This is a genomic window from Mycolicibacterium sp. XJ2546 (assembly GCF_053483195.1).
This window is the reverse complement of the sequence record NZ_JBEFRW010000006.1, coordinates 1-112,116: the sequence shown is the minus strand read 5'-3', so window position 1 is coordinate 112,116 and position 112,116 is coordinate 1. Positions and strand designations below refer to the sequence as shown.

The window sequence follows — 112,116 nt, the reverse complement described above, 5'->3', positions numbered from 1 at the left end:
GAAGGCGTAGTGCACACCGCCTGACGACGATGTGAGCACGACTAGCCCGTCGCGCTGCGGCAGCATCAGCGGTGCGGCATACACCGTGGCGACGTAGCTGCTGCGTAACCCGACGTTGAGGGTGTCCATCACGTTGACGGGTTCTTCCCAGAACTTCGTGCGGGCCATCATCTCGTCGCGGATGATCGCGGCGTTGTTGACCAGGATGTCCACCCGGCCCTGTTCGCGTTCAATTTTCTCGAACAGCGCCTTGACCTGTTCGTCATCACCGTGGTCGACGCGCATGGCGATGCCCTGCCCACCGGCGGCGGTCACCCGTTCGGCGGTCTCACAAATGGTGCCGGGAAGCGCTGCCGGGTCGGATGTTTCAGTGCGTCCCGTGACGTAGACCGTGCAACCGTGGCTGCCTAGCGCATGCGCTATCCCCGCCCCGGCACCGCGGCTGGCCCCCGTGACGACAGCTACGGGTGTCTTCATCAGATGACCGCCCCTCCGTTGACCCCAACCACCTGACCCGTGACATAGCCTGCGGCGTCCGAGCAGAGAAACGAACAGACTGCGGCGACGTCTTCGCCCGCTCCCAACCGTCCGGCCGGTATGGCCTGGGTGAGGTACTCGGCGGCAGGAAGTTTGCCTTCGGCCTGCTGGCGTCGCAGCATCGGCGAGTCGATCACGAACGGCGGGATTGTGTTCGCGGTGATGCCCTTGTTCGCATAGTCCAACGCCACCGTCTTGGTCAGCGCGATCACACCGCCCTTGGTCGCCGCATAGTGGCCCTGCCGCCGGGCGCCCTGCTGGCCCGCGGCCGAGGAGATCGTCACGATTCGTCCCCACTTGGCCGGCACCATGTCGGCCAGCGCGGCGCGCAGGCACAGGAACGTTCCGGTCAGGTTGACGGCGAGGTAGCGGTTCCACTCCGCCAAGGTGATCCGGTCGAAGCGGGTGAACCCGGCGATCGCGGCGCTGGTGACGAGGATTTCCACCGCGCCGAGTTGCGTTCTGACCGTGTCGAATGCCGCCTCGACGGCGCCCTCGTCGGAGACGTCCACGCCGACGGCGACCGCCTGTGCCCCGTTTTCCTGCAGCGCTGCGGCGGTCTTCTCCGCGGCTTCGGCGTCGATGTCGAGTACCGCGACCCGGTGGCCGTCGTTGCCCAGCCCCGTGCACATCGCCTGCCCGAGCCCGGAGGCTCCACCTGTCACCACCGCCACACGGCTCACCGCACGTCTCCTCGCACTCGACCCGACATTCGCTGTACGAGCGTACAGCACGCTGCTAGGAGGCGCGGTGGACGACCTGCACTACGACCCGTGGAATGTCGAGATCGACATCGACCCGTATCCGGCATACCGGCGGCTGCGCGGCGGGCAGCCGCTGTACTACAAACGAGCGGCACGATTTCTGCGGGCTGGGCCGATACGCCGACGTCGACGCGGCGCTGCGTGATCCGCCGTCATCGGGTGAGGGAAGCCGGTCCTACTGGTCGCACACGATGAAATCGGCTGCGCGCCAAGCAATTGCCATGATAGGCCCGTTGAGGTTGCCTGCGACCATGGTCGGCATCACCGAGCAGTCGACCACCCGAAGACCGTCGATGCCCCGCACCCGTAGTTGGGGATCCACCACGTCGTCGTCACTGGGTCCCATCGCGCAGCTACCGGCGGCGTGGTAGCCGCAGTAGCCACCGTCAAGCACGGAGTCCACCAACTCATCGTCGCTTCGCAAATCCGGCCCCGGGTAGGTCTCGTGGCTGATGCGTTCGGCGATCGGAGACTGTTCAAAGATGCTGCGCATCCGGCGCAGCAGGTTGGCGGTGGCCTCCCGGTCATGTTCTGTGCCGAGGTAGTTCGGGTTGATCCGCAGCGGCGCGTCAGGATCACCAGAGGTGATCTCGATCGATCCCTGCGCTGTCGGGCGCAGCACCATCCCCAGACAGGAGACGCCGGCCTGGCGCTGGATCGCGACCGGTTCGCCGGTGTTGTACGGCGGGATCGTCCACGGCCCCAACATCACCTGTCCATCCGGACGCTCCGCGCCTGACTGGGCTTTTACGAACCCGACCACATCGAACGAAGGCGCGGCAAGGGGTCCCTTCCGCGTCGCGAGATACTTGGCGCCGGTCAGCGCCTGCCCCAGGTTGGTCGCGAGTTGGCGATTGTAGCCCAGATCTTCCCTGAGCTGGTAACGCAATGTGGCGCAGCGGTGTTCGTGCAGGCGCCGCCCGACGTTGTCACGCTCGAGGTAGACGGCGACGTTCGCCGCGGCCAGCACATCGCGCGGGCCGACGCCCGAAACCTGAAGCAGCTTGGGGCTGTTGAGGCTGCCCAGCGACACGATCACCTCGCGGGTCGCCCGGATCTGCGCGGTAGCGCCCTTGACGTCGACCTCCACGCCGACGGCCCGGCCGCCGTCGAACAACAACCGCCGCACGATGGTGCGGGTTCGCACGGTGAGGTTCGTCCGGTGCAACGCAGGTTTGAGGAAGGCGGTGGCGGCGCTGACCCGGCGGCCGTTCTTGATGGTAGCGGTGGCGTATCCGATGCGCTCGTCGTCGGATTCGTTGATGTCCTGCACCCGCGCCAAACCGGATGCGGCTGCGGCGTCGAGCATCTCGGCGCACAGCGGGTCGGGATCGCGGGGCACCGAGATGTGCAGCGGCCCGCCGACACCCCGCGTCGGTGATGCGCCGAACGCGTTGTCCTCGAACTGCCTGAAAATCGGCAGGATATCGTCCCAGCCCCAACCCTTGTTGCCGAGCCGCTCGAGACCGTCGTAGTCGGCACGGTTGCCGCGGTTGTAGATCATGCCGTTGATCGAACTCGACCCGCCGAGCACCTTGCCGCGTAACCACTGTTCGGTGTGCGGGGTGCGCCCGAACGAGGTGGTCTCGTAGTGCCACATGTGTTTTTCGTTCTCGAACAACATCCCCGACCCCTTGGGAATGCGGTAGAGCGGGTGGCGGTCCACGCCGCCGGCCTCGATCAGCAACACGTTGACCTTCGGGTCGGCCGACAGCCGGTTGGCCAGTACGCATCCGGCGGAGCCGGCCCCCGCGATGATGTAGTCGTATCTCGTCATGCCCCGACCCTTCCCGTGACGCTGTACGAGCGTACAGGACGGGTTCAGCCGGCGAGGCGTCGACGCGCGCGCCGCTGGATCTCGGCGGCCAGGGCGTCGGCGACCAGGATGTCGGGCAACAGTTCGGGTTCGGTCATGATGGCGCGAAACACGTAGCCGACGGTGATGCCGTGCCCTGGACGGTCGGTGACGGTCAACGGATCGCCGGCCCGTACCGGCCCGGGGGTGATCACCCGCAGGTACGCGCCGGGTTTCGCGGCGCGGGTGAACGTGTTCATCCAGCCGCGGAGGCCCAGGAACTGGGTGAACGTGCGGCACGGGGTGCGCGGCCGGGACACCTCCAAGACCAGGCCCCCGGACCCCACCGTCCACCGCTCGCCGATCACCGCGCCGGTGACGTCGATCCCGGCGGTGGTGAAGTTCTCGCCGAACATGCCGGGGCGCAAGGGCCGCTGCAGCTGTCGCTCCCAGTCGTCCAGGTCTTCGCGCGCGTAGGCGTACACGGCCTGGTCGTCACCGCCGTGGTACCTGCGGTTGCCGATCAGATCACCGGTCAGGCCGCTGCCGAGCCCGGCGCGTTTGCTGCCGGGTGCGCGCACCTCGACGGGTTCGGTGGTCGGGCGCTTGTCGAAACCGGTCTGACCCGACGGTCCGTCCGAGTAGCGGTGGGCGATGTTCACCGAGAGCACGCTTGGCACCTTGTAGAGCTTACGGAGTGCCGAGATCAGACCAGGTAGATCACGAACACAGCGGTGAACAACACACCGAGCCAGGCGTCGGTGGACAACCGCAGCCACCGCGGCGCGGTGCGCACCTCCATGAAGTTGCGGATGATCAACCGGGATTTGAGCCAGGCCAGGATCAGGACCAGGGCCGTGATCGGGGTGCTGGCGTGCACCGTGTTGGTGAAGTGCGCGGGCGCCAACCACCACGACGCCAGGGTGATGGCGGTCAACACGATCCAGCACCACGTCATCCGCGCCGAGGTGGTGTGAGGATAGGCTTCGGCAGTGTCGGTCATGGTCACCTCATCACGTAGAGCAGGCCGAAGATGATGACCCACAGCAGATCCACCATGTGCCAGTAGATTGCGCCGGACTCCACCATCGAGACCCTGCGGCGGGCGGGGTTGCGCAGTTCGCGGATCACGACGCCCAAGACGATGAGCCCGATGAGCACGTGCACCAGGTGGACCCCGGTGAGCACGTAGTAGAACGAGTAGAACATCTCCGAGTTCGTGTGGCCGGCGGCGATCTTGCTGCTCCACTCGTACGTCTTGAAGACGATGAACAGGACGCCGCCGAAGCCGCCGGCATAGGTGAGCCGAATGGCGTCGCGGTGGCGGCCGTCGCGCGCCGCGAGCACGCTGCGGGCCACCACCCAGGAACTCGTCAACAGGATCACCGTGTTGATCACGCCGATGTTGATATCCAGATGCTGCTGCGCCGCGAGGAACTCCTCGGGGTTCATGGCCCGGTAGACCATGAAGATGACGAAGTAGCCGGCGAAGATGATCAGGTCGCCCAGCACCATCACCCACATGTGGATATCGCCGGGCAGGTGATCGAGGCGTCTGGCACCCACGGCGGCGGGTAGCGAATCCGATTGCGTCATGAGGTCAGTCCACGGGTGGCGCGTCGATGGGTTCACGCAGCGTCGCCCGCTTCAGCAGCATGATCAGCGCACCAAGCCAGATCGTGAACACCACAACCGACCACCAGAACGCCAGGGATCCGTTCCACGCGAACGGCCCCGAGTAGAAGACGAACATCTGGGTGGCGATGACTTCGGTGATGATCTGCCAGATGCTCACGTAGGAAAACCATTTCGGAAAAATATCGTTTCGGTCGTAGAGGATCGCGATCGCCAGCACCAGGTACGCGACCGAAAAGCACCCCAGCGAACCGTTGTACGACAGCATGCCGACGTCGTAGAGCATGCTGACCAGCCCGGGGTCGCGGTCGGCGCGCAACGCCGCGGTCAGAAAGCACACCGCCACCAGAAGGAAGCCCGGCAGCGCGCCGACGCCCATCCCGCCGATGTAGGCGTAGGCGAAGACGGATCCGACCGACATCCGCTTCATCTGATAGGCCACCAGCCCGTTGGTGATCGCGGCGCCCCCGAGCAGGATCAGCAGCAGGCTGAACCCGATCTGGATGGTCAGGCCGTTGGTGGTGAAGAACGCCACCTTGTCGGCCGCGGTGACGTCGGGTCGCGGCGGTGGCGTCACCCGCGCCAGCACGCAGATGATGACGCCGAAGACCGCGTACCACGTCGGGAAGAACCAGCACACCAGCCGCACATCGCGTTTACCGCCGGGGGCGTGCGCCGTTCCGGCCGATCGGTCAGGTGTCAGGATGCTCACCGCGCAGCGCCCGCCACGACTCCCTCTTCGAGGGCTTGCTGATAGACCGCCCGGCGCAGCACGAAGAACATCACGACGACGAACAACGCGAACGCCCCGTTGCGCACCCAGAACGAGAGGAAGCCGTCCCAGGCCAGCGGTCCGGTCAGAAAGACGGCGGCGCCGGCCGCGGGCATCATCGCCACGGCGGTCGCCGCGGAGTAGTACCCCACCCAACGGGGAAAGACCGGGTCCGGCCCGTCGTCGAAGTAGACCGCTACGGCCAGCAGCACGAACTGCGCCACCACCATGCCGATCGGTGCGATGAACACGATGAACGCCAGATCGTTGAGCAGTTGGACGATCTCGGGGTTGCGGTCCGGCCGGAACGCGGCGACCAGGAAGAAGATGTTGGAAAGCGCGAAGATCGTCGCGCCGCTGACCACCGCGGTCAGATAGCAGTACGCCAACACGTGGCTCTGGGTCTTCATCCGCTTCATCTGGACCATGACCACCATGAAGAACGGCAGCACCATGATTCCGCAGAGGTTGAACGTCACCTGGCTGAACCGGATCCATGCGGTGTTCTCGGCGTAGAACGAGGCGACCTGGCCGGCCGTCATCGCCGGCGACATCGGCGGCCAGAAACCGGGAAACGCCAGCATCGCCACCAGCAGCACGGCGCCCACGGCGGGCCCGGTCCACAGGCTCACCCACTGCGCCTTGATATTTCCGGCCTTCGGCAGGTCCTGCACCTGCGCGAGGATCTGCACCGGCCGCCTCCTGAGTTGACTTCAGTCAGATACCAAGCGGCCGAGCCGGTAACTTGCGCAGGCGCCATATACCGCGCATGCTGGGGTACACCAACCGAATCGCTCTGGCTGAACCGTAACGGCTGCGGCCATCGAAGAAAAGACTCTACCTGACTTAAGTCGGTTTTGTTGCCGTAGACTCTCCTCGGTGCGCAACGACAAGGTTCAGGAGCGCGGGACGAAGGGGCGCCAGACCCGCGAGCGACTGCTCGGTGCGGCGATGGCGGAGTTCAAACGCGACGGGATGGCGGCCGCCGATATCGCCGCCATCGTCTCGGCGGCCGGCGTCGCACACGGCACGTTCTTCTTCCATTTCCCGACCAAGGAGCACGTCCTGGTGGAATTGGAGAGGCGGGAAGAAGAGCGGATGGCCGCGGAGTTGAACCGCTTCTTCGCAAAACCCCACGACGTGCGGGCCACGCTTGCCGAGGCGGTGCGCGTTCTCGAGGCACTGGAGCGTCGTCTGGGCAACCGCTTATTCAAAGACTTTCTGGCACTGCACTTCTCGACCACGCGGCCACCATCTGAAGAGTGGACGAACCACCCCGTCATCGTGGCGGTGGTCGAAGAACTGCAACGCGCGCGCGAACGGGGTGAGATACCCGCCGAGGTCGACGTGATGCTCAACGGCGTGTCGTTTCTGGTGGGGCTCTACGCGCTGCTGATCACGATGCCAAAGTCCAAGGAAATCCGGACCCCGGTCATCGACGAATATCTCACCACCTACATGTACGGCCTACGGGCTAGCTGACGCCGCTGACGGGGTCAACCGGTCGCGTGCGTCGCCGCCTCCGCACGGAAGCCCGAAACGGAGGCGATCGCGGCGATCCTCGGCGCCTACATCACCGAGCGGGCCCGCAAGGCCGGGTGGCAAACACTGGGAGGACCGGATGTTCGCGCTGCTCTGGCCGACCGTCAGACCTTAGCGCCGCGGACCTGGGGATTCGCCCTATAAATATCTATGTGCTATGCATATATTCGTGCCGCACTCCCACTACGACCGACTCGACGACCTGCTGACGCGTATTGCGATCGCGCGCCAGCGGCCGAGCTGGCGTGACCGGGTACTCGACACCAGCGGCCCGGTGGCCAACCCGTCGACGTTGCGCGTGCTGCGGGCGGTCGAACAGTGTCAGCAGCTCGGCGCGGGCGCATCGGTCGGCGACGTCGCCGAATTCATGGCCGTCGAACACTCCACCGCAAGCCGCTCGGTCGCCGCGGTGGTCGCGGCCGGGCTGCTGACCAAGAACTTCGCCGCCGACGATCAGCGGCGCTGCGCGCTCGTGCTGACCGACGAGGGGTGTAAAGCGTTGCAGGCGGTCACCGAGCGGCGAAGGGAGCTGGTCCGCGAGATGGTCGCCGACTGGCCCGACGCCGACGTGGACACGCTGGTGTCACTGTTGAGCCGACTCTCCGAACGCTTCGAAGGCGCGGTGATCGGGTGACGGCACGCACCGAAGCACGCACATCGCTGTCGCAACCGCGCGGTGCGCTCGGGTTGATGTTCGACCGGGTGTTCGGCGCGTTGTTCTGGGGCAAGATGTTCTCGGTCGTCGCCGTGTGGACGCACGGCATCGTCGCGGCGATCGTGATGTTCGACGCCACGCATTCAGCGCTGATGGTCGGGCTGGTCGGCGTCGTGCAGTTCGGCCCGCAGCTCATCTTCAGCCCCACCACCGGCAAATGGGCCGACACCGGCGACCCCGCCCGTCAAATCCTGCTCGGCCGGGTGTTGTGCGTGGCCGGTTCGGGTTTCACCGCCGTGTGGCTGATCGTCGACCCGGCGCAGCAGGGCATGTCGATCGCCGCTCCGGTGTTGCTCGGAACCTTGCTGGTGGGCCTCGGTTTCGTGGTGGGCGGGCCGGCGATGCAGTCGATCGTGCCCAACCTGATCCGCCCCGGTGAGCTGTCGACGGCCATGGCGCTCAACAGCATTCCGATGACGCTCGGCCGCATCCTGGGTCCGGCCACCGGCGCATACGTGGCCGCGCAGTTCGGCTCGGGCGTCGCGTTCGCGGTCAGCGCCGTACTGCACCTGGTGTTCGCGTTCTTCTTGATCGCCGTGCGCTTCCCGGCGCCGCCGGCGCGCCTGGCCGACGCCGACTATCGGGTGCGCGCCGCGCTCATCTACGTCTGGCGGGACCGCCCGCTGCTGTTGGCGTTGCTCGCGGTGACCGCGGTGGGTTTCGCCTCGGACTCGTCGATCACCCTGGCGCCGTCGATGGCCAACGCGCTGGGCGGCGGCGCTGAACTAGTGGGCACATTGTCCGCCGTCTTCGGTATCGGTGCGGCGGTCGGGATGGCGACGCTGGCGATGATGCGCGGGCGGATGGCCTCGGCGAACGTCTCGGCGATCGGTCTGGCGGGGCTGGGCACGGGTTGCGCGATGCTGGTCGTCACGCCGGTGACCGCGGTGGCGTTGGCCGGGTTCGCGTTGGCGGGCCTGGGCTTCGGCTGGGCGATGACCGGGCTGAGCACCGTCGTACAGGAACGCGCGCCCGAGGAGTTGCGCGGCCGGATAATGGCGCTGTGGCTGGTCGGTTTCCTCGGTTCACGCCCGCTGGCCGCGGCGTTGCTCGGCGGAACCGCCGACGCGTTCAACGTGCAGGCCGCCTTCGCGGTCGCCGCGGCGCTGTGCATCGCGATGACGCTGCTTAGCCGGCCGTCGAAGCTGATCGGCGCGCTGCCGACCCGCATCTGACGCCGCTAGCGGCTCTTGTCGGGCTCCGGGTTGATGCTCATCGTGACGTGCTCACCGTCGCGGATCACCTCGATCGGCGCGTCCTGACCAACGGTCAGGGCCCGTACCGCGACGACGAACTCGTCGACGCCGTCGATCTTGCGGTCCCCGATCCTGACGACGACGTCGTTCTCTTCGACCCCGGCGCGGTCGGCCGCACCGCCGGCCACCACCCGCGTCACCCGCGCTCCAACGAGGTCTGGTTCGCTGACCGACTCCGCCGTCAGCCCGAGTGTGGGGTGCCTGATCTCCCCGTCGCGGATCAGCGTCTCGACGACGTGCTTCATCTCGTTGGCCGGAATCGCGAAGCCCAACCCGCTCGCGCTGTCCGAGAGCGACTTGCCCGCGGTGTTGATGCCGATCACCTCGGCGTTCATGTTGATCAGCGGACCACCGGAGTTGCCGTGGTTGATCGGGGCGTCCGTCTGCACGGCGGCGATGACGATCTCGTCGGACCCCTCGCCAGGAATGCGCACCGCACGGTCGAGCGCGCTGATGATGCCCTGGGTGTCGGTGCTGCGCAGACCCAGCGGAGCCCCCGCGGCGATCACCTCGTCGCCGACGCGCAGCTTGTCGGAATCGCCCAGCCGCGCGACGGTCAGGTTGTCGACATCATCGACCTTGAGCACCGCCAGGTCGGTTTTGGGATCGGTGCCGACGACATTGGCCGGCACCTCTTGACCGTCGTTGAAGATCACCGACACCTCGTACCGGTCGGGCGTCGAAGCGGCCTCGGCGATCACATGGTTGTTGGTGACGATGTAACCGCGCCCGTCGACCACCACCCCGGAGCCCTGCGATCCTTCCGAATCGCTGACCGCTTCGACCGTGACCACCGAATCCGCTACGGCAGCAGCCACTTTGGCGAATCGACCGTCAGGCAGATCACCTTCGTTGGTGGTCGACAGCGTGACCTTGGCCGTGGTGAACGCCTCGATGACCTCGGCGGTCTTGCGACCCACCCAACCGCCTAGCAGCCCGAAGACCAACGCCAGGACCGCCAGGGTCACCAACGCCGTCAACTTCAGCCGTTTACCGAACAGCACGTCGCGCACGCCCAGCTTTTCGGCGGGCGCGACCGGAGGCGCCGGGGCGGGGGCCTGCGGTGCGGGCGCCTCATAATCCGCGTCGGCGCCGCCTACGGCGTCGTCGGCGTCGTCGTCGGGGGCGGTCGCCGAACCGAAAGCGGCGGCCAGCACCGGGCCGGGTTCCTGATCGGTCGGGTCGTACGGCCCGCGACCGGCGTCCGCGCCACCGGGTCGGCCGAAGGCACGCTCGGTGGCCGCATCGACCTCCGGACGCCGGATCACACGCGGCGCCGAAGCATCGCCGCTGGGCTGGCGTTCGTCGGTCACGCGGTTCTCACCCTTCCTCGGCGGCCTTCCTGGCGCGCTCCGTCATGGAGGCGACCACTCCGCCATCGTTCAAGATATCCGTGCCGGTGAGGTAGCCGGCTTTGTCGCTGGCACAGAAGGTGAGCAGCTCCGCCATCTCTTCCGGTCGGCCCCATCGGGGCACCGCGGCGTCGGCGACCATCGCCCCGGCGCCAGCCTGCTCTTCCAACCTACCCATCTCGGTGTCGACGGATCCCGGCGAAACCGAGACGATGCGCAGCCCGCGGCCGTTGAACCGTTCGGCCTGCGCGGTGCTGTACCACCGCACGAAGCTCTTGCTCAGGGCATACGAGATCCCCGACCGGCCCTCCTCGGGCACGATCTCGCACGCCGCCAGCATGTCGGACAGAAACGCGTCGGCGTCGGTGAGCGCTAACGGGAACGTCGAGGTGGGGATCAGCGCGTCGGGCAGCAGGTGAGCCGCCATCGAGGCCACGTTGACGATTGCCGCACCGGCACCGGCCGTCTGGTAGAACACCTCGTTGACGTGCAGCGTGCCCAGCGCGTTGGTCCTCATCACATACTCGGCATCGCCCATGCTGGGGCTCACCCCCGCGGTGTGGATCACCGACGCCAGCGTGCCGAGACTCGCCGCGGTCCGGACGAGCCCGGTGACCGCCTGGCGGTCGGTGACGTCGCAGTGCACGGCCGTCGCCTTGATGCCGAGGTCGGCCAGCGCGGCGGCCGCCGCGTCGAGGCGGTCGGCTCGGACATCACCGAGCACCACGGTGTGGTCGCGGCCGACGATCCGCGCCGTCGCCTGACCCATGCCGCCCGCACCACCGGTGATCACCACAACTCGATCCATATCGAAACCGTATACGCCGCATCGCCGCGGCTGGCGTGCGACGGTGCAGGTAGGTTCGATGTGGTGGATCCCGCCGACGCCAGCATGCTGACCGGAGTATCGGAGACCGCGCTGCTCACCCTGAACGGACGTGCGCACCAGGCCCGCCATCCCAACGCCATCATCGACGACCCGATGGCGATAAAACTCGTCGACGCCATCGATTTCGACTTCGACAAGTTCGGCCGCAAAGGCCAGGAGATGGCGCTGCGTTCGCTGGCCTTCGACCGCGCCGCGATCCGATACCTGTCGACGAATCCGTCGGCCACCGTCGTCGCGCTGGCCGAAGGCCTGCAGACCAGTTTCTGGCGACTGAGCGAGGTGTTACCCGACAGCGAATTCCGTTGGGTCACCGTCGACTTCGAGCCGATCATCGAGTTGCGTAAGAAGCTGTTGCCATCCTCGCCGCGGATCACCACCATCGCACAGGACGCGCTGCACTACAGCTGGATGGACGCGGTGGACACCAGCAACGGCGTGTTCATCACCGCGGAGGGTCTGCTGATGTATTTGCAACCCGAGCAGGCGATGGGTCTGATCACCCAGTGCGCCAAGCACTTTCCGGGCGGTCAGATGATCTTCGATCTGCCGCCGGTGCTGGTCAAGAAGTTCGCGCCGAAGGGGATGCGGGCCACCCGCCGGTACCGGGTCCCGCCGATGCCGTTCAGTTTGTCGGCGGCGCAACTGGCCGATCTGGCCAACACCGTGCCCGGTATCCGCGCCGTGCACGACCTGCCGATGCCCAAGGGCCGCGGGGTGTTCTTCGAGCGGGTGTTCCCGGCCTTCTGGCAGCTGAAGCTGACCAAGAACTACCGCGGCGCCTACACCCTGGTGGAATTCGGCGAGTCCTAGCAGACTGCGCGTTCCAGATCTTTCAGCGACGTCTCGAGGTGGCCGAGCAGCCGTTGCAGACTCGGGACTTCACGCCGGCCTCCGACCAACCCAAAGTCGAGGTTGTCGGCGTTGGTGGCCAGCGTGATATTGAGGGCAAGCCCGTCCAGCGGAATCGACAGCGGATAGTTGCCGTCGAGGCGGGCGCCGTTCCACCACAACGGTTCCCGCGCCCCGGGCACGTTGGAGATCACGATGTTGAATGGCGGGGGCGCGGTCCGCACGAAGCCCGGCACCAACGCCAGCGCAACGCCGCCGATCAGAAACGCCGACAACGCGAGCTGCTGCACCCGCGGCAGCTCCGAATACACCTTCTTGTTGTCGCGCATCGACGCGGCGATGGTTTCGACGCGGCGCGCCGGGTCCTCGACATCGGTGGCGAGGTTGCACAGGATCGCGCCGACCAAATTGCCGCCGCCGTCGGCGTCGTTCTCGGTGCGCAGGTTGACCGGCACCATGGCCACCAGCGGGGTGGGCGGAAGCGCGTCCTCCTCGGCCAGGTACGTCCGCAGCGCACCCGCGCACATCGCCAGCACGACGTCGTTGACCGTCACCCCCGCCGCGGCCTTGACGTTCCTGATCCGCTCCAACGCCCAGGACTGCGCCGCGACGCGGCGGGCCCCTCCGATGGGGACGTTCAGCATGGTCTTGGGCGCCTGAAACGGCAGCGTCAGCTCCTGCTCGAGCAGCGCGGCCCGGGCCAGCGACAGGGTGTTGGGCGCGATACCCGCGACCGAACTCGCCAATTGGCCCGCCGTCCGCACCAGCGACCGCCCGCTGCCGGCGACAGACCTGCGCCTGGGCGGCAGGCTCCACGGGGCGCGCACCTCGCTGTCGGCGGGATCGGTCGACAACACCCGCTGCATCAGCTTCATCGCCGAGACGCCGTCGATCAGCGAGTGGTGGAACTTGGTGTAGACCGCGAACCGGCCGTCGTCGAGACCCTCGATGAGATGCGCCTCCCACAGCGGGCGGTGCCGGTCGAGCAGCGTGCCGTGCAGCCGCGAGGTCAGCTCCAGCAGCTCGCGCACCCGGCCCGGCGCGGGCAGCGCGGACCGGCGCAGGTGATAGTCGAGTTCGAGGTCTTTGTCCGATGACCACGCCACGTTCGTGATGCCGCCGAAAAACGCCGGGTGTTTCCGGAATGTCGGCTGCACATCCGTCTGCGACACCAGGGCTTCGTACGTCTCCTGCAGGAACTCCGGCCCGCTGCCGTTCGGCGGTTCGAACAGCTGCAGACCGCCGACATGCATTGGGTGCTCTCGGGATTCACCGAGCAGAAACAGGGCGTCGGTCGGGAGAATCGGCTGCATGGGGGCCTCCAACGTCGATGCTTGTCAGCTTGCCCCTTATCCCCCGCAACGCAAAGGGGAAAACCTGAGCGGCCTTGATAGGGTCGCAACCACGGATTTCGCGGCGCTCTGCCGAATGTGGAAAGGACGTCGATGCTCGCCCTGACAACCTGGACTGGCGCCCTGCTCGTCGCGACCGGGGTGATCGCCTATGTCGTCACCGCTTTTGTCAGCGTCACGGCGCTGATCCCCGCGTTCGTCGGGGTGCTGCTGCTTCTCGCCGCGCTGGTCGCCCATCGTGCGGAGAAGTTCCGCAAGCCCGCCATGCATGTGGCGCTGGTGATCGCGCTGCTCGCGGCGCTGGGTGCATTGCGCAACGTCGCCAAGGTCGGCGACCTGTTCGCAGGTACCGCCGAACGCCCGGCCGCGATCATCACGAGCATCATCATGCTGGTGCTGCTCGTCATCTACCTCGTCGCCGGGGTGCGGTCGTTCATCAAGGCGCGCGCGGCACGGTAACGGGGCTCACCGGCTCGAAAGGCGCTGCCGCAGGGTGGCCGCGCGCAGCGTGAGGTGGTTACGCTCGGCGAGAGTTTGTGCCTGCGAAGCGGCTTCGTGGTAGAGGTGCGCGGCGGCGGCCAGGTCCCCGGCCCGCTCCCGGAGATAGGCGACGGCCGCGGTGTAGCGCGGCAGCGTCGCGTCGAGTTCGGCCAGCGCGGCCAGGCCGGCCTGCGGTCCGTCGGCCTCGCCGACGGCCACAGCGCGGTTGAGCCGCACCACCGGGCTGTCGGTCAGTGCGACGAGCTCGTCGTACCACTCGACGATCTGCACCCAGTCGGTCTCGTCGGCGCTCTGCGCGTCGGCGTGCAGCGCGGCGATCGCGGCCTGCACCTGATATTCGCCGGGCCGGTCGCGGGCCAGCGCGGCCTGAAGCACGGCCACGCCCTCGGCGATCAACTCGCGCCGCCACCGGCTGCGGTCCTGTTCGGCCAGCGGCACCAAGCTGCCGTCGGCACGGGTGCGGGCCGGCCGTCTGGCGTGGTGCAGCAGAAACAGGGCGAGCAGGCCCGCAACCTCCGGGTCGTCGGTGGTCGCGGCGAGCTGCCGGGTCAGCCGGATCGCCTCGGCAGCCAGGTCGACGTCGCCGGTGTATCCCTCGTTGAACACCAGGTACAGCACCCGCAGCACGGTGCCCAGATCGCCGAGCCGATCCATCCGAACCTGGCTCACCGTGCGCTTGGCCCGGCTGATCCGTTGGGCCATCGTCGATTCGGGCATCAGATACGCCTGCGCGATCTGGCGGGTGGTGAGCCCGGCGACGGCCCGCAGCGTCAGCGCGACGGCCGACGCCGGCGTCAGGCTGGGGTGCGCGCACAGGAAGTACAGCTGCAGGGTGTCATCGGTGGATGTGGCCGGGCCGGGCGGCGGCTGCGCGGCCACCCGGACCTCACGGCGACGGCGGGCGTCGTCGGATCGGCTGAGGTCGACGAAGCGGTGCCACGCCGTGGTGATCAGCCAGCCCCTGGGGTCGCGGGGCGGCCGGTCGGGCCAGCTCTCGATGGCCCGGACCAGCGCCTCCTGCACGGCGTCCTCTGCGGTCGCGAAGTCCGCCCCGCGGCGGACGAGGGCCGCGAGCACGCCGGGGATCAGCTCCCGCAGCTGCGCCTCGTCCGCAGGCACCGACGACCTACTCGGTGATGGTCGGCGCAGCGGTCAAAAACGGCCGCAGCTCGAGCCACTCGTGGATCGGCTTACCGCCCGCGCCGGGCGCCGCCGACAGCTCACCGGCGAGTTCGACCGCGCGGTCATAGGAGTCGACGTCGATGATCATCCAGCCCGCGATCAGATCCTTGGTCTCGGGGAACGGGCCGTCGGTGACGGCGGGTTTACCGTCGCCGTCGAAGCGGACCCAGGCGCCGTCCGGGGCCAGGGCCTGGCTGTCGACGAACTCGCCGCTGGCCTGCAGCCGGGCGGCGAAGTCGTTCATGTACTTGATGTGCGCCTCGACCTCGGCCGGTGTCCACTGATCCATCGGCACGTCGTTGACGGCCGCGGGCGCACCCCGGTAATGCTTGAGCATCAGGTACTTGGCCATGAGTTCTCCCTTCGCAAGTGGCGACCCTAGTGGTCGCTCACCTATGAGACGGAGCCGTCGCATCGTTCTCGACAGCCCGACCCGGCCGGTGACGGATACTCGACGGTGATGGAAGCCCGCGGTTTCTTCATCATCCCTGCGGGCGCCCGAGGTGACCACGGAAGGAGCCATGGTGAAGGCGACGGTGCGGCTGGGACGGATCGCTGGTGTATCGGTCGGGGTGCACTGGAGCGTTTTGGGCATTGTGCTGTTGCTCGTCGTCGGCCTGTCAGTGCAGTTCCGGGTGCTCGCCGAGGGGTACGCGACCTGGGAGTACATCATCGCCGCGGTGGTGACCGCGGTCCTGTTCGTGTTGTCGCTGCTGGCCCACGAGATCGCGCATGCGATATGGGCGCGACGCAACGGTGTCGGGGTCGAGGGCATCACGTTGTGGCTGCTCGGCGGTGTCGCCCGGCTGACCGGTGACGCCTTGACCCCGGGGGCGGCGTTCCGCATCGCGGTGGTCGGGCCGCTGACCAGTTTCCTCGCCGCGGCGGTGTTCGGCGTGGCGGCACTGCTCGCCGACGACGCCGGGTTCAGCTCGCTGACCGTGACCGTGCTGTCCTACCTGGCCCTGATCAACGTGGTGCTGGCCGTTTTCAACCTCATTCCGGCCGCGCCGCTGGACGGGGGCCGGATTCTGCGTTCGGCGATCTGGGCGTGGCGCGGTGACCAGTTCGTGGCGACGGTCTGGGCCGCCCGCGCCGGACGGCTGTTTGGCTTCCTGCTGATCGGCCTCGGCCTGATGCGGATTCTCTCCGGCATGGGCGGGCTGTGGTGGATTTTGTTGGGTCTGTTCATCGTCACGATGGCCAGCGCGGAAGAACACCAGGCCCGCACCACCACGATGCTCGCCGGCGTGCGCGTGGTGGACGTGATGACCGCGGATCCCGAGACGGTTGACGGTGAGCGCACCGTCGGCGACTTTCTGCGCGACGTGATGTTGCTGCGCCGGCATTCCGCCTTCCCGCTGGTCGACGGGTTCGGCCGGGTCGAGGGGCTGATCACGTTCAACCGGTTGCGCTCGGTTCCGATTCGCGACCGCGAAACGGTTCGGCTGCGCGACGTGGCGTGCCCGCCGCAGGACATCCCGTCGGCCACACCCGAGGAACCGCTCACGGACCTGCTGCCCCGGCTCAGCGGCTGCGCGGACGGCCGCGCCCTGGTGTACGACCAGGGGCGGCTGGTCGGCATCGTCTCGCCGTCCGACATCAGCCGCGCGGTGGCCCTGCACGGTATGGGGCTGTGGGCAGGCAGCGGCGGTGCGGACATCACCACCGACCTGCGCCCGCGTCGGTGATTTCGGTGCGTAAACCTGCGCTCAGCGATGGTTTGCGCACCGAAATCGCTCAACCGACGGCGGATCGAGACGGTTGCGCCGAGCCGCGGCGGGGTTCGGCGTGCGTCATGATCCAGGCGATTTCCTCGCGGTCGGTCGCCGACGGCAGTCCCATCCCCGGGGTGTATCCGTAGACCTCGTGCAATGGTGTGGAGTGGGTGCGCCCATCGAGGATGTCGACGGCCTCGGTGCTGATCAGCCCGGGATGCTCCACCCCGCAGGCTTCGGCGATCTTGACCAGGTCGCGCCGCAGCGTCTTGACGTAGTTGGCGGCGCGCACCGCCTTTTCGTCGGGCACCAGGCCACGGGTCAGCCAGGCGTTCTGGGTGGCGACGCCGGTGGGGCAGGTGTCGGTGTGGCACTTCTGGGTCTGGATGCAACCGACCGCGAGCATCGCTTCGCGTGCGACGTTGACCATATCGCAGCCGAGCGCGAAACCGACCACGGCATTGCCGGGCAGGCCGAGCTTGCCGCCGCCGATGAACGTGACCTTTTCGTGCAGGCCGCGTTCGGCGAAGATCCGGTACACCTGCGAGAACCCCAGTTGGAACGGCAGCGACACGGCGTCGGTGAAGATCAGCGGCGCGGCGCCGGTGCCGCCCTCGCCGCCGTCGATGGTCACGAAGTCGACCCCGCGTTCGCTTTCGCACATGAGGTCGGTGAGGTCATGCCAGAAGTCGAGATCGCCGACCGCCGATTTGATGCCGACGGGTAAGCCGGTCTCGGCGGCGAGCAACTCCACCCAGTCCAGCAGGCTGTCGGCATCGGAGAACTCCGCGTGCCGCGACGGGCTGACGCAGTCCTGTCCTTCCGGAATGCCTCGGGCAGCGGCGATTTCGGCGGACACCTTGGGCGCAGGCAACAGCCCGCCGAGGCTCGGCTTGGCGCCTTGGCTCAGCTTGACCTCCAGCGCCCGCACCGGCGCGCTCGCCACAAGCGCCTTGAGCCTCTCCAGGTCGAAGCGGCCGTCGGCGTCGCGGCAACCGAAGTAGGCGGTGCCGATCTGGAAGATGAGCTCACCGCCGTTCCGGTGATACTTGGCGATGCCGCCCTCGCCGGTGTTGTGCAGACAGTCGGCCAGTGCAGCGCCCTTGTTGAGGGCCTCCACGGCGTTACCCGACAACGACCCGAAGCTCATCGCGGAGATGTTCACCACGGAATTGGGCCGAAATGCCCCTGGCCGGTTGCGGGCGGCACCGATCACCTTGGCGCTGGGCAACCAAACCTCGCGGGGGGCGGCCGGCGCCGACACCGGTATGGCGCGGCCGAAGGTGTGGTGCTTGATGATCGGATAGCCAGGTGTGTGCTCGACGTTGTTGTCGGTGCCGAACCCGAAGTAGTTGTTCTCTTGTTTCGCCGAGGCATACACCCACCGCCGTTGGTCGCGGGTGAACGGCCGTTCTTCGTCGTTGGACGCCACGATGTACTGGCGCAGTTCGGGGCCGACGGATTCGAGAAGGTATCGCGCGTGTCCGATCAGCGGGAAGTTGCGCAGCAGCGCATGCTTGTGCTGAAAGATGTCCCGCGCGGCGACGGCGGTCACCGCCGTGGCGGTCGCAGCGGCGAGCGCGCGTAGCGGTCTTCTCATGACCCTCAGGGTTTCCAGGCCGCGGGGAGGCGAAACCCCAGGTCGTTTCCGCCTTATGATCTAAGGGATTTCGACTAGGAGGCAGCGTGAGTGACCATGACGTTCGGATGATCATCCTGTCGACCGATGATCTCGACGAGTCGATTCGGTTCTACACCGAGACGCTGGGGATGTCGTTGAAGTTCCGCGACGGTGCGCATTTCGCCGCGCTGGACGGCGGGTCCGTCACGCTGGCGCTGGCCACCGCCGTCGACCATCCCATCCCCGGCAAGGTGGTCGTCGGGATCAAGACCGACGACGTCGACGGTGCCGCGAAGGCCGTCGAGGACAGCGGCGGCGGCGTCGTCAACCACCCCTACGACGACGCACACGAACGGCGTGCGGTGGTCTACGACAACAAAGGCAACGGGCTGGTGTTCTACAAACCGCTGGCGCGCTGAGCTACGCCGGTCGCAGCAGCGCGACCAGGAAGTCGGAGTCGTCGGTGAACGGCCGCAGATCCCAGGTGGACAACCGCAGATCGGGCGTCAGCCCCGCCTCCGCCACGTCTTCGAAGAACCGGTCGAACGGGTAGTCGCGGCCTGCGCCGAACCCGACCACCACGCGGCCGTCGGCCGCCAGGTGCGCGCGCAGCCGACTCAGCACCACTCCACGAGTGCTCGGCGCGAGGAACGTCACGACGTTGCCCGCCGAGACGATGACGTCGAACGGGTCGGCGATGCCGCGCGCGGGCAGGTCGAGTTCGGCGAGGTCGCCGACGAGGTAACGCGGCCCGGGGTAGTCCTGCTCGGCGGCTTCGATGAGCGCCGGGTCGACGTCGACGCCGACCACCTGGTGCCCGGCCGCCGACAGGTATCCGCACAACCGGCCGGGTCCGCAGCCGGCGTCGAGGATGCGCGCGCCGCGGGGCACCATCGCGTCGACCAAGCGTGCCTCGCCGACCAGGTCCTCGCCGGCGCGCGCCATGGACCGGAACCGTTCGATGTACCACTGCGAATGCCCGGGATCGGCCGTGACTTTCTGCATCCAGATGCTCTGTTCGACCATGACCGCATTGTCTCAGGACAGAACTGCGCGCGGAATCACCGTCGGGGCCGAAGCGTTGCGGGGGACATGGCCCTAGACGATCTGTTCACACCGCTGCGCGTCCGCTCTTTGACCGTGCCCAATCGATTCGCGATGGCGCCGATGACCCGGCAGGCGTCACCCGGCGGGGTTCCCGGCGCCGATGTGGCCGAGTACTACCGCCGCCGCGCCGCCGGCGGCGTCGGGCTGATCATCACCGAAGGGATCCGGCTGCCCGACCCGGCCGCCGGATATCCGCTGCGCATTCCCGCCCTGGCCGGCGACGAAGTGCTCGACGGCTGGCGGCGCGTCGTCGCCGGGGTGCACGCCGAGGGCGCCACGATCGCCGCGCAGCTGTGGCACCAGGGCGCCGAACGCGACGACGCCGACGGCGTGACGCCGGTCAGCCCGTCGGGCGTGGACGGGCACGGGCAACCGAAAGGGCGTGCGCTGCGCACCGATGAACTGACCCAGCTCACGCAGCTGTACGCGCGAAGCGCGGTCACCGCGCGTGAGGTCGGCTTCGACGCCGTCGAACTGCACGGCGCGCACGGCTACCTGTTGGACGAATTCTTCTGGGAACGAACGAATCTGCGCACCGACGACTACGGCGGGCCGCTGGCCGCGCGGACCCGGTTTCCCGCCGAGGTTGTGGCCGCGGTGCGCGCCGCGGTCGGTCCCGACTATCCGATCATCTTCCGGTTCTCACAGTGGAAGGGCACCGACTACACGGCGACCATCGCCGAGGACCCGACCCAGTTGCAGGAACTGCTGACGCCGTTGGTCGACGCCGGGGTCGATGTCCTGCATCCCTCGACGCGCAGACACTATGCGCCGGCGTTCCCCGACCACGACAGCGACCTCAGCCTCGCCGGCTGGACGAAGAAGGTCGCCGGCGTACCCGTCATCGCGGTCGGCTCGGTCGGGTTGGAGACGCAGTTTCGCAGTGAACGACGCGGCCAGGTCATCGCGCCGGCCCCGGTCGACCGCCTGGTCGAGCAGTTCGACGCCGGCGAGTTCGACGTCGTCGCCATCGGGCGTGCGTTGCTGGCCGATCCGGGGTGGGTGAATCGGTTGCGTGCCAACGAACTCGACACGTTCGCAGGATACGACCCGCAGACCGCGCTGGCGTCACTGGCCTGAGTGCCTCGACGGCGGCACGGTGCCCACTAGCTGGCTGCGGTATGAAAGAAGCATGCCGAGCGCCTTCCGATATCCGGACGGAAACGGTCGGCGTGTCGCGCTGCGCAACTCGGTGATGCGGTGCACCGGCGTCGATCTCTTTCCCACCGACGCCGTCGCACGGGCGTTCATCTCCGGCCTCAACGAGGGCGACCCCGTCGCGGAGCGGTTCGTCGCCGAGACCTACCACGGTGAGCTCGGCGCCAGGAAGGCCCGCGACCTCGTCGAGCGGGCGCAGCGCGACGGCATCGACAACGTCCCGGAGGCGCCCGACTCCATGCGCGCGCTGTTCGAGGAGTTCGAGCAGTTGCCCGAGTGGGTGGATCTAGTCCTGGTCGAAGAGGGCGCCGCGGTGTGGCGCCGCTGGGCCTACGCGCTCGGGGCGTTGGGCAACGCAGGCACCAACGACACCTACACGGAGGGCTGGCTGGCCGTGCCGCTGTCGCTCTCCGGCGGCTATGCCGGTCAGCGGGCGCTGCACCGTTACCTGGAGACCTCGCGGTGGTGGATCGAGGTCTGCCGACCAGGCGCTATCCTCACGCCGGGCTCAGCGGGTCGCAACATCTCGTTGCACGTGCGCGTCATGCACGTCAGCATCCGCGAGCGGGTCAGAGCGCATCCGGAGTGGGACGCCGAGCGGTGGGGGCTGCCGATCAGCCAGTCCGCCATGCTGCTGACCCTGCTTGGCGGAAGTGTTGCCCCCGCGTTCGGCCTGTACCTGCTGGGTCACCTCACCTCACCGCGGGAGATGCGGGCGGTGCTGCACTTCAACCGCTACTGCGGCCACCTGGTCGGGGTGCGCTGCGACGGCTACTTTCCCGAGACCGTCGCCGACGCCTGGCGGATCCTGTTTCTGGCCGACGCCGCGCGCAGCTACGACAGCGCCGACACCGGGAGGGAACTCGTCGAATCGTTCGTGCCCGCCTTCGCGCCCGCCCCGGCGCACCGCGGCCTGGCACGGCTGCGCGCCCAATACCACTACCGGGTGCAAGCCGGGTACCTCGGGCTGTACATGCTGCCGTGGAACCGCCGCCGCTACCGCTTACCGTCGGCGTTGCCGGGAATTCTGTTGCTGCTGTTACGGTCTCCGGCCATTTTCACCCTCGAGCTGGCGCGGCGTGCGTCCGGCCGAGTGGACGGTTGGTGGCAGCGGGTCAACCTGAGACGGTGGGAGAAGTGGCTGCAGTGGCAGTCCGGCGGCAAGGCGGCGGCGTTCGAGGCGGCCGCACCGCTGCGTCGCTGAATCCTTGCGACACGGTAAGGGCACACGTTCGTCGCTGTCGGACCTGCCATGTAGAGTCGCCGCGTGCCACAGAGCTCAACCGTGAAGTCTGTAAACACCCGTCTTGCTGAGGAATTGGCGGTCGAAGAGGCGCGGGTCGCCGCGGCCGTACGGCTGCTCGACGGCGGCGCCAGCGTCCCGTTCATCGCCCGCTACCGCAAGGAGGCGACCGGAAGCCTCGACGACGCGGCGCTGCGCACACTCGAGGAGCGCCTGCAGTATCTGCGCGAGCTCGACGACCGGCGCGCCGCCGTGCTGGCCTCCATCGACGACCAGGGCAAGCTCACCGACGAGGTGAAAGCCGCGCTGATGGCGGCCGACACCAAATCGCGTGTCGAGGACATCTACCTGCCCTACAAGCCGAAGCGGCGCACCAAGGCGCAGATCGCCCGCGAGGCCGGGTTGGAGCCGCTGGCCGATCGGTTACTGGCCGATCCGACGCTGGTCCCCGAGGAAGCTGCCGCACCGTTCGTCGGCAATGACGTCGCCGACGCCGCCGCGGCACTCGACGGCGCACGCCACATCCTCACCGAGCGAGCCGGCGAAGACGCCGCGCTGGTCGGTGCCGTCCGCGAAAAGTTCTGGAACAGCGGCTCGCTTCGCACCGCGCCATACTCCGATGCGGTGTCCAAGAGCGCTGCGGCGCAGAAGTTTCGGGACTACTTCGAGTACGGCGAATCGCTCGAGACCATGCCGTCACACCGGGTGCTCGCCGTGATGCGCGGTGAGAAGGAAGAGGTGCTGGCGCTGAACTTCGACGGCGGTGACGACGCGGGATACCACGCCATGATCGCGAAGGCGCTCGGCGTCGACATGGCCTTGCAGGCCGCCGCGACGCCGTGGCTGGTGGGCACCGTCGAGTGGGCGTGGCGCACCAAGCTGATGATCTCGGCCAAGGTCGACGCCCGCATCCGGCTGCGTAACCGCGCCGAGGAACAAGCCGTCGCGGTGTTCGCGACCAACCTCAAGGATCTTCTGCTGGCCGCCCCCGCAGGCAACCGCACGACGCTCGGCCTGGACCCTGGCTTTCGCACCGGGGTGAAGGTCGCCGTCGTGGACGGCACCGGCAAGGTGCTCGACACCGCCACGATCTTCCCGCATCAGCCTCAGCGCCAATGGGATACGGCCAAGGCCACGCTGGCGGCGCTGGTCGCCCGGCACCGCGTCGAGCTGATCGCCGTCGGCAACGGTACCGCGTCACGCGAAACCGACGCGCTGGCAGCCGAACTCATCAACGACATCCGCGCCGCGGGCGCCGACGCACCGACGAAGGCGTTGGTGAGCGAGGCAGGCGCGTCGGTGTATTCGGCCTCGGTGTATGCCACGCGTGAGCTGCCGGCGCTCGACGTGACGTTGCGTGGCGCCGTGTCGATCGCGCGGCGCCTGCAGGATCCGCTGGCCGAGCTGGTCAAGATCGACCCCAAGTCGATCGGCGTCGGGCAGTACCAGCACGACGTCACGCCCGGCACACTCGTCCGCAGCCTCAACGCCGTCGTGGAGGACGCGGTCAACGCGGTCGGCGTCGACCTCAACACCGCATCGGTTCCCCTGCTCGCGCGGGTGTCGGGCGTATCGGAGTCCCTGGCCGAGGCCATCGTCGCACACCGCGACACCACCGGCCCGTTCCGCAACCGCAAGGCGCTGCTCGACGTCCCGCGGTTGGGGCCCAAGGCATTCGAGCAGTGCGCCGGGTTTCTGCGGATCCGCGGCGGCGACGATCCCATCGACGCCTCCGGTGTGCACCCCGAGGCGTACCCGGTGGTCCGCCGCATCCTCGACCGCGCGGGCATCACGCTGACCGAGCTCATCGGTAACGAGCGGGTGCTGAAGTCGCTGAAACCCGCAGACTTCGCCGACGACCGGTTCGGCACTCCCACGGTCACCGATATCCTCGCCGAACTCGAGAAGCCCGGGCGTGACCCGCGGCCGGCGTTTTCCACTGCGACGTTCGCCGCGGGCATCGAGAAGGTGGCCGACCTGAAACCCGGCATGGTGCTCGAGGGCGTCGTCACCAACGTGGCCGCGTTCGGTGCGTTCGTCGACGTCGGCGTGCACCAGGACGGCCTGGTGCACGTCTCTGCGATGGCCGACCGGTTCGTGTCCGACCCCCATGAGGTCGTGCGATCCGGTCAGGTGGTGCGGGTGAAGGTGATCGAGGTCGACGTCGAGCGGCAACGGATCGGGTTGAGCCTGCGGCTCAAGGACGCGCCGGGCGACAAGGGCAAACGCTCCGAGCGCGCCGGGCCCAGCCGCCGCGACACCGGTGCGCGTCGTGACAAAGGGACACGGCGGCCCGAGGCACCGACGGGATCGATGGCCGACGCCTTGCGTAAGGCCGGCTTCGGGCGCTGACGCGCCCCGATGGTTCGAACTCCCTGCAAACGGGCATGTACGGCGTACCCGTTTGGAGCAGAGGAGCACCCCATGGCCGACAGAGCCGTAGAGCGCCGGTCGAGTTCGACGTTGCTGTTACCACTCATCGTCACGCTGGCGACGGTGGCCACGCTCGTCGTGAATTACCTGGCCAACAGCCTGCCGATCAACGGCCAGACCACCGGTGACATCACCCGTCGCATCGAGGTGTACTTCGTGCCCGCGGGCTATGTGTTCTCCATTTGGAGCCTGATCTACTTCGGGGTGATCGCCTACAGCGTGTACCTGAGCCTGACCATGGCGCAGGGCCGATCCGACAGTGGCGCCGCGCGGGCCATCGCGCCCTGGTACGTGCTGACCGCGGTGGCCAACTGTTGTTGGCTGTTCGCCTGGCACCACAACCAGTTCGCGCTGAGCATGCTGCTGATGGTCGTGTTGCTGGGCGCGCTGATCGTCATCTACCGCCTGCAGGTCGACCGGCCGCCGGCCTCGACGCTGGAACTGTGGGTGGTGCACATCCCGTTTCGCGTCTATCTGGGCTGGGTCTCGGTGGCCACGATCGCCAACGCGACGATCACCCTCGACGACGCCGGCTGGACGGGCTTCGGCCTGTCCGAGCCGACCTGGGGTGTGATCATGGTCGTGGTGGCGGCGGCGCTGGGGCTGGTGATGAACCTGCGCCACAACGACATCGCCTACCCGCTGGTGATCATCTGGGCGCTGATCGGCATCGCGGTGCGCCTGAACGAGACCACGCCGATCCTGATCGCCTCGCTCGCCGGCGCGGCCGTGCTGGCGCTGGCAGTGGTGCGCGCGTGGGTGGCCGTGTCCCGCAACCGCGACCGCAGCGGCGGCGCCGCCTAACGTCCGACCACGGCCTGGATGCGTCCGCGCGGGTACGGCATGTCGATGCCGTGCTCGTCGAACGCACGCAGGATCTCCGCCCGAAGTTGGCGTTGCACGCTCCACTGCTCGTTCGGGCGCGTCTTGAGCAGGATCCGCAAGGTGTACAGGTCCGGCGCGACCTCCTGAACCCCGTACATCTCGGGTTCGCCGAGCACCTTGGCGGCCATCGGCGGCTTGGCCACCGCCGCCACCGCGGCCTCGAGGGCGACCTCCTTGGCCTTCTCCACATCGGCGGACAAGGAGACCGGCAGTTCGAGCCGCGCGTAGGCCCACTCCTGGCTCATGTTGCCCACGCGCACGATCTCGCCGTTGCGCACGTACCAGAGGGTGCCGTCGATGTCTCGGAGCCTGGTGATCCGCAGTCCGACGCTCTCGACCTCACCGATCACCTCGCCGAGGTCGACGATGTCACCCACCCCGTACTGGTCCTCCAACAGCATGAACATGCCGCTGACGAAATCGCGCACCAGGTTTTGGGCGCCGAAGCCGATGGCCAGACCCACCACACCGGCAGAGGCGATGAACGGGGCGATGTTCACCCCGACCACGCTGAGGATCGCCAGGATCACCCAGGTGAGCAGGACGATCGACACGATCGACTTGAGCACCGACCCGATGGTCTTCGCCCGCTGCTGTCGCCGCTCGGCGATCTGCGCACTGGTGGCGACTTTCGGCACCTTGTCGCGCAGGTGGCGCAGCAGTGGCGGCTTCGTCTGTTCTTGCGGCTGTTCCTCGCTGCGCGTCTTGCGGCGCCTACCGGTGGTGGCCCGGTCGATCATCCGGTGCAGGATGTACCGCACGATCAGGGCAACCACCAGGTACACGGCGATCCGCACCGGCACCTCGATCAGCCAGTGCCGGTTCGTCTCCGTCCATTCGAAAGCTAGGCCGTAAACGTCCATGACCCCGACCGTACGGACGTTTCCCGACTTGTCATAGTCGGGTCCGACCTCAGGAGTCGTACTGCGCGACAGGTTCGGCGTGCACCGGCGGTTCTTTCAGGGCGAGCTGCTGTGCAATCGCCGGGATGTCCGGATCGGCGAGGAACCGCTGATAATCCTCGGCCGCCCAGTCGAAGTACACCCACACCTTGCCGGAGTCGTCGGGATCACAGAACACCCGCGAACCCTTGCAGCCGTGTTCCCTGCGCTTCTCGGCACCCACCGTCGAGAACGCCTCGAGGAACTGATCGAGGTCGTGCACTTTGGCGACGGTGACGATCATCGCGCCGTCCTCGTCAGACGGGCAGGCCGTCGGCGACGCGCGGCACCCGGTTGGCCTCGGTGTCGTCCAGCACCATCGCCGCGATCCGGTCCCGGTGCTGCTCGGCGCTGCCCAGCAGCACGGCGTCGGTGGTGGCCCGCTTGTAATAGAGGTGCGCCTGGTGCTCCCAGGTGAACCCGATGCCGCCGTGCACCTGGATGGTGTCGGTGGCGACATGAGTCAGCGCGGACGAACACACGGCCTGGGCGATACTGGTCGCCAACGCCGGATCGTCCGATCCGTCGGTCAGCGCCCAAACCGCATGGTAAGCAGTGGATCTGGCGTGTTCGACGTCGACGAGCAGGTTCGCAAGCCGGTGCTTGACCGCCTGGAACGATCCGATCGGCCGGCCGAACTGCAGTCGCGACTTCGCGTACTCGACGGACAGGTCGAGCAGATGCTGTGCGGCGCCGACCTGTTCGACGGCCAGCAGCGCCGCCCCGACCTGTAACGCATGGTCGAGCACCCGCGCGGTCTCGTCCGCTCCGGCGACCAGGCGAGCGGGCGCCTCGGTGAGCGTGACGTTGGCCGCGGACCGGGTGAGGTCGAGGGTGTCCAACGGGGTGCGCTGCACGCCGTTCGCGGTGGTGTCGACGGCGTACAGCGCGACCCCGTCGGATCCGCGGGCAGCGACCAGCAGAACGTCGGCAATTGCCGCGTCGACCACTTGAGTAACCGTGCCCGACAAGGTATTTCCGTCGGCGGTCACTGTCACCGCACCCGCGTCGAATACGCCAGCCCGGTCGGTGACCGCGACCGCCGCGGTGCGGTTGCCCTCCATCAGGTCGCCGAGCAGCCCGTCGCGCACGTCGCCGGACCCGGCCGCCACCAGCACCGGGATCGCCAGGTAGACCGTGCCGAACAGCGGCCCGCACGCCAACCGGGCGCCGAGTTCCTCGATCGCGACGGCCTGGTCCACCAGGGTGCCGCCGACGCCGCCGTCGGCCTCGGGCACCGAAAGGGCCAGCACGCCCAGCTCACCGCCCAGCCGTGCCCACACCTTGGGGTCGAACGGCGGGTCGGCTTCCATCAGTTCGCGAACCTTCTCCTCGGAGAAGTGCTCGGCGCTGAACTTCCTTACGGCGTCGCGTAATTGGTTCTGTTCGTCGGTGAACTTGTACTCAGCCCGATATTCGGGCTGGTTCGCAAGCTTCTCAGCCACGGGGGATCTCCTTCCAGGGCATCCCCGCGTCGGCCCGCAGATCGCCGGGCAGCCCGAGGATGCGTTCGCCGAGGATGTTGCGCATCACTTCGGATGTACCGCCTTCGATGGTGTTGGCGCGGCTGCGTAAGAACCGCTGCTGGATGGGTCCCTGCCAGTCGGTGTCTTCTCTGGCGGCACCGCCGCCGCGGCCTTGTTGATAGCCGTGGTACAGAAGCCCTTCGGGGCCAAGGAAATCCATGCACCACTGGTAGATGTCCTGGTTGAGTTCGGCGCCCACCAGCTTGCCGATCGATCCTTCCGGGCCCGGGCCGCCGACCGTGGCGGTGGCCCGCGAGCGCTCCGAGGTGAGGCGCTGGGCCTCCGAGCGCAACCACAGCTGCGTCAGCCGGTCACGCAGCACCGGGGTGTGCCGTTCGGGGCGTGACGCCCACAGCCCGGTGGCGTCGGAGATGGTGCCCGCACCGCGCCTACTGCCGCTGCCGCCCAAGGCGGTGCGCTCGTTCATCAGGGTGGTCATCGCGACGTTCCAGCCGTTGCCGACGTCGCCGAGCCGGTGCTTGTCGGGGATCCGCGCGTCGGAGAAGTAGACCTCGTTGAACTCGGCCTGACCGGTCATCTGGCGTAGCGGACGGGTCTCCACCCCTTCGCCGTGCATGTCGATGACGAAGTAGGTCAGGCCCTTGTGCTTGGGCACGTCCGGGTTGGTGCGGGCCAGCAGCAGTCCCCAGCGGGCGCGGTGGGCGAGGCTGGTCCAGACCTTCTGGCCGTTGATCACCCAGTCGGTGCCGTCGAGCACCGCGGAGGTGGCCAGCCCGGCCAGGTCGGATCCGGCGCCCGGTTCGGAGAACAACTGGCACCACAGGTCCTCGGTGGTGGCCAAAGGCCGCAGCCATTGCTGCTTCACCTCGTCGGTCTGCGCGTGCTCGCGGATCGTCGGCGCCGCCATGCCGTACCCCATTGGGTTGAGCCCCAGCGGCACCGGCCCTCCCGCGCCCTGGAGAATCCGGTCGGCTACCGCCTGCAGTCCGCGGGACACCCCGAGTCCGCCGAGGCCGTCGGGGAAGTGCACCCACGACAAACCGGCGTCGTAGCAGGCACCGAGGAACTGCTGGACGGGCACCGTTTTCGGGTCGTGTTCGGCGACGACTCCACGCGCCAGTTCGGCGACCCGCTCGGCATCAGCGTCATTGCTCATGCAGCCACAATAGAAACTCGACACCTGTCGAGGGCAAGTGGGATGGGAACAGCCGCGATTGTGTGGCCCTAGCGAGCCCAGGCCCCGCGCAGACCACCCCAACAGTCAGCCGCGGTACTTGGCGACCGCCTCGGCGTACTCGTCGAGCAGTCGAAGCGAGGCGTCGAGCGGCTTGGTCGGCAGCAGCAGGTTCACCTGCCGGTAGCCCAGCTTCTCCATCGCCTCCCAGTACTGCGGATCGATCGGGGTGCCGAACGTGGTGAGCGGTACGTCGTGGCCGGCCGCCGCACGCAGCTGCTCGACGCGTTTGGTCAGCCGCTCGACCGGCAGCGGGTTGGAGATCCAGCCGCCCTGATGGCGAACGATGCGTTTGACGGTGGCGTCGGAGTCGCCGCCGACCACGATCGGCGGGTGCGGTTTCTGCACGGGTTTGGGCCGCAGGTACGACGCGTCGAAGTCGACGTAGCGACCGTGGTATTCGGCGGGTTCGCTGGTCCACAGCGCCTTGATGGCCTCGATGCGTTCGTCGAGCAGCGCGCCGCGCGTCTTCGGATCGGTGCCGTGATGGCGCATCTCCTCGAGGTTCCATCCCGCGCCGACACCGAACACGAACCGTCCGCCCGAGATGAGGTCGATGCTGGCGGCCTCCTTGGCGGTGACGATCGGATCGCGCTGGATCAGCAGGGCGATCCCGGTGATCAACTCGATCTGCGACGTCACCGCCGCCGCGGCGGCCAGCGTGACGAACGGATCCAGCGTGCGGTAGTACACGCCGGGCAGCTCCCCGCCGCCCGGATAAGCCGATTCACGGCTCGCCGGGATGTGGGTGTGCTCAGCGACCGCCAACGACTTGAAGCCGCGCTCTTCCAGCGCCCGCGCCAACGCGACCGGGTCGATGGTGTCGTCGTTGACGAACGTCGAAATTCCGAACTCCATGCGCGCCACAACGCTCCTTCCGAACGCGGCTATTCCTCAGGCCAGGGGTTGGCCGTCTTTGGCCAGCACGTGCCATTCGCCGCCGAACATGTCCAGGCCCTGTCCGTTGGCGACCCGATCACCGGTATCGCCTGCGTACCGGTACAGCGGCATCCGGTTGTAAGTCACCTGATCACCGCCGTCGCGGCGCGCGACGATGTGCACCGACGCCACGTCGATCCCGATCGTGCCCGCCGGATCGCCGCGTGCCAGCAGCGGCACCCAGGTGTCGGCGCAGGCGCCGTAACAGGTCGGCTCGTTCGGGCCGTCCGCCGTAAAGGCGTACAGGGCGCGGCCCGTGCTGTCGACGACGATCTCGCCCAGGTCGCCTCGGTCCTCGATCGCCAGCGACACCTCTCGGGTGGGCACGACCTTGGTGTTCGACGGGGGCGGGACGGGCTCCGGTGTCACCGCCTCGGTCCTCGGCGTCGCCACCGGACTCTGAGTGGTCGTCGTCGCTGAACTGGTCGCAGCCTTGTTCGTGAACGCCGAGCATCCGGTCAGCACCAGCGCACTCAGCGCGAGCATCGAGACAGCAGTTCGTGGCATGGGCATGATCAATTCTTTTCCAGCCACGACCCCGCTCAAACCCGGCCTGCGGGGTGCACGGCATGCTCGGTGGTGCAGGCAACGAGCCAGGAGAGGCGGTTTGGTAAGGCATGACCGACACCGCTGCGCTGCTCGACGATCCGGGCGATCTGTCCGCGCTGCGCGCCAAGGGCGCCGACCCCGACGAGCTGTTCGCGTCCTTTGCCGTCTGGGCCGAGGCCAACGGCACCGTGCTGTACCCGGCGCAGGAGGAGGCGCTGATCGAGTTGGTCAGCGGCGCCAACGTGATCCTGGCGACCCCGACCGGTTCGGGCAAGTCGCTGGTGGCCACCGGCGCGCTGTACGCGGCGCTGGCTCGATCATCGGCAGGACACGGCCGCAGCTTTTACACCGCGCCGATCAAGGCGCTGGTCAGCGAGAAGTTCTTCGCGCTCTGCGAGGTGTTCGGCGCCGCCAACGTCGGCATGCTGACCGGCGACGCCGCGGTCAACGCCGACGCCCCGATCATCACCTGCACCGCCGAGGTGCTGGCCAATATCGCGCTGCGGGAGGGCGGCCAGACGGACCCAGCCGCCGACATCGGGCTGGTGGTGGCCGACGAGTTCCACTTCTACGGCGACCCCGACCGCGGGTGGGCATGGCAGGTGCCGCTGCTGGAGTTGGCCGGGGCGCAGTTCCTGCTGATGTCGGCAACGTTGGGTGACGTCTCGTTCTTGCGCGACGACCTCACCCGGCGCACCGGGCGGCCGACGGCGCTGGTCGCCAACGCCGAACGGCCTGTGCCGCTGTACTTTTCGTATGCAACCACCCCGATGCACGAGACGATCGGCGACCTGCTCGACACCAAACAGGCCCCGATCTACGTCGTGCACTTCACCCAGGCCTCGGCGCTGGAGCGCGCGCAGGCGTTGATGAGCGTCAACGTCAGCACCAAACAGGACAAGGCCGAGCTTCGGGAGATGATCGGTGCGTTCCAGTTCTCCACGGCGTTCGGTACGACGCTGTCGCGCCTGGTGCGACACGGGATTGGCGTGCACCACGCCGGGATGCTGCCGAAGTACCGGCGGCTGGTCGAACAGTTGGCGCAGGCCGGGCTGCTCAAGGTGATCTGCGGCACCGACACGCTGGGCGTCGGCATCAACGTGCCGATCCGCACCGTGGTGTTCTCGGCGCTGTCGAAGTACGACGGTGTGCGCACCCGGCTGCTCAACGCCCGCGAGTTCCACCAGATCGCGGGCCGGGCCGGTCGGGCGGGTTACGACACCGCGGGCACCGTCGTCGTGCAGGCACCCGACCATGAGGTGGAGAACCTCAAGCAGTTCGCCAAGGTCGCCGACGATCCCAAGAAGCGCCGAAAGCTGGTGCGCCGCAAGGTGCCCGAGGGCATGGTGCCGTGGAGCGAGTCGACCATGAACCGGTTGATCGAGGCCACGCCCGAACCGCTGACCAGCAACATGCGGGTGTCGACGGCGATGCTCCTCGACGTCGTGGCCCGCCCCGGGGATCCGTTCGAGGCGATGCGGCGGCTGCTGACCGACAACCACGAGCCACGCAAACGGCAACTGCAGCACATCCGCGAAGCCGTGGGCATTGCGCGGTCGCTGCTGCAGGCCGGAGTGGTGGAACGCCTCGACGAACCCGGCCCCGACGGCAGCAGGTACCGACTGACCGTCGATCTACCGCCGAATTTCGCGTTATATCAGCCACTTTCGACCTTCGCGCTCGCGGCCGTCGACGTGCTCGATCCCGCGTCGGAAGGCTTTGCGCTGGATGTGGTTTCGGTGATCGAGGCGACGCTGGAGGATCCCCGTCAGATCCTGGCGGCACAGCTGAACAAGGCCAGGGGTGAAGCGGTCGCGGCGATGAAAGCCGAGGGCATCGAGTACGAGGAGCGCATCGAGTTGCTCGACGACGTCACCTACCCCAAACCGCTCGAGGAGTTGCTCGAGCACACCTTTGAGGTGTACCTGCAGAGCAACCCGTGGGCCGCCGACGCCCGGCTGTCCCCGAAGTCCGTGGTGCGCGAAATATGGGAACGCGCAATGACGTTCCGCGAGTACGTCAGCGAGTACGGTCTGACCCGCGCGGAGGGTGCAGTGCTGCGCTACCTGTCCGACGCATACCAGGCGCTGCGGTCCGGGGTGCCCGCCGCAGCCAGGACCGAGGAGCTCACCGATATCGTCGAGTGGCTCGGTGAGCTTGTCCGCCAGGTGGATTCGAGCTTGCTCGACGAGTGGGAACAGCTGACCAGCCCGGACCAACCGCACGACGCGCCGGTCGCGGTGCCGGCCCCGCCGCGCCCGCTGACCGGCAACGAGCGCGCTTTCACGGCGATGGTGCGCAACGCGTTGTTCCGGCGGGTGCAGTTGTTCGCCCGGGCTCGCTGGGACGAACTCGGCGCGCTGGACAGCGGGTCGGGCTGGACGGCGCAGCGCTGGGCGGACGTCGGAGAGGACTACTTCGACGAGCACGACGACGTCGGCACCGGCGCCGACGCCCGCGGTCCGGCGCTGCTGATCATCGACCGTGCGCCCGAGGTGTGGCGGGTGCGGCAGATCTTCGACGATCCAGGGGGCGACCGCGACTGGGGCTTCACCGCCGAGGTGGATCTGGCCGCCTCCGACGAGGCCGGCGCACCGGTGCTGCGTGTGACCGACGCGGGCCGCCTCGACTAGCTCCGAGTTGTAACGCCACCACAACCGGAGCGGACGGCGTTGTCCGGGTAAGGCAAGCGCTTTGCGGTTTTCCAGGCGACCATGGACGAAACAGCTTTCACTCCAGAGAAGGTCACGGTGCACCGCCATGGTGGCAACGATGCGCGCAGGACCGCCGGCGGGTGGCCTGACGAGGATTCGACCACCTGCACGCTGCCCTGCCCCGCTGGTCGGTCGACGACACCGGCACCCGGTGCCTGCACCGGTGACGACCACCCGCGCGGCGGCCGAAGCGGTGATCGGCGCGCATGTGCCGTTCGGAAACCCGTCGGTGTCCCGATTCGTGATTTACACCCCGCCGCCCGGCACCGAGTATGGACGCAATATGCCAGGAGAGGCGGGGTCGATGACGATCAGCGTGGCCGAACGCGCGGAACTGCGCACGGCAGTCGGCGAGCTGCTGCGCGATAAGTGCACCGAGGACGACGTGCGCCGCGTGATGAGCTCCGAGGAGGGATTCGACCGGGAGCTGTGGCGCCAACTCGGCGACCAGGGCGTGCTCGGCATGCTCGTCGACGCCGACCATGGCGGGCTCGGGTTCGGCGCGCTGGAACTCGAAGCCGTCGCCGAGGAGACCGGGGCGGCGCTGACGCCCGCACCGTTCATCTCCAGCGCGGTGCTGACCGTCGCGCTGATCCAGGCCGCCGGCTCCGACGACGACAAGCAGCGGCTGCTGCCGGGACTGGCCGACGGCACGTCGATCGGCACGGTCGCACTCACCGGTCCGGCCGGCTCCTGGACTGAAGCCGGCGTCGACGTCGTCGCCGCTGCCGACGGCACCCTGACCAGCGCCGCGCACTACGTCACCTGGGGTCAGGTCGCCGACGTCGTGCTCGTCGTGGCGCGCACCGACGACGGCGTCGGTGTGTTCGAGGTCAGCGCCGACGCGCCCGGTTTCGCCCGCACGGCCGAAACGGTTTTCGACCCGACCGTGCGGCTTTCCACGTTCGCCTTCTCGGGTACGCCCGCGCGGCGGCTCGGCGGCGCCGGGTGGGATGCCGTACAGCAGGCACTGGACTACGCCGTCATCGCCTCGGCCGGCGAACAGGTGGGCGGGGCCCGACGCATCTTCGACATGACGGTCGAATACCTCAAGACCCGTGTGCAGTTCGGCCGCCAGATCGGCAGCTTCCAGGCGCTCAAACATCTGGCCGCCGATCTGCTGCTCGAAGTCGAAAACGCCACATCGGCCGCCCAGCACGCCGCCGCCGAGACCGCCTTGCACAGCGACACCGCGGGCGGCGCCGTCGCCTTGGCGGGTTTCACCTGCGCCGATGCCTACGAGACCATCGCGATGAACGCCATCCAGATGCACGGCGGGATCGCCTTCACCTGGGAGCACCCCGCCCACCTGTTCCTGCGCCGGGCGCGCACCGGCACGCAACTCTTCGGTGGCTCACACCTGCACCGCGAGCGCTACCTCGTCTCGAAAGGCGCCTGACATGACCACACTGCCCACCGTCGACGAGTTACGCACCGAAGTCCGGGAATGGCTCAGCGCCAACTGGGTTCCGCTACCCAAGTCCCACGACCCGTGGGTGTCGTCACCGGAGCGCATCGCCTGGTTGGAAAAGGTGCTCGACGCCGGCTACGCGGTGCCGACCTATCCCGCCGAATGGTTCGGACGCGGTTATCCCGGTGAGCTCGCAACCGTCATCGGGCAGGAGTTCTCCGCACTGAAGGCGCCGGGCTCGCGGCAGGACAAGTACAACATCCCGGCCAACACCGCGCTCAAACTCGGCACCGAGACGCTCAAGCGGGATCTGCTGCGCGACTTTCTAATCGAACGCTCCCGCACCTGCCTGCTCTACAGCGAGCCCGGCGCCGGTTCGGACCTGGCGGCCGTGCGCACCACCGCCGTCAAGGACGGCGACCAGTGGGTGGTCAACGGGCAGAAGGTGTGGACGTCGGGCGCGCTGAGCGCCGGCTACGCGCTGCTGCTGGCCCGCACCGACTGGGACGTGCCCAAACACAACGGGCTGAGCCTGTTCGTCATGCCGATGAAGCAGCCCGGCATCGAGGTCCGCCCGCTGGTGCAGATCACCGGCGAGTCGCACTTCAACGAGGTGTTCATCAACGACGCCACCGTCCCCGACGAGTATTTGCTCGGCGGCGAAGGCCACGGCTGGCGCGCGCTGCAGACCGCGCTGGCCTACGAGCGTTCGATCATGGGCGACACCGGCCGCGGATCGCGTAACCGCAAGGCTGACAGCCTGATCGAACTCGCCCGCGAACACGGCGTCCTCGACGACGCTGCCGTGCGCTACCCCCTGGCCACGGTGCTGGCGCTGCGTGAGCTCAACAAGCTCAACAACGCGCGCGCGAAAGCGGCCGCCACGCAGGGCACGTCGAGCTCGATCATGTCGCTGGGCAAGCTCGCGATGTCACGGATTCTGCACACCGAGGCGGCGATGAAGACCCGGATCATCGGTGCCCAGTCGCTGTTGGCAGGCCCCGACAACCCGGTCGCCGACGACGTCAACTTCCTTACGCTCAACGCGTACTTCACCTCGATCGGCGGGGGCACCGACCAGATCCAGCGCAACATCATCGGCGAGCGGGTGCTCGGGCTGCCCAAGGAACCCGAGACCGACCGCGACATTCCGTTCCGCCGGGCCCGCCGGAGTTGACCCGGGGTGTCCCAGACGTCCGTTGCCGTTTACGATCCGCCGCTGCTGGGTTTGCGGATTTTCGATCTGACGTCGGGGCCGATGACGGCCCTCGGACGGCTGTTCGCCGATCTCGGCGCGCACGTCACGGTGCTGCGCGTGGCCGGTGTCAGCGACGACGAGGTGGTCGGCCCGGACATCGGCGGCGTGCCCGTGCAGACCGCGATCAACCGCCACGGCATGGCGATTATCGACGTAGACGGTGGCGAGTTCGAACGACTGCTGCCCGATTGCGATATCCTCATCGAGAACACCGGCCCCGGCTCACCCGCCGAAGCGTCGCTGGCGGTGCACGAAATCCGCCGCAGGCACCCCGCGCTGGTGATCCTGTCGCTCAGCGACTTCGGCCGCGACACCGCCTACCGCACTTGGCAGGGCACGGGCCCGGTGTTCCATGCGCTCTCCAGTGAACTGTCGCGGTCGGGCATACCAGGGCGCGAGCCGCTCATACCGCCGGCCGAGTTGCCCTATCACGTGGCCGCCGCACAGGCCGCGGTGATGACGCTTGCGGTGTATGTGGACCGCCTGCGCACCGGCGAGGGAGACCTGATCGACTTCTCGATCCTCGAAGGGGCGATGCAGACCCTCGACCCGCCGTTCGGGTCGGCGGGAAGTGCGTCGGCGGGCGTCGCGGTCAGTGCGCAGCAACGGGATTGGAACGCCGAACAGCAGCGCTATCCGATCATCGCATGCAAGGACGGTCACGTCCGCATCTGCATTCTGGCCAAACGCCAGTGGCGGGGCATGTTCAGGTGGCTGGGCAGCCCCGAAGAATTCGCCGATCCGTCGTTCGACAAGCTCGGAAAGCGCTTCCATTCCCCGCAGCTGCTCGCGGCCATCGCGCGGTTCTGCGCCGACAAGACCCGGGCCGAACTCGAGGCACAGGGGCAGGCCCACGGTGTGCCCACCGCGGCGGTGCTCACCCTGTCCGAGGCATTGACGGCCGAACACTTCGGCGCGCGCGGGTTTTTCCGCGACGTGGAGTTGGCGCCCGGGGTGGTGGCGCCCGTCCCCGTCGGTGTCAGCGAGGTCGACGGTCACCGCGCCAGCGCGCTCAACGCGCCGTCGTCGCCGGATGTGCGTCTGACCGCCGCACCGGTGTTGGCGGCCCGCGAGCGCCGCGGCGAGGGTCTGCCGCTGGAGGGCGTCCGCGTCCTGGATCTCGGCGTCATCGTGGTCGGGGCCGACACCGGGCGGGTGTTCGGCGATCTCGGTGCCGACGTCGTCAAGATCGAACACTCGGCCCATCCGGACGGGCTGCGGGTCGGCAAGTTGACGACCATGACCCAGCCGTTCGCCGCGGGGCACCGCAACAAACGCTCGATCGGGCTCGATCTGCGCACGGCCGAGGGACGCGTGCTCGCACATCGCCTGGTCGAGACCGCCGACGTGGTGCTGACGAACTTCAAGCCCGGCGTCGCCGAAACGCTGGGAGTGGACTACGCGACGCTGCGGCGAATCAATCCCGGCGTCGTCGTGGTGGACAGTTCGGCGTTCGGGCCGAACGGGCCGTGGGCCAAGCGGCTTGGGTACGGACCGCTGGTGCGAGCCGCGGTCGGGTTCACCAACCTGTGGGTCTACCCCGGCGAATCCGAAACCTTCTGCGACACCGTCACCGTCTACCCCGACCACGTCGCCGCCCGGATTGGCGCGTTGTCCGCGATGGCGCTGCTGCTGCGCCGGGAACGCACCGGCGAAGGCGGTTCGGCGAGCATCGCGCAGGCAGAGGTGATGCTCAGCCACGTCGCCGCCGATATCGCCGCCGAAACGCTGCAGCGCGCCGGGCACCCACGCTCCGACCGGGACCGCGGTACGCCGTGGGGTTTGTTCCCCACCGCAGGCACCGACAAATGGATCGCGATCACCGTGCGCGACGATGCCGACCGTCAGGCGTTGCGCTGGGTGTTGGGCATTCCCGGCGACGGGGAGGTGGGTGCCGACGCGGTGCGCGCCTGGACCGCCCGGCATTCCCCGACCGAGGCGATGGACAAACTGCAGGCCGCAGGCGTGCCCGCGGGTGCCGTTCTGCATGCGGACGAACTGCCGTCGTGGCCGTACTACGAGCAACGCCGTGCGTTCCGCGAGGAGCTTCACCCGCACGGAAACGTGCCGTTCTTGATGGAGAACGTGCAGCTCCACTGCGACCATGTGGCCGATCCGCCGTTGCGCCAGGCGCCGCTGATCGGTGAGCAGACCGCCGAGATCGCCGAAGAACTGCTGGGCCTCACGCCGTCGGAGATCGCCGCGCTGCACGAACGCGGGGTGCTCGAGAGCACGGCCGGGGCTAGGCGGGGTGCGCCGCTCATCTCGTAGCATGCGGGGTACACGGCATCCCGTTCGAGACCGGCAGGAATGGACATCGACTTCACCAGGCTCAGGTACTTCGTCGCCGTCGCCGACGAACTGCATTTCAAGCGGGCCGCCGACAAGTTGCTGATCACCCCGCCGCCGCTGAGCAAGCAGATCAAGATCCTCGAGAAGGAACTCGGCGGAGCGCTGTTCGAACGCGGTTACCACGAGGTGCGCCTGACCCCGCTCGGCGAGAAGCTGATCGGTCCCGCCCGTGAGATCCTGTGCCGGGTCGAGGATTTCAAAGCCACCGCCGAAGAAGGGGCGGGTGGCTCGGCTCCGATTCGGTTGAGCGCCACGGCCTATGCACCGTCGGACCTGCTCGCACAACTGGAGACGGTGCTGGGTGAACTGCGGCGCCCGACCGAGTTCAGCATGCCGGGGTCCGGCACCGAGGTCGCCGCCAAGCTGATCGCCGGGCATGCCGAACTGGGTCTGATCCACCTGCCCGCCAACGACAAACGGCTGCGCCACAAGGTGGTGGCCAGCTACCAGGGCGCGGTCGCGGTTCGGTTCGACGATCCCCTCGCCACCAAGGACCTGGTCGCGATCGAGGAGTTGCGTGAGCGGGAGGTTGTCATCGACTTCGCCCGGCCCAACCCGGTGGTGCTGGCCGGTTTGACCCGCAGGCTCAACAGCCGGGGTGTGCACCGCATCGTGCGCACGACCAACCAGCGCGGCGGTGAACTCGAAATGGCCACCCAGGTTTTCAACCGGCAGCTCATCGCGCTGGTGAGCTATGCCCCCGACTCGTTCATCGGCAAGATGTTCTCCCCGCCGGAGTTCAAGCTCATTCCGATCGACGAAAGCAACTGGGCGCCGGCACGTATCGCGTTGGCGTGGGCGCCCGAGCGGCTGCGCGGCAGGCTCGAGGAGATCGAGTCGGCCGTCGAGCAGATCGCCGACCGGCTTGGACCCGTACACCGCGGCGCCTGAGCGGTCACTTGGCCAACGCGTCGATGACCGCTTTCAGCTTGCTGCCGACTTCCTCCGCAACTGGTTTCATGCCGGGTTCATCGGTGACGTCGACCAGCACCTGTGGATTCATCGCCTCGACGAGGGTGGTGTCCGGGTCGTCGGGATCGCTGCGCACCACGACGTTGCACGGCAGCAGTAAACCGATTTGACGTTGCACGCCAATGGCGCGGTGCGCCAGCGGCGGATTGCACGCGCCGAGGATGAGGTAGTTCTCCATGTCTTCACCGAGCTTGTTCTTCAACGTCGCCGTCACGTCGATTTCGGTCAACACACCGAACCCCTGCTCCGCCAGCGCCTCACGGGTGCGGGCGACGGCGTCGTCGAACGACGTCTTGAGGCTCGTGGCCAACGCCATGGTCATGATGACTCCTTTGTCTTTGTCACTCCGAACGGTCAGGCCAGGGCGAGGAAGAGCTTTTCCAGTTCCGCCTCGGTCATGGGCCTTTCATTCCCCTCATGGTCGCCGGCTATGCATTCGCGTAAACCTGTCGCGACGATCTTGAAACCGGCGCGGTCGAGTGCCCGTGACACCGCCGCGAGTTGGGTCACGACGTCCTTGCACTCGCGGCCCTGCTCGATCATCGAGATCACGCCAGCGAGCTGTCCTTGTGCGCGACGCAGCCGGTTCAGCACCGCATCGATGGATTCCTGGTCACCGACCATCTCTCTGTCCTTCCACTAGAAGTCCTACATTACCCGTGGGGGTATGTTTAGCCCAGTTCAACGTCGACCCCAGTGACCAGAATTCCCCGACGGGCTCCGCACCGCACCGTGCGGCCATGCCTTGGAAATAATCCCTCCGCCACGTAGGGTATATACCCATAGGGGTATATACCCTAAACGGTGTCAACACAGGAAAGGGTTCGGCAATGTGTTACCCAGTTCAATGCCCGACCTGCGGTAAGACGACGTGGGACGGCTGCGGCGAGCATGTCGACGACGTGCTGCGGTCGGTGCCGGCCGTGCAACAGTGCCGGTGTGAGCGGGTCACCAAGCCGCCGCGGCCCGCAGGCGGATTCTGGCGCCGGTAGCGGGTACAGGACCTTATATGGCGTTGGCGGCAGGCGTCGGCCTCGGTGCGCTGATCGGCGTACTGCTAGGACTGCTCGGCGGCGGGGGCTCGATACTCGCCGTTCCAGCACTGGTCTACGGGATGAATCTCGGCATCGAACAGGCCATCCCGATCTCGCTGGTCGTCGTCGCCACCGCATCTGCCGTGGGTGTGCTCCCGAAAATCCGTGCCAGACAGGTTCGGTGGCGGATGGCCGGCATCTTCGCCGCGGCAGGTGTTCCCGCGACCGTTCTCGGCAGCGCAATCAGCAGGCACCTGCCCGAACCGGCACTGCTGATCGGTTTCGCGGCGGTGATGGTGGTTGCCGGCATCCGCATGTTGGCCGACCAGGGCAATACCGGCACCGCATGTGAAGTCCGAGCGGGACAGGTCAACTGGCGCCGTTGTCTACCACGGTCGATCGGGGCGGGCCTTCTGGTCGGCGTGCTGACCGGATTGTTCGGTGTCGGTGGCGGCTTCCTCATCATCCCGGCGCTCGTGGTCGTTCTCGGCGTCGAAATGTCGACGGCGATCGGCACGTCGCTGCTGATCATCGTCGCCAACTCGGTAGCCGGGATCTTCTCCCATCTCGAGGGCCTCAGCGTCGACTGGTCGGTCGCGGGGGTCTTCGTCGCCGCCGCGATGGTTGCCTCGCTGGTCACCGGATACTTCGGCACCAAGGTCGACACCGACCGCCTGCAGCGCTGGTTCGCGTACCTCGTCTTCGTCGTCGCCGCATTCGTGCTCGTCGACACGATCTTCTTACGTTGACCGCAGAAAGGGAAAATTTCATGGACGTCTCGATCATCGAAACCTCCGGCCTCGGAGACCGTAGCTATCTGATCAGCCACGGTGGTGTCGCCGTGGCGATCGATCCGCAGCGCGACATCGACCGGGTGCTCACCCTCGCCGACGAACGCAAGGCCCGTATCACCCATGTCTTGGAAACGCACCTGCACAATGACTATGTGACCGGGGGGCTCGAGTTGTCGCGCACCGTCGGTGCCGAGTACGTGGTGCCGGCGGGCGACGACGTGAACTATCCCCGTCGTCCCGTCACCGACGGCGACATCGTCGACGCGGGCCCCATCCGATTGGAGGCGATGCACACTCCCGGACACACCCATCATCACATCAGTTATGTGCTCCGCGACGACGCCGGCGCTACCCACGGGGTCTTCACCGGGGGGTCAATGTTGTTCGGTACCACCGGACGCACCGACCTGATCGGCGCCGACTCCACCCGCGAGCTCACCCACGCGCAATTTCACTCCGTACGCAGGCTCGCCGAGCGGCTGCCCGCCGAGACGCCGATCTACCCAACCCACGGTTTCGGCAGCTTTTGTTCGGCCACACCGGCTTCCGGTGACGAATCGACCATCGGCGAACAACGGCACACCAACCCGGCACTCACACAGGACGAGCAGAGCTTCGTCGATGAACTGCTGGCCGGGCTCTCCGCCTACCCCGCGTACTACGCGCACATGGGCGTCATCAACAGTGCGGGGCCGGCGCCCGTCGACCTGACGCCGCCCGAACCGATCGACCCCCAGGAACTTCGGCGTCGTCTCGAGGCGGGTGAGTGGGTGGTCGATCTTCGCAACCGAACAGCCTTCGCGGCCGGGCATCTGCAGGGATCGTTGGGTTTTGAACTGTCGGGCTCGTTCGTCAGCTACTTCGGCTGGCTCTACCAATGGGGTGCCCCGGTGACGCTGATCGGCGAATCTCCCGAGCAAATCAGCGACGCCAAGCGCGAGCTGGTACGGATCGGAGTCGACCGGTTGACGGGAGCAGCCACCGGAGACATCGATGCGCTGAGTGACGGCACCCCGGTCGGCTCGTATCCGGTCGCGGACTTCGACGCGCTGGCCGAACTTGGGACGGAGGCGGTGACGGTGCTCGACGTGCGCCAGCGCCACGAGTACGAGGAGGAGCGTGTCTCGGGCGCTATGAACATTCCGCTGCATGAACTTCCGGCACGACTCGATGATGTCCCTGCGTCTAGGGTGTGGGTGCATTGCGCGTCCGGCTACCGGTCCTCAATCGCGGCGTCGTTCCTCGCCCGCGCCGGCCGAGATGTCGTACTCATCGACGACGACTTCGAAAATGCCGGTAACGCAGGCTTGACGGTCAAGTAAGTTCGGACACCCCGGGGCCGCCGACGACGTAACCGGCTGGACCTAACCCAGCGACGCCGCCTTCCGCGCGGCGATCTTGGCGCGGACCTCCGCCATGTCGAGCGTCTTCACCCGGGTGATCAGGTCCTCGAGCGCCGCCGGATGCATCGCTCCCGGCTGGCTGTACACCAGCACACCGTCGCGAAACGCCATGACCGTCGGGATCGATCGGATCTCCAGCGTGGCGGCCAGGTCGAGCTCGGCTTGCGTGTCGACCTTGGCGTGCACGACGTCCGGGTGCGCCGCTGAGGAGCGCTCGAAGACCGGGGCGAAAGCGCGGCACGGGCCGCACCACGACGCCCAGAAGTCCACCAGCACAATCGGATTCTCGACGATGGTGGACTCGAAGTCGTCGTAGGTCAGGTTCTTGGTTGCCATGATCGTTTCCTTTCGTTGTTTCCGGAGGTACCAACTTCTACGCGAGGCCCTTGAGCATCAGATTCCAGTACATGAACGGCAGCCCGTATTTCTTGAGATACCAGTAACTTCGGTGGGGTTTGGTGGGGTCGAGCAGCGGGAACGAGGGGGTGATGTTCAGGTCGTAGTCGAACTCCGCGAGCAGCATCGCGTGCGAGGACGTGACGATCGGACATGACCCGTAACCGTTGTATGAGGCGTTCAGTGGTCGTCCCGCCAGGAACGCCTCGACGTTGTCGACGACGACCGGGGCCTGTTTGCGGATTGCGGCACCGGTTTTTGAGTTCGGTGAGGATCCTGCGTCTCCGAGGCTGAACACGTTGGGGTAACGCACGTGTTGCATGGTGTGCTTGTCGATTTCGACGTAACCGCCTGCGGCACCGGTCGACAGCGGACTGGACTTGATCCAGTCCGGCGCCGACTGACGCGGTACGGCGTGCAACACGTCGTAGGGCAGCATGGTGTCGGCTCCCCCGCCGCCCGTCGCCGTCACGCCTACTTTGTGCGCTGCGGCGTCGACGGAGGTCACTTCTGCGTTGGTGTGCACGGTGATTCCGTAGTCGGCCGCAATCGCATCGAGATTGTCGGCGATCGCCGGAATTCCGAACAGCCGCGGTGTCGGCACCACCAGGTGCACGTCGATGTCGGAGAGCACGCCCTGGGACCGCCAGTAGTCGCTGGCCAGATAGGCGATCTTCTGCGGTGCTCCGGCGCATTTGATCGGTCCCGATGGCATCGTGAATACCGCTGTGCCCGAACGTAGGTTCCTGATGAACTCCCAGGTACGTGGGGCCAGGTCGAAGCGGTAGTTCGACGACACCCCGTTGGAGCCGAGCGCGTCCGCCAACCCCTCGGTGTGGTCCCAGTCCAGCTGGATGCCGGGACTGACCACGAGCACGTCGTACTCATAGATCGCGCCGTCAGCACAGCTGACCGTGTTGTTGTCGGGGTCCACTGCCGCTGCCGTGTTCTTGATCCAGGTCGCTTTCCGGGGCATGACGGAGGCCTCGGGCCGTGCCGTGGCCGACGCCTTTGCCTGCCCGCCGCCGACCAGCGTCCACAGTGGTTGGTAGTAGTGCGTGTCGGACGGTTCGATGACGGCGACGTCGGAGTGGCCGCGCCGAAGCAGGCGCGCGGCCACCGAGATTCCGGCGGTGCCGCCGCCGACGATCACGATCTGGTGCTTCGCGGTAACCATGCGTTCTGTTCCTCTCAGGTTCGTCGGCTCAGGCGTTCTGCCGGGATTCCGCCCAGGCGCCGAACCCGCCCAGGATGTCGCTGACGTCAGGGAACCCGTTGTGCCGCAACAGGCTTGCTGCCACCGATGACCGGTAGCCGCCCGCACAGTAGACGACGGTCGGCTTGGCCGGATCCAGCTCGCCGAGGCGGGCCGGTAGCTGCCCCACCGGGATCTCGACCGCATTCGGGATCGTCCCCGCGGCGGCCTCACCCGGATTGCGAACGTCGACGATCTGCAGGTTGGCCAGCTGGGCCGCGCGCTCGTCGAACGCCCTGGCCGTCAGCCGGGAGGCCATCTGCACGTCGTCCTGGTGGTTGAACATCGCCTCGAACGGGCGGTCCAGGTAGCCGATCACCCGGTCGAAGCCGATCCGCGCCAACCGGGTCTTGGCTTCTAGTTCGTGGCCGGGTTCGGTGAACAACACGATGTCGACGTCGGTGGGCACCACCGATCCCGCGTATTCGGCGTAGCGGCCTTCGAGCCCGACGTTGATCGCGCCGCGCAGGTGCCCCAGCGCGAACTCTTCCGGTCCACGCCCATCCACCAGCAGCGCGCCCGCATTCATCGCCTCGCGCACCTGCTCGTAGCTCATCGCCGACGGCATCTTGGTCTCGTCCAACAGATCCCGGTCCTTGCGGTTGAGGATCGCGTCATAGACGAAGTAGCTCGGTGCCGGCGGCTGCCCTTCGGTGACCAACGCCATGAAGGTTTCCTTGTCGGGAGCCCGCAGCGCGTAGTTCGTCTCCTTCTGCTCGCCGATCGTCGACCACAGATCGGTAGACAGGTTCTTGCCGCAGGCCGAACCCGCGCCGTGGGCGGGATACACCCGGGTGGCGTCGGGCAGGGTCATCAGCTTGTTGTGCAGCGAGTCATAGAGCTTGTCTGCCAACTCCTCTCGGGTGAAACCGATCGAGGCCAACAGGTCCGGGCGGCCCACGTCGCCGATGAACAGCGCGTCCCCGGTCAGCACCCCGTAAGGCACCTCGTCGTCGGGATGTTCGTAGACGACGATGCTCAGCGACTCGGGCGTGTGGCCGGGGGTATGCCGGAACTCCAGCGTCACCTCACCCAGCGAGTAGCGCTCGCCGTCGGCCACGCCCATCGACTCGAACTCGGTCTCGGCGACCGAGGAGTACACGATCTTGGCGCCGGCGGCCTTGGCAAGCTCCAGATGGCCGGACAGGAAGTCGGCGTGGAAGTGCGTTTCGATGACGAGCTCGATGGTGTACCCGCACTTCTTCGCATCGGAGAGGTACTCGGCCACGTCGCGCTGGGGATCGACAACCACCGCGCGGCCGGTGGTTTCGTCGGCGATCAGGTACGACGCGTGCGACAGGCAGTCCAAGTAGTACTGGATGAACTTCATGGCGGCGGTCCTTTCATTTCGGTGCTCCGGGCCGTCTGACCATCAGACTGCCGATACCCCTGTGGGTATGTCAAGTACCCTACGGGGTATATGTATTCCCGCTTGCTGATACCCCGTGGGGTATGTGTACGATGGCGTTCAGGATACCCCCGGTGGTATTTCCGCAACGGGCCCCGCCATCGAAAGGACGCCAAACATGACCGCACCAATGACCATCGACTGCCAGGACCTCAGCCAGCTGCTGGCATCGGACGCCCCTCCGCGGGTGCTCGATGTCCGCACCCCGGGCGAGTTCGAGACCGCCCATATCGCCGGGGCCTACAACGTGCCGCTGGACCTGCTGCGCGAACATCGCGACGAGATCAGCCGGCACCTGGACCAAGACGTCGTCCTGGTCTGCCGCTCGGGTCAGCGCGCCGCCCAGGCGGAGCAGACCCTGCGCGACGCGGGGCTGACCAACGTGCACATCCTCGCCGGCGGCATCACCGCCTGGGAAGCCAAGGGATTCGTGGTCAACCGCGGCGCCGAACGTTGGGATCTTGAACGACAGGTCCGTCTGGTCGCGGGCGGCCTCGTGGTCTCCAGCATCCTGGGCAGCGTCGCCGTGCCGAGGCTCAAGTGGCTGGCCGGCGCCATCGGCGGCGGCCTCACCTTCGCGGCGCTGTCCAACACCTGCGCGATGGGCATGCTGCTTTCGAAGCTGCCCTACAACCGCGGGGCCTCCTGCGACGCTCAAACGATCGTGGCCCAGCTCGTCGACAAGCGCGCTGCGGACGAAAAGCAGGGTGGCCGGTCATGATTGGACTGGCAGTCGGCCTGGCCGTCTTCGTCGGCGTCGCGCTGGGGTTGCTCGGCGGCGGAGGCTCAATCCTGACCGTTCCGCTGCTGGCCTACGTGGCCGGGATGGACGCCAAACAGGCGATCGCCACCTCGCTTCTGGTCGTGGGCGTCACGAGCGTGATCGGTGCGATCTCGCACGCACGGGCCGGGCGGGTGCAATGGCGCACCGGCCTGATCTTCGGCGGGGCGGGCATGGCCGGCGCCTACGCGGGCGGGCTGCTGGCCCGCTACATCTCGGGCACCGTCTTGCTCATCGGGTTCGCGGTGATGATGGTCGCCACGGCGGTCGCCATGCTACGCGGCCGGAAGAACCTCGGGCCCGGCACCGGTGACCGCCGCCTGCCGGTACCCAAGATCTTGGCCGAAGGTCTGGTGGTGGGCCTGGTCACCGGTCTGGTCGGCGCCGGCGGCGGATTCCTCGTGGTGCCCGCCCTGGCCCTGCTCGGTGGTTTGCCGATGCCGGTGGCCGTGGGCACCTCGCTGGTCGTGATCGCGATGAAGTCGTTCGCGGGTCTGGGCGGCTACCTGTCCAGCGTGCAGATCGACTGGAGTGTCGCATTTGCGGTGACTGCGGCGGCCGTGGCGGGTTCGCTCATCGGCGCCCGACTGACCGCAATGGTCAACCCCGACGTGCTCCGAAAAGCCTTCGGCTGGTTCGTGCTCGCGATGTCCTCGGTCATCCTGGGCCAGGAGATCCACCCGAGCGTCGGACTAGCGGCCGCGGCGCTCACCGCGCTCGCCGGGATCGCGACGCTGGCCTGTACCCGCCTGCAGATCTGCCCGCTGCGACGGCTCACCGGTGCGGCCGCACCCGCGCTGAATACGGCCAGCCCGGCACCGTGACGATCAGAACTGGTTGCAGGTGTCCAGCACGGTCCTCATGGTGGCGATCTTCGCCTGGCCCTCCGGGGAGTTCTTCCATTCGTCCCATTTGGCGCGCTTCTCGGGGCTGATCTCCGGCTTGTTCGCCCGCTTCTCTTCCATCTTCGCGTGGCGCTCCTCGACGGACAGGTTGAGGATCCGCTCGAACTTGCCCATCTTTTCCGGGTTGGCGGCGAGGTCGGGGGCGTGCTGCTGGGCGGCCGCCTGGAACTGCGGGAAGCTGCAGGTGGTGTTGAGCAGCTTGTCGTGGGGTTCTGCGACGGCGGTGCCGGCGCCGAACAACAGGCCGGCGGTGGCCAACCCTGCGAACGTCGCGATCAATGGGGTGCGGATGGCAGCCAAGTCGATGTCCCTTCTCGTCGGCGTGATCTTGAACCTCCCACGAGTTAACCAGATGCCGCATAAGACCAGGTCAAAGCCACTCAGGACGCCTCGGCTTCGTCCCGCTCGTCCTGCAGGCGGTCCTTGCTGCGCAACGCGCGCAGCAGCGTGACGAGCAGTAATCCGCCGATGACGTTGCCGATGGCCGTGTAGCCGAACCATTTGAGCCAATCGAGGTGGCCGAACGGCGCATGACCCGTGATCAGCGCTCCGAAGATCAGCAGCGAATCCAGGATCGAATGAAACAGTTGCAGTCCGGCGAGCAGAAACCCTCCCGCGACGGCCGCGGCGATCTTGCCGAACGTCGAATCGGTGCCGTGCTGCATGCGCGTCATCAACGTGATGACCATTCCGCCGAGCAACGACAGCGCCGCCGTCTCGGCTGACAGCGGGGCGGTGGCGAAGTGGGTAGCCGACTCGATCGTCTGCGCATGCAATTTCGGGTACGCGGTCATGATCAGCCACATGATCACCCAGCCCCCGGCGAGGTTGGCGATCAGCGTGCCGCCCCACAGCTTGAGCAGCTGCCGGACGCTGGCGCGCTTGGCGGCGACCGTGGTGACCGGCACCAGAAAGCCCTCGGTGAACAGCTCGCTGCGGCCGAGCAGCAGTGCCAGGAAGCCGATCGAGAAGGCAATTCCGGCGAGCAGGTGGTTGTCCGTTGCGGCCAACACCGACAGATAGGCGAGGATGCCGACGGCCACCTCGGTGCCCCCGAAGAAGCCGGTGACCAGCACTTCGCGCCAGCTGCGATGCAAACGTTGCGTGCCTTCCCCCAGCATCCGCTGGAACGCGCCCTCCAACTCGTCCTCGATGGGACTGTCCGACTCACCTAGCTCACGCTGGCTGGTTTTGCTCACGGGTGATCCTCCCGCTCGGATGACGCGGCAATCGCGAATACCCGTAGTCGGTGACTTCGAAGCGCCCACGGCGCAACCGGGCCACCGCGACACCGGGCGTTAGGGTGCTTTGGTCGGCCACCGCGAACCAGCCGATAGAAGAGTTGAGCAATTTCATGACCACAGCAGCAGAATCGTCGGCGCTCGAAGCCAGGATCGGCCACTACTACCAGATGGACGGCACCTATCTGGTCGGCCGGGAGAAGGTGCGCGAGTACGCCCGCGCGGTGCAGGACTATCACCCCGCGCACTGGGACGTCGCCGCCGCCGCTGAGCTGGGCTATTCGGGGCTGGTGGCACCGCTGACGTTCACCTCGGCGCCCGGGATGTCCTGCAACCGCCACATGTTCGAGCAGGTGGTCGTCGGCTACGACACCTACCTGCAGACCGAGGAGGTCTTCGAGCAGCACCGCCCGATCGTGGCCGGTGACGAATTGAAGGTCGACGTCGAGCTGACCTCGGTGCGCCGGATCGCAGGCCGGGACATGATCACCGTGACCAACACCTTCACCGACACCGCGGGCGAGCGGGTGCACACGCTGCACACCACCGTCGTCGGCGTCACCGCCGAGGATCTCAACCCGGAGGTCAAGACGGCGGTGCAGAAGGCGATGATGCACGACGTGGACTTCTCCGGCGTCAGCACGCTGGATTCGGCGTACCACAAGACGGTGCGCCCCGAGGGCGAGATCCGGATCGCCGAAGCGGGCATGACCCGCACGCCGGGCACACCGTCCTTCGATGAGGTGAACGTCGGGGACGAACTGCCGGTGCGCCACACCCGGCTCTCCCGCGGCGATCTGGTGAACTACGCCGGGGTGGCCGGTGACGCCAACCCGATTCACTGGGACGAGGAGATCGCCAAGCTGGCCGGGCTGCCCGATGTGATCGCCCACGGCATGCTCACGATGGGGTTGGGTGCCGGGTTCGTCTCCGCCTGGTCCGGAGATCCGGGGGCGGTCACGCGTTACGCGGTGCGACTTTCGGCGCCGGCGATCGTATCGGCCAAAGAGGGCGCCGACATCGAGTTCAGCGGACGGATCAAATCGCTGGACCCGCAGACCCGCTCCGGAGTCGTCGTGGTCGCGGCGAAGTCGGCCGGAAAGAAGATCTTCGGCCTGGCGACGATGAACATCCGCTTCCGTTGAGACGAAGCGATCAGCACAGGTTTCGTTGCGCGGCGCTCAGGATGTCCATCGCTACGCCGGTCGCCACACCCAGGTCCTCCCGAATCATGATGACGACGTCGGGTGCCAGCACACCGGAGTTGGTGGCCGCGCACGCCCGGTGGCCCAGCGAGAGCAGCGGATCGGCTTGCAGGTACGTATAGCGTTCCTGCAAGCCTTCCAGGTATTCGTCTTCTGTCGCGCCGGCGGGAGCGGCAAAAAGTACTGCGAGGGCCGCGGTCGCCATCCCAAGATGCATCAACGGAAACATGTGAGCCACCATCGCTAGTGTCAGATTCCAGTCGCCAGACCTCGATGATAGGCGCCGATGCGTTCGCCCGCGGTTACTTCAGCAAACATCCTTGTGCGCGCTGAGCAAGAACCCGGGCATCATCAGCATGCCGTCGGGGCTGCGTTTCACGTTGGACATCTCAACGGTGTCGTCACACATTGGTATGTCGTTGCCGTACAACGTCGCCGGTCGCACCTCGTCGACGATCCAGCGGGTCGCGAGGGTGTCGCGCAGTTCATCGGCAGTAAAACCGTTGGGCCCGGGCCCGTCGTGGCCGAAAGGTCGAACGGCGAAGGCCAGGACGAACAACGCGGCGCCGGGCGCGGCCGCCCGATGAATCGCCTCGACATAACCCTGCCTGCTCTCGACCGGCAACGTATGCAGGCACCCGCTGTCCAGCACGGTGTTGAACCGGCCGTCGTAGCCACCAAAGTCGGTGATGTCGGCTTGGGCGAACGTGGCTGAGGTCAGCCCCCGCTCGGTTGCCGCCGCCGTGGCGGCGGCGACAGCGGTCGGGCTCGCGTCCAGGCCGACGACCCGATAGCCCTGTGCCGCCAACGCCAGTGACAGTTCCGCGTGTCCGCAGCCGGCATCCAGAACCTCGCTGCGCACCTTGCCCTGTTCGATCAGCGCCGCCAGTTCGGGCTGGGGCGCGCCGATACTCCACGGCGGCAAGGTGTTCTGCCGATAGACCTCGTCCCAGTCCAGCTGCGGTTCGGTCATTGTCGTCCTCTCCTCACACCCCGCTACGCGTGCGCATGTCCTCCGCATGCTCCTCGCCCCTGAAGTAGGCCCGGGTCTCGCGGTAGACCAAAGGCGACAGGATGACCAAGCCGATCAGGTTGGGCAGCGCCATCAGACCGTTCATGACGTCGGAGAAGGTCCACACCGTCTGCAGAGCCGTGGTTGCGCCGATGTAGATCACGATGATGAACAGGATCCGGTATGGGACCACCGCCTTGCGTCCGAACAGGTACTCCACGCACCGCTCGCCGTAGTAGGACCAGCCGAGCAGGGTCGAGAACGCGAAGAAGATCACGCTGAGCGTGACGATGATGCTCCCCCAGGTGCCGGGTAGACCTTCGGCGAATGCGCGCGCGGTGAAACTGGCGGCCTCGTCGGCGCCCGCTTCCTTCCACACGCCGGTGACGATGATCGTCAGCGCGGTGAAGCTCACCACCACCAGCGTGTCGATGAAAGTCTGCGTCATTGACACGAGCGCTTGCCGGACCGGATGGGTGGTCCGTGCCGCCGCCGCGGCGATGCCTCCGGTCCCCAGCCCGGACTCGTTGGAGAAGATGCCACGCGCGACGCCATACCGAATCGCCGCTGCGACGGCGGCTCCCGCGAAACCTCCGGTGGCCGAGGTGCCCGTGAACGCGTCGGTGAAGATCAGCCCCAAGGCGCCAGGCACCTCGCCGATGTTGAAGGCGAGCAAGGCTGCCGCCCCGAGGATGTAGATGACGATCATCACCGGGACGAACAGGCTGGTCACTCGGCCGATGCTCTTGATGCCACCGAGGATGACCGCGGCCGCCAGCACCACGATGACCGCGCCGGTGATCGGTGCGGCCACACCCCACTCTTCGTTGACGTTGGCCGCGACGGTGTTGGCCTGGGTCATGTTGCCGATGCCGAACGCGGCCAGCGCCCCTGCGACCGCGAAGAACCCGCCGAGGAAGATGCCCAGCGGCCCCTTGATGCCGCGCCGCAGGTAGTGCATCGGACCGCCGGACTGCTCACCGGCGGCGTCGGTGCGGCGGAACTTCACGCCGAGAAAAGCTTCGCTGTACTTGGTCGCCATACCGACCATGCCGGTGAACCACATCCAGAACACCGCCCCGGGTCCGCCGAGCGCGATCGCGGTTGCGACGCCGGCGATGTTGCCGACGCCGACGGTGGCGGCCAGGGCGGTCGACAGCGCCTGGTAGTGCGAGATGTCGCCTTCGGCGCCTAGGTCCTTACGCTTGACGAACGCCAGCCAGAACGCCAACCGGAACCGGCGCACCTGGATCCCGCGCAACAGCACCGTGAGATACAGGCCGGTCAGCAGCAGGAGCGGGATCAACAGCCACGGACCCCAGATGAAGCTGCTGGCATCGCCGAGAAGGTTGTCGAGAGTCGTCATCACACCGCCGCAATCGCATCAGACATCGGACTGGTGAAACGGTAATGCACCGGCGCGACTCGGGCACGCCGTCCGGCCATGGGGTGCGGGTGATTCGCGGTGACGGATGCGGGTATTCCTGTGCATCGATACCCGATGCTGAAGGGGACCCATGACGTCACCAGACTCGAACGACACCGAAGGGCAGCAGGATTCGTCCGGAACGGACGTTCCGCATGCGAACCCCGCATATTCGACTCCGCCGCCTGAGGGACTGCCCGACGCAGAGGATTAGTTGCAATGCAGCGATTTGTGGTGCCGCACCCGCGCCAGCCGCGGCTAACGCTCCACAAATCGCTGATCTCGGCCGAAATAGAGCTCCTGGGTTGCAATGCACACGAGTTGACCCGCCCGGTTGTACATCGTGGACGTGGTCAGACCACGACCGGCAATACCGCTGGCCGAGAACTGGTCCGAAAGCACCCAATCCGACAAGTCCACCGGCCGGTGAAACCACAGCGCGTGGTCGATCAGCGCGTTGAACGTGCCGATCGGGGTGGCGCGCCGCATCACGAGGGCAGCCTCGAGCATCGTGGTGCCCGACAGATACGTCAGCAGGCAACTGTGCAGAATCTCGTCGACGGGAACAGGTTCGGCGGGGCGCCACCACATGCGCAGCCGCGGAGACGGTTCGGGCAACTCGAGCGCAAGGCGCGGCGGCGCGTCGACGTAGCGCAGCTCGAACGGCTGCGGGCGCACCCAGTGGCCACTGAATTCGTCTGCGTAGCTTGACAACTGCTCCTGCACCGGAGCCAGTCGATCCGGGTCGCTTACCGCCGGCATCGGTACCTGGTAGTCCAGCGAGTTGACCGGTTCGCTCAGCGAGACCAATGCTTCGAGCAGGATGTGGCCGTCCTGCGTGGCGGTCACCTGCCGCGTGGACAGGGTGCCGCCGTCACGCGCGGGATCCACGCGCAGTTCGACGGGGTGGCGGGCATCGCCCGCGCGTACGTAGTAGACGTGCACGCTGTGCGGAACGCGCCCGGGCGCGGTCCGGCTGGCCGCCATCAACGCCTGGCCCGCGATATGGCCGCCGACGATGTGGTGCGCGGGGTTGTCGAGTTGGGTGGCGAGAAACAGGTGGTCCTCGCGGCGCTCCACCTCGAGGGTGGCGATGATCTCGGCCAACGACGGCGAACGGTAGGTCACCGTGGCATCATGCCGCAGCCGAACTGCGCGGGATCTGTCGAGCCGGTCCCGGTCTGCGCCTATACTCACCTATACAGGAACCAATCTATAGGTGAATCTAGGTGATCGTCGCTCATGGAGGGCAGCGTCTACACGCCGGGAGCCGGCCATTCCCCCCGTGTTCTGGCCGGACGCGACGCCTTGCTGCAGGACTTCGAGCTCATGCTCAACGATGTGTCGGTCCAGGGCCGTGTCCGAGCGCAGGACATCATCTTGGCCGGTCCCCGGGGCGTCGGCAAGACCGTCACTGTGACGGCCTATGGCACGCTGGCCTCCAGCACCGGCTACGAAGTCGTGAACCTTCAGGCCGTCGCCGGGCAGGCAGGGCTCGTCGATTCGCTCCTGCATAGGGCAACCGGCAAGCTGCAAGCTGGCGCCGGTCCCTGGCAGCGGGCAAAGAAGGCGTTCGATCGGCTTGCCGGCGTCAACGTTGGCGCGGCAGGTTTCACTGCCGGGTTCACCACCCGTTCGCCAGAAGAAGGCCGATTGCCGCCTACCGATGCCGGCACGCTGGCGGAGGCATTACTGACCGTCGCCGCCGAAGTCCGCAAGGACCGGCCCAATGGCGGGCTGCTCATCACACTGGACGAGCTGCAGGTTGCCTCGCCCGCCGATCTGGCACTGCTCGCAGCCACACTGCACCGGCTCAACGTCGATCACCCCGAAGCCGCTGTCGTCTTCACCGGGACCGGGCTCCCGCACACGCCGGAGGCGCTTCGAAAGGCCGGCGTCACCCACCCGGACCGCCTGTTCATGTTGGAGCCGCTACCGCTCACCCTCAAGGCCGAGGACGCCGCGTACGCCATCGTGGAACCCGCGCGTCGCGTCGGCATCAGCTGGCAACCCGAGGCGGTCGAACGCATCGTGACGGCCAGCAACGGCTATCCGGCGCACCTGCAGCTCTTCGCCCACGCGACGTGGACAGTCGCGCCCGGGCCCAGCATCGTCACACTCGACGACGTCGAAATGGCATTGCCAAGAGCGGCTGCTCACTTGGAGCAACGCAGCCTCGGTCCCCGCTGGGATCGCATGCCGGACCGGCAAATGGAGTTCCTTGCCGCCCTCGCCCTGTGCGGGGGTCGCGCCACCACCGCACAGCTCGCGCGCATCCTCGGCCGGACCAGCCAGGAACTTTCCTGGATACGCCAGGCTCTCATCGAAGAAGGTGACGTATTCGCGCCAAAACGAGGTCAACTATGTCTGACTGTGCCTCTGATGGCCCCGTTTGTGCTGGCCCGCTACGAACAGGCGCGCCGCGACACCGGAGACGACGACGTCATCCTCAGCCTGGAATCCATGCGGGATAACGGCGGCATCGGCACGCCAGTATTGGACTCCGATCGCCGATCGTGACACGAACATGCCCTGAGGTCAGGGCATCAACGGGCTCCTTCGCGCGATCGCCGAGTGCGACCGCCCCGGACGGGGTACCCCGTCACCCGTGACGGACACGGAGTCCCGCGGGGATGAACCCGACGACAACGCCGCCGGAGCGGGCAGCCGGGACGCGGTGGTCATCTTCGCGCCCCTTCCTGTTCTCACCGTGACCATCGAGGACCGCTCCGGGGAAGCCGACATCCACGTCCACGCCGGGGGCCAGGGGGTGTGGCAGTCGCGGATGATGTCCTCGCTGGGCGTTCCGGTGGTGCTGTGTTCGGCCCTCGGCGGGGAGACCGGCGACGTGCTCAGCCACCTGCTGCCCATGCGCGACATCACGGTGCAGACGGTGCCGGTCAGCGCGCGCAACGGAGCGTATGTGCACGACCGGCGTACGGGCAAAAGGGAAGTCATCGCCGAAGCGGCCGGCAGCCCCCTTGACCGACACGAGCTCGACTCGCTCTACGAGCTCACCCTGACCGAGGGCCTGACCCACGGCCGGGTCCTGTTGTCCGGACCACAGGGCGACCGGGTGGTGCCCGCCGACCTCTACCGGCGCCTGTCCACCGATCTGAGCGCCAACGGCTGCAAGGTGGCCGCCGACCTCGCCGGCGAGCGGCTCGAGGCGGTGCTGGCCGGCGAACCGGACCTCGTCAAGGTCAGCCACGAGGAGCTGCTCGAGGACGGCCGGGCCAAGTCCGACAAGCCTGCCGACCTGGTCAATGCCATGCGCGCGATGCGCGACGAAGGCGCGTGCGCCGTCGTCGTGTCGCGATCCGGCGACGCTCCGGCCCTGGCCCTGCTCGATGACGACGACGTCGTCGAGGTCGTGATGCCGACGTTGGAGCCGGCCGATTCCGCGGGCGCGGGGGACTCGATGACCGCGGGCATCGTTGCCGCGCTGGCGAGCGGTCGCCCGCTGCGCCGGGCGTTGCAGATCGGTGCGGCCTGCGGGGCGCTCAACGTCGTGCGCCACGGGCTGGGCACGGGCGGCGGGCAGGCCGTCGAAACGCTTGCCGAACGGGTCGCGCTGCGGCCGTGGAAGTAAAGGAGTACGACACGTGCCACGCGCCCTGGTGACCAACGACGACGGGATCGACTCCCCCGGTCTGCACGCGCTGGTGGGGGCAGCCCAGAAGGCGGGCCTTGAGGTGATCGTGGCCGCGCCGGCCGAGCAGGCCAGCGGTGCGAGCGCGGCGCTGACGGCGGTGCGCCGCGACGACCGCACGGTTGTCGAACCGCGTGAGCTGCCCCGTTTCGACGGCGTCGAGGCATGGGCGGTGCACGCCCAGCCCGGGCATATCGTCGCCGCAGCGCTCAACGGCTGGTTCGACCCGCGCCCGGAGCTGGTGCTGTCCGGAATCAACCACGGCGCCAACGTCGGACGGGCCATCCTGCACTCCGGCACCGTCGGCGCGGCGCTCACCGCGAAGATCAGCGACACCCGCGCGCTGGCGGTGTCGCTGGACGTCGCGCTGCACCCGACCGGTGAGCGGCACTGGGACACCGCCGCCGGCCTGCTGGCACCGGTGCTCGATCTGTTGCTCGACGCGCCCGACGGTACGGTGCTGTCGCTGAACGTCCCCGATCGACCCGCTGACCTGGTGGGCGCGATCCGTTATGCGCGGCTGGCGCGCGGCGGCGCGGTGCAGACCCGGGTCGAGGAGGTCCGTGGCGGGGACGTGCGCCTCGCGGAGGTCGAGGTGTCCGATAAGCCGGAGGAGGACACCGACAGCGCGCTGCTGGACGCCGGGCACCCGACGCTCACCGAGCTGCGCTCCGTCGAGGCCGACGACGGCGATATCGTGCGGCGATGGCTGACGTCGCGACCTCAGGATCCCGGCTTGAGCGCCGCGTCGAAGAACGCCAACTCCAGCCGCATCGCCCGCCGGTAAGCCACGCGCGCGGCATCGACGTCGTTCGCGTGCTGGTCGAGCAGCCGCTCCAGCAGCGCCGCCACCTCCTCGAAGTCGGGATCGGCGTAGGTCTGCACCCACTGCGCGTACGGCCCGGCGGTGCCGGCGTCCAGCGTGGTGCCGATGTGGGCGTAGAGCCGCATGCACGGGGTCATCGCCGCGCACACCACGCCGATATCACTGGTGGCCGCGGTGGCCAGGAGGAACTCGGTGTAGGCCAGCGTCGCCGGGGCAGGCTCGACACCGGCCATCTCGATACCCCAGGACGCCGCATAGGACGCGTGCAACCCGAGTTCCTCACGCACGCCGGCGAGCAGATCGGCGAACGTCAGCAGCGTAGCCGTGTCCGAACTGCGAGCGAGGGCCAAACCGTAAGCGCGGGCGAAGGATTCGAGAAAGAACGCGTCCTGGGCGATGTAGCCGGCGAACAGGTTGCGGTCCAGCGAGCCGTCGCCGATACCGCGCACGAACGGGTTGGCCAGCACCTCGGCCACCACGTCGTCGTTTTCCGTCCACAATTGAGCTGCCAACATGCCCCGGACTCTAGCCCGGTGGCGCCAGCGGTGGGTCTAGGCCGTGATCCGCATTTCGCTACCCGGGTGGTAGCGCTTGACCCGGCGCAGGGTGTTTCGGTCGGTGTGGTGCATCTCCCCGCCGATGGCGGCAAGTCGCAGCACCAGATCCGAGGTGTAGCTGAACGTGTCGTCGTCGTCGAACGTGAAACTGCTGGTGAAGCCGGTGATCTCGGCGCGATCGAGTAGATAGCGGTTCTGCAGGATGCCGTAGCAGGGGTCACCGGGTGTGGCGTTGAAATGCAGCATGCGGTCGCCGACGGCGGCGTCGCCGCCGGCCAGGATTGCGATGCCCCGGCCGAAGACCACATTGCGAATCACCTGACCGTTGGCCTTGTCCCAGAGCAGGAAGCCGATCTCGTCGTGGAAGGGGTCCATGGCCTCTTCCCCGTGGCGCCAGGCCGTCATCGAGTAGTTGAGGCCCCAGAGCACCTGTTGGCCGTTCTCCTGAACCGGGATGGGCTTGAAAACGGCCCGCTCGAAATAGGTTGTCTCGCCGGTTTCGTCGTCGTGGTTGTGGTAGCTCAGATCGACACCGGCGTCGCCCTCCCACTCGCCGACCAGCGGCGTCAGCGGCCCAAGCTTCTGCGGGCCCCGGACAGCGGTGCGTTCGAGTGTTTGCGCGTTCATCTGCAATGCTCCATTCAATTGGCGGTTTCAGTTGAAACAGTTCGGCATTCCGGGCACCGGCCCCAGAAGGTCACCTCGGCCTCGTCGATGCAGAAGCTCTGGTCGTCGCTGGCCTGCAGACACGGCACTTCGCCTGTTGCGCAGGCGATGTCGACGATCGCTGCGCAGCTTCGGCAAACCAGGTGGTGATGGTTGTCGCCGGTCTCGACCTCGAAGAGCGTCCGCGAGCCCGCCGGCTCCACCCGCCGCAATATCCCCACCTTGGTCAGGGCATGTACCACGTCGTAGATCGCCTGGGTCGACACCTTGCCCAGCCGCTGCCGGACGCCGACGGTGATCGTCTCGACGTCGGCGTGCGGGTTGTTCGCCAGTTCGGCGAGCACCGCTAGGCGCGGCCGGGTCACTCGGAGGCCGGCGGCGCGGAGTTTGTCCTCGGCGCTTCGCATCTGATCCTCGATTCTGGAGTTCGTCAAGATTAACCTGAGCTATTGTCTTGCGCAAGACAAGTCTTGCGTGTTGCAAGAACGTGTGATGATGCGGGTATGTGTCAGTACGGGATCCGCGGATCTTCGGGTGCGTCCAGCACGTCATGCAGCCGCTCCAACGCGGCGATGCACTGGGCTCGCTCGTCGGGACTGAGCCGATCCAACGCCTTCTTGAGCTCACGGCGCCGCCGTGTCTCCACCTTCCTCACCAACCGACGGCCCTCATCGGTGAGGGCGAGTACGACGGCGCTGCGGTTGGCGGTGTCGGGACGGCGCACCAGGTGACCCGACGCGTCGAGCCGATCGACCAAACGGGTGATCGATGAACCACCGACGCCGAGCACCTGGGCACATCGGGTGGCTCCCGCCTCACCGAGGGCGTCGAGCACCCGCAGCAGCCGAAATTGTGGCAGTGAGACTTCCAGGTCTTCGACACTGCGCAGGGCCACCCCGACGAGATCGCTGGTGGCAAGCTGAACGGCCGCTAACTCACGCACCGTCGAATCCGTCGGCTTCTTGCTCACCACGTCGCGAGTATCGCACGCACGATGCGGCCGAACTCGGCGTGCTCAACGGGCTCCGGTATCCGCGCCGGCGGCCTCGTCCTCCACCCGCAGGTCGATCTGCTCACTGAGGTAGCGGATGATGACCGCCAGCATCGCGGTCGTCGGAACGGCGAGGAACGCGCCGACGATCCCGAACAACGCACCGCCGGCGGTCACCGCCAGCAGGATCACCGCGGCGTGCAACTTCATGACGCGGCTCTGCAGAAAAGGCTGCAGCACATTGCCTTCGATCTGCTGCACCGCGATGATGACGGCGAGCACCAGCAACGCATTGACAAAACCGTTGGCCACCAACGCAATCAGCACGGCGAGCGCCCCGGCCACGAAAGCGCCGACGAACGGCACGAACGCTCCGATGAAGGTCAGCACCGCCAGCGCCGGAGCCAGGGGCACACCGAGAATCAGCAGCCCCGCGCCGATGAACACCGCGTCGATCAACGCCACCCCGGCCTGTGCGCGGATGAAGCCGCCGAGGTTGTCCCACATCCGGGTGAGCACCGCGTCGAGGTGTCGCCCCGCGCGACGACCGGTGAGCCCGGTCAGCCAGGGCACGAACTTGCGACCGTCTTTGAGGACGAAGAACGACAGCACGACGGTCAGGACCAGGGTCACCAGGACGCTGCCGACCGTGCTCACACCGCTGACGACCCCTGTCGCGATCGCCGAGGAGGATTCCCGCATCGCGTTCACCAGTGATTCGACGAAGCGGTCCAACTGTTGCTGCTGCAAGTTGATCGGCGGGCCTGCGATCCACTCCTGCAGCCTGTCGATGCCCGCGGTCGCCTGGTCGACCAGTGCCGGCATCTGGTCCAGCAGCGGAGGAACGATCAGCGCAATGAGGCCCGACGCGATCGCCAGGAACAGCACGAGCGTGGTCAGCGCCGCGGCCGCCGGCGGCATACCGACACGGTCCATCAGGACCCGCGCCGGCGGCCACAGCACGGTACAGAGCACGACCGCCAGTAGCACCGGCAGGAAGATCACCCACAGCTTCGCTGCCACCCAGCCGAGTACCACCGCACCAGCGGCGATCGCCACGATGACCACCGACCACTTCGCCGCCGACAGCGCGCCGCTTGCGAGCAGCGTTCCGCGATCCGGCCTGGGCCCGGAGTCGTCGGAGCTGGGTTGACCCACGCGCGTCACTTACCCCGACGCCTCGGATCGAAAACGGCAGGAACGTGGCCTGACTAGACCGTGAACCCGCCGTCGACGTTCCAGTTGGCACCGGTCACGTACCCGGATTCCGGACCCGCCAGAAAGCTCACGATGGCGGCGACGTCGCTGACATGCCCGTAGCGGCCGAGCGGCATCAACTTCTTGGCCCCCTCGGAGAAGTCACTGCCGTTGTCGGGATTGGCATCGGTGTCGATGGGGCCCGGCTGCACGTTGTTGACGGTGATGCCGCGTGTGCCGAGATCGCGTGCCAGGCCGCGGGTGAACGAGGCGACGGCGCCTTTGGTCATGCCGTACACCGAAAACCCCGGCAGCGGAATCTGATCGGCGTTGATGCTGCCGATGTTGACCGCCACCAGACGGTCGAACTCCTCGCCCGGAAACTCGTCGATCGGTGCCATATGGGCGACGGCGGCGTTGTTCACCAGCACGTCCAGCCCGCCGAGTTCGGCGACGGTCTGCTCGACGGCGGCGGTGACCTGCGCGGGATCGGCGGCGTCCGCCTGGATCGCGACGGCGCGGCCGCCGTGTTCGGCGACTTCGGCGACGAGTTTCTCGGCTTCGGTCGCTGAGGCCGAGTACGTGAAGGCGACCGCGGCGCCGTCAGCTGTCAGTCGCCGTACTGTCTCCGCGCCTATCCCGCGGGAACCTCCAGTGACCAACGCGCGCCGACCGGTCAGGGGTGCTGTGCTCATTTCGGGGCCTTCCTCAGAGTTACGAACCGATATGTTCCTTAGTACGCTCAGGTCAAGACATTAGGCTGCGGGGATATTCCCGGTTTTCGGGATCGCAGAGAGGAGGCCCGGGCCATGGCGGTGGGACGGCCGCGGGAGTTCGACCCCGATGCGGTGGTGGACGCGGCGATGAAGCTGTTTTGGGCGCGCGGCTTCGACGGCGTCTCGATCTCCGACGTCACCGCCGCAACGGGGGTCAACCGCCGCGGCATCTACGCCGAGTTCGGGTCCAAGAAACAGTTGTACGCGCGGGCCGTCGAGCGTTACCACACCGGACCCGGAGGTTATCTGGTTGAGGCGCTCACCCTGCCGACCGCGCGCGGTGTCGCCGAGGCGGCGCTGCACGGCGCCGCCGACACCGTCAGCACCGGACCGCGCGGATGCCTCACGGTCGACGACGGCCCGGGGCTGGCCGAAATGCGCGAGGACACCGTGCAATTGATCGCCCAACGGTTCGACGAGGCGGTCGCGGACGGCGAACTGTCCGGTGTCGACACCATGGTGTTGGCGCGCTGGCTGGCCGCGGTGTGCCAGGGCATCGCCGTCCAGGCGCGAAGCGGGGCGAGCCGCGCGGATTTGCACGCCCTGGTCGAACGGGCACTGGCGGGCTGGCCCAGCTAGTTTGCGGCGTTGGCCTTGAGCGTCACCAGCGCGTCGGTGCTGAGCCGGGCCAGCTCCTGGGCTTCGGCGACGTCGTAAGCGGCGTCGAACAACTCCGTCATCCGCCGGTTGGTCAGGTTTTCGACCTCGTCGTAGCGGTCCTTCTTATCGGCGCCGTCGGCATACGGTTCGGGCCACCCGAACATCGCGGCGTACTGAGCGCCCTTGTTGAGCATGTGCGCCTCGATCGGGGCGATACCGGAGATGGTGAGCGCGTTGAAGTGCACCCCGGCCCGCAGCTCCCGCAGCACGAACATCACCTGCAACGCGCGTGCCGGGGCGTCGTCGGCCAACGGCATCGCGCGCCATCCGGCATACAGCGGCAGCCCAGCGGCCGGCGTCGAGGCGATCAGCTTCTCCCCCAGTTCGGCGACGCGCTGCAGACCCGTCGCACCGGTGAGGTACTTGCGCGCGAACCCGGCGGCCTGTTCCCAATAGCGTTGCGCCGCACCGGCGGCGCCGTCGACCGCGCGGCCCTCGTCCCACAGCGCCGCCAAACCGGTGGGTTCGAACACGGCGAACACCGCCGCGACCGTGGCGCCGGTGGTCTCACCCAGCACACCACCGCGGCCGGCGACGTATCCGGCGAACGGGTTCGCGTAGCCGGCGGCAGCGCTCTCGCCGAACGTCTCCGGATGCAACATGAAAACCGCGACCGCTTGCTCCATCGCGGTTCCGGTTTCGGCGGCGGCGTCAAACATGTCGGTGGTGCGCATGGCGAATCCTTCCTCTTCCGTCATCGCGGGTGGTCCGATGGACGAGACTAAAGCGTGTCGAACAACTCTGGTGTTCGGCGCCGCCCTTCTCGGGCGTCCGTTGGTTCAGGCCGCGGGTGCGGTGTGAACGTCGGTTCCCGCGTCATTCGGGCTGGTTTCACCAACACGAGGGTGTTGGTCAGCGCCGTCCCGTCGGCGGACATTGGTGGCCCGGCCTCCTGCTTGGGGGTCCGGGGATCGATAAGGGTCGTGAAGGGCCTGGCCCCAACGGGCCAGATTGGTCGCCGCGTTGGTGTCTCTGTCGGCGGTATGCCCGCAACCGCAGGTGAACACCCGATCGGCCAGTGTCATCGCCCTGTCGACTACCCCGCATTGGGGGCACAGGCGCGTCGAGGGGTACCAGCGGTCGGCTTGGACGAGCTGCCCGCCGCGCCAGGCCTGCTTGTAGCGCAGCATCCGGGCGAACTCTGACCAGCCGGCATCGGAAATGGCGCGAGCCAACCGATGATTACGCAGCATTCCCGCCACGTTGAGGTTCTCGATGACGAGCCGGTCGTGGGTCTTGACCAGCTCGCCGGATACCTGATGCAGAAAATGGCGGCGCACATTGGCGACACGATGGTGATGCCGACCCAGCCGGGCCGCGGCATCCTTGCGGTTATGTGATCCTTTCCTCTTACGCGACAACGACCTCGCCAACCGCCGTTGCTGTTGCATGCCGGCGGCTAACGCTTTGGGCGCGTCGCTGATGCGGGCGACCTCGGTGCCCTCGGCGGTGGCGGCGACCAGAAACGCCGACAGGCCGCGGTCCACACCCACCCAGCCGCCACCATCGTCAGGGCGGGTCGGATGTTGGTGGTCGGGGTGCAGGTCAGCGGCCTGCACGTTCAGCGAGATCCACCACCGGCCGCCGTGGTGGCTGATGGTGGCGAACAGGATTTTCGCCCGGCACTTGGCGAGCATGCGGCGCAACCGGCGGGTGTCGTCATGCACCCCGACCAATCCGATGCCAGGCAGCGTGACTGAGCGTGGGCGATTATTGTCGCCGATGCGGATGGCCGGCGGTTTGCCTTGCCGATGTTTATTGCGTAGCCGAAACGATGGGATGCCCCCATTCTTCTTCTTGAAGCGCGGGAACCCGACCCGCTTGCCTTTACGCTTTCCCGATCGCGAATCAGACCACGCTTTCAGGCCTTTACCGAGGTCGACGGCGGCTTCCTCGAACACCTGCTGGCACACCGCACGCCGCCAGGGCAGTCCGGTCACCAGCAGCGCGGCCTCACCGTGGGCATCGACGGTGAAGACCCGCCCGGCGTCCTCGGTTTTCTTCCACGCGTTGAACGCATTGATCAGATCAAACCCCGTCCACGGCACCTCAACACCAGCATCGGTCTTGCGCCCGGTGAGCGCGGATTTCACGATCACAAGGCACTGGTTGAACGCGAACCGCGACGCCCCGGCATGCCGTGCCAGCACCTCGTACTGCTCGACCGTGGGGTCCAGACAGAAGCGGAATGTGGTGTGCCGACTCATCACCCGTCAACGTTCCACAGCCCACCGACAAATCCCTGGCCCGTCGGAACGCACCAGGGACTGGATCAACCACTGCCGCCGAATCGATCGTCAGTATGAAAACCACCCTGCAAGCACACGAACGCTTCGTCCAGCACAGCCAAATTGCTACCGGTCAGCAGGCTCGACCGCAGCCGGTTGTTCGACACGCTCTAGGCGTGTTCCGGACATGAAAAAACCCGCCGCCACAGCGGGCTGCGCGACGGCGGGTCCTCTTACTCTCGACGTGCGGTCGACTAGCCGCCCGACGCTCAGAGGCCGCAGAACGCAAACGCCACCGCCGGGGCGGTGAGGGTGGCGAGGACAAACACCGACATCGCCACCTCCTGCGGTCGGCGCGACCGGTTCGTCGACTGCGTGAGTCGAACCACGCGGTCGATGACGGCGGTGCCTGCTGCGGCCAACGCCCCTTCGGGAACGCGGTGCCGGGTGCTCAACGCGACCAGGCTGGCGACCAGCGGCGCGCGGCCGTGTGTGCGGCTGGCGGCATCGTCGGCGCACATTTCGAGCAGGGGCGGCACCGCCTGGGCTGCGGTGCGCATCAGCGGCAACTTCGGCAGCGCCGCGGCGAGGGCGTTCAAGAGCGCAATGACGTGGTGGTGGTGTCCACGCAGGTGCGCGCGCTCATGGGCGAGCACTGCGGCCAGCCCGGCCGGGTTCAGCAGGTCCAGCGCTGCGGTGCTGACGACGATCGCGCTTCGCCGTCCGCCGGAGACGCAATACGCAACGGGCTGCTCCGCGCTGACGGCGACGACGCCGGCGTGGTCGGTCGGCCGGCCGATGATCCGCACCGCTTCGGCGTGCTCGCGGTTGCGGCGGCGTGTTCTGGCCAGCGCCACGATCACGCGTCGCGCGGTCTCAACGGCCACCCCGGCGGTGAGCGCGAGGAGGCCGGCGACCAACATCGTCGCGAGTGCGGGTGGCAGCAATACAGCCCCGGTGATGCCGAGTGTTTCGACGCAGAAGGTCACCGCGGCGCCGGTGAGCAGGCTCGTCGCGGCGCTGACGATCAGAATGGCCAGGGCCGATACCCACGCGATCGATGCGGTGGCGACCGTCGCCAGCCAGGCGGCGACCGACAGCCGAGGATGCAACCCATTGATGCGGCGGCTGGTGAGCAGCGCAGGCGCCAGCCAACTCAGGACCACTGCATAGGCGATCAGGAACGTGACCGCGTTCATGTGGACTCGCCTTCCGCCGCGCGCTGAAGCACCTGCCGCAGCTTCGCGGATTCGTCGTCGGCCATCTGTTCGAGGAAGAAGTTGAGGATGAGCTCGCTGTCACCGCCGGATTCGAACACGGTCCGCATCAGCTTCGCGGAGTGCTCTTCACGGCTCATGATCGGCACGTACTGGTAGGCCAGGCCGACCTTCTCCCGTGACAGCCAGCCCTTGCGAAACAGGTTGTCCATCGTGGACATCACGGTGGTGTAGGCGATCTGCCGCCTGGCGGCCAGCTCGTCATGCACGCTGCGCACCGTGGACGGCTCCGACCTGGACCACAGCACGTCCATCACGACGGCTTCCAGGTCGCCGAATCCCCTGATTGCCACGTCTAACACCACCCGTACCGTTGTGCCGTCATGCCGTCCCGCCGCGGCTCATGGGCCCGGCCATGCCCAACCTACTTAGCGCGATAGTAGCTCTGTCACCCAACGGATGCGCCTTCCCGCCGCCGCTGACCGGAATCGGATTCCGTCGAGTTCGGATCCGCAGGACCGGTGCGAGCCTGGGTGCGGCGATGCCAAAGCCGGTAGCCGCGCCAGGCGATGAGTGCCAGGACGACGCCGAGAATCACGACCGGATCACCCGCGGTGGCCGACAGGCGACCCAGCCATGCCTGTAGGTCGTAGGTCGCGTCGACGGTCAGCACACCGCCGAGATTGGCTGTGCCGTCGGTGAAGATGAACACCGCGCCGATCGCGACCAGGATGAGCCCGGCGATAAGCGATGTGGTGTGCGTCTGTACCGGACCCACCCGGACCGGGCGGCCCCGCAGCGCGGTGCGGTTGGCCAGCCCGAAGCGGTCCCACAACCAGGCGAGCAGGAACAGCGGTGCGGCCATGCCCATGGCGTAAACCGCCATCAGCACCGAACCGTAGACCGGGTCGGCGCCCATCGCCGACATCGTGAGCACCGCCCCCAGTAGCGGACCAGCGCAGAAACCGGCCAGCGCGTAGACCGCTCCGAGCGCGAGGACCGACAGCGTGCTGGAGATCTTGATCCGGTCCGTCAACCGCTGTATGCCGGGTACTTGGAACCCCTTGCCTAGCAACGTCATCAGGCCGAAGCTGACCAGGACCAGGCCGCCGATCAGCGTGACTTCGCTGCGGTAGCGGGTGACGGCACTGCCCACGAACCCCAGACCGGCGCCCATCGGCATCAACACCAGACACAGCCCGATCCAGAAGACGAAGGTCCGGCGCATCAGCAGGTGCACCCGGTCGAACGCGTAGGCGAAGAACGACGGTAGGAGCAGCGCCGAACACGGGCTCAGCAGCGAAGCCAACCCGCCAAGGAACGCGCCGAGCAAACCGATGCCGCTCATCAGTTGTTCAACGCTTCGGTGATCTCGCGCACGAACTCGTCGGTGGGTTGTGCGCCGAGCAACGGGACGTCGTTGATCAGAAACGCCGGAGTGCTGGGGACGCCGATGCGGTTACCTTGCGCCAAGTCGGCGTTGATGGCGTCGTCGAAGTCGGTTCCGCGCATTCCGGCGACGAACCGGTCGATATCGGCGACGCCGGCCTGCTCGGCGAAGCCGATCAGCGCATCTTCGCTCAGGTCGGCTTTCGCTCGATCCGGTGATGCCGCGTACACCGCCTCGTTGAACTCCCAGAACTTCCCCTGTTCGGCGGCTGCCCGTCCGGCCCGAGCGGCCAGCTTCGACTCTTCGCCGAAGATCGGGAAGTCACGCCACTCAATGCGAAGGGTGCCGTCCTCGACGAAGCGCTCCACGAGTTCGGGTTGGGTGTCGCGGCTGAACTTGGCACAAAACGGGCAGCGGTAGTCGGAGAACATCACCATTGCGACGGGGGCGTCGGGATCTCCGAGCGCGAACGGGTCGCCGTCCTGCCGGCGTTCCACCGGGGCGACGCCGGATTCGGTGGCGGGTTCGTCGGGGCTGGCTGCAATCGAGGTCGGCGCAGCCCCCGCGGCCGGACCAGCGACGTCGGTGTCGGCATCCATCACCAGATAAAGGATCAGCGCCACCGCGACGACGACGAGACCACCGAGAAATATGAGGTCCTTACCGACGTTGTCTCGCCGCGAACCGCTCACTGTCCACCTCCGTGCTAGCGTTCTACGTATCTACTGCGTAGGTACGTAGGAATTTGTAGCACACCTACCGCAGCAATGCGATCGGGAGAGGGAGGCCGCAAGTGGGGATCGGTCCGCACCAGAAGCGGTTGCAGTGGTCAGCGGGTGTGGCGCTCGTCATCACCCTCGTCGTTGCGATCGGTTGGCTGCAGATTCGTTCGGGTTCCGGAGAAGCCAACACCGTTGCCATGTCGACACCGCCGCCGGCGGTGCCCGCGTCCGTCACGATCGCGCCCCCGCCGCAGGCGACCGGGATCAACCCCCTGAGCGGCGTACGGGTCAGCGCCAGCACCGGAACCCTCACCGGCGTCACGCTTGTCGATGACACCGGCGAGGCGGTGCCGGCTTCGGCGGACTCGGATAGCCGCACCTGGACTGCCGGCGCACCGCTCGAGTACGGCCGCACCTACACCGTTACCGTGTCGAGTTCCGGCCCCACCGGAATACCCGCCACCCAAACCTCGACGTTCACGACGCTGACACCGCAGGAGCAGACGCGGGTCACCTTCACCACCACCTCGGGAGCCGCGTTGGCCGACGGCGGCACTTACGGTGTCGGCACCGTCGTCGTGGCGCGCTTCGACGAGTCGGTACCCGATCGCGCCGCCGCCGAGGAGCGCTTGTCGGTCACCACCGTGCCCGCTGTCGAGGGCTCTTGGTACTGGATGGACGACCGCCGTGCGCACTGGCGTCCGAAGGACTACTACCGCCCCGGCACCGAAATCACCGCACGCGCAAACATTTACGGCGCACATCTGGGCGACGGGCGCTACGGCGAGCAGTCCAGCCACGCCTCGTTCCGCATCGGGGATTCGCACGTGTCGATCGCCGACGACGCGACCAAGCAGATCAGCGTGTACGAGAACGGGGAACTGGTGCGCACGATTCCCACATCCATGGGCATGGGCGGCTCGGAGACCATCGGCGGAAAGAAGATCTCCTTCTGGACGCAGCCCGGGGTGTACACAGTGATGGGCAAGGCCGAGTCGGTCGTCATGGACTCTTCGACGTATGGCCTGCCGGTCGACTCGGCCGAGGGCTACCGCACGACGGTCAACTACGCCGTCCGCCTCACCAGCAGCGGGATTTATGTCCATGAGCTGGAAAGCACCGTGTGGGCCCAGGGGAACACCAACGTGTCGCACGGATGCCTGAACGTCAACGCCGATCATGCCCGTTGGTTCTACGAATTCTCCCGTCCCGGCGATGTTTTCGAGGTACGCAACACCAAGGGCGACCCGTTGCCGATTTGGCAGAACGGGGACTGGAGCGTGTCCTGGGACGAATGGTTGGCCGGCAGTGCGCTGCGGAGCTGAACGGGATCGAACGCAGGAAGGCCGCGCGATGCAAGTGACGAAGAGGCACGCCCAAGGGCTGCTGGCTGGGGTGGTCGCCGTCGTGGTGATCGCCGTGCCCACCGACATCATCGACACGCCGTTGTTCAGTCGAGACGTGCCCGTGCGGTGGTGGGAATATCCGGTGCTGATCGCGACCGGTGTGCTGACGGCGGTGTGGTTCGCGATCGGAGGTGCGCGGCGCAACACCGGGTCAATGGCCTCCGGGCTCGCGTTGGTGACGTTCGCCGTGGGATGCCCGGTCTGCAACAAACTCGTCTTGCTCGCAGTCGGGGCGTCCGGCGCGCTCAGCCTCTGGGCGCCCCTGCAACCGATGCTGGCGGGGTTCTCGTTGGCGTTGCTGACGGTCCTGGTCGTACTGCGGTGGCGACGCCGGCCCTGCGTGTCCGGAGTCGAATGCTCCGGAACCCCCACGCCACAAGGGGTTCCGGAGCCGGACGGTATCAGCTCGCGAGCAATTCGTCGATCTGGTTGATCGCCTGCCTCGAGCCTTCTTCGACGCCCATCTCGAGCACCTTCTGCAGCCCTTCGGCCGACGCGTACGTGCTGACGTAGGTGACCCTGGTGGCCCCGTTGTCGATCGGCTCGAACGTGTAGACGCTGTGCGCGACGGGCATATCGCCCGCCGGCTTGAGGTCATCGTCGGCGAAGCCGTCTTCGAAACTGAAGCTGCGTGGCTCGTCGACGGCGGTGACCTTCCAGTAACCACCGAACTTCTCGCCTTCGGGGCCGGTCATGTAGTAGGTGACCGTGCCACCCGGTGTGAGTGCATGCTCTACCACGGTCGCCGGATAGCCCGGCGGACCCCAGATCTTCTCGAGCTGGCGCGGGTCGGCGTAGATCTGCCAAATCCGCTCGACGGGCGCCGCGAACTCCGCGGTGATCGTCAGGGTGAGGTCGTCGATGTTCTTGCTGATGTCGGTGACAGGCATGGTTATTCCTCGTTGAGTAGGTCGTCGATGCGAGCGATGCGGCCACGCCAGACGTCTTCGAGCTCGGTGAGCATCGAGGCGACTGAACGCACCGCCTCCACCTCGCCGCTCGCCAATTGCTCTCGCCCTTGGCGACGCTTGGAGATCAGGCCTGCCTTCTCCAGCACGGCGACGTGCTTTTGCACTGCGGCGAAGCTCATGTCGTACATCTCCGCGAGTGCGGTGACCGAATGTTCCCCGGCCAGTACCCGGCGCAGGATGTCGCGCCGAGTCCGGTCGGCCAGGGCGTGGAAGAACGCGTCCGCCCGTTCCTCGTCCTGATCGGTCACGCCCATAATATACAACCGATCGGTTGTAGATTGTCAATCGGAGGTTCTCGTGACGGTGACCGGCACCGGGCATTCCTGCGCCACGACTCGCCTGGTCCGGTCAGCCCGATGTGATCGATGGCGAGGTACTCGCTGAGCGTGAAGCAGTCGTGGATCTACACGTCCGTCATATGACTATGGTTCAGTTGACAGAGTCACTCTGTCAACTGTAGCTTGCGCGATATGCGGGTACGACTGCTGGATACCTGGACCTCGACGCTGCCGAGCGACGACGACCATCCCTATCGGACCGGTCCGTGGCGGCCCCAGGTGAACGAGTGGAGCGCCGACGACCTCGACGTCGTCGCAGGCGAGGTGCCCGCCGATCTGGACGGGATGTATCTGCGCAACACCGAGAATCCGTTGCACCCAGCCGCCACGGCCTACCACCCGTTCGACGGCGACGGCATGATCCACATCGTCGAGTTCGGCAACGGAAAAGCGCACTACCGCAACAGGTTCGTGCGCACCGACGGCCTGCTCGCCGAGAACGAGGCCGGTGCGGCGCTGTGGGCGGGGTTCATCGAGATGCCCGCGGCCGCCAGACGCGCCGACGGGTGGGGTGCGCGTACCCGCATGAAGGACGCGTCGAGCACCGACGTCGTCGTGCACCGCGGCGTGGCGCTGACCAGTTTCTACATGTGCGGTGACCTCTACCAGATCGATCCTCACACCGCCGACACCGTCGGCAAGGAGACCTGGCACGGCGCCTTTCCGGCGTGGGGCGTCTCGGCGCACCCCAAGGTCGATCCCGTCACCGGCGAACTGCTGTTCTTCAGCTACCGCAAGGAGGCGCCCTACCTGCGCTACGGGGTCGTCGACAAGGACGCCAACCTCGTGCACCACACCGACGTTGAACTGCCGGGCCCGCGGATGCCGCACGACATGGCGTTCACCGAGAACTACGTGATTCTCAACGACTTCCCGCTGTTCTGGGAGCCTTCGCTGCTCAAGCGCGACATTCACGCACCGGTCTTTCACCCCGACCTGCCGTCGCGGTTCGCCGTGCTGCCCCGCCGCGGCGACCAGTCGCAGGTGCGCTGGTTCGAAGCCGCACCCACCTACGCGCTGCACTTCGTAAACGCATTCGAAGACGGCGACGAAATCGTGCTCGACGGGTTCTTCCAAGACAACCCGACACCGTCGACGGAAGGCGCTCGGTCGTTGGAGGAGGCGTCGTTCCGCTACCTCGCGCTCGACGGCTTTCAGTCCCATCTGCACCGCTGGCGCTTCAACCTGACCACCGGCGCCACCTCCGAAGAGCGGATCAGTGACAACTTCACTGAGTTCGGCATGCTCAACGGCGATTTTCAGACCCGGCCGTACCGCTACGTCTATGCCGCGACCGGTAAGCCCGGGTGGTTCCTGTTCGACGGCCTGGTCAAGCACGACCTGCTCACCGGAACCGAGGAGCGGTTCATGTTCGGCGACGGGGTGTTCGGCAGCGAAACCGCGATGGCGCCGCGACCCGGCGGCGGCGCGGAGGATAACGGCTACCTTGTCACGCTCACCACCGACATGAACGACGACGCGTCCTACTGCCTGGTGTTCGATGCCGCCCGCGTCGGCAACGGACCGGTTTGCACCCTGCGGTTGCCTGAACGCATCTGCAGCGGAACGCATTCCACCTGGGTGGCCGGCGAGGAGTTACGCCGCTGGCCACGGCGCCAGTGACAGCGTCCGGCGACCTGAACGCCGTCGCGCGGATGCTCGCCCTGCTGGGCGACGAGTGGACCCTGCTGATCGTGCGCGAATCTCTGCTAGGCGCACGGCGTTTCACCGACTTCGCGGCGCTGCCCATCTCCAACGCCGTGCTCACCAGCCGACTGCGCACGCTGGTCGACGACGGGCTGCTGGAACGTCGTATCTACCAGGCGCAGCCACCACGCGCCGACTACCACCCCACCGAACCCTGCCAGGCGCTGTGGCCGGTGCTGGTGTCGATATGGCATTGGGAACGCACCTGGGTGGACACCCATACCTCGTCGCTGCCTGACATGCGCCACCAAGGATGTGGTCACGACTTCTCACCGGTGCTGCGCTGCGGGAACTGCCGGCGGCCGGCCGGGCCGGACGACATCGATTGCCGGTGGGGGCCCGACGGCGGTTGGCAGCGCTCTGTTCCACAGGCAGCGACGCGCCGCCGCATCCGCGGTGACGCAGCGGCCGAAGCCGGCCTCTTCCCGCACACCATGGCGATCTTCGGGAACCGGTGGGCATCGGCCGTCGTCGGGGCGGCCTTTCTCGGAACGCGCCGGTTCAGCGACTTCCAGAGCCGACTGTCGGCACCAGCGGCAGTGGTGGCCGACCGGTTGCGGGTGTTCTGCGACATCGGCGTCCTGCAGGCGACCGCCCACCCCCAGCGCGCCGACTGGTCCGAATACCACCTCACAGCCAAAGGGTTGGCGTTCTTTCCCGTCGTCGCCACCGCAATCCAGTGGGGTGAGCGCTATCTCGGCTCTCCGGATACCCCGGCGTTGATCCTCGGCCACACCGAGTGCGCGCAGCCGTTCATTCCGGAGTTGGCCTGCGATCAGTGCGGGCAGGCCCTGGCCGGCAGCGCCGTCGAGGTGGTCGCTAGCCGGTGAAGCTCTCGCCCTTTGTCGATTGGTCATGGCTGGTGTAGGTCAGCGGAATCTGCCGATTCTTGGCGATTTTGTTCAGCATCGCGATCCGCTCGCGCGCGGCCGCGCCGGTCCTCTTTCTGTGCTCGCGAATGGGGTTGGACCACGGCAGCTTGTCGGCCACCATCGCGATGCGGACGTTGAGTTTGGCGATCTCCTTGAAGATCCGGATACGGCGCTCGTAGTTGTAGCCCAGCGGCTCGAAGAAGCTGCCGGCCACCATCGCCTCGATCTGCTGACACCCGAACACCGCGCCCGCCGGAACCAGCGCGAGGGTTGCGGTGAGCTGGTTGGCGTGCCGAGCCACCAACTTCTTGACGACGCCGGGAAGGGCGTCGGTCAGGGTCGTCAGGTGCGCGGGACCTGCGATCGCGTCGACGAGTTCGGCGCGCCACGGCGACGGGTTGCCGCCCCTGGCCAGCACGTAGTTCAACGACTTGACCAGCTCCAGACCGGTCGGGGAGTAGAGCCGCTCCGGCGCGCCCCACAACCGTCCCGAGTACGACGAGTACTCGGCAAGGTCCTCGAGTTCCTGGTGGGTCAACTTGCGTCCGAACGCGTGGTCGACGAGCCGTCCGAGCAGCATCCCACTGCCGAAGCCGAGCAGTGACGTCACCGGAATTGGCTCGCCGAACTTGAGATAGACGTCGTCACCCCATTTCCGGCGCAACCCACGGCTGGCCAGCCCGTGCATCAACCGCACCCGAATCACATCCTGGAAGGCGTCCGAGTGCCGGTCGAAGATGTCGGGCAGGGTGAACTCCGCGAACACCCGTGCGGTTTCGATGAAGCGCCGCGGACCGTCGTCGGCGAAGCGACCGGTGGCTCCGGTGGATGCGGAGATGTCTCCGGTCATCGCCGTCTCGTAGAACGCCCACCCCTGGATGATCATGGTGGCCGTCTTGGTGGCCGACATCGCCAGCATGCGGCCGCGTTCGGCGGCCTCGAGGTCGAACTGGCTCGGCAGCTGCTCGAGGTGTTCGAAGAATTCGACGAACTCCCGGGGCGGATCCTCGAGCGAGTCGATGCCCTGAGTCAGCGCCTGTTCGTAGAGTGCGCGGCCCTTCTCGTAGCCGAGGCGCTCGAACGCGTCGACCACCCCGACGATGTACTCGTCGCCCTGCCAAAAGTAGTCGTCGCGCAGCCGCGTGAGTTCGTTGGGTTCGACCTCTTTGTCGATGTCGATCCACTGGCCGAACATGAACTCGCGCATCTGACGCCACTGCGCGGCGAAATGGTCACGGCCCGGCGGGATCGGCCGCAACGGCCGGTCCGGATGATCCCGCCGGTTGAATTCGACGTCGTCCAGCTGGATTTTCGGACGCTCCCCAGTCACCGTCATGCAGCTAAACCCACCCTCCGGAAAACAGGACACTGATCCGGACGCTATCTCACGAGCCAGCTGATGTGAATGGCGGTTCCGCACTCTCCCCGCCCAGGGCGGCGCGGGCAGCGCGGAATTGTCGGTGCCAGCGTCTACGATTCCTGCGGCCCCTGTCCGAAGCAAGATATAAGGACCAGCAGTGAGTTACACCGCCGCCGACATCACCGAGCTCGATGATGTCCAGCACACCCGTCTGCGGCCGGCGGTGAACCTGGGGCTCGACGTGCTCAACACCGCGTTGCGTGAGCTCATCGACAACGCCATCGAAGAGGTCGCCGAGCCCGGCCACGGTGGCTCCACCGTGACGATCACCCTGCACGCCGACGGATCCGTCAGCGTCACCGACGACGGTCGCGGTCTGCCGGTCGACACCGATGCGACGACGAAGAAGAACGGCATCGTAAAGACGCTGGGCACCGCGCGGGCCGGCGGGAAATTCTCCGAGCACACCGACGCGACCAGCACCGGCGCCGGTCTCAACGGCATCGGCGCCGCGGCGACGGTATTCATTTCGGCCCGCACCGACGTCACGGTGCACCGCGCCGGCAAGACCTATCTGCAGAGCTTCGGCCGCGGCTATCCCGGGACGTTCGAGGGCGCCGGGAGCCGCGGGTTCGACCCCGACGCGCCGTTCACCCGCAACGACACCCAGAAGCTGCGCGGCACCGGCAACCGCAAGCCCGATCTGCACGGCACCACGGTGCGGATCCTGTTCGACCCGGCCGTCGTCGCCGATTCCACCATCGACATCGGCGAGGTACTGCTGCGCGCGCACGCCGCGGCCCGGATGTCGCCGGGTGTGCACCTGGTCGTCACCGACGAGGGCTGGCCCGGGGACGAAGTTCCGCCGGCGCTGCTCGAACCGTTCGACGGCCCGTGGGGCACCGACACCCTGCTGGACCTGATGTGCACGGCGGCCGGGGCGCCCGCGCCGGAGGTGCGCGCGGTGGTGGAGGGCCACGGCGAGTACACCACCGGTCGCGGCCCGACGCCGTTTCGTTGGTCGTTGACCGCGGGCCCGGCCGAACCGGCGACGGTGGCCGCCTTCTGCAACACGGTGCGCACCCCCGGCGGCGGATCGCACCTGACGGCTACCGTCAAGGGCCTTTCTGAGGCGCTCGCCGACCGGGCGTCGCGGATGCGAGATCTGGGCCTGGCCAAGGGTGAGGACGGCCCGGAGCCACAGGATTTCGCGGCGGTCACCGCCCTTGCCGTGGACACCCGCGCGCCGGATGTCGGCTGGGACTCGCAGGCCAAGACCGCGGTCTCGTCGCGGTCGCTGAACGTCGCGATGGCCCCGGATGTCGCGCGCAGCGTCACCGTCTGGGCTGCCAACCCCGCCAACAGCGACACCGTGACCTTGTGGACCAAGCTGGCCCTGGAGGCCGCCCGGGCGCGACGCAGCGCAGAAGGGGCCAAAGCGCGGTCCCGCGCCGCCTCGAAGGCCAAGGGGCTGGGCACAAACCTGTCGCTGCCGCCCAAACTGCTCCCCAGCCGCGAGACCGGGCGAGGATCGGGCGCGGAGTTGTTCCTGTGTGAGGGTGATTCGGCGCTGGGCACCATCAAGGCCGCGCGCGACGCCACCTTCCAGGCCGCGTTCCCACTGAAAGGCAAGCCGCCCAACGTCTACGGGTTTGCGCTGTCCAAGGCGCGGGGCAAAGACGAGTTCGACGCGATCGAACGCATTCTGGGCTGCGGCGTACGTGACAGCTGCGACCCCGAATTGTGCCGCTACGACCGGATCCTGTTCGCCTCCGACGCCGACCCCGACGGCGGCAACATCAACTCCAGCCTGATCTCGATGTTCCTCGACTTCTACCGACCGCTGGTCGAGGCCGGCATGGTGTACGTGACGCTGCCGCCGCTGTTCGTCGTCAAGGACGGCCAGCAGCGGATCTACTGCCAGGACGAATCCGAGCGCGACGCCGCGGTGGCCAAGCTCAAGGAGACGTCGAGGCGCAAGGTGGAGGTGCAGCGCAATAAGGGTCTCGGCGAGATGGACGCCGATGACTTCTGGAACACCGTGCTGGATCCTCAGCGGCGCACGGTAATTCGCGTCCACCCCGACGACGGTGAAAACAAGTTGCACCACACGTTGTTCGGCGGGCCGCCCGAGGGTCGGCGCACGTGGATGGCCGAGATCGCCGCCCGCGTCGACACCAATTCCCTCGACCTCGACTAAGACATAGGCAGACACTGTGACCGCCACCCTGGAAATCCCCGAACAGAATCCGGACCTCGTCCGCGACCAGAGCGCCGACGACTACTGGAACCTCTACCAGCTGACCTTCGCGCTCTACAGCGTCAGTGACCGCGCGATCCCGTCGGCCTACGACGGTCTGAAGCCGGGTCAGCGCCGGCTGCTCTACCAGATGCACGAGTCCAAACTGCAGCCCGGCAACAAGCCGCAGAAGTCGTCGAAGATCTGCTCCGCGGTCACCGGCAACCTGCACCCGCACGGCGGCACCTCGATGTACGGCGCGGCGGCGCTGATGGCCGCCGACTTCCAGCGCGTGAAAGTCATTGACGGACAGGGCGCTTTCCCCCGTATCCAGGGCGATATCCCGGCCGCCGACCGCTACACCGAGATGCGGTTATCCGCAGCCGGTGCCGCGTTGACCGCCGAGCTCGACAGCCACGCCGTGCCGATGACGTCGACCTTCGACGGTGAATGGATCGAGCCCACCGTGCTGCCGGCCCAGTGGCCGGTGCTGCTGTGCAATGGCGCTGTCGGCATCGCCGAGGGGTGGGCCACCAAGGTGCCTGCCCACAACCCTCGCGAGATCATGGCTGCCTGCCGCGCGCTGCTGAAGACCCCGAATATGACCGATGACCGTCTGGTGAAGCTGATTCCCGGACCGGACTGGGGTTCCGGCGCCAGCGTGGTCGGCACGGCAGGTCTGCGGGAATACATCACCACCGGCCGGGGCCACTTCACCGTGCGCGGCACGGTGAGCGTCGAGGGCAAGAACTGCATCATCACCGAGCTGCCGCCCGGTATCGCGAGTAACACTGTGCAGGAACGCATCCGGGCCCTGGTGGACTCCGGCGAGCTGTCCGGCGTCGCCGACATGTCGGATTTGACCGACCGCCGCAACGGGCTGCGAATCGTCGTCACCGCCAAACGCGGCCACGACGCCGAGAAGATCCGCGAGCAGCTGCTGGCCCTCACCCCGCTGGAGTCGACGTTCGCCGCCAGCCTCGTCGCGCTCGACGAGAACCGGGTCCCGCGGTGGTGGTCGGTGCGCGAGTTGATCGCCGCGTTCCTGTCGCTGCGCGATTCGGTGGTGCTGCACCGCAGCGAGTACCGGCTGGAAAAGGTGACCGCGCGACGCCATCTGGTGGCCGGCTTGATGACCATCCACCTGGATATTGATGCTGCCGTCGCGGTGATTCGGAGCTCCGAAACCGTCGACGAAGCGCGTCAGGGACTACAGGACCGGTTCACGATCGACGCCGTGCAGGCCGATTACGTGCTGGCGCTGCAGCTGCGCCGGCTGACCAAGCTCGACGTCATCGAACTGCGGGCCGAGGCTGAGCGGCTCGATCAGGAGTTCGTCGATCTCACTGAGCTGGTGTCGAATCCGGATGCCCGGCGGAAGGTCATCGATAAGGAATTGGTCGAGACCGCGAAGCTGTTCAAGGGCCCGGAGTTCGACCGGCGCACCGTGTTGGACTTCGAGGCCGCCCCGGTCACCGCCAACGGCGGCGGCGACGACGGGCCCCGTGAGCGCAAGGTCAACACGGCCTGGCGGCTCGACGAGCGAGGGGTGTTCTCCGACAGCCACGGTGAGTTGCTCACCTCCGGGCTGGGCTGGGCGGTGTGGGCCGACGGCCGGGTGAAGTTCACCACCGGTGCAGGCCTGCCGTACAAGATCCGCGACATCCCGGTGGCGCCGGACATCACGACGCTGCTGCGCTCAGGCGTGCTGCCCGCAGATTGCCATCTGGCGCTGGTGACCCGGCGCGGCAAGATCCTGCGCATCGACCCGGCCGCGGTGAACCCGCAGGGCGTGGCCGGCAACGGCGTGGCGGGCGTGAAGCTGGCCGGTGACGGCGACGAGGTGATTGCCGCGCTGCCCCTGTCGTGCGGCAACGAGGAGGCCATCCTGTCGGTATCCGAAAAAGGCTGGAAGGTAACGGAAGTGCCGGACATTCCGGTCAAGGGCCGCGGCGGCGCCGGGGTCGGATTCCACCCGTTCGTGCGTGGCGAGAACGCGCTGCGTTCGGCGACGGTCTCACCGAACGGTTTTATGCGGGGCAAGCGGCGGGTGCCTGCCGAGAAGCGCGCGAAGGCCTCGATCAAGGGCTCGGGTTCGAACGTGACCCCGGTGGAGTAGCTGGCGGTGCCGAATGTGAGCTTGTGCGCGACGTTTTCGAAGATTTGTGGATATAAGCTCACGTTGGACCGCGGTTGAGCCGCACTCGAGTTCTGCAACAAAACGACTACAAACCGGAATCGCCGACGCTCATCACGCTGTTCACGGCTGCCACTTTGGTAACTTCACGCCGTGCAGGTATCCCGCCGTGACGCGCTGCGCTATGCCGCTGCGGCGTCCGCACTGGTCGGTCTCGGTGCCGCCGCGGGTACGCACGCGCCTGCGGCTAGGGCCGCCGCTCCGACGTTGATCGACTTCGCCATGCGCCAGATTCCGGCGGAAGCCATCAAAGCCGCGGGCCACGCCGGGGTTATCAACTACGTTTCGACGTCACGGCCCGGCTCCAACTTCGGCGCCAAGCCGATCACGCTGCCCTACGCCAAGTCGCTGACCGCGGCCGGTCTGGTGATCGTCAGCAACTACCAATACGGCAAGCCCGGCGGGACGGCGCCGTCGGACTTCACCCGCGGATACGCCGGTGGCGTCGCCGACGCGAAAACCGCTTGGCACCTGCACACCGCCGCCGGTGGCGGCCGCACCGCACCGATCTTTTTCAGCGTCGACGACGACATCGACCGCCAGGCTTGGAACGACCTGGCACTGCCCTGGTTTCGCGGCATCAACTCGGTCATCGGTGTGCTGCGCACCGGCATCTACGCCGGCATCCGGCCGTGTCAGTGGGCCGCCGCCGACGGCGTCATCGGCAAGTCAAAAACGCCGGGGCGCGTCTGGGCGTGGCAGACCCGGTCATGGTCGAACGGACAGATCTTCCCCGGTGCGGTGCTCTACCAGCGCATCATCGACACCGCCTCGAACCCGGGACCGGTGGTCGGCGGCAGCCGCGTCGACGTCAACGATGTGCTGGCCCAGGACTGCGGCCAGTGGAACTTCCATCCCTGACCGGACAGTCAGCGCGGCAACGTCGTGATGTGCACGTGGTCGAAGTGGCCGTAACCCGACCCTCGCGGACCCGCCGGCGTGTAATAAGTGCCTCGCCAGATCACATCCTGTAGGCCGAACCGGCCCGCATTGGCCATCGCGAACGCAAGGATTTCGTTGCCCAGCGCGATGCCCTCGGGGCTGCTGTGGTTGGGGATCATGATGTCGATCGCCAAGCCCCGCGGATGCCACGGCTTGGAATCCGGCCGGACCCCGTCGATATTCGCGATCTGCGGAAACCGTGCGCTGATGGCCCGGGCCGCCAGAACGGTGTTCCGCTGTAGGCCGGCCTCGTTCGCGACGCCGACGGGCAGCGCCTCGGGGATGTCGATCTGGGCAGCGGCCAGCGACGGCACCGGGTCGGCGGGAGGCTGGCCGGGCATCGCGACGATCGCCGGGTCTGCCGGAGGGGGCGTACTGGGCGGCGGCGGCGGGACCGCGTTGTCGACCGCCGCTTGCTGTTGCGGGGTCAGCGCGGAGTACTGCGCCTCGGCGGCGGCGATCTGGCGCAACAACTCGTTCCATTTGGCCTCCAGGTCCGCGCGCACCGCGGCGGCATGCTCGGCCGCGGCGCGGGCCTCGGCGGCCGATTTCTCCGACGCCTGGGCCGCGGCGGCCGCGCGCTCCTGCGCCGCCCGGAAGTTCTTCATCTGATCGGTCGTCGTGGCGGCAACCACCCGGTGTACCGACAGCCGGTCGATCAGGTGCTGCGGCGAGGCGGCGGTCAACACCGTCGCCATCTCACCGTCGCGGCCACCCATGTAGTTCATCGCCGCGATCCGGTCGACCGCCGCCTGGAAGGGCGCGAGCTGGGAGTTCGCCGCGGCAAGGGCGTCGAGGTCGGCGCGGTGGCGGTCTTCGGCCGCCTGCTGGGCGGCCAGTCGGGCGTCGACGTCGCGTTGCGCGGCGGTGACGGCCTCACGAGTCTGCACCGCCTGGCTGGACAATTCGTTGAGCTCGGCCAGTGCGTCGGCCGCCGGGTCGGCCGCCACATTGACCATCGAGACGCCCATCGAAAGCACGAGCACCATGACGGCGGCCGTCGCACCACACACTGTTCGCCGAAGTGAATGACGCACCCCGGTCATCTGGATAGCCACGATCCTTCGCTGCAAGGACCGGTCTCGGCCCAGCTTCTACTACGTCCCGAGACAGGGTACGAACTGGTCGTGACGGTGTCCACCCGTGCCCTGCGGACCGCGTCGGGCCTAGTCGTAGATGACGTCGAGCCCGCGCCGTTTGAGATCGGCGAGGCCGTCGCGCATCGCCTGGAGCTGTTCGACGGAATGGCCCGTCCAGTCGGTGACCTCGCCGACGATGCGCACGGGTTCGCGGGTGCGGTAGGAGCGGGTCGGATTGCCCGGCAGCTTCTTGTCCGTCACGTTCGGATCGTCTTCGACGGGGCCCAGCGGTTCGACGATGTAGACGCGGCCCCGACCATCGCCGCGGGCCAGCTCGGCTCCCCACACCGCCGCATCCAAAGTCTGGGTCAGATACACGTGGTTCATGACGCGGCCATCCTCATAATTCGAGAGGCGACCGGGCACAAGCAGATCGCCAATGGACAGATCGGCTTTGGTGCCGTGCAGGTAAGCGCCCGACTCGTGCACTTCAAAGGGTTTCGGCGGACTCGGCACTCCGGCCTCCATTCGTCGCGTTCGTTGGCCGCAAGATTGTGCCGCGCATCCGGGGCCTTGCCGCAAGGCCCCCTCTCCGCCATATAGTGAGCATGGGCATGGCCGCCGGGTCCGACGAGTTGCCGCAGGCGATCAGCCCAGGAGTCTTCACCAGGGAACACCCGCCCGATCGAGGTTGTTGCTTTGGGTTACCTGCGGCACGACGAATAGCGTTAACCGTCAACGCCGATGACATATGTGGAGCAGCCGCAGCGCCGGGTTGGTTTCCGAAGCCACCCTTCGAATCAACACCGCAAGATAGCCGGACAGGAGCGGGATGGCTGCGAATGTGTCGTCGGCGAGGCCTTCGAAGTGTGCGATGGTCAAGAACCGCAGGGGTTTTCGAATGTTCATCGGCCTCATGGTCCTCATCTTGACCATCACGACCAGCGCCTGCACGTCAGGCACCCCAGCAGTGCCGTCAACACCTGACCTGAGCCGTTTCTACTCTCAACAGATTGCCTGGGAGGCCTGCGAGAGTTATGCCAACACCTCGATCGAGGGTGCTGTCTTTGCCCAGGCGCCGACCATGGAGTGCGGCCGCTTGGAAGTGCCGCTGGATTACCTGGACCCCGTTGGCAAGACAGTGCGCCTCGCCGTCGCGCGAGTGTCCGCCCGCGGCGAAGCCATCGGCTCGTTGGTGCTCAACCCCGGCGGGCCCGGCGGTTCTGGGTTGTTCGCCACCGCGGCGACGGCGATGTCACTTCCGGATGCTCGGCTGACCGAAAGCTTTGACCTGGTGGGTTTCGACCCCCGTGGCGTGGGCAGCACGGACCCGGCCATCGACTGCTACACCGACGCCGAGGCCGATCGTGGCGAGTTCCTGTTGAGCACTCAGGGCACCGCTGTGCAATGGACACAACAGGACACAAAAGACCTCCTCGATCGATGCGCCGAGCGCTCCGGTGGCATCGACGTACTGACCAGTGTCGGCACCCGCGACGCGGCGCGTGACATCGACGTGCTGCGGGCCGTACTCGGCGATGAACGGCTCACTTTCCTGGGTCAGAGTTACGGCACTCGGCTGGGCACTGTGTATGCCGAACAGTTCCCGCAGAACGTGCGCGCGATGCTGCTCGACGGCGCCATCGATCCGAACCAGGGCACCTTCGAGCGCCGGGTCGCGGCGTACGCCGGGTTCCAACGCTCTTTTGAGCAGATGGCCGGATTCTGTGCCGCGCAGGGCGACTGCCCGCTGGGCGACGACGTGGCCAGGGCTACCGGGCAATTCCAACAGATCGTGCGCCCGCTTTACGGGAACCCGGTACCGGCGCTGAACTCCGACCTCGACTTCGATGAAGCAATCGGCGGGGTTATCGCCGGTCTCTACAGCGAGACGGCGTGGCCTCGAATCATCACCGGGATAACCCAGTTGCAACAGAGACACGGTGACGAACTGCTACAGCTCAACTATGACTTCTTGCTCCGCGACGCCGAAGGCCGCTGGCCCAATTTCGCCGAAGCGCTCTACGCGATCAACTGCGTGGACGAGCAACGGCTCAGCGAGGAGGAGGGCAACACGTTGCGCGCCAGGATATTCGACGTAGCACCGTTCATGGACCCCGGCGTCGTCCTCACCGGCGCGCGGGACGGCTGCGAGCAGTGGCCGAGCGAGCCGACGCTTGGCATTCCCTACGCGTCAGACGTCGCAGGACTGCCGCCAACGCTGGTCGTGTCGATCACCGGCGATCCCACGACACCACATGCCGGCGGCATCAAGCTTGCAGAGGCGCTCGGCAGTGCCTTGCTCACCGTGGAAGGGGAAGGACACACCGTCGTCATGGGCGGAACCAACCAGTGCGTCAACGAAATAGCCGCCGACTACCTGATCGACCTCAAGTTACCGCCAGAAGGTGCGTTCTGCGAGCTGTGACGCCGCGGTGGATCCAGCCCTCATGTTGAATTCTCAAGTGAGCCGCATATTTGAAAGCGCAGCATCAATACTACTGATGCTATGCTGTCAACATGCGCACCACCGTCACGCTTGACGACGACACACTCGCGCTGGTCCGGCGGCGCATGCGCGAACGCGGCGTCTCCTTCAAGACCGCACTCAACGACGCGATCCGCGACGGTGCCCTCGGACAACCGCGGCCAACCCCATTCGTCACCCGGACCGCTGATCTCGGCGTTCCCACGGTGAATCTGGATCGTGCTCTGCAACTTGCCGCTGACCTCGAGGACGAGGAGCTACTGCGCAAGCAACGGCGGGGCGCGTGAAAATCGTTGACGCGAACGTGCTTCTGTACGCGGTGAACTCCGCCAGCACCCACCATGAGGCAAGTAGACGGTGGCTCGACGGCGCCCTTTCCGGATCGGACACCGTCGGGTTGGGCTGGACGCCCCTGCTCGCATTCGTCCGGCTGAGCACGAAGATCGGCCTTTTCCCGTCGCCGCTGTCTCCGGCAGACGCGATGCGCCAGGTCGTTGAATGGACGACCGCGCCGGGTGCGACGACAATCGGGCCGACGGCGCGGCATGGGGACGTCCTGCACGGCCTTCTCGCGCAATTGGGCACTGGCGGCAATCTCGTCAACGATGCCCATCTGGCGGCGCTGGCCATCGAACACCGCGCGTCGATCGTCAGCTACGACAGCGACTTCAGCCGGTTCGACGGCATTCGCTGGACTACCCCGGACGCGTTGCTCGCCTGACTAAACGCTACTGCTCGGGCGTGCTGAGCGCAGAGGCTACCTGGTGGCTTGGCAGATCATTGCCGGGTCGCGCCGGCCGCGGCTCGGGGCCCTGAACGGGGCGCCAATATGCGCTGCAGGAAGGCGATCTGACCCTTTGTGACCCGGCCATGGAACCTGGCGCCGGGATAGACGTCGAAGTGGTCGCACGGATAGTGGTGCACCGTCGCCCGCATCCGCGTCGCCGCCGTCGTCGCCGCTTCCGGCGGGGCGGTGCGGTCCAGATCGCCGATCTGGACCAGGGCCGGGCAGGTGACTCGTTTCGCGTTGACAACTGGCCGGTGTCCACCCATGACCAACACCAGTCGAGCGGCGAACTCGTTGCGCCAGCTGGGCCCGGCGATTCGCAACATCCCCTCGACGGCGCCTTCCGCGCTCAGACCCGCCACTTCACCGGGAGAGCCCACCACCGGGATGAGCACCGGCGGGCGGCGGCGCAACGTCGCCGCCACGTCACGCACCCCTCGGCCCATCACCCGCATGACATACCAGGGCCCGAGCGTCCGAATCATCCGGGCCACCACGGGAAGTCCGTCCGTCGCAGGCGTCAGCGCGATGATCCCGGCCAGGTTTGGGTCCTCCGCCGCAACCCGGATGACATGGCCGCCGGACAGCGACACACCCCACGCGACGATCCGTGCTGGATCGACGTTGTCGAGGCGCCGGGCATAGCCGATCACCGCGTGATAGTCGGCGACCTGCCGGGTAAGCGAAACCAGTTGCCTTGGCTCTCCGGTGGATTCGGCGAAGTGCCGGTAGTCGAACGTCACCACTTCGGCACCTGCGCCGGCCAGCGCCTCGGCGAACTCGAACAGCCCGCTGTCCTGGGTGGCGCCGAGCCCGTGTGCCATGACGACACAGGGGCGCCCGGCCTCACCGGTCAGCGCGTCCGTCGTCGCCGCGAAGCGCCGCGCCACGATCACGTCGCCGCCGATCGGGATCTGAAGTCGGGTGGATGTCATTGCGGCGCCTCTCCGAATAGCGCTGTGTGCCAGACATGTATGACAGCCGCAAGGAGCGGGCCGGCGGCCTTGACATCGTCGTCGGACCGGACGTGTCGGTCGAGGACCCGTTCGTTCATCGAGATCAGCGTGTGGGCCAGCGCGTCGGGGGCCGGTATGTCGATGGTCGGCTGGGTGGTGATGAAGTCGCAGACGAATTCCTCATAGCGCTGCAGCCACTGGTGCCAGATCGCGCGCGCCTCGGGGTCGGTGTCGCGGGCGTCGAGCATCGCCCGGAACAACGTCCGGTGCTTGTGCCACGACTCGAAAGTCCGCGTCATCGCGTCGGCGACGGCGGCGCGCGGGTCACCGCCACCGGCGAGCGATCCCCCGATGGTGAAGACGTCGTCGTGGAAGATCTCCGTCAGCAGTTCGGTGACGACCTCGTGCTTGCCGGCGAAATAGAAGTAAAACGCGGGCCGCTTCAACCCCGCCGCCCGTGCTACCTCAGCGATGCTGATGTCGGCCAACGAGTGGGTCTGCAGCTGTTCCTCGAAGGCTTCGAGAATCCGCAGCCTGCTCTGGTCGCCGCGCGCTTGTGGCCGGCGCGCGTTACGTCGTGAGGTCTGCGTCGACTCAGGCGACACCGGCCGCCTCGCGAGCCCGACCGGCCAGCTGCACCGGTCCGAGCTTCTCGACACGGCGCCGTCCGGCCGGCAGCTCACGCTTGCGCATGTCGCGTTCGTAGTGCCAATAGTCGACCTGTTGGGTGTGCCGCGGCTTGTCGACGAAGTGCCCGACGTACTTGCGTTCGTCGGCGGCGATGACGCGCCACATCTGCGCCTCGGACGGCGGGCGGTAGGTGCCGGCGAGATACGCGGCGGCCAGCCGGGCCTGGCACTCGACGAACGGGAACAAGGTGGGCACCGCCTGCGCGAACCCGATGAACAACAGGTCGTCGATGCCTGGTTTGAGGATCCGCTTGTACAGCGAAAGCCGGTTCTCCGGTGCCTCGAGGAAGCTCCGGTCGAAGAACGGGAACGTGATGTTGTATCCGGTCGCGTAGATGATCACGTCGGCTTCTACGGTCGAGCCGTCCACGAATACCACCGAATTTCCGTCGAGGCGTTCGATATTCGGCTTCGCGATCGCGTCACCGGAGCCTAGCCGCATGAGCAGTTCCGCGGACTGGGTGGGATGCGCCTCGAGGAATCCATGGTTGGGTTTGGGCAGACCGTAACTCTGGGGGTCGCCAAACATCAACCGCGCGAACGGTTGCATGGCGCGACGCTGCCAGGACAGCGGGATCACCGGCAGCGATCGCGCGACCTTGTCGGCGGTCATCCCGAAGATGTACTTCGGGACCACCCACGCTCCGGAGCGGGTGGACAGATAAACCGTGTTGCGCCAAGACTTCTGGGAAAGCTCGGAAACGAGGTCGGCCGCCGAGTTGCCGATCCCTACGACGACGATGCGCTTGCCGCGCAGCTCCAGCGGCTCGGTGGGGTCGATGTAGGCGTGCGCGTGGATGCTCTCGCCGGTGAACTCACCGGGGAAGTCCGGTGTGCGCGGATCCCAGTGATGTCCGTTGGCGACGACCAGGGCGTCATAGCGGCGCGTCTGCCCGTCTTCGGTGTCGAGTTCCCAGCCGCCGTGGGGCAGCCGCCGGGCGTGCTCGACGCCGTTGCGGAACTGGATCCGCTTCAGCAGCCCGAACGCGTCGGCGTACTCGTCGAGGTACTCCTTGACCTGGGTGTGGTGCGGAAAGTCGGGGAGGTCGTCGCGCATCGGGAAGTCGCGGAACGACAGACAGTGCCGCGAGGTGTCGATGTGCAGCGATCGGTAGGCGCTGGAGCGTCCGTTGGGATTTCGGAACGCCCAGTTGCCGCCGATCCGATCGGACGACTCGAAGCAGTCGTAGTCGATCCCGGCGTCCGCGAGGCTTTTGCCGGTGGTCAAGCCGCTGATGCCTGCGCCGATGATTGCCACCGTGGGTGATGTAGCCATGTCGCCTACCGTTCTGTGAACTCCGTCACCGACGACATTACCCATTTTCTGACACTTGTCAAAATATTGATCTGGCGGCTCACCGCGCGATGCTCAGATTCGGTGCCGTGGCGTTGTGCCCTAAGCGAGGATCGCACCGAGTCCGAGTGGGATGACTTGTGGCGCAGCTCGAATAGCTGACAGATCAGTCCTGCTTCGCTTCGTAGCGCAGCAGGACCGTGCCACCCGGAAAGGTGCGATTCTCCAATAGTCGCAGCGAGATCCATGACGGCAAGGTCGGAAAGAACGATGTGCCGCCGCCCACCGCGGTGGGCGCCAGTACGATCCGGAACTCGTCGACCAGTCCGGCCTGCACAATCGGTGCGGCCAGCGTCGCGCCGGCCACCTCGAGCTGACCGTCGGTTTCGGCTTTCAGCTTCCGCAGAACTTCGACCGGGTTGCCGCGCTCCAGGCGGGAGTTCCAGTCGACGGTCCTCAGGGTGCGCGAGAACACGACCTTGGGCATGTCGCGCCAGATGCGGGCGAAGTCGATGATCAGCGGGGTGGCGTCTGGGGCCTTGTCGGCGGTCGGCCAGTACGCGGACATCAACTCGTAGAGTCGCCGCCCGTAGAGCGACAGCGCGGTCTCGCGCTCGAAGTCGTTCCAGTACTGGTGCAGTTCGTCGCTCGGTTCAGACCAGTCGATGCTGCCTTGCGCGTCGGCGATGTAGCCGTCCACCGACACGTTGAAGCCATAGATGAGTTTGCCCATACAGATCAGACTGCACCGGAGGGCAAATCTCATCGCGACGCCACGCGCGACCGACTGCAGTTCGTAGCGGCCCAGCGGCCCGCCTCTCCGCACATCGAGGGTCAACGGTGTTCACCATGGCAGTCGTTGAGACAGATGACAATCCGACGAACCCATCCCTGCCGCAGGCACATTCGTCACGACGTCCTCGCTGCCGCCAAGCAAAGTGTTTCCGTGTCGTGCACATCACAGTAAGGTCAGGGGTGTAGCTGCGCTGAATCGCACTTCATTACATGCCGGGGCGTCTCGCAAAGATGTTGCGCGCCGCCGTCGCTGCGTACGGCAACCGACGCCGTACTTGGAGGCAGGCTGCTCGCCCAACGTCGCCAAGCCGGAGTACCAGTAGTACCCGAAGGAGAAAGGACCCCCGTGGCAGAGCACACGCGCCTCGACAGTTGGCCCCGTCTGCGTGTCGACGACTGGGCACCGACGCGGGAAACCCTGCACATGTGGACGCAGATCGTCGGCAAGATCCGGCTCGCCCACGCCCCGCTGGTGAACGACTGGTGGCAGGTCACCTTGTACGTGACGCCGCGGGGGCTCACCACATCGGCGATCCCGCACCGCGGTGAAACCTTCGACATCGAGTTCGACTTCATCGACCACCAGTTGCGGATCCGAAGTAGCAGCGGCGCAGGCGGATCCATCCATCTCAAAGCGCGATCCGTGGCCGACTTCTACCTCACGGTGATGTCGGCGCTGCAGGAGCTGGGTCTCGACACGCGGATCCAACCCCGTCCCAACGAAGTCGAGCCGGCTGTGCCGTTCGCCGAAGACGTCGAGCGCGCATCGTACGATCCCGCAGCCGCGAACCTGTTCTGGCGGCAACTGCTCCAGGCGAACCGCGTCATCGGCCAGTTCCGATCACGGTTCGTTGGCAAGGTCAGTCCGGTTCACTTCTTCTGGGGTGCAATGGATTTAGCGTGTACTAGATTCTCCGGCGGTAGCGCGCCGATCCACCCCGGTGGCTCACCCAATGTCGGTGACTGGGTGATGGTGGAGGGGTATTCCCGCGAACTGAGCAGTTGCGGGTTTTGGCCCGGCGGCGGCGACGAGGGCGCGTTCTATGCCTATGCCTACCCGGCACCCGATGGCTTCGCCGACTACCAGGTCGGCCCCGAAGAGGCGTTCTACAGTCAGGACTACCGCCAGTTCCTGCTGCCGTATGAGGCCGTACGGCAAGCAGCCGACCCCGACCAGGCACTGACCGAATTCCTCCAGGGCACTTACGAAGCCGCGGCAGTCCTCGGCAACTGGGACCGCGCCGCGCTGGAGGACGACCCCGATCGCTGGAGAGCCCGGCAATCGCGTGCATGAGACAGTGCGTGGAGCGTGCACCCGGCGCATGGGAAGAACGCCCGTCCTGGAGCGTTACGCACCCAGAACCACGAGGAGGAACACGGATATGGCCGGATCGATGAAAGCTGTGGTGCTCGAACGTTTCGGTGGGTCCGACGCCTTCGAACTGCGCGACGTGTCCGTACCTCAGGTCGAACCCCGCCAGGTACGGGTGCGCGTCCATGCGACCGCCGTCAACCCGCTCGACTATCAGATCCGTCGCGGAGACTACCCGGACCTGGTGGCGCTCCCCACGATCACCGGGCACGACGTGTCCGGCGTGATCGAGGAAATCGGGTCCCACGTGAGCGAGTTCCGCGTCGGAGATGCGGTGTACTACACGCCCCAGATCTTCGGCGGCCCCGGCTCCTACGCCGAGCAGCACGTCGCCGATGTCGACCTCGTCGGCCGGAAGCCGGAGAACCTGAGTCACCTGGAGGCGGCAAGTCTGACTCTCGTCGGCGGAACCGTCTGGGAATCGCTGGTAACGCGGGCTCAGCTCACCGTCGGGGAGACGGTCCTCGTCCATGGTGGCGCCGGCGGTGTCGGCACGATCGCGATCCAGGTCGCGAAGGCGATCGGGGCGCGGGTGATCACCACCGCGAAGGGCAGCGACCATGAGTTCGTGCGCTCTCTCGGAGCGGATGCAGCGATCGACTTCACGTCGACGGACTACGTCGACGCCGTGGCCGAGATGACGCAGGGCAAGGGGGTCGATGTCGTCCTCGACACGATCGGCGGTGACACGCTCACCCGAAGCCCGCTGGCGCTCGCCGACGCCGGACGCGTCGTCAGCATCGTCGACATCGCGCAGCCGCAGAATCTCATCGAGGCCTGGGGCAAGAACGCCGCCTATCACTTCGTCTTCACACGACAGAACCGAGGAAAACTGGACGCGCTCACAACGCTGGTCGAGCGCAGTCTCGTCAAGCCGGTCATCGGCGCGACCCTGCCGCTCGCACGAATGGGCGAGGCTCACGATCTCCTGGAGAACAGGCGGTCGTATGTGCTGCACGGCAAGGTCGCGATCGATGTCGCGGGTGAAACTGTCGCGCTTCCCCCGCGTGCGGCGTAGCGGAACGGCTACATCGCGTGCTGTTCGACGACATGGAGGGATGGTGCCTGCCGTTAGGAGAGCGCATTTCGCCACGCGAAGTCCCCCACGACAACGCGTCGACAAGATCGTTCCCCGCGCTCCAGTGCGCGACGAAACGAGTAGCGACCAGCGGGGGAACCACCTCGTCCTCCGTGCCCTGGATGACGAGCATCGGCACATGCCTGGCCCGCTCCCCCATCTGGGCCCACGCCTGACGCGCCGTGTACTCGGGGGATGTGGCGTGCGGATCATCGAATTAGCTTGCGGTCGAGGATGCGGCGCAAAGTGGTGCCAGCGCGAGCTTATAACCGAATCGGGACGGAGCCGAGACAGAACCTCCACCCGAAAAGCGCACGGCCAAACCAGCTTTCGGTTGCGTCTGTCAACACTAACTGTTGCCAGACGCAACAGTTGATAGGCTACGAAGCAGTCCGCTCGGTAGCCGTGTGTCGAGCTGCGAGAAAGATTGACGAGCTGCCCATGACTGTTTAACAAGTTGGTTAGACGATGACACTAGAGCGACCGCCACCCGCGCTAGTGGCGTCGCTGAGTTGGCCCTGAACCAGGATGAATACAACGCATGCTTGCTGACATCCAATCTGTCTCACGCTTCGTGACCAATTGGTCATTCGGTGGTCATTCCAGATGGGATTTGGTCACGAAGTATGAGAAGTCACAGGTCGTGTTACGCCTTCGCCATGTTGGTGAAGCGCGACAAATGCAGTTGGTGCGCAACGGTAATGGTCTTGGTTGGCCCGTTGCGGTGCTTACCTATTATCAGGTCCGCTTCGCCACCGCGAGGATCGTCACGCTCGAACGCATCCGGCCGATGCAAAAGTATGACCATATCCGCATCTTGTTCGAGCGAGTTGTGAACTGAGATACCCTGCGCAACGAAATTGTGTGTCCCGCTTACGGTTCCGTCGTATACATCGTGTTCGCCGATGCTCGTAATCTCGACAATCGAATCCCAGAACACCTCGTTGGTTGCGAGGTCGTGCAACTCGTGGTCTTCCAACAGTGCGGCCGTTCGATGCAACCGGCCACGGCTCGGTGCATGCTTCCACAACGTCGAACCGCAGAACTTTGTGCCCATCGCCGCCGCGAACGCCCGGTGTGACATCTTCTGATCTGCCAGCGCCGCACGGACATTCGTCCAGACTTCCTTCGGAACAGTGTCGAGGTTCGTGTTACGAACCTTGCTCTCGAGCATACCGACCACGTCCCGCACGGCGATCGACTTTTCGCCGTTCACGCCGACATGGCGAAGGAATCGCAATTGGTTCTCGGCGCCATAGATGTACAGATGCCACCCATCGCGATACCCCGCTTTACGGACCCGCTTGATGCGCGCGAACACGCCCAAACGTGCCAACAGAATGGCGACGTCGTCAACGAGTCGTCGACTTGTCGACGCGTAATACACCCGGCCTTGCCCAGCCTTCGAATCCCACCGCACCGACCCATCCGTCGCCCAAAGATGCCGGAGGAACAACGCGACCTGATCATTCGGTGCTGCGAAAATCGCTTCTGGCACGAACTTTTCGTAACTTCGCTTGCCGAATAGCCCCAGCTTGTCGAACCATGCGGCAATAGGATTCCGCTTGCCGTGCGTCAAGTGATACGGCGTCGGCAGGCGCAGCGTCGTCACCCGCGCCGCGGGATAGTCATCACGCACCGCGGTCACACCGAAATGCTCGGCCGCGGACGCGACCGCGTGCAGGTTCCACTCGTCGATACTCGCGTAGCGGATCGGCTGGTTCTTGACACACGAACCGTCACCGATCATGTGCGCCAGCAGGATCACCTCGGAGTCGTTCATCCGCTGGGTCTGCACCGGCTCAGGCACCCGCCGAGGCACCGCGACGCGATCGCCAACCTGCAACTCGCCCAACGGAGTCCAGCCGTCCAGCGTCATAAACGGATGGTTCGCTGTCGCCTCTACTTCACGGCCCGACGCCAGCCTTACCTTGAACACTTCCTTGTGCCCGCTGTAAAACACGTTGGTCATCGGATGCGCCACCATGCGCTTGCGCTCATCCAGCGACCACACCAGCGGTCGCTCGCCGGTGCGCATCAGCTCACCGAACGTCACCTCGGCACCGTTGTCCGCCCGCAGGATTCGCGTGTTGGCCGTCAAGCATCCCGACTCGCGAAGATCCGAGATCATCGGCTTCTTGTCGGTGCGCTGTTCCGGACCGCGGTTCAGTTGGCTGATCGCGACCACCGGGACATCGAGCTCCTTGGCCATCAACTTCAGGCTTCGCGAGAAGTCCGACACCTCCTGCTGACGCGACTCGTACTTCTTGCCCGACGTCATCAGCTGCATGTAGTCCACGACAATCAGCTTCAAGCCCGCCTTCTGCGACAGCCGCCGCGCCTTGGCGCGGATCTCCATCATCGTCAGGTTCGGCGAATCGTCGATATACAACGGCGCTTCGCTGATTTCGCTCATCCGCCGCGCCAGCCGCGTCCAGTCGTCATCACTCATCCGGCCCGACCGCATGTCAGCCAGCTTGATCTTCGCCTCCGCCGACAGCAATCGCATCACGATCTCGGAACGGCTCATCTCCAAACTGAAGATGACGCTGGACATCTGGTGCTTGATCGAACACGACCGCAAAAAGTCCAACCCCAGCGTCGAATTGTGCGTCGGCACCATGTCTCGGCCCGCCAGATACAGGTGATCGGCGCTAGTGACCTCGACACAGCGCACCGGCACACTCGCAGTGCGCCGGACCGCGTCGATTCCCCACGCGGACCGACGGCGACCACCCACCGTCGCCAACGCCGGCACCCGCGTCGCGCTGACGACGTCGACGCCGGGTCGCAGCGCCGTGGTGACCTGCACACCCCGACTCGTCGGCCACTGGTGCATCGCATCAGCGACGATCACCGTCCCGTCGGCGAATTCGACCTCGTAACACGGCCGGCCCAGCATGACGTCCGTCGCCGCCACCACCTGCGTCGGCTCACCGTCAGCCCCCAGCAGCCAATCCCCCACCGCGACGTCGCCCATCGTGGTCCAGCCCGTCGGCGTCGGCAGCGGTGTATCCAGCGCCAGTGCCTTACCCACACCCGGCCTCGCCGCGATGATGATCATCTGGCCCGGATGCAGACCGTTGGTGACGTCGTCGAGCTCGATGAAGCCGGTCGGCACGCCGCGCGCCAGCCCGCCGTTGGACGCGATCGCGTCGATCTCATCCATCGTCGGCTGCAGCAGGTCCTCGAGCGGCACGAAGTCCTCGGATCCGCCGCGGCCCTCGGTGACGTCGTAGATCTCGGCTTGCGCCCGGTCCACGATCTCGGTGACGTCGGCCCCCTCCGCGCCTGCGTAGCCGTACTGCACGACCCGCGTTCCGGCCTCCACAAGCCGGCGCAGCAGCGCCTTCTCCGCCACGATGCCCGCGTAGTAGCCCGCATTGGCCGCCGTCGGCACCGTGGAGATCAGCGTGTGCAGGTACGGCGCCCCGCCGATACGGCGCAACAACCCCCGCCGATCGAGCTCCGCAGCCACCGTCACCGCGTCGGCGGGCTCACCGCGCCCGTACAGGTCCAGGATCGCGTCGTAGACGTTCTGGTGGGCGGGCCGGTAGAAGTCGCCGGGACGCAGCCGCTCCAGCACATCGGCGATGGCGTCCTTGCTCAGCAGCATGCCGCCGAGGACGGCCTGTTCGGCCGCGGCGTCCTGCGGCGGTTGGCGACCGAAGTCTTCACTGGGCGGTGGAGCGTCCATGCCCGAATGGCCCAAGTCGTCAACGACAGCCACCTAGCCCTGCACCTCCCCTAGTTCGAAGCTCGAACGCATATTCGACACGTACTGCCGTGACAATAATTGAGCACACAGACAAATCGCCCGCGACGGCTCACGCTAGACGTTGCTGGAGGCCAGTCAATGGGGCCTGTTTATAAGGTTGTGCATGGCGTGTGGATAGACCGCTCCCCCCATGTTGACGGCCTGGGGAGAACCTGTGGACTAACGTCTCCGTTGAATACATTTGCGCTGTTTAGCGCACCACAGGTGGGCTCTGGATCTGTGGATGACAATTCGTTCGGCGTGTCGTGTCCGGTTGCCGTCTCGGGCGTGTTGAGTATCGTCCCGACGGCGCGGAGGTTAACAGCCGGTTATCTTCGCTGTGACGCGATGCGCCCGCAAAGTTCGCCAGCGCATACAGCAACGACCGGGTGAAGGCCGATCAAGCCCTCACCCGGTCTTATTGACGCTGGCGCTAGTCCGCGGCGACGACGTGCAGCGACACCGAAGCATCCACCTCGGGGTGCAGCCGCACCTCGATCGGATGGGTGCCCGTCATCTTGATATGTGCCTTGGGCAGCTGGACGGTGCGCTTGTCGAGGTTCGGCCCGCCGGCGCTCTTGATGGCCGCGACGACGTCTGCAGCCGTCACCGAGCCGAACAGCTTGCCGGTGTCCGGAGCCGCCTTGACCGACAGCTCCACCGCGCCCAGGCCCTCGATGGCGGTCTTCAGCTCGCCGGCATGCTCGAGGCTTTTGACGCTCTTGGCTTCCCGGGCCCGCCGGATCGCCTCGGCCTGTTTCTCCGCGCCCCGGGTGGCCACGATGGCCAGCTTGCGCGGCAGCAGGAAGTTACGGCCGTAGCCGTCCTTGACCTCCACGATGTCGCCCGTCGTACCGAGGTGGTCGACGTCAGCGGTAAGAATCAGTTTCATTCTCTAGTCCTCTTATCGCGGCTTATCGCGCCGACGAGCTGAACGGCAGCAGCGCCACCTCGCGGGCATTCTTGACCGCGACGGCGATGTCACGCTGGTGCTGCACGCAGTTGCCGGTCACGCGGCGCGCGCGGATCTTGCCGCGCTCACTGATGTAGGTACGCAGCAGCGCGGTGTCCTTGTAATCGATGTCCTGCCCCTTCTTGGAGCAGAACACGCACTTGCGAGTCTTGACCGGCTTCTCGGGAGCCGGGCGGCGTTTGTTGCTCTTGGCCATGTGTCTCTATCTCTTCTCGATATTGCTGATCAGTTTGGTTAGAAGGGCGGCTCGTCGTCGTTGCCGGCGAAGGAGCCGGTCGCGGGCGCGCTGCCCCACGGGTCGTCCTTGGGCTGTTCGGGCTGGCGGGAGCCTCCGCCGCCGCCGCCACCACCGAAGCCGCCGCCGCCCCCGCCGCTGCGGCTGGCCTTGTTCACCTTGGCGGTCGCGTACCGTAGCGATGGGCCGATCTCGTCGACCTCGAGCTCCACCACGGTGCGCTTCTCGCCTTCGCGGGTCTCGAACGACCGCTGCTTGAGGCGGCCCTGCACGATCACCCGCGCGCCGCGGGTCAGGCTCTCGGCCACGTTCTCGGCGGCCTCGCGCCAGATGTTGCACCGCAAGAACAGTGCCTCGCCGTCTCTCCACTCACCGCTTTGGCGGTCATAGATACGCGGCGTCGACGCGACCGTGAAGTTGGCGACAGCTGCACCCGATGGGGTGAACCGCAGTTCCGGGTCGGCGGTCAGATTTCCAACGACGGTGATGATGGTGTCACCAGCCACGAGATCCTCCTATTTGGGCGGCTTACTGGGCGCGAGCCTACGGAAGCGCTCCGACGTGTACAGCCTCTTCTTCGGGACTAGTGCTTGTCGGTCCGCATCACCTTGGTCCGCAGCACGGACTCGTTCAGGTTGAGCTGGCGATCCAGCTCGGACACGGTCGCGGGCTCAGCCTTCACATCGATGACGGCATAGATGCCCTCGGCGTGCTTGGCGATCTCGTACGCGAGCCGGCGTCGGCCCCAGATGTCGACCTTGTCCACGCTGCCGCCGTCCTTGCGGACCACGTTGAGGAACGCTTCCAGCGACGGAGCTACAGTGCGCTCGTCAAGGGTGGGGTCGAGGATGACCATGATTTCGTATGGACGCATGAAGACCTCATCACCTCCTACGGTCTAATCGGCCACGGACGTTCCGTGACAGGAGGGTCGCCTGCGTCGGCAACCGGCCCAGGCTACAGGAAACCGCGCTGATCTGCGAAATCCGGGCTACGACGCCGATGAGGCGGCGCTCACCCGGGAGCGCTCCGGGCGCAGCCAGTCCGGCAGCCACGACGGCGGCGCGTCCGGCGCCCCGTCGAACACCCCGCCGGCCGGGTCGTCGACCTCGCCGCGGGCCCGGACCAGATCCAGCTCCGGCCGATAGATCTGGCGGATCACCAGCGCGCACAACGCGACCACCGCGATATCGCGCAGCAACACCGTGGTGGTGAACCACTGCTCGGGCAGGCCGCCGTTCTGCTCGCCGTAGAGGTACAGCATCCGCGGCACCCACACCAGCGCGTCGATCGTCATCCACGCCAACAGCACCCGGCGATGCGGCAACGCCAGCACCGCCAGCGGCACCAGCCACAGCGAGAACTGCGGGCTCCACACCTTGTTGGTCAACAGGAACGCGGCCACCACCAGGAACGCCACCTGCATCACCCGCGGCCGGTGCCGCGCGGTCAGCCCGATGTAAGCGATTGCGACACAACACGATAGAAACAGGATCGCGGAAACGATGTTGGTCACCGTCGGCGGTTCCCAGAAGCCGAGATCGGGATCGAAACCGCGCCAGCCGGTGAACGACTTCACCACGTTGTACAGCGAATCCATGTCGTCGCCGCGGCGGGTGTTGAGCCGGAAGAACTCCGACCACCCGCGCGGAAACAGCACCATGATCGGCAGGTTCACCACCAGCCACGCCACCACGGCCGCCACCGCGGCGCGTACGACCGCACGTACCTGGCCGGTGCGCACCGCCAGCACCGCCAACGCCCCGAGCAGCAGCACCGGATACAGCTTGGCCGCCACCCCCAGGCCGATCAGCGCTCCGGCCAGCACGGGTTTTCGTCGCGCCCACGCCAGCAGCGCGCCGGTCGCGAAAGCCGTTGCCAGCGCGTCGAAGTTCGTGAAGATCTGGAAGATCAGCAACGGCGACGCCGCCACCAGCGCCGCATCCCAGACCCGGCGCGGCCCGGCCAATTGCGATGCCGCCCACACCGTGATCAGCCACGCCAGCGCCAACCCGAACGCGGCGATGTTGAAGAACATCACCACCTCGGCGATGATCGGCACCGACGCCACCTTGGTCAGCGCGGTGTAGGTCTTGGCCAACGACATCGACACGTACTGGTAGAGCCCGGTGAGCACCGGATACTCCATGTAGCGCACTGCGAGGTTGCCGTCGTACTGGATGTGCGGCTCACCGGAGGCGTCCTTCTCCACCCAGCTCGACTTGTACGGGAACTTCCCGAGATTCAACAGTTCCGCGGTGTACAGCGGGACGGTGTCGGAATAGCACAGCTGGTAGTACGCGCGCTGGTTGTCCCAGTTGCCGACCCGCTGATCGGCGGTGCCGGTGCCGGTGGTCTGCAGACACGCAGCCTTGGTCGCATAGCCCAGCGCGAGAAACACCAGCCCGAGGATCAACATCACCCGCAGCGGGGTCAGGAACCGTTGCCTGCCGATCAGGGCGTGCTTGCCGACCGGCCCGCCGATCACATCGGACAGCGCAGCGCCGACGGTGTCGGTGCGGCTGGGCAAGTCACGTTGGTCCAGGCTCCGCCGGTCATCTACCAGCGGAGCCGGTGATTTCAGGTCCGGCTCGGTCACGGAGGCGGAGGCGGGCCGGGCGGGGGCCCCGGGGCTCCCGGCGGCGGCGCGGGCCCGACAGGTGCGGGCTGGCCGGCGGGCGCAGGCGGACCCGGAGCGGGCTGACCAGCCGGAGCGGGCGGACCGACGGGCACGGTGGTGGGCGGACCCCACGGAATCGTAATGCCCGGTGCCAGTTCAAGAGTCGGCTGAATCACCGTCTGCTGCGACGGCGGAACGTCCGACGGTGGCGGCTGGTCTTCATCGGGAGCGGGGGTCCGCGGCGCGACCGGCGCCTGCGGCACACCGGCATAACCGCCGATCTCTTCCGGTTTGGGGAACGACTCGACCTCAGTGCCCTGGAGCGCACCGTCCATCGTGGCCTTCCAGATGTCCGACGGCAGACCGGAGCCGTAAACCGGTGAGCCCCATTGGTTCTCCAGCGGTTTGTCGCCGCCGGTGGTGCCCACCCACACCGCCGTCGACAACGACGGCGTGTACCCCACCATCCAGGCGTCCCGGTTGGCGCCGGTGTCGCCGAGCTGGTTGGTGCCCGTCTTGGCCGCCGACGGACGACCGCCCGCCAACGCGTGGCCGTTGGAGTACGCCGCAATCGGCTGCATCGCCGACGTGACGTTGTCGGCGACCTTCTTGTCGATGCGCTGCTCGCCCTCGGCGTCCTGCTGCGACGCGTCGAACAGCACCTCGCCCTGGGCGTTGACCACCTTCTGCACGAAGTGCGGTTTGTGGTAGACACCGGAGGCCGCCAGCGTCGCGTAGGCCGACGCCATGTCGATCACCCGAGTCTGGTACTGGCCCAACACGATTCCGTTGTTGGGCGGACCGCCCTGACCGTCCTCGGACAGGGTGTGCTCGACACCTGGGAAGCTCTCGGCGATACCGGCCTGGTGCGCGGCCTCGGCGACGTCTTCCGGGCCGTCCTCCAGCTTCAGCATCAAGCGGTAGTAGCTGGTGTTCAGCGAGCGCTTCAGCGCCTCGGCGATATTGCAGGTGCCGCAGCCGCCACCCTCGACGTTGGTGATCTTGATCCCGTTGACTTCCAGCGGCGAACTGTCGACCTGGGTGCCCAACCCCATGCCCTGCTGCAGCGCCGCCACCAGAGCGAACACCTTGAACGCCGACCCCGTCGGCAGCCCGGCCTGCGCGAAGTCGAACCCGTTGGCGTCGTCGCCGCCGTAGTACGCCTCCACCCCGCCGGTGCGCGGATCGGTCGACACGACCGCAGTCCGCATCTCGGGATCCTGGCCCTCGAGATACTCCGCGGCCGCCTCCTCCGCGGCCTGCTGCGCCTTGGGGTCGATGGTCGTGGTGATCTGCAGACCCTCGGTGTTGAGCGTCTTCTCGTTGATGTCGAACAGGTCGAGCAGTTCCTGTTTCACCTGCCGTTCGATCAGCCCCTTCGGGCCGGTCGTCAGGTTCTGCGTACGCGCCAACTCCGGCGGCACCGTCTCCGGAAACACCTGGGCGGCGCGCTCGCCAGGCGTCAACGCGCCGATCTCGACCATGCCGTCGAGCACCCAGTTCCACCGGGCGGTGGCACCTTCGAGGTCCACCGCCGGATCCAGGCCCGACGGCCGCTGGATCAGCGCGGCCAGCAGCGCGCCCTCAGCGACCGTCAGGGCTTCGACCGGCTTGTTGAAGTACGCCTTGGCCGCCGCGGCCACGCCGTAGGAACCGCGACCGAAATAGATGATGTTCAGGTACGACTGCAGCACTTGGTCTTTGGACCACTCGCCGGACATCTTCGTCGAGATGACGAGTTCTTTGGCCTTGCGCAGCAGGCCGCCGATGCCGGCGCGTTCCGAACCCACCAGCGCGTTCTTGACGTACTGCTGGGTGATGGTGGAGCCGCCCTGCAGGTTCTCACCGGCGATGTTGTTCTTGACCGCCCTGGCGAATCCGGTGAACGAGAACCCCGGGTTGGAGTAGAAGTCGCGGTCCTCGGCGGCCATCACCGCGTTGCGCACATGCACCGGAATCTGGTCGATGTTCACATCGACCCGGTTGCCTTCCGGCGGAACGATTTTCGCCAGCTCACTGCCGTCGCTGGCCAGGATCGTGGAGACCTGGTTGGTCCGGATGTCACCTGGTTTGGGGACATCGACGATCAGGTAGGCCATCGCGAACGTCACCATCGGCAACACCAGCAATACGACGGCTGCCGCCAACAGGCCGCGGCGCACCCATGACCAGTTGACCGGCTTGCGCTGGCTGGGCCGCCGTGGCGGCGGTGGGCCTGCCGGCGGTTCACCACCGCCGGGTGGGCGCCGTGGCGGCGGAGGTGGCGGCTGTTTGGGCGCCGGGGTGCCGTCCAGCGCCGCCTTGACGGCGTCGATGGGATCGCGCAGATGCGGTGGCGGCTGGTCGCGCACCGGCGGCAACACCGATGTGTGCCGATCGTCGGGCGGCACCGGTCGGGTGCGGTTGGCGGACGGCGCGTTCTCCGGCGGGCGATGCCGCCCGCCGCCGTCGGCCTTTCTGGGCTCGGGCTCGCTCACACCGTCAGCCTCGCGTCCCTTGCGGACATCGTTGACTGATCGGTCGGGTCGCCCTTCGCTATTCACTGGCCGTGCGCGCGCGAGCGCGCGCCGCCTGGGTGCTCCGCGATGCCCGCCGACCCCGGGACGGGCCTGTCGGCGGTACTTCGCCAAGCACATACGATTTGACCAGGTGATTCCAACTGCAGGTGCGGCATACCTCCACCACGTGTACCGAGAACTCGTCGTATCGGGACGCCAGCAGGACCAACTCCTCGGCGCTACGCGCCGAACCTGACACCGCGCCCAGGTGGTCACCGAATACCCACGAAACCAGGGTGAGCTGCTCCTTGCGACAGATCGGGCACATCACCGAGCTGGGCTTCCCATGGAACTTGGCGGCTCGCAACAGATAGGGGTTGGCGTCACACACCTCGGAGACGCCGGTGCGCCCCGAGTAGACCTCCGCCAGCAAGGACCGCCGCCGAAGCGCGTAGTCCACCACCTGTCGCTGCAATCGCACGAGGACCAGAGTACGTCTCTGTGGGACAGACCGAGGCGCGACGTGCTTCGGCCCGCGCCATCGGAAACCATCTCTTACGATCTTCGACGTGGCTTCGGGCAGCTCAGGGTGGCGCACCTCGGGAATGCGGGCAAAAGACAGCGACCGCGCCGAAACCTGCCAGATTCTGGACACCGCCCTGGCCGACGGCCAGCTGTCGATGACCGAGCATGGCGAACGGGTGAAATCGGCCACTGCCGCGACGACGCTGGGCCAGCTGCAGGATCTGGTGGCCGATCTGCAGAACCCGAAGACGGCGCAGACCACGATGATCACCAAGGTGGTCAACCGGCAGGTGCCGCAGCCGGTCAACTGGGGTATCCGCGCCGCGGTGGCCGGTGTCCTGGTGGTCGTCGGCATCGCGATCGGCTGGGGGCTGTACGGCAACACGTCGTCACCGCTGAGCGGAGCCTCCGACCCGGGCGCCCAGCCCGACGGCATCACGCCCGTCGTGCTCACCCCGCCGCGACAGCTGCATTCGCTCGGCGGTCTGACCGGTCTGCTCGAGCAGATGAAGCAGCGCTTCGGCGACACCACCGGCTACCGGCTGACCGTCTACCCGGACTACGCCGTGCTGAGCCGGCCGGACCCGGCCGAGGACCGCCGCGAGCTCATCTACTCCTATCGCGGCGGCTGGGATGATCCGTCGTCGAGCTCCAGAAGTAGCCGCGCCACCGTGGTGGATCTGGGCCGCTTCGACGTCAAGGCGGTCGTCGGTGTGCTGCGCGGGGCGCCGGAAACGCTGGGCATCAAGCCCGGCGACGTCACCAGCACCTATCTGAGCATCGACCCCGCCCGCGATCCGACCACGCCGGGGGAGCTGTCGGTGTCCGTCTACGTCTCCAGTGACTACGGCAGCGGCCATATCGCGATGGCGCCCGACGGCAGGGTCAAGCAGATCAGCTATCCGTCCTGATAGCGACGCACTTCCGGCCCTGATCGCGACCACGGGCGTCGGGCCGGCGTTCGCATTGGGGCCACCCGGAGTTCGCGACGAATATATCGGCGCGATACACTGGCCCGAGGTGTCGGACCGCCGTATCGGATCAGCTCGGATTTCTAGGAGGAGGTGTCCCGCGTGCTTGAACTGGCCATCCTGGGACTCCTGCAAGAGGCTCCGATGCACGGCTACGAACTTCGCAAGAGGCTGACGGGACTGCTCGGGGCGTTCCGCGCGTTCTCCTACGGCTCGTTGTACCCGGCGCTGCGCCGGATGCAGACCGACGGGCTGATCGCGGAGGATCCGGCACCGGACGGCACCCCGAAGATGCGTCGCGCCCGGCGCGTCTACCGGCTCACCGAGGCCGGCAAGCAACGGTTCGCCGAACTGGTGGCCGATACCGGCCCGCAGAACTACTCCGACGACGGGTTCGGCGTGCACCTCGCGTTTTTCAACCGGACCCCGGCCGAGGCCAGGATGCGGATCCTCGAGGGCCGCCGTCGTCAGGTGGAAGAACGCCGTGAGGGCCTGCGTGAAGCAGTTGCGCGGGCAAGTAATTCGATCGACCGCTACACCCGACAGCTTCACCAGCTCGGGTTGGAGTCCAGCGAGCGCGAAGTCAAGTGGCTCAATGAACTGATCGCGGCCGAACAGTTGGCGCAGAGACGCGCCGAGCAGCCGTAAGGCAGTTACCAAGTTAGTACGAAGGGAAGAGTTCGTGTCATGAGTGAGCACATCGGAGCCGGCGCGCCGGCGACAGACAACGCAGAGGTGCGGGTCGCGATTGTCGGTGTGGGTAACTGTGCGGCCTCGCTGGTGCAGGGCGTGCAGTACTACCAGGACGCCGATGAGTCGGCCACCGTGCCCGGTCTCATGCATGTGCGGCTCGGCCCGTACCACGTGCGCGATGTGAAGTTCGTCGCGGCGTTCGACGTCGACGCCAAGAAGGTCGGGTTCGACCTGTCCGAGGCGATCTTCGCGTCGGAGAACAACACCATCAAGATCGCCGACGTGCCGCCGATGAACGTCACCGTCCAGCGCGGCCCGACGCTCGACGGCATCGGCAAGTACTACGCGGACACGATCGAGGTGTCCGACGTCGATCCCGTCGACGTGGTGGCTGTGCTCAAGGAGAACAAGGTCGATGTGCTGGTGTCCTACCTGCCGGTGGGCTCCGATGACGCCGACAAGTTCTACGCCCAGTGCGCGATCGACGCCGGGGTGGCGTTCGTCAACGCGCTGCCGGTGTTCATCGCCTCCGATCCGGTGTGGGCCAAGAAGTTCGAGGATGCCGGGGTGCCGATCGTCGGCGACGACATCAAGAGCCAGATCGGTGCGACGATCACCCACCGCGTGATGGCCAAGCTGTTCGAGGACCGCGGTGTGCAACTGGACCGCACCATGCAGCTCAACGTCGGCGGCAACATGGACTTCCTGAACATGCTCGAACGTGAGCGGCTGGAGTCCAAGAAGATCTCCAAGACCCAGGCCGTCACCTCCAACCTGCAGCGTGAGTTCAAGACGAAGGACGTGCACATCGGCCCGTCGGATCACGTCGGCTGGCTCGACGACCGCAAGTGGGCCTACGTTCGGCTGGAGGGCCGCGCGTTCGGTGACGTGCCGCTGAACCTGGAGTACAAGCTCGAGGTGTGGGACTCGCCGAACTCGGCGGGCGTGATCATCGACGCGGTGCGCGCGGCCAAGATCGCCAAGGACCGCGGTATCGGCGGCCCGGTGGTGGCGGCGTCGGCATACCTGATGAAGAGCCCGCCGCAGCAGTTGCCCGACGACGTGGCCCGCACGCAGCTGGAAACCTTCATCCAGAGCTGACCTCTTCTTCTAGCGGTTTGTGGAGTCCTGCCCGCGCTGAGCGCGGCTGGGGCTCCACAGATCGCGTTTTGTACTGTTTCGCTGTGAGCGACATAAGCCCCGACGACGAACTGGCCTCACTCGACGAGTTCATGTTCCTCAAAGAGAATGCGCGCCAGGCCGGCGTCCAGACCGTACCGCCGGTCACCCGCATCGACTCCGGGCCGATCAGCGCGCTGAAGTTCGGCGAGGGACCGGCGCGGATCGTGTACCTGCACGGCGGCGGGCAGAACGCGCACACCTGGGACACCGTGGTCGTCGGCCTCGGCGAGCCCGCGTTGGCGCTCGACCTGCCGGGCCACGGCCGCTCGGCGTGGCGCGAGGACGGCGACTACGGGCCCAAGCTCAACGCGGTCACGATCGAACCGGTGCTGCGCGAGCTGGCGCCCGAAGCCGACCTCGTCGTCGGAATGTCGCTGGGCGGGTTGACCGCGCTGCGGCTGGCGGTGTCGGCCCCCGCGCTGGTGCGCCGGCTGGTACTCGTCGACGTCACCCCGTCGGCGCCGCAGCGCCACACCGAGTTGAGCGAAGACCAGAAAGGCACCGTCGCGCTGGTACAAGGTCCGCGCACATTCGAAAGCTTCGACGCGATGCTCGAACTGACCGTCGCCGCCGCACCCCACCGGGACCGGGAGTCGTTGCGCCGCGGCGTTTTCCACAACGCCCAACGCCTCGACGACGGCACCTGGACGTGGCGTTACGACGAGATGCGCAAGGGCGAGGGGTTCGAAGGCCTGTGGGACGACGTGCCCCGCCTCGAGGTGCCCACCACGCTGGTGCGCGGCGCCAAGTCGTTCTTCGTCAACGACGACGACGCCGACGAGTTCGCCCGTACCGCACCGGGTTTTCGCGATGTGCGCATCGTCGAAGATTCCGGCCACTCGGTACAGAGCGACCAGCCGGGCAGGCTGATCGAGATTTTGCGCGAGGTGCTGAACGAACAGCGGCGACGCTAGAAGCGCCGCCGCCGTCCTGCCCGTAACATCAGCTGTCCCAGTAGCTTCCGCTGTCGACGCTGTCGTAAAGACCGTGGAACTCCTGCGGGATGTTCAGCTGCACCGGACCCTCGATCTGCGGAACAGCGGCTGTTAGTTGGACATTCACGTCCGCCGGGTGCGCAGCCAGCGCGGCCGGTCCGGCGTCGGCGTGTGCGGCACCTGCGCCCGCGACCCCGAGTCCGGTGAGCGCGGCGCCCATGGTCAGGACCTTCCAAGTAGCCGTGCGTTTCATTGTGTGCTCCTTTTCCTCGTTTCCCCGACATGTCCACTGTCTCGCTCTGCGGTGAGGGCAGAAGGAGACCAAGATGAGCGCCTTCTCATCCGGCGCTCGCCAGCCATTTCTTCGCCAGCTCCAGGCGCGCGACGGTGTGCTCGCGCCACTGCGGATGCTGAATGCGGAACGGGCCGGTGGCCAGGCCGAGCAGCGCCGCGGCGGTGCGCTGGCGCAGCTGCCGAGGCGGCACTCGCCGATCGGCGTGGGCCAACACCTCGGCCGCGTACCGTCCCGCCGTCGGATGCCACCGGTCCTCCAGGTCCAGCCCCGACAGGTGCGCGATCAGCATCGCCCACTCGTCGATGCGTTCTCCGGGGCCGGCGGTGTCCAGATCGACCAACCCGGTGATCCGGGCGCCGTGGGTCAGCAGTTGACCCTCGTAGAAGTCTCCGTGCACCGGCACCACCGGCGCCGCCTCCTGCTCGACGGTGTGCAGGGCGGCGACGAGCTCAGCCAGCTCGGCCAGCACGTCCGGTTCGCCGGCGGCCGCCCAGCGCAGCGCGGCGGCGTTGTCGTCGACCAGCTGCAGGTGTGACCGTCGCCGCGGCATCGCCGTCAGATCGGCGGGCAGCGCGTCCAACAACGCCTCGAACGCGTCGGGCGCCGGCACATCGCCGCCGTCGGCAAGCACGTTTCGCAGCGCCGTCCCCGGCGCCTCGGGCAGCGCGATCAGCCCGTCCGGGGTGAACGCCGCCACCGGCGGGACGGGTAGGTGCGGGCTGGCCAGGTCGTGGCGGACGCGCAGCTGCGCGACGGCAGATGGGCGCAGCACCTTGAGGAACCATGTGCGACGGCCGTCGTGCACCTCCAGCACCGCGCGCTGCGCGGGCCGATACGCGCGTACCCGGACGTCGCTCACGTCCGTCGCGCTGAGGCCGAGGTGGCGCAGCACCCCCGCGTCGCTGGCCGCGGCCAGCGCAGGCAGCGCCGGGTCTTGGGGCCAACGCCAGATGCCGACCTCGACCGACTCGCCCAGATGTTCGCCGGCGACGACGGCCGCGCCGGCCGGGATGCGGCTGCCGGTCGTGGCGGCCAGGATCTCCGTCGTGCGGGTACCGTCGGCGCGACGCACCGCCGCCCAGTACATGACGGTGGCCGCGCCGCTGGGCCGCACGTTGACGTGACCGGGCTGCAGGTGTTCGAGTTTGCCGCCGTATTCGGTGAGGGCAGCCGTCAGCACGTCGGGTGCGTACGGGCCGAGCAGCAGATCCAGCGCGGGCGAAGTCATATCCCCAAGCCTGGCGTTTGCGGCGGAAACGCAGATGAGTGCGAAATGAGAGTGCTCTCATCTAACTTGAAACGGTGAGCTTCCCCATTCGCATCGGTGTGCAACTACAGCCGCAACATTCCCCGCAATACCGCCATATCCGCGACGCGGTCCGTCGCTGTGAGGACCTGGGTGTCGACGTCGCCTTCAACTGGGACCACTTCTTCCCGCTATACGGCGACCCCGACGGCGCGCACTACGAATGCTGGACGATGCTGGGCGCCTGGGCCGAGCAGACGTCGCGCATCGAGATCGGCGCACTGGTGTCGTGCAACTCCTACCGCAACCCCGAACTGCTGGCCGACATGGCCCGCACCGTCGACCACATCAGCGACGGCCGGCTGATTCTGGGCATCGGCTCGGGCTGGAAGCAGAAGGACTACGACGAGTACGGCTACGAGTTCGGCACCGCGGGCAGCCGCCTCGACGACCTGGCCACCGGGCTACCCCGCATCACGTCGCGGCTGACCAAGCTCAACCCGCCGCCCACCCGGCCGATCCCCGTCCTGATCGGCGGTGAAGGTGAGAAGAAGACGCTGCGGCTGGTGGCCAGGCACGCCGACATCTGGCACACCTTCAGCGGCAGCGCCGGCTACCCCCGCAAGGCCGAGGTCTTGGCGCGGCACTGCTCGGACGTCAGCCGAGATCCTGCCGCGATCGAGCGGTCGGCCGGAGTGTCGGGCAAGACGACCGACGAGCTGCTCGCCGAGGCCGACGCGCTGGCCGAACTCGGGGTCACGCTGCTGACCGTCGGCGCCAACGGTCCCGACTACGACCTCACCCAGGCCGAAGCGCTATGTCGCTGGCGCGACCGCCAGACGAGCTAGTCACTCCCTCGCGTCGATCCGCTCCGGGCGCACCCGCTGCGTGAGACACTGTTGGCCGCGATGCCAAAGAAGTATGGGGTCAAAGAAAAAGACCTCGTGGTCTCGCATGTTGTCAACCTGATACTGACCGGCAAACTTCGCTCGGGTGATCGGGTGGACCGCAACGAGATCGCCAAGGAACTCGGGGTGTCCCGCGTGCCCATCCAGGAGGCCGTGGTACAGCTCGAGCACGACGGCATCCTCTACACCCGCTACCACCGCGGGGCGTTCGTCGAGGTGTTCGACGAGACCGTCGTGCGCGAGCACCACGAAATCTACGGCCTGCTCAACGGCATCGCCGCCGCGCGTGCGGCGACCGACCGCAATCCGGAGCTCATCGACGAACTCGACAGGCTGCTCGGCGTCATGCACAGCACCCGCCGTTCACGTGCCTTCAACGAGGCCGGCTGGGATTTCCGGCGGCTGATCAAGGAGCGGTACGCGGGCCCGCGGTTGCTGGCGCTGATCCAGGCGTCGCAGGCGCTGGTGCCTGAGGCGTTCTGGAGTGCATACACCGACAACCACGACGAGATGCTGCCGTTCTACGTACGCGAGGTCGACGCGATCCGCCGCGGCGACACCGACGCGGCGCGCGCAGCCAACATCGACCGGTCCGACCTGATGGTCCGGATCATGCTGGCCGAACTGGTGCGCCGCGGTGTACTCGCCCCGTCCGCGCACCCGGCGTTGCATTCCAATTGACCTGACGTCGCCGTCGCCGGGCCGACGCTCGCTACGTTGCAGTAATGAAGACAACCGTCTTGGCGCTGATCGGGTTGTTGATCTTCACCTTGGGCCTGGCGCCGCCGGCACGGGCGCAAGTCGACCAGTGCGCGCCGCCCGGCGTCGAGAGCGCCAGCGCACTGCCCACCAACCTGGCCGCAGCTGCCAAGGGACCTGACGAAGACAGCTACACCACGGCCACCGTCGTGCCGCTGGACTCCGTCGACGTGGATGCGCTCGGACTGAGCACCCCGGGAACACTGACGGTCGGCACCCTTTCGGACGCCCCGCCGAGCATCTGCATCAACTCCGCGGGTCAGTTCACCGGGTTCGACAACGAGGTGCTGCGGGCCATCGCCGAGCGGTTGGGGCTGCAGATCAACTTCGTCGGCACCGAGTTCTCCGGCCTGCTGGCCCAGGTGGCCTCGCGCCGCTTCGACGTCGGGTCGTCGTCGATCACCACCACCGAAGCCCGCCGCCGCACCGTCGGTTTCACCAACGGCTACGACTTCGGCTACTTCTCGCTGGTGGTGCCCGCCGGCTCGGCCATCACCGGGTTCGGCGACCTGGCCGCCGGGCAGCGCATCGGGGTCGTACAGGGCACCGTGCAGGAGTCCTACGTCGTCGACACCTTGGGCCTGCAGCCGGTGATCTACCCCGACTACAACACCGTCTACGCGAGCCTCAAATCCCGCCAGCTCGATGCGTGGGTCGCGCCGTCGCAGCAGGCCGAGGGCACGGTGCAACCCGGCGATCCAGCCGAGATCATCGAAAACACCTTCAGCTTGGACAATTTCATCGCTTATGCGGTCGCCAAGGAGAACCAGTCCCTCATCGACGCGTTGAACGCTGGGCTGGACGCGGTGATCGCCGACGGCACCTGGGGCCGGCTGTACTCCGACTGGGTGCCGCGCGCGCTGCCGCCGGGGTGGAAACCCGGATCAAAGGCGGCGCCGGTGCCGCAGCTGCCCAACTTCGACGCGATCGCCGCGCAGCAACAGGAAACCGACACCGGCGGGCCGGTACAGCCGAAATCCACACTGGCGCAACTGAAGGACTCGTTCCTGGACTGGAACCTCTACAAGCAGGCCATCCCCGACCTGTTCAAGACCGGTCTGCCCAACACGCTGATCCTGACCGTGTGCGCCTCGGTGATCGGGCTGCTGCTGGGCATGGCGCTGGCCGTCGCCGGAATATCCCGAAGCCGCCTATTGCGCTGGCCCGCACGGGTTTACACCGACATCTTCCGCGGTCTGCCCGAGGTGGTCATCATCTTGCTGATCGGCCTGGGCCTGGGCCCGGTGGTGGGCGGGCTGACCGGCAACAACCCGTTTCCGCTCGGCATCGCCGCGCTGGGGCTGATGGCCGCGGCCTACGTCGGCGAGATCTTCCGCTCAGGCATTCAGAGCGTGGAGCCGGGCCAGCTGGAAGCCTCGCGGGCACTGGGCTTTTCGTATACCACGTCGATGCGGCTGGTCGTGGTGCCCCAGGGCATCCGGCGGGTATTGCCCGCGCTGATGAACCAGTTCATCTCGCTGCTCAAGGCATCCTCGCTGGTGTACTTCCTGGGTCTGGTGGCCGACCAGCGTGAACTGTTCCAGGTCGGCCGCGACCTCAACGCGCAGACCGGCAACCTGTCCCCGCTGGTGGCGGCCGGGCTGTTCTACCTGGCGCTGACCGTACCGCTGACCCATCTGGTGAACTACATCGACAACCGGCTGCGGCGCGGGCGGGCCCCGACCGAGGAGGACCCACTGGAACTGTCCACGTCACAAGAGATGATCTGATGGCTGCCTTCGAACCGGTATCTCTGGCCGCCAACGACATTCACCTGTCGTTCGGACCGAACTCGGTGCTGCGCGGGGTGCACATCGACGTGCCGGCGGGCAGCACCGCCGTCGTGATCGGGCCGTCGGGTTCCGGGAAGTCGACGCTGCTGCGCACATTGAACCGGCTCCACGAACCCGACCGGGGCGATATCCTGCTCGACGGGCGTTCGGTGCTCAACGACAACCCGGATCAGTTGCGTCAGCGCATCGGGATGGTGTTCCAGAACTTCAACCTGTTTCCACATCGAAGCGTGCTGGACAACGTGACGCTGGCGCCGCGCAAGCTCAAACGCCTCGGCGCCGACGAGGCCCGCGAACTCGGCATGGCGCAGTTGGAGCGGGTCGGACTACGGCACAAGGCCGACGTGCGCCCGACGACGCTGTCCGGTGGTCAGCAGCAACGCGTCGCGATCGCGCGCGCATTGGCGATGGCGCCGCAGGTGATGTTCTTCGACGAGGCCACTTCAGCGCTGGACCCGGAGTTGGTCAAGGGGATCCTGGCGCTCATCGCCGACCTGGGCGAAGACGGGATGACGATGGTGGTGGTGACCCATGAGATGGGCTTCGCACAGTCGACGGCCGACACCGTGGTGTTCATGGACCACGGGCAGGTCGTCGAGGCCGGTCGGCCCGAGCAGATCTTCGAGGCCGCCGAGACCGAGCGGCTGCAGCGGTTCCTGTCCCAGGTTCTGTGAGGTAATCGCCCGTCATCACAACTTGGCAGCCTCAGACAGGTTAGACTGACGAATTATGGCCGAGGTAGAACCGCAGGTCACGGAGTTGGCGGGGGAGTTGCAGCGGGTGCTCTCCCGGGTTTTCTCCGTGCTGCGCCGCAGCGACACCAACCGTGCGGAAGCCGGTGACCTGACGTTGGCGCAGCTGTCGATCCTGTTGACGCTGCTCGATCAGGGGCCGCTGCGGATGACCGATCTGGCCGCCCACGAGCGGGTTCGCACCCCCACCACCACGGTCGCGATCCGCCGGCTGGAGAAGCTTGGCTTGGTCAAACGCTCACGTGACCCCTCTGATTTGCGGGCGGTGCTGGTCGATATCACCCCCGAGGGACGGGCCCAGCACCAAGAGGCGCTGGCGACGCGGCGGGCGTACCTGGCCACGCTGCTGGGCAAGCTCAGCCCCGAGGATCTGGAGATGCTGACCAAGGCCATCGGCCCGCTCGAGCGCCTCGGCGAATAGCGCTCATCCCAGCCAGTCCAGTACCGCCGCGGCGGTCCACGACTGCTGCATGCTGCCCAGCGGTTCTCCGGTGAAGGGCTCGTAGTATTCGGCGAAGCTGCCGTCGCTGACTTGCCGCAGACCTTCCTTGCGCAGCAGGCGGGCACGTTCGGCCCAGCCGCGCCGGGCGAAGCACCACCCGAACAGCCACGTCATCACCGGCCACACCGGCCCACGCCAGTACTCGCGGGCGCGGAAGTCCCGCGATACCGGCGACGTCGACGGCAGCAGACCGTATTTCAGGTCGGGATGCCCGCAGAACCGCGGGCCCTCCAGCAGCTTCACCAGGTGGCGTTCCCGCTCGTGCGGCAACCCGCCACACAGCAGCGGCGCGAACTGCGCGACCGTCTCGGTGGCCACCCACTCGCCGGCGCGGACATCGAAATCGCGTGCCGCGCCGGTTCTTTCGTCGGTGGCGTCGATCACGCCCGCCCGGAACCGATCGGCCCACGCGTACAGGTCGCGCACGTCGGCCGACGGACGTTTGTAGTCCTCGCCGATCTCGGCGAGCACGTCGCAGGCGACGGCGAGGATCGCCGAGACGAACACGTCCTCGACGGCGAAGCTCATCACCTTGGGCAGCAACTCGTCGTCGTAGCGGGCCAGCTTCATCTCCTCGAGTAGCCACAGATACCGGTCGTATTCGACGTCGCTGGGGCGTTGGCTGGCGTCGGTGACGATCGTGGTGTCCGCGCGCTGATACTCGGGCAGCGCGCCGGGAACAACGTTGGCGTAGGCACTGTCCCAGCGCGGCGAGTTGTCCATGCCGGACTCCCACCCGTGGTAGAGCGTGACCCTGCCGCGGGACTGCGGATCGCGGGCTTCGGCCAGCCAACGGTGCCACCGCACCAGGTTGTTCCAGCGGCGGTCCAGGAACGCCTCGGCGACCGCGCGGGTGGTGCGGCCGCGGGTGCGGGCGTTGTCGAGGATGCGCTGGACGGCGATGGCGTGCACCGGCGGTTGGGTGATACCCGAGGTGAGCCGGTTGCGCGGCGCGTGGACGGCCAGCGTCGACGTGGCCCAGCGCGCGGGGCCGGGAAAGTAGCCGTCGACCCCGTTGGCGAAGACGATGTGCGGGATCATCCCGTTGCCCCACTGCGCCGAGAGCAACGTGTCGAGTTCGACGACCGCGCGCTCGACGCTCAGCGGCGCCAGCCCGATCGCCACGAACGCCGCGTCCCAGCTCCACATATGGGGGTACAGCAGCGGCGCGGCCGTCGTCATCGTGCCCAGGTCATTGCCGCGCAGCAGGTAGGCGGCGCGGGCGGAGAGCTGCGTCGGGGCGAAGCTGTGGTCGGCGGGCATCCGTACCATGATGCGACGCGGGAGCGTGGTTCGCAGGTCGGTAGCGTTGACGACATGCCGACCGCAATGATCACGGGTGCCTCCCGGGGGCTCGGCGCGGCCGTCGCGGCCGCGCTGGCGCCGACGCACAGCCTGGTGTTGGCGGGCCGGCCGTCGACGCGGCTGGACGAGGTGGCCGCCGAGTTCGGCGCCGCCATCCTGGCCCTCGACCTGGCCGACACCGACACGATTCCCGACGCCGTCGCGGCCGTCGACGAACTCGACGTGCTGGTGCACAACGCCGGGGTGGCGTTTCCCGGGCGGGTGGCCGAGTCGACCGTCGATGAGTGGCGAACGAGTATGGAAGTCAACGTGATTGGGGCGGTGGCGCTGACGTTGGCGCTGCTGCCCGCGCTGCGGGCGGTCGGCGGGCACGTCGTGTTCGTCAACTCCGGTTCGGGTATCAACGCCTCACCCGGGTTGGCGTCCTATTCGGGCAGCAAGTTCGCGCTGCGGTCGTTCGCCGATTCGCTGCGCGCCGACGAGCCGTCGTTGCGGGTGACGTCGGTGCATCCCGGCCGGATCGCCACCGAGATGCAGGAGAGGTTGGTGGCCTACGAGGGCGGGCAGTACGACCCGTCGCGGTTCTTGTCGCCCGAGACGGTCGCGCGCGTCATCGCCGACGCGGTGTCGTCGCCGCCGGATGGGCACATCCACCAGGTGATCATCCGCCCACGCGTCCGGTGATTTCTGGT

113 protein-coding genes and 2 pseudogenes (1 of these 115 only partly in view) are annotated in these 112,116 nt (G+C 67.0%); 49 read left to right on the top strand and 66 right to left on the bottom strand.

What is annotated here, in order from left to right; all coding sequences use genetic code 11:
* Together ABQE44_RS12440 and ABQE44_RS12435 are read right to left on the bottom strand one after the other, a co-directional pair.
* A protein-coding gene (locus tag ABQE44_RS12440; protein ID WP_448391654.1) for an SDR family NAD(P)-dependent oxidoreductase crosses the window boundary here: on the bottom strand, nt 1-477 show its 5' portion. The gene continues 381 nt to the left of window position 1, outside the view; only the first 477 of its 858 coding nucleotides appear in the window; the start codon lies at nt 475-477; its stop codon lies off the left edge, out of view.
* Complete coding sequence (locus ABQE44_RS12435; RefSeq protein WP_448392015.1) at nt 477-1,211, bottom strand: SDR family NAD(P)-dependent oxidoreductase; 735 nt, start codon at nt 1,209-1,211, stop codon at nt 477-479. Before ABQE44_RS12435 ends, ABQE44_RS12440 begins: the two co-directional genes overlap by 1 nt.
* Nucleotides 1,212-1,287: 76 nt before the next feature.
* Here ABQE44_RS12435 and ABQE44_RS12430 point away from each other — a divergent pair.
* Nucleotides 1,288-1,447 (top strand): annotated as a pseudogene (locus ABQE44_RS12430) (cytochrome P450); the annotation flags it as partial.
* Between the two features lie 29 nt (nt 1,448-1,476).
* On the opposite strand, the gene ABQE44_RS12425 reads toward ABQE44_RS12430, so the two are convergent.
* Genes ABQE44_RS12425 through ABQE44_RS12400 form a run of 6 tightly spaced genes read right to left on the bottom strand, consistent with a single transcriptional unit; the run spans nt 1,477 to nt 6,195 of the window.
* A complete protein-coding gene (locus tag ABQE44_RS12425; RefSeq protein ID WP_448430043.1) occupies nt 1,477-3,078 on the bottom strand; it encodes a GMC family oxidoreductase in 1,602 nt (533 codons plus the stop codon).
* A 44-nt stretch (nt 3,079-3,122) separates the two neighbouring features.
* Nucleotides 3,123-3,776 (bottom strand): MOSC domain-containing protein, encoded by a 654-nt coding sequence (locus ABQE44_RS12420; protein WP_448391653.1) that lies wholly within the window; start codon nt 3,774-3,776, stop codon nt 3,123-3,125.
* A 26-nt stretch (nt 3,777-3,802) separates the two neighbouring features.
* Nucleotides 3,803-4,099: a cytochrome C oxidase subunit IV family protein gene (locus ABQE44_RS12415; protein ID WP_448430041.1), complete on the bottom strand. Its 297-nt coding sequence runs from the start codon at nt 4,097-4,099 to the stop codon at nt 3,803-3,805.
* Nucleotides 4,100-4,101: 2 nt separating this feature from the next.
* Nucleotides 4,102-4,692 carry a cytochrome c oxidase subunit 3 family protein gene (locus ABQE44_RS12410; protein WP_448430039.1) on the bottom strand — a complete coding sequence of 197 codons (591 nt, stop codon included), beginning with the start codon at nt 4,690-4,692 and terminating at the stop codon, nt 4,102-4,104.
* Between the two features lie 4 nt (nt 4,693-4,696).
* Entirely contained in the window at nt 4,697-5,443 is a 747-nt protein-coding gene (locus tag ABQE44_RS12405) for a hypothetical protein (RefSeq protein ID WP_448430037.1), read from the bottom strand.
* Complete coding sequence (locus ABQE44_RS12400) at nt 5,440-6,195, bottom strand: hypothetical protein (RefSeq protein ID WP_448430035.1); 756 nt, start codon at nt 6,193-6,195, stop codon at nt 5,440-5,442. The genes ABQE44_RS12405 and ABQE44_RS12400 overlap by 4 nt, the downstream gene beginning before the upstream one ends.
* A gap of 187 nt (nt 6,196-6,382) precedes the next feature.
* Here ABQE44_RS12400 and ABQE44_RS12395 point away from each other — a divergent pair, with 187 nt between their 5' ends.
* The 3 genes from ABQE44_RS12395 (at nt 6,383) to ABQE44_RS12385 (ending at nt 8,935) form a co-directional block, all read left to right on the top strand.
* On the top strand, nt 6,383-6,985 hold the full coding sequence (locus ABQE44_RS12395) for a TetR family transcriptional regulator (RefSeq protein ID WP_448391648.1): 603 nt from the start codon (nt 6,383-6,385) through the stop codon (nt 6,983-6,985).
* A 217-nt stretch (nt 6,986-7,202) separates the two neighbouring features.
* Complete coding sequence (locus ABQE44_RS12390; RefSeq protein ID WP_448430033.1) at nt 7,203-7,679, top strand: MarR family winged helix-turn-helix transcriptional regulator; 477 nt, start codon at nt 7,203-7,205, stop codon at nt 7,677-7,679.
* A 56-nt stretch (nt 7,680-7,735) separates the two neighbouring features.
* Nucleotides 7,736-8,935 (top strand): MFS transporter, encoded by a 1,200-nt coding sequence (locus tag ABQE44_RS12385; RefSeq protein ID WP_448392014.1) that lies wholly within the window; start codon nt 7,736-7,738, stop codon nt 8,933-8,935.
* A 5-nt stretch (nt 8,936-8,940) separates the two neighbouring features.
* On the opposite strand, the gene ABQE44_RS12380 is transcribed toward ABQE44_RS12385, so the two are convergent.
* On the bottom strand, nt 8,941-10,329 hold the full coding sequence (locus ABQE44_RS12380; protein WP_448391646.1) for a S1C family serine protease: 1,389 nt from the start codon (nt 10,327-10,329) through the stop codon (nt 8,941-8,943).
* A gap of 7 nt (nt 10,330-10,336) precedes the next feature.
* Nucleotides 10,337-11,176 carry an SDR family oxidoreductase gene (locus ABQE44_RS12375; protein WP_448391645.1) on the bottom strand — a complete coding sequence of 280 codons (840 nt, stop codon included), beginning with the start codon at nt 11,174-11,176 and terminating at the stop codon, nt 10,337-10,339.
* Between the two features lie 84 nt (nt 11,177-11,260).
* Between ABQE44_RS12375 and ABQE44_RS12370 the strand changes: the two genes are divergently transcribed.
* The gene (locus ABQE44_RS12370; protein ID WP_448430218.1) at nt 11,261-12,067 is read left to right on the top strand and encodes a class I SAM-dependent methyltransferase; all 807 of its coding nucleotides are present in this window, start codon (nt 11,261-11,263) and stop codon (nt 12,065-12,067) included.
* On the opposite strand, the gene ABQE44_RS12365 is transcribed toward ABQE44_RS12370, so the two are convergent.
* Complete coding sequence (locus tag ABQE44_RS12365) at nt 12,064-13,419, bottom strand: WS/DGAT/MGAT family O-acyltransferase (RefSeq protein ID WP_448391644.1); 1,356 nt, start codon at nt 13,417-13,419, stop codon at nt 12,064-12,066. The two genes, ABQE44_RS12370 and ABQE44_RS12365, sit on opposite strands and share 4 nt — an antisense overlap.
* 132 nt (nt 13,420-13,551) lie before the next feature.
* Between ABQE44_RS12365 and ABQE44_RS12360 the strand changes: the two genes are divergently transcribed.
* On the top strand, nt 13,552-13,917 hold the full coding sequence (locus ABQE44_RS12360) for a hypothetical protein (RefSeq protein WP_448430032.1): 366 nt from the start codon (nt 13,552-13,554) through the stop codon (nt 13,915-13,917).
* Nucleotides 13,918-13,923: 6 nt separating this feature from the next.
* On the opposite strand, the gene ABQE44_RS12355 is transcribed toward ABQE44_RS12360, so the two are convergent.
* Nucleotides 13,924-15,078: an RNA polymerase sigma factor gene (locus tag ABQE44_RS12355; RefSeq protein WP_448430031.1), complete on the bottom strand. Its 1,155-nt coding sequence runs from the start codon at nt 15,076-15,078 to the stop codon at nt 13,924-13,926.
* A 7-nt stretch (nt 15,079-15,085) separates the two neighbouring features.
* Nucleotides 15,086-15,493, bottom strand: coding sequence for a YciI family protein (locus ABQE44_RS12350; RefSeq protein WP_448391641.1), 408 nt, complete (start codon nt 15,491-15,493; stop codon nt 15,086-15,088).
* 169 nt (nt 15,494-15,662) lie between these two features.
* Between ABQE44_RS12350 and ABQE44_RS12345 the strand changes: the two genes are divergently transcribed.
* Nucleotides 15,663-16,832 (top strand): site-2 protease family protein, encoded by a 1,170-nt coding sequence (locus ABQE44_RS12345; protein ID WP_448430029.1) that lies wholly within the window; start codon nt 15,663-15,665, stop codon nt 16,830-16,832.
* A 49-nt stretch (nt 16,833-16,881) separates the two neighbouring features.
* Here ABQE44_RS12345 and ABQE44_RS12340 read toward each other — a convergent pair whose 3' ends face one another.
* Nucleotides 16,882-18,459, bottom strand: coding sequence for an FMN-binding glutamate synthase family protein (locus ABQE44_RS12340; RefSeq protein WP_448430027.1), 1,578 nt, complete (start codon nt 18,457-18,459; stop codon nt 16,882-16,884).
* 86 nt (nt 18,460-18,545) lie between these two features.
* Between ABQE44_RS12340 and ABQE44_RS12335 the strand changes: the two genes are divergently transcribed.
* The gene (locus tag ABQE44_RS12335) at nt 18,546-18,899 is read left to right on the top strand and encodes a VOC family protein (protein ID WP_448430025.1); all 354 of its coding nucleotides are present in this window, start codon (nt 18,546-18,548) and stop codon (nt 18,897-18,899) included.
* A 1-nt stretch (nt 18,900) separates the two neighbouring features.
* Here ABQE44_RS12335 and ABQE44_RS12330 read toward each other — a convergent pair whose 3' ends face one another.
* Complete coding sequence (locus ABQE44_RS12330) at nt 18,901-19,506, bottom strand: class I SAM-dependent methyltransferase (protein ID WP_448430023.1); 606 nt, start codon at nt 19,504-19,506, stop codon at nt 18,901-18,903.
* Nucleotides 19,507-19,572: 66 nt separating this feature from the next.
* Between ABQE44_RS12330 and ABQE44_RS12325 the strand changes: the two genes are divergently transcribed.
* From ABQE44_RS12325 to ABQE44_RS12310, 4 genes are all read left to right on the top strand, one after another.
* Nucleotides 19,573-20,667, top strand: a complete 1,095-nt coding sequence (locus ABQE44_RS12325) for an NADH:flavin oxidoreductase (protein ID WP_448430021.1) — start codon at nt 19,573-19,575, stop codon at nt 20,665-20,667.
* 52 nt (nt 20,668-20,719) lie between these two features.
* Nucleotides 20,720-21,949 carry an oxygenase MpaB family protein gene (locus ABQE44_RS12320; RefSeq protein ID WP_448430019.1) on the top strand — a complete coding sequence of 410 codons (1,230 nt, stop codon included), beginning with the start codon at nt 20,720-20,722 and terminating at the stop codon, nt 21,947-21,949.
* A gap of 63 nt (nt 21,950-22,012) precedes the next feature.
* Nucleotides 22,013-24,340: a Tex family protein gene (locus tag ABQE44_RS12315; RefSeq protein WP_448430017.1), complete on the top strand. Its 2,328-nt coding sequence runs from the start codon at nt 22,013-22,015 to the stop codon at nt 24,338-24,340.
* A gap of 72 nt (nt 24,341-24,412) precedes the next feature.
* Entirely contained in the window at nt 24,413-25,225 is an 813-nt protein-coding gene (locus ABQE44_RS12310) for a TspO-related membrane protein (RefSeq protein WP_448391634.1), read from the top strand.
* On the opposite strand, the gene ABQE44_RS12305 is transcribed toward ABQE44_RS12310, so the two are convergent.
* The 6 genes from ABQE44_RS12305 to ABQE44_RS12280 all read right to left on the bottom strand — a co-directional run bounded on the left by ABQE44_RS12305 (nt 25,222) and on the right by ABQE44_RS12280 (nt 30,420).
* Nucleotides 25,222-26,169 (bottom strand): mechanosensitive ion channel family protein, encoded by a 948-nt coding sequence (locus ABQE44_RS12305; protein ID WP_448391633.1) that lies wholly within the window; start codon nt 26,167-26,169, stop codon nt 25,222-25,224. The genes ABQE44_RS12310 and ABQE44_RS12305 overlap by 4 nt on opposite strands.
* A 49-nt stretch (nt 26,170-26,218) precedes the next feature.
* Nucleotides 26,219-26,491, bottom strand: coding sequence for a putative quinol monooxygenase (locus tag ABQE44_RS12300; protein ID WP_448391632.1), 273 nt, complete (start codon nt 26,489-26,491; stop codon nt 26,219-26,221).
* Nucleotides 26,492-26,504: 13 nt separating this feature from the next.
* Complete coding sequence (locus ABQE44_RS12295; protein ID WP_448430015.1) at nt 26,505-27,692, bottom strand: acyl-CoA dehydrogenase family protein; 1,188 nt, start codon at nt 27,690-27,692, stop codon at nt 26,505-26,507.
* Nucleotides 27,685-28,890: an acyl-CoA dehydrogenase family protein gene (locus ABQE44_RS12290; protein ID WP_448391630.1), complete on the bottom strand. Its 1,206-nt coding sequence runs from the start codon at nt 28,888-28,890 to the stop codon at nt 27,685-27,687. The genes ABQE44_RS12295 and ABQE44_RS12290 overlap by 8 nt, the downstream gene beginning before the upstream one ends.
* Nucleotides 28,891-28,995: 105 nt before the next feature.
* Nucleotides 28,996-29,826, bottom strand: a complete 831-nt coding sequence (locus tag ABQE44_RS12285; RefSeq protein WP_448430216.1) for an LLM class F420-dependent oxidoreductase — start codon at nt 29,824-29,826, stop codon at nt 28,996-28,998.
* Nucleotides 29,827-29,862: 36 nt separating this feature from the next.
* Nucleotides 29,863-30,420 (bottom strand): COG4315 family predicted lipoprotein, encoded by a 558-nt coding sequence (locus ABQE44_RS12280; protein WP_448391629.1) that lies wholly within the window; start codon nt 30,418-30,420, stop codon nt 29,863-29,865.
* 104 nt (nt 30,421-30,524) lie between these two features.
* Here ABQE44_RS12280 and ABQE44_RS12275 point away from each other — a divergent pair, with 104 nt between their 5' ends.
* The 5 genes from ABQE44_RS12275 to ABQE44_RS12255 all read left to right on the top strand — a co-directional run bounded on the left by ABQE44_RS12275 (nt 30,525) and on the right by ABQE44_RS12255 (nt 39,082).
* Nucleotides 30,525-33,089, top strand: coding sequence for a DEAD/DEAH box helicase (locus ABQE44_RS12275; RefSeq protein WP_448391628.1), 2,565 nt, complete (start codon nt 30,525-30,527; stop codon nt 33,087-33,089).
* 385 nt (nt 33,090-33,474) lie between these two features.
* Complete coding sequence (locus ABQE44_RS12270) at nt 33,475-34,569, top strand: acyl-CoA dehydrogenase family protein (RefSeq protein WP_448430214.1); 1,095 nt, start codon at nt 33,475-33,477, stop codon at nt 34,567-34,569.
* Nucleotide 34,570: 1 nt separating this feature from the next.
* Entirely contained in the window at nt 34,571-35,758 is a 1,188-nt protein-coding gene (locus tag ABQE44_RS12265) for an acyl-CoA dehydrogenase family protein (RefSeq protein ID WP_448430013.1), read from the top strand.
* Nucleotides 35,759-35,764: 6 nt separating this feature from the next.
* A complete protein-coding gene (locus tag ABQE44_RS12260) occupies nt 35,765-38,110 on the top strand; it encodes a CaiB/BaiF CoA-transferase family protein (protein WP_448430011.1) in 2,346 nt (781 codons plus the stop codon).
* Between the two features lie 39 nt (nt 38,111-38,149).
* Nucleotides 38,150-39,082, top strand: coding sequence for a LysR family transcriptional regulator (locus ABQE44_RS12255; protein WP_448391625.1), 933 nt, complete (start codon nt 38,150-38,152; stop codon nt 39,080-39,082).
* A 4-nt stretch (nt 39,083-39,086) separates the two neighbouring features.
* On the opposite strand, the gene ABQE44_RS12250 is transcribed toward ABQE44_RS12255, so the two are convergent.
* Together ABQE44_RS12250 and ABQE44_RS12245 are read right to left on the bottom strand one after the other, a co-directional pair.
* Nucleotides 39,087-39,485 (bottom strand): DUF302 domain-containing protein, encoded by a 399-nt coding sequence (locus ABQE44_RS12250; RefSeq protein WP_448391624.1) that lies wholly within the window; start codon nt 39,483-39,485, stop codon nt 39,087-39,089.
* Nucleotides 39,486-39,517: 32 nt separating this feature from the next.
* The gene (locus tag ABQE44_RS12245) at nt 39,518-39,787 is read right to left on the bottom strand and encodes a metal-sensitive transcriptional regulator (RefSeq protein ID WP_448391623.1); all 270 of its coding nucleotides are present in this window, start codon (nt 39,785-39,787) and stop codon (nt 39,518-39,520) included.
* 206 nt (nt 39,788-39,993) lie between these two features.
* Between ABQE44_RS12245 and ABQE44_RS12240 the strand changes: the two genes are divergently transcribed.
* Genes ABQE44_RS12240 through ABQE44_RS12230 form a run of 3 tightly spaced genes read left to right on the top strand, consistent with a single transcriptional unit; the run spans nt 39,994 to nt 42,313 of the window.
* Nucleotides 39,994-40,155 (top strand): DUF8730 family Cys-rich protein, encoded by a 162-nt coding sequence (locus tag ABQE44_RS12240; protein WP_448391622.1) that lies wholly within the window; start codon nt 39,994-39,996, stop codon nt 40,153-40,155.
* Between the two features lie 17 nt (nt 40,156-40,172).
* Nucleotides 40,173-40,946: a sulfite exporter TauE/SafE family protein gene (locus tag ABQE44_RS12235; RefSeq protein ID WP_448391621.1), complete on the top strand. Its 774-nt coding sequence runs from the start codon at nt 40,173-40,175 to the stop codon at nt 40,944-40,946.
* A gap of 20 nt (nt 40,947-40,966) precedes the next feature.
* Nucleotides 40,967-42,313: an MBL fold metallo-hydrolase gene (locus ABQE44_RS12230; protein WP_448430009.1), complete on the top strand. Its 1,347-nt coding sequence runs from the start codon at nt 40,967-40,969 to the stop codon at nt 42,311-42,313.
* Nucleotides 42,314-42,355: 42 nt separating this feature from the next.
* Here ABQE44_RS12230 and trxA read toward each other — a convergent pair whose 3' ends face one another.
* Genes trxA through ABQE44_RS12215 form a run of 3 tightly spaced genes read right to left on the bottom strand, consistent with a single transcriptional unit; the run spans nt 42,356 to nt 45,375 of the window.
* Complete coding sequence (trxA, locus tag ABQE44_RS12225; RefSeq protein WP_448430007.1) at nt 42,356-42,730, bottom strand: thioredoxin; 375 nt, start codon at nt 42,728-42,730, stop codon at nt 42,356-42,358.
* Between the two features lie 37 nt (nt 42,731-42,767).
* On the bottom strand, nt 42,768-43,967 hold the full coding sequence (locus tag ABQE44_RS12220) for an NAD(P)/FAD-dependent oxidoreductase (protein WP_448430005.1): 1,200 nt from the start codon (nt 43,965-43,967) through the stop codon (nt 42,768-42,770).
* 28 nt (nt 43,968-43,995) lie between these two features.
* Nucleotides 43,996-45,375 (bottom strand): MBL fold metallo-hydrolase, encoded by a 1,380-nt coding sequence (locus ABQE44_RS12215; RefSeq protein WP_448430003.1) that lies wholly within the window; start codon nt 45,373-45,375, stop codon nt 43,996-43,998.
* 196 nt (nt 45,376-45,571) lie between these two features.
* Between ABQE44_RS12215 and ABQE44_RS12210 the strand changes: the two genes are divergently transcribed.
* Complete coding sequence (locus ABQE44_RS12210) at nt 45,572-46,174, top strand: rhodanese-like domain-containing protein (RefSeq protein WP_448430001.1); 603 nt, start codon at nt 45,572-45,574, stop codon at nt 46,172-46,174.
* Entirely contained in the window at nt 46,171-47,058 is an 888-nt protein-coding gene (locus tag ABQE44_RS12205) for a sulfite exporter TauE/SafE family protein (RefSeq protein ID WP_448429999.1), read from the top strand. Before ABQE44_RS12210 ends, ABQE44_RS12205 begins: the two co-directional genes overlap by 4 nt.
* 3 nt (nt 47,059-47,061) lie before the next feature.
* Here the strand turns inward: ABQE44_RS12205 and ABQE44_RS12200 are convergent, their stop codons facing one another.
* Nucleotides 47,062-47,439, bottom strand: a complete 378-nt coding sequence (locus ABQE44_RS12200) for a hypothetical protein (RefSeq protein WP_448391614.1) — start codon at nt 47,437-47,439, stop codon at nt 47,062-47,064.
* An 80-nt stretch (nt 47,440-47,519) separates the two neighbouring features.
* Entirely contained in the window at nt 47,520-48,338 is an 819-nt protein-coding gene (locus tag ABQE44_RS12195; RefSeq protein ID WP_448429997.1) for a formate/nitrite transporter family protein, read from the bottom strand.
* A gap of 155 nt (nt 48,339-48,493) precedes the next feature.
* On the opposite strand from ABQE44_RS12195, the gene ABQE44_RS12190 reads away from it, so the two are divergent.
* Entirely contained in the window at nt 48,494-49,525 is a 1,032-nt protein-coding gene (locus tag ABQE44_RS12190; RefSeq protein ID WP_448429995.1) for a fused (3R)-hydroxyacyl-ACP dehydratase subunits HadA/HadB, read from the top strand.
* Nucleotides 49,526-49,535: 10 nt separating this feature from the next.
* On the opposite strand, the gene ABQE44_RS12185 is transcribed toward ABQE44_RS12190, so the two are convergent.
* The 4 genes from ABQE44_RS12185 to ABQE44_RS12170 all read right to left on the bottom strand — a co-directional run bounded on the left by ABQE44_RS12185 (nt 49,536) and on the right by ABQE44_RS12170 (nt 53,151).
* Complete coding sequence (locus tag ABQE44_RS12185) at nt 49,536-49,814, bottom strand: DUF732 domain-containing protein (RefSeq protein WP_448429993.1); 279 nt, start codon at nt 49,812-49,814, stop codon at nt 49,536-49,538.
* 78 nt (nt 49,815-49,892) lie between these two features.
* Nucleotides 49,893-50,558, bottom strand: coding sequence for a class I SAM-dependent methyltransferase (locus tag ABQE44_RS12180; RefSeq protein WP_448429991.1), 666 nt, complete (start codon nt 50,556-50,558; stop codon nt 49,893-49,895).
* A gap of 13 nt (nt 50,559-50,571) precedes the next feature.
* On the bottom strand, nt 50,572-51,963 hold the full coding sequence (locus ABQE44_RS12175) for an alanine/glycine:cation symporter family protein (protein ID WP_448429989.1): 1,392 nt from the start codon (nt 51,961-51,963) through the stop codon (nt 50,572-50,574).
* A gap of 318 nt (nt 51,964-52,281) precedes the next feature.
* Nucleotides 52,282-53,151: an acyl-CoA thioesterase gene (locus ABQE44_RS12170; protein WP_448391602.1), complete on the bottom strand. Its 870-nt coding sequence runs from the start codon at nt 53,149-53,151 to the stop codon at nt 52,282-52,284.
* A 114-nt stretch (nt 53,152-53,265) separates the two neighbouring features.
* Here ABQE44_RS12170 and ABQE44_RS12165 point away from each other — a divergent pair, with 114 nt between their 5' ends.
* From ABQE44_RS12165 to surE, 3 genes are all read left to right on the top strand, one after another.
* Nucleotides 53,266-54,543: a DUF8462 domain-containing protein gene (locus ABQE44_RS12165; protein ID WP_448391601.1), complete on the top strand. Its 1,278-nt coding sequence runs from the start codon at nt 53,266-53,268 to the stop codon at nt 54,541-54,543.
* A gap of 157 nt (nt 54,544-54,700) precedes the next feature.
* Complete coding sequence (locus ABQE44_RS12160; RefSeq protein WP_448430212.1) at nt 54,701-55,615, top strand: 1-phosphofructokinase family hexose kinase; 915 nt, start codon at nt 54,701-54,703, stop codon at nt 55,613-55,615.
* Between the two features lie 13 nt (nt 55,616-55,628).
* Nucleotides 55,629-56,462 (top strand): 5'/3'-nucleotidase SurE, encoded by an 834-nt coding sequence (gene surE, locus ABQE44_RS12155; RefSeq protein WP_448429987.1) that lies wholly within the window; start codon nt 55,629-55,631, stop codon nt 56,460-56,462.
* On the opposite strand, the gene ABQE44_RS12150 is transcribed toward surE, so the two are convergent.
* The 6 genes from ABQE44_RS12150 to ABQE44_RS12125 form a co-directional block, all read right to left on the bottom strand.
* Nucleotides 56,399-57,016 (bottom strand): TenA family protein, encoded by a 618-nt coding sequence (locus ABQE44_RS12150; protein ID WP_448429985.1) that lies wholly within the window; start codon nt 57,014-57,016, stop codon nt 56,399-56,401. The genes surE and ABQE44_RS12150 overlap by 64 nt on opposite strands.
* 36 nt (nt 57,017-57,052) lie before the next feature.
* On the bottom strand, nt 57,053-57,685 hold the full coding sequence (locus ABQE44_RS12145) for a heme-binding beta-barrel domain-containing protein (protein WP_448391597.1): 633 nt from the start codon (nt 57,683-57,685) through the stop codon (nt 57,053-57,055).
* 14 nt (nt 57,686-57,699) lie between these two features.
* Nucleotides 57,700-58,131, bottom strand: coding sequence for a Fur family transcriptional regulator (locus ABQE44_RS12140; RefSeq protein ID WP_448392008.1), 432 nt, complete (start codon nt 58,129-58,131; stop codon nt 57,700-57,702).
* A gap of 101 nt (nt 58,132-58,232) precedes the next feature.
* Nucleotides 58,233-58,697: a MarR family winged helix-turn-helix transcriptional regulator gene (locus tag ABQE44_RS12135; RefSeq protein ID WP_448429983.1), complete on the bottom strand. Its 465-nt coding sequence runs from the start codon at nt 58,695-58,697 to the stop codon at nt 58,233-58,235.
* Nucleotides 58,698-58,739: 42 nt separating this feature from the next.
* Nucleotides 58,740-59,882, bottom strand: coding sequence for an AI-2E family transporter (locus ABQE44_RS12130; RefSeq protein WP_448429981.1), 1,143 nt, complete (start codon nt 59,880-59,882; stop codon nt 58,740-58,742).
* Between the two features lie 44 nt (nt 59,883-59,926).
* The gene (locus ABQE44_RS12125; protein ID WP_448429979.1) at nt 59,927-60,607 is read right to left on the bottom strand and encodes an SDR family oxidoreductase; all 681 of its coding nucleotides are present in this window, start codon (nt 60,605-60,607) and stop codon (nt 59,927-59,929) included.
* A gap of 114 nt (nt 60,608-60,721) precedes the next feature.
* Between ABQE44_RS12125 and ABQE44_RS12120 the strand changes: the two genes are divergently transcribed.
* On the top strand, nt 60,722-61,267 hold the full coding sequence (locus ABQE44_RS12120) for a TetR/AcrR family transcriptional regulator (RefSeq protein WP_448429977.1): 546 nt from the start codon (nt 60,722-60,724) through the stop codon (nt 61,265-61,267).
* On the opposite strand, the gene ABQE44_RS12115 is transcribed toward ABQE44_RS12120, so the two are convergent.
* From ABQE44_RS12115 to ABQE44_RS12090, 6 genes are all read right to left on the bottom strand, one after another.
* A complete protein-coding gene (locus ABQE44_RS12115) occupies nt 61,264-62,022 on the bottom strand; it encodes an SCO6745 family protein (protein ID WP_448429975.1) in 759 nt (252 codons plus the stop codon). The two genes, ABQE44_RS12120 and ABQE44_RS12115, sit on opposite strands and share 4 nt — an antisense overlap.
* A gap of 105 nt (nt 62,023-62,127) precedes the next feature.
* A complete protein-coding gene (locus ABQE44_RS12110; RefSeq protein WP_448391591.1) occupies nt 62,128-63,555 on the bottom strand; it encodes an RNA-guided endonuclease InsQ/TnpB family protein in 1,428 nt (475 codons plus the stop codon).
* A gap of 290 nt (nt 63,556-63,845) precedes the next feature.
* Nucleotides 63,846-64,775 carry a M56 family metallopeptidase gene (locus ABQE44_RS12105; RefSeq protein WP_448429973.1) on the bottom strand — a complete coding sequence of 310 codons (930 nt, stop codon included), beginning with the start codon at nt 64,773-64,775 and terminating at the stop codon, nt 63,846-63,848.
* Nucleotides 64,772-65,146, bottom strand: a complete 375-nt coding sequence (locus tag ABQE44_RS12100) for a BlaI/MecI/CopY family transcriptional regulator (RefSeq protein ID WP_448391589.1) — start codon at nt 65,144-65,146, stop codon at nt 64,772-64,774. The genes ABQE44_RS12105 and ABQE44_RS12100 overlap by 4 nt, the downstream gene beginning before the upstream one ends.
* Before the next feature lie 95 nt (nt 65,147-65,241).
* Nucleotides 65,242-66,141 (bottom strand): cytochrome c biogenesis CcdA family protein, encoded by a 900-nt coding sequence (locus ABQE44_RS12095; RefSeq protein ID WP_448391588.1) that lies wholly within the window; start codon nt 66,139-66,141, stop codon nt 65,242-65,244.
* Entirely contained in the window at nt 66,141-66,875 is a 735-nt protein-coding gene (locus tag ABQE44_RS12090) for a DsbA family protein (protein ID WP_448391587.1), read from the bottom strand. The genes ABQE44_RS12095 and ABQE44_RS12090 overlap by 1 nt, the downstream gene beginning before the upstream one ends.
* Before the next feature lie 107 nt (nt 66,876-66,982).
* Here ABQE44_RS12090 and ABQE44_RS12085 point away from each other — a divergent pair, with 107 nt between their 5' ends.
* Together ABQE44_RS12085 and ABQE44_RS12080 are read left to right on the top strand one after the other, a co-directional pair.
* Nucleotides 66,983-68,230, top strand: coding sequence for a L,D-transpeptidase (locus ABQE44_RS12085; RefSeq protein WP_448430210.1), 1,248 nt, complete (start codon nt 66,983-66,985; stop codon nt 68,228-68,230).
* Between the two features lie 28 nt (nt 68,231-68,258).
* Nucleotides 68,259-68,744 carry a hypothetical protein gene (locus ABQE44_RS12080; protein WP_448429971.1) on the top strand — a complete coding sequence of 162 codons (486 nt, stop codon included), beginning with the start codon at nt 68,259-68,261 and terminating at the stop codon, nt 68,742-68,744.
* Here the strand turns inward: ABQE44_RS12080 and ABQE44_RS12075 are convergent.
* The 3 genes and pseudogenes from ABQE44_RS12075 to ABQE44_RS12065 all read right to left on the bottom strand — a co-directional run.
* Nucleotides 68,713-69,201 carry an SRPBCC family protein gene (locus tag ABQE44_RS12075; RefSeq protein ID WP_448429969.1) on the bottom strand — a complete coding sequence of 163 codons (489 nt, stop codon included), beginning with the start codon at nt 69,199-69,201 and terminating at the stop codon, nt 68,713-68,715. The genes ABQE44_RS12080 and ABQE44_RS12075 overlap by 32 nt on opposite strands.
* Before the next feature lie 2 nt (nt 69,202-69,203).
* Complete coding sequence (locus ABQE44_RS12070) at nt 69,204-69,536, bottom strand: ArsR/SmtB family transcription factor (RefSeq protein WP_448429967.1); 333 nt, start codon at nt 69,534-69,536, stop codon at nt 69,204-69,206.
* A gap of 71 nt (nt 69,537-69,607) precedes the next feature.
* Nucleotides 69,608-69,685, bottom strand: a pseudogene (locus tag ABQE44_RS12065) (hypothetical protein); the annotation flags it as partial.
* A 67-nt stretch (nt 69,686-69,752) separates the two neighbouring features.
* Between ABQE44_RS12065 and ABQE44_RS12060 the strand changes: the two are divergent.
* Both ABQE44_RS12060 and ABQE44_RS12055 read left to right on the top strand, forming a co-directional pair.
* Nucleotides 69,753-71,243, top strand: a complete 1,491-nt coding sequence (locus tag ABQE44_RS12060) for a carotenoid oxygenase family protein (protein WP_448429965.1) — start codon at nt 69,753-69,755, stop codon at nt 71,241-71,243.
* Nucleotides 71,244-71,275: 32 nt separating this feature from the next.
* Nucleotides 71,276-72,157 (top strand): winged helix-turn-helix transcriptional regulator, encoded by an 882-nt coding sequence (locus ABQE44_RS12055; RefSeq protein WP_448430208.1) that lies wholly within the window; start codon nt 71,276-71,278, stop codon nt 72,155-72,157.
* On the opposite strand, the gene ABQE44_RS12050 is transcribed toward ABQE44_RS12055, so the two are convergent.
* A complete protein-coding gene (locus tag ABQE44_RS12050) occupies nt 72,147-73,535 on the bottom strand; it encodes an oxygenase MpaB family protein (protein WP_448429963.1) in 1,389 nt (462 codons plus the stop codon). The two genes, ABQE44_RS12055 and ABQE44_RS12050, sit on opposite strands and share 11 nt — an antisense overlap.
* A gap of 181 nt (nt 73,536-73,716) precedes the next feature.
* On the opposite strand from ABQE44_RS12050, the gene ABQE44_RS12045 reads away from it, so the two are divergent.
* From ABQE44_RS12045 to ABQE44_RS12035, 3 genes are all read left to right on the top strand, one after another.
* Nucleotides 73,717-75,759: a toprim domain-containing protein gene (locus ABQE44_RS12045; RefSeq protein WP_448429961.1), complete on the top strand. Its 2,043-nt coding sequence runs from the start codon at nt 73,717-73,719 to the stop codon at nt 75,757-75,759.
* A gap of 16 nt (nt 75,760-75,775) precedes the next feature.
* Nucleotides 75,776-77,917 carry a DNA gyrase subunit A gene (locus ABQE44_RS12040; protein ID WP_448429959.1) on the top strand — a complete coding sequence of 714 codons (2,142 nt, stop codon included), beginning with the start codon at nt 75,776-75,778 and terminating at the stop codon, nt 77,915-77,917.
* A gap of 171 nt (nt 77,918-78,088) precedes the next feature.
* Complete coding sequence (locus tag ABQE44_RS12035; protein ID WP_448429957.1) at nt 78,089-78,856, top strand: DUF1906 domain-containing protein; 768 nt, start codon at nt 78,089-78,091, stop codon at nt 78,854-78,856.
* Nucleotides 78,857-78,864: 8 nt separating this feature from the next.
* Here ABQE44_RS12035 and ABQE44_RS12030 read toward each other — a convergent pair whose 3' ends face one another.
* From ABQE44_RS12030 to ABQE44_RS12020, 3 genes are all read right to left on the bottom strand, one after another.
* On the bottom strand, nt 78,865-79,983 hold the full coding sequence (locus ABQE44_RS12030; RefSeq protein WP_448430206.1) for a coiled-coil domain-containing protein: 1,119 nt from the start codon (nt 79,981-79,983) through the stop codon (nt 78,865-78,867).
* Between the two features lie 120 nt (nt 79,984-80,103).
* Complete coding sequence (arr, locus tag ABQE44_RS12025) at nt 80,104-80,544, bottom strand: NAD(+)--rifampin ADP-ribosyltransferase (RefSeq protein WP_448391578.1); 441 nt, start codon at nt 80,542-80,544, stop codon at nt 80,104-80,106.
* Between the two features lie 207 nt (nt 80,545-80,751).
* Nucleotides 80,752-80,970 carry a hypothetical protein gene (locus tag ABQE44_RS12020; protein ID WP_448429955.1) on the bottom strand — a complete coding sequence of 73 codons (219 nt, stop codon included), beginning with the start codon at nt 80,968-80,970 and terminating at the stop codon, nt 80,752-80,754.
* 151 nt (nt 80,971-81,121) lie between these two features.
* Here ABQE44_RS12020 and ABQE44_RS12015 point away from each other — a divergent pair, with 151 nt between their 5' ends.
* The 3 genes from ABQE44_RS12015 to ABQE44_RS12005 all read left to right on the top strand — a co-directional run bounded on the left by ABQE44_RS12015 (nt 81,122) and on the right by ABQE44_RS12005 (nt 83,225).
* Nucleotides 81,122-82,444, top strand: coding sequence for an alpha/beta hydrolase (locus ABQE44_RS12015; RefSeq protein ID WP_448430204.1), 1,323 nt, complete (start codon nt 81,122-81,124; stop codon nt 82,442-82,444).
* 92 nt (nt 82,445-82,536) lie between these two features.
* Entirely contained in the window at nt 82,537-82,791 is a 255-nt protein-coding gene (locus tag ABQE44_RS12010; RefSeq protein WP_448391575.1) for an antitoxin, read from the top strand.
* On the top strand, nt 82,788-83,225 hold the full coding sequence (locus ABQE44_RS12005) for a type II toxin-antitoxin system VapC family toxin (protein ID WP_448429953.1): 438 nt from the start codon (nt 82,788-82,790) through the stop codon (nt 83,223-83,225). Before ABQE44_RS12010 ends, ABQE44_RS12005 begins: the two co-directional genes overlap by 4 nt.
* 56 nt (nt 83,226-83,281) lie before the next feature.
* Here the strand turns inward: ABQE44_RS12005 and ABQE44_RS12000 are convergent, their stop codons facing one another.
* From ABQE44_RS12000 to ABQE44_RS11985, 4 genes are all read right to left on the bottom strand, one after another.
* A complete protein-coding gene (locus ABQE44_RS12000) occupies nt 83,282-84,226 on the bottom strand; it encodes an alpha/beta hydrolase (protein WP_448429951.1) in 945 nt (314 codons plus the stop codon).
* Nucleotides 84,223-84,852 (bottom strand): TetR/AcrR family transcriptional regulator, encoded by a 630-nt coding sequence (locus ABQE44_RS11995; RefSeq protein ID WP_448391572.1) that lies wholly within the window; start codon nt 84,850-84,852, stop codon nt 84,223-84,225. The genes ABQE44_RS12000 and ABQE44_RS11995 overlap by 4 nt, the downstream gene beginning before the upstream one ends.
* Nucleotides 84,842-86,212, bottom strand: a complete 1,371-nt coding sequence (locus ABQE44_RS11990) for a flavin-containing monooxygenase (protein ID WP_448429949.1) — start codon at nt 86,210-86,212, stop codon at nt 84,842-84,844. The genes ABQE44_RS11995 and ABQE44_RS11990 overlap by 11 nt, the downstream gene beginning before the upstream one ends.
* 184 nt (nt 86,213-86,396) lie before the next feature.
* Nucleotides 86,397-86,963, bottom strand: a complete 567-nt coding sequence (locus tag ABQE44_RS11985; RefSeq protein WP_448429947.1) for a dihydrofolate reductase family protein — start codon at nt 86,961-86,963, stop codon at nt 86,397-86,399.
* Between the two features lie 408 nt (nt 86,964-87,371).
* Here ABQE44_RS11985 and ABQE44_RS11980 point away from each other — a divergent pair, with 408 nt between their 5' ends.
* Together ABQE44_RS11980 and ABQE44_RS11975 are read left to right on the top strand one after the other, a co-directional pair.
* A complete protein-coding gene (locus ABQE44_RS11980) occupies nt 87,372-88,319 on the top strand; it encodes a DUF5996 family protein (protein WP_448429945.1) in 948 nt (315 codons plus the stop codon).
* Between the two features lie 88 nt (nt 88,320-88,407).
* The gene (locus ABQE44_RS11975) at nt 88,408-89,415 is read left to right on the top strand and encodes a zinc-dependent alcohol dehydrogenase family protein (protein WP_448429943.1); all 1,008 of its coding nucleotides are present in this window, start codon (nt 88,408-88,410) and stop codon (nt 89,413-89,415) included.
* A gap of 706 nt (nt 89,416-90,121) precedes the next feature.
* Here ABQE44_RS11975 and ABQE44_RS11970 read toward each other — a convergent pair.
* The 8 genes from ABQE44_RS11970 to ABQE44_RS11935 all read right to left on the bottom strand — a co-directional run bounded on the left by ABQE44_RS11970 (nt 90,122) and on the right by ABQE44_RS11935 (nt 100,039).
* On the bottom strand, nt 90,122-93,205 hold the full coding sequence (locus ABQE44_RS11970) for a replicative DNA helicase (protein ID WP_448429941.1): 3,084 nt from the start codon (nt 93,203-93,205) through the stop codon (nt 90,122-90,124).
* 460 nt (nt 93,206-93,665) lie between these two features.
* Entirely contained in the window at nt 93,666-94,124 is a 459-nt protein-coding gene (gene rplI / locus ABQE44_RS11965; RefSeq protein ID WP_448429939.1) for a 50S ribosomal protein L9, read from the bottom strand.
* A gap of 22 nt (nt 94,125-94,146) precedes the next feature.
* The gene (rpsR, locus tag ABQE44_RS11960) at nt 94,147-94,401 is read right to left on the bottom strand and encodes a 30S ribosomal protein S18 (protein ID WP_448391565.1); all 255 of its coding nucleotides are present in this window, start codon (nt 94,399-94,401) and stop codon (nt 94,147-94,149) included.
* A 38-nt stretch (nt 94,402-94,439) separates the two neighbouring features.
* A complete protein-coding gene (locus ABQE44_RS11955; protein ID WP_448391564.1) occupies nt 94,440-94,946 on the bottom strand; it encodes a single-stranded DNA-binding protein in 507 nt (168 codons plus the stop codon).
* 77 nt (nt 94,947-95,023) lie between these two features.
* Nucleotides 95,024-95,314: a 30S ribosomal protein S6 gene (gene rpsF / locus ABQE44_RS11950; RefSeq protein WP_448391563.1), complete on the bottom strand. Its 291-nt coding sequence runs from the start codon at nt 95,312-95,314 to the stop codon at nt 95,024-95,026.
* Between the two features lie 117 nt (nt 95,315-95,431).
* Nucleotides 95,432-97,039 carry a glycosyltransferase family 87 protein gene (locus ABQE44_RS11945; RefSeq protein ID WP_448429937.1) on the bottom strand — a complete coding sequence of 536 codons (1,608 nt, stop codon included), beginning with the start codon at nt 97,037-97,039 and terminating at the stop codon, nt 95,432-95,434.
* A complete protein-coding gene (locus ABQE44_RS11940) occupies nt 97,036-99,450 on the bottom strand; it encodes a transglycosylase domain-containing protein (protein ID WP_448430202.1) in 2,415 nt (804 codons plus the stop codon). Before ABQE44_RS11940 ends, ABQE44_RS11945 begins: the two co-directional genes overlap by 4 nt.
* A gap of 145 nt (nt 99,451-99,595) precedes the next feature.
* Nucleotides 99,596-100,039, bottom strand: a complete 444-nt coding sequence (locus ABQE44_RS11935) for a DUF5318 domain-containing protein (RefSeq protein WP_448391561.1) — start codon at nt 100,037-100,039, stop codon at nt 99,596-99,598.
* Nucleotides 100,040-100,127: 88 nt separating this feature from the next.
* Here ABQE44_RS11935 and ABQE44_RS11930 point away from each other — a divergent pair, with 88 nt between their 5' ends.
* The 4 genes from ABQE44_RS11930 (at nt 100,128) to ABQE44_RS11915 (ending at nt 103,843) form a co-directional block, all read left to right on the top strand.
* The gene (locus ABQE44_RS11930; RefSeq protein ID WP_448429935.1) at nt 100,128-100,994 is read left to right on the top strand and encodes a DUF1707 SHOCT-like domain-containing protein; all 867 of its coding nucleotides are present in this window, start codon (nt 100,128-100,130) and stop codon (nt 100,992-100,994) included.
* A 162-nt stretch (nt 100,995-101,156) separates the two neighbouring features.
* Nucleotides 101,157-101,702 carry a PadR family transcriptional regulator gene (locus ABQE44_RS11925; protein WP_448391559.1) on the top strand — a complete coding sequence of 182 codons (546 nt, stop codon included), beginning with the start codon at nt 101,157-101,159 and terminating at the stop codon, nt 101,700-101,702.
* A gap of 39 nt (nt 101,703-101,741) precedes the next feature.
* Complete coding sequence (locus tag ABQE44_RS11920; RefSeq protein WP_448391558.1) at nt 101,742-102,848, top strand: inositol-3-phosphate synthase; 1,107 nt, start codon at nt 101,742-101,744, stop codon at nt 102,846-102,848.
* A gap of 83 nt (nt 102,849-102,931) precedes the next feature.
* Complete coding sequence (locus ABQE44_RS11915) at nt 102,932-103,843, top strand: Rv0045c family esterase (protein WP_448391557.1); 912 nt, start codon at nt 102,932-102,934, stop codon at nt 103,841-103,843.
* Nucleotides 103,844-103,871: 28 nt separating this feature from the next.
* On the opposite strand, the gene ABQE44_RS11910 is transcribed toward ABQE44_RS11915, so the two are convergent.
* Both ABQE44_RS11910 and ABQE44_RS11905 read right to left on the bottom strand, forming a co-directional pair.
* Entirely contained in the window at nt 103,872-104,117 is a 246-nt protein-coding gene (locus tag ABQE44_RS11910; RefSeq protein ID WP_448391556.1) for a hypothetical protein, read from the bottom strand.
* An 85-nt stretch (nt 104,118-104,202) separates the two neighbouring features.
* A complete protein-coding gene (locus ABQE44_RS11905; protein WP_448429933.1) occupies nt 104,203-105,387 on the bottom strand; it encodes an aminoglycoside phosphotransferase/kinase family protein in 1,185 nt (394 codons plus the stop codon).
* Between the two features lie 74 nt (nt 105,388-105,461).
* Here ABQE44_RS11905 and ABQE44_RS11900 point away from each other — a divergent pair, with 74 nt between their 5' ends.
* From ABQE44_RS11900 to ABQE44_RS11880, 5 genes are read left to right on the top strand one after another with little or no spacing between them, the layout of a single operon-like run.
* Nucleotides 105,462-106,253: an LLM class F420-dependent oxidoreductase gene (locus tag ABQE44_RS11900; protein WP_448391554.1), complete on the top strand. Its 792-nt coding sequence runs from the start codon at nt 105,462-105,464 to the stop codon at nt 106,251-106,253.
* A 60-nt stretch (nt 106,254-106,313) separates the two neighbouring features.
* A complete protein-coding gene (locus ABQE44_RS11895; RefSeq protein ID WP_448429931.1) occupies nt 106,314-106,994 on the top strand; it encodes a GntR family transcriptional regulator in 681 nt (226 codons plus the stop codon).
* Between the two features lie 44 nt (nt 106,995-107,038).
* Nucleotides 107,039-108,802, top strand: coding sequence for an ABC transporter substrate-binding protein/permease (locus ABQE44_RS11890; RefSeq protein WP_448391552.1), 1,764 nt, complete (start codon nt 107,039-107,041; stop codon nt 108,800-108,802).
* On the top strand, nt 108,802-109,539 hold the full coding sequence (locus ABQE44_RS11885; RefSeq protein WP_448391551.1) for an amino acid ABC transporter ATP-binding protein: 738 nt from the start codon (nt 108,802-108,804) through the stop codon (nt 109,537-109,539). Before ABQE44_RS11890 ends, ABQE44_RS11885 begins: the two co-directional genes overlap by 1 nt.
* A gap of 55 nt (nt 109,540-109,594) precedes the next feature.
* Nucleotides 109,595-110,038: a MarR family winged helix-turn-helix transcriptional regulator gene (locus tag ABQE44_RS11880; RefSeq protein WP_448391550.1), complete on the top strand. Its 444-nt coding sequence runs from the start codon at nt 109,595-109,597 to the stop codon at nt 110,036-110,038.
* 3 nt (nt 110,039-110,041) lie between these two features.
* Here the strand turns inward: ABQE44_RS11880 and ggh are convergent, their stop codons facing one another.
* Complete coding sequence (gene ggh, locus ABQE44_RS11875) at nt 110,042-111,382, bottom strand: glucosylglycerate hydrolase (RefSeq protein WP_448391549.1); 1,341 nt, start codon at nt 111,380-111,382, stop codon at nt 110,042-110,044.
* Between the two features lie 54 nt (nt 111,383-111,436).
* Here ggh and ABQE44_RS11870 point away from each other — a divergent pair, with 54 nt between their 5' ends.
* Nucleotides 111,437-112,108: an SDR family oxidoreductase gene (locus tag ABQE44_RS11870; RefSeq protein WP_448429929.1), complete on the top strand. Its 672-nt coding sequence runs from the start codon at nt 111,437-111,439 to the stop codon at nt 112,106-112,108.
* Nucleotides 112,109-112,116: the final 8 nt, after the last annotated feature.

Coding starts and splice junctions, on each gene's coding strand:
- ABQE44_RS12425 (WP_448430043.1), bottom strand. CDS start 3,078: ATGACGAGATACGACTACATCATCGCGGGGGCCGGCTCCGCCGGATGC.
- ABQE44_RS12415 (WP_448430041.1), bottom strand. CDS start 4,099: ATGACCGACACTGCCGAAGCCTATCCTCACACCACCTCGGCGCGGATG.
- ABQE44_RS12410 (WP_448430039.1), bottom strand. CDS start 4,692: ATGACGCAATCGGATTCGCTACCCGCCGCCGTGGGTGCCAGACGCCTC.
- ABQE44_RS12390 (WP_448430033.1), top strand. CDS start 7,203: ATGCATATATTCGTGCCGCACTCCCACTACGACCGACTCGACGACCTG.
- ABQE44_RS12385 (WP_448392014.1), top strand. CDS start 7,736: ATGTTCGACCGGGTGTTCGGCGCGTTGTTCTGGGGCAAGATGTTCTCG.
- ABQE44_RS12375 (WP_448391645.1), bottom strand. CDS start 11,176: ATGGATCGAGTTGTGGTGATCACCGGTGGTGCGGGCGGCATGGGTCAG.
- ABQE44_RS12370 (WP_448430218.1), top strand. CDS start 11,261: ATGCTGACCGGAGTATCGGAGACCGCGCTGCTCACCCTGAACGGACGT.
- ABQE44_RS12365 (WP_448391644.1), bottom strand. CDS start 13,419: ATGCAGCCGATTCTCCCGACCGACGCCCTGTTTCTGCTCGGTGAATCC.
- ABQE44_RS12360 (WP_448430032.1), top strand. CDS start 13,552: ATGCTCGCCCTGACAACCTGGACTGGCGCCCTGCTCGTCGCGACCGGG.
- ABQE44_RS12350 (WP_448391641.1), bottom strand. CDS start 15,493: ATGGCCAAGTACCTGATGCTCAAGCATTACCGGGGTGCGCCCGCGGCC.
- ABQE44_RS12345 (WP_448430029.1), top strand. CDS start 15,663: ATGGTGAAGGCGACGGTGCGGCTGGGACGGATCGCTGGTGTATCGGTC.
- ABQE44_RS12340 (WP_448430027.1), bottom strand. CDS start 18,459: ATGAGAAGACCGCTACGCGCGCTCGCCGCTGCGACCGCCACGGCGGTG.
- ABQE44_RS12330 (WP_448430023.1), bottom strand. CDS start 19,506: ATGGTCGAACAGAGCATCTGGATGCAGAAAGTCACGGCCGATCCCGGG.
- ABQE44_RS12325 (WP_448430021.1), top strand. CDS start 19,573: ATGGCCCTAGACGATCTGTTCACACCGCTGCGCGTCCGCTCTTTGACC.
- ABQE44_RS12320 (WP_448430019.1), top strand. CDS start 20,720: ATGCCGAGCGCCTTCCGATATCCGGACGGAAACGGTCGGCGTGTCGCG.
- ABQE44_RS12310 (WP_448391634.1), top strand. CDS start 24,413: ATGGCCGACAGAGCCGTAGAGCGCCGGTCGAGTTCGACGTTGCTGTTA.
- ABQE44_RS12305 (WP_448391633.1), bottom strand. CDS start 26,169: ATGGACGTTTACGGCCTAGCTTTCGAATGGACGGAGACGAACCGGCAC.
- ABQE44_RS12300 (WP_448391632.1), bottom strand. CDS start 26,491: ATGATCGTCACCGTCGCCAAAGTGCACGACCTCGATCAGTTCCTCGAG.
- ABQE44_RS12290 (WP_448391630.1), bottom strand. CDS start 28,890: ATGAGCAATGACGCTGATGCCGAGCGGGTCGCCGAACTGGCGCGTGGA.
- ABQE44_RS12285 (WP_448430216.1), bottom strand. CDS start 29,826: ATGGAGTTCGGAATTTCGACGTTCGTCAACGACGACACCATCGACCCG.
- ABQE44_RS12280 (WP_448391629.1), bottom strand. CDS start 30,420: ATGCCCATGCCACGAACTGCTGTCTCGATGCTCGCGCTGAGTGCGCTG.
- ABQE44_RS12275 (WP_448391628.1), top strand. CDS start 30,525: ATGACCGACACCGCTGCGCTGCTCGACGATCCGGGCGATCTGTCCGCG.
- ABQE44_RS12270 (WP_448430214.1), top strand. CDS start 33,475: ATGACGATCAGCGTGGCCGAACGCGCGGAACTGCGCACGGCAGTCGGC.
- ABQE44_RS12265 (WP_448430013.1), top strand. CDS start 34,571: ATGACCACACTGCCCACCGTCGACGAGTTACGCACCGAAGTCCGGGAA.
- ABQE44_RS12255 (WP_448391625.1), top strand. CDS start 38,150: ATGGACATCGACTTCACCAGGCTCAGGTACTTCGTCGCCGTCGCCGAC.
- ABQE44_RS12250 (WP_448391624.1), bottom strand. CDS start 39,485: ATGACCATGGCGTTGGCCACGAGCCTCAAGACGTCGTTCGACGACGCC.
- ABQE44_RS12245 (WP_448391623.1), bottom strand. CDS start 39,787: ATGGTCGGTGACCAGGAATCCATCGATGCGGTGCTGAACCGGCTGCGT.
- ABQE44_RS12240 (WP_448391622.1), top strand. CDS start 39,994: ATGTGTTACCCAGTTCAATGCCCGACCTGCGGTAAGACGACGTGGGAC.
- ABQE44_RS12235 (WP_448391621.1), top strand. CDS start 40,173: ATGGCGTTGGCGGCAGGCGTCGGCCTCGGTGCGCTGATCGGCGTACTG.
- ABQE44_RS12230 (WP_448430009.1), top strand. CDS start 40,967: ATGGACGTCTCGATCATCGAAACCTCCGGCCTCGGAGACCGTAGCTAT.
- trxA (WP_448430007.1), bottom strand. CDS start 42,730: ATGGCAACCAAGAACCTGACCTACGACGACTTCGAGTCCACCATCGTC.
- ABQE44_RS12220 (WP_448430005.1), bottom strand. CDS start 43,967: ATGGTTACCGCGAAGCACCAGATCGTGATCGTCGGCGGCGGCACCGCC.
- ABQE44_RS12215 (WP_448430003.1), bottom strand. CDS start 45,375: ATGAAGTTCATCCAGTACTACTTGGACTGCCTGTCGCACGCGTCGTAC.
- ABQE44_RS12210 (WP_448430001.1), top strand. CDS start 45,572: ATGACCGCACCAATGACCATCGACTGCCAGGACCTCAGCCAGCTGCTG.
- ABQE44_RS12205 (WP_448429999.1), top strand. CDS start 46,171: ATGATTGGACTGGCAGTCGGCCTGGCCGTCTTCGTCGGCGTCGCGCTG.
- ABQE44_RS12190 (WP_448429995.1), top strand. CDS start 48,494: ATGACCACAGCAGCAGAATCGTCGGCGCTCGAAGCCAGGATCGGCCAC.
- ABQE44_RS12185 (WP_448429993.1), bottom strand. CDS start 49,814: ATGTTTCCGTTGATGCATCTTGGGATGGCGACCGCGGCCCTCGCAGTA.
- ABQE44_RS12180 (WP_448429991.1), bottom strand. CDS start 50,558: ATGACCGAACCGCAGCTGGACTGGGACGAGGTCTATCGGCAGAACACC.
- ABQE44_RS12175 (WP_448429989.1), bottom strand. CDS start 51,963: ATGACGACTCTCGACAACCTTCTCGGCGATGCCAGCAGCTTCATCTGG.
- ABQE44_RS12165 (WP_448391601.1), top strand. CDS start 53,266: ATGGAGGGCAGCGTCTACACGCCGGGAGCCGGCCATTCCCCCCGTGTT.
- ABQE44_RS12150 (WP_448429985.1), bottom strand. CDS start 57,016: ATGTTGGCAGCTCAATTGTGGACGGAAAACGACGACGTGGTGGCCGAG.
- ABQE44_RS12145 (WP_448391597.1), bottom strand. CDS start 57,685: ATGAACGCGCAAACACTCGAACGCACCGCTGTCCGGGGCCCGCAGAAG.
- ABQE44_RS12140 (WP_448392008.1), bottom strand. CDS start 58,131: ATGCGAAGCGCCGAGGACAAACTCCGCGCCGCCGGCCTCCGAGTGACC.
- ABQE44_RS12125 (WP_448429979.1), bottom strand. CDS start 60,607: ATGAGCACAGCACCCCTGACCGGTCGGCGCGCGTTGGTCACTGGAGGT.
- ABQE44_RS12120 (WP_448429977.1), top strand. CDS start 60,722: ATGGCGGTGGGACGGCCGCGGGAGTTCGACCCCGATGCGGTGGTGGAC.
- ABQE44_RS12115 (WP_448429975.1), bottom strand. CDS start 62,022: ATGCGCACCACCGACATGTTTGACGCCGCCGCCGAAACCGGAACCGCG.
- ABQE44_RS12110 (WP_448391591.1), bottom strand. CDS start 63,555: ATGAGTCGGCACACCACATTCCGCTTCTGTCTGGACCCCACGGTCGAG.
- ABQE44_RS12105 (WP_448429973.1), bottom strand. CDS start 64,775: ATGAACGCGGTCACGTTCCTGATCGCCTATGCAGTGGTCCTGAGTTGG.
- ABQE44_RS12095 (WP_448391588.1), bottom strand. CDS start 66,141: ATGAGCGGCATCGGTTTGCTCGGCGCGTTCCTTGGCGGGTTGGCTTCG.
- ABQE44_RS12080 (WP_448429971.1), top strand. CDS start 68,259: ATGCAAGTGACGAAGAGGCACGCCCAAGGGCTGCTGGCTGGGGTGGTC.
- ABQE44_RS12075 (WP_448429969.1), bottom strand. CDS start 69,201: ATGCCTGTCACCGACATCAGCAAGAACATCGACGACCTCACCCTGACG.
- ABQE44_RS12070 (WP_448429967.1), bottom strand. CDS start 69,536: ATGGGCGTGACCGATCAGGACGAGGAACGGGCGGACGCGTTCTTCCAC.
- ABQE44_RS12060 (WP_448429965.1), top strand. CDS start 69,753: ATGCGGGTACGACTGCTGGATACCTGGACCTCGACGCTGCCGAGCGAC.
- ABQE44_RS12055 (WP_448430208.1), top strand. CDS start 71,276: ATGCTCGCCCTGCTGGGCGACGAGTGGACCCTGCTGATCGTGCGCGAA.
- ABQE44_RS12050 (WP_448429963.1), bottom strand. CDS start 73,535: ATGACGGTGACTGGGGAGCGTCCGAAAATCCAGCTGGACGACGTCGAA.
- ABQE44_RS12030 (WP_448430206.1), bottom strand. CDS start 79,983: ATGACCGGGGTGCGTCATTCACTTCGGCGAACAGTGTGTGGTGCGACG.
- arr (WP_448391578.1), bottom strand. CDS start 80,544: ATGGAGGCCGGAGTGCCGAGTCCGCCGAAACCCTTTGAAGTGCACGAG.
- ABQE44_RS12010 (WP_448391575.1), top strand. CDS start 82,537: ATGCGCACCACCGTCACGCTTGACGACGACACACTCGCGCTGGTCCGG.
- ABQE44_RS12000 (WP_448429951.1), bottom strand. CDS start 84,226: ATGACATCCACCCGACTTCAGATCCCGATCGGCGGCGACGTGATCGTG.
- ABQE44_RS11990 (WP_448429949.1), bottom strand. CDS start 86,212: ATGGCTACATCACCCACGGTGGCAATCATCGGCGCAGGCATCAGCGGC.
- ABQE44_RS11985 (WP_448429947.1), bottom strand. CDS start 86,963: ATGGGCAAACTCATCTATGGCTTCAACGTGTCGGTGGACGGCTACATC.
- ABQE44_RS11975 (WP_448429943.1), top strand. CDS start 88,408: ATGGCCGGATCGATGAAAGCTGTGGTGCTCGAACGTTTCGGTGGGTCC.
- rplI (WP_448429939.1), bottom strand. CDS start 94,124: ATGAAACTGATTCTTACCGCTGACGTCGACCACCTCGGTACGACGGGC.
- rpsR (WP_448391565.1), bottom strand. CDS start 94,401: ATGGCCAAGAGCAACAAACGCCGCCCGGCTCCCGAGAAGCCGGTCAAG.
- rpsF (WP_448391563.1), bottom strand. CDS start 95,314: ATGCGTCCATACGAAATCATGGTCATCCTCGACCCCACCCTTGACGAG.
- ABQE44_RS11920 (WP_448391558.1), top strand. CDS start 101,742: ATGAGTGAGCACATCGGAGCCGGCGCGCCGGCGACAGACAACGCAGAG.
- ABQE44_RS11910 (WP_448391556.1), bottom strand. CDS start 104,117: ATGAAACGCACGGCTACTTGGAAGGTCCTGACCATGGGCGCCGCGCTC.
- ABQE44_RS11905 (WP_448429933.1), bottom strand. CDS start 105,387: ATGACTTCGCCCGCGCTGGATCTGCTGCTCGGCCCGTACGCACCCGAC.
- ABQE44_RS11895 (WP_448429931.1), top strand. CDS start 106,314: ATGCCAAAGAAGTATGGGGTCAAAGAAAAAGACCTCGTGGTCTCGCAT.
- ABQE44_RS11890 (WP_448391552.1), top strand. CDS start 107,039: ATGAAGACAACCGTCTTGGCGCTGATCGGGTTGTTGATCTTCACCTTG.
- ABQE44_RS11885 (WP_448391551.1), top strand. CDS start 108,802: ATGGCTGCCTTCGAACCGGTATCTCTGGCCGCCAACGACATTCACCTG.
- ABQE44_RS11880 (WP_448391550.1), top strand. CDS start 109,595: ATGGCCGAGGTAGAACCGCAGGTCACGGAGTTGGCGGGGGAGTTGCAG.
- ggh (WP_448391549.1), bottom strand. CDS start 111,382: ATGCCCGCCGACCACAGCTTCGCCCCGACGCAGCTCTCCGCCCGCGCC.
- ABQE44_RS11870 (WP_448429929.1), top strand. CDS start 111,437: ATGCCGACCGCAATGATCACGGGTGCCTCCCGGGGGCTCGGCGCGGCC.